The organism is Streptomyces sp. 3N207, from assembly GCF_052246355.1.
Lineage (GTDB): Bacteria > Actinomycetota > Actinomycetes > Streptomycetales > Streptomycetaceae > Streptomyces.
The window spans coordinates 227,867-340,459 of the sequence record NZ_JBQQBV010000005.1 but is presented as its reverse complement, the minus strand read 5'-3'; the positions used below and the strand labels follow the sequence as shown (position 1 = coordinate 340,459).

At 69.9% G+C, this 112,593-nt stretch carries 101 protein-coding genes and 3 pseudogenes (2 of these 104 only partly in view); 55 read left to right on the top strand and 49 right to left on the bottom strand.

Translation table 11 applies throughout. The features are described from left to right. From ACTWP9_RS11125 to ACTWP9_RS11110, 4 genes are all read right to left on the bottom strand, one after another. Window positions 1-439, bottom strand: the 5' portion of a protein-coding gene (locus ACTWP9_RS11125; RefSeq protein WP_443245880.1) for an ATP-binding cassette domain-containing protein. Its footprint begins 500 nt before the window's first position; 439 of the gene's 939 nt are visible here — the first part of the coding sequence; the start codon lies at window positions 437-439; its stop codon lies beyond the left edge, outside the window. After that, window positions 436-909, bottom strand: coding sequence for a GntR family transcriptional regulator (locus ACTWP9_RS11120; RefSeq protein ID WP_443245879.1), 474 nt, complete (start codon window positions 907-909; stop codon window positions 436-438). The genes ACTWP9_RS11125 and ACTWP9_RS11120 overlap by 4 nt, the downstream gene beginning before the upstream one ends. A gap of 96 nt (window positions 910-1,005) precedes the next feature. After that, window positions 1,006-1,446 carry a hypothetical protein gene (locus tag ACTWP9_RS11115; protein WP_443245878.1) on the bottom strand — a complete coding sequence of 147 codons (441 nt, stop codon included), beginning with the start codon at window positions 1,444-1,446 and terminating at the stop codon, window positions 1,006-1,008. Window positions 1,447-1,515: 69 nt separating this feature from the next. Further along, window positions 1,516-1,830: a hypothetical protein gene (locus ACTWP9_RS11110; RefSeq protein WP_443245877.1), complete on the bottom strand. Its 315-nt coding sequence runs from the start codon at window positions 1,828-1,830 to the stop codon at window positions 1,516-1,518. Window positions 1,831-2,469: 639 nt separating this feature from the next. Between ACTWP9_RS11110 and ACTWP9_RS11105 the strand changes: the two genes are divergently transcribed. Further along, window positions 2,470-3,423: a sugar-binding transcriptional regulator gene (locus ACTWP9_RS11105; protein WP_443245876.1), complete on the top strand. Its 954-nt coding sequence runs from the start codon at window positions 2,470-2,472 to the stop codon at window positions 3,421-3,423. Between the two features lie 373 nt (window positions 3,424-3,796). On the opposite strand, the gene ACTWP9_RS11100 is transcribed toward ACTWP9_RS11105, so the two are convergent. The 8 genes from ACTWP9_RS11100 to srlA form a co-directional block, all read right to left on the bottom strand. Then, a complete protein-coding gene (locus ACTWP9_RS11100) occupies window positions 3,797-4,987 on the bottom strand; it encodes a dihydrolipoamide acetyltransferase family protein (protein WP_443245875.1) in 1,191 nt (396 codons plus the stop codon). Next, a complete protein-coding gene (locus ACTWP9_RS11095) occupies window positions 4,987-6,030 on the bottom strand; it encodes an alpha-ketoacid dehydrogenase subunit beta (protein WP_443245874.1) in 1,044 nt (347 codons plus the stop codon). The genes ACTWP9_RS11100 and ACTWP9_RS11095 overlap by 1 nt, the downstream gene beginning before the upstream one ends. 33 nt (window positions 6,031-6,063) lie before the next feature. Further along, window positions 6,064-7,032 carry a thiamine pyrophosphate-dependent dehydrogenase E1 component subunit alpha gene (locus ACTWP9_RS11090; RefSeq protein WP_443245873.1) on the bottom strand — a complete coding sequence of 323 codons (969 nt, stop codon included), beginning with the start codon at window positions 7,030-7,032 and terminating at the stop codon, window positions 6,064-6,066. Window positions 7,033-7,099: 67 nt separating this feature from the next. Then, entirely contained in the window at window positions 7,100-8,431 is a 1,332-nt protein-coding gene (locus ACTWP9_RS11085) for an NAD(P)H-dependent oxidoreductase (protein ID WP_443245872.1), read from the bottom strand. A 237-nt stretch (window positions 8,432-8,668) separates the two neighbouring features. Beyond that, window positions 8,669-9,091 (bottom strand): transcriptional regulator GutM, encoded by a 423-nt coding sequence (locus ACTWP9_RS11080; RefSeq protein ID WP_443245871.1) that lies wholly within the window; start codon window positions 9,089-9,091, stop codon window positions 8,669-8,671. 208 nt (window positions 9,092-9,299) lie between these two features. Then, entirely contained in the window at window positions 9,300-9,671 is a 372-nt protein-coding gene (locus tag ACTWP9_RS11075; protein ID WP_443245870.1) for a PTS glucitol/sorbitol transporter subunit IIA, read from the bottom strand. Then, window positions 9,671-10,726, bottom strand: coding sequence for a PTS glucitol/sorbitol transporter subunit IIB (gene srlE / locus ACTWP9_RS11070; protein ID WP_443245869.1), 1,056 nt, complete (start codon window positions 10,724-10,726; stop codon window positions 9,671-9,673). The genes ACTWP9_RS11075 and srlE overlap by 1 nt, the downstream gene beginning before the upstream one ends. Further along, the gene (srlA, locus tag ACTWP9_RS11065; RefSeq protein ID WP_443245868.1) at window positions 10,723-11,394 is read right to left on the bottom strand and encodes a PTS glucitol/sorbitol transporter subunit IIC; all 672 of its coding nucleotides are present in this window, start codon (window positions 11,392-11,394) and stop codon (window positions 10,723-10,725) included. Before srlA ends, srlE begins: the two co-directional genes overlap by 4 nt. 502 nt (window positions 11,395-11,896) lie before the next feature. On the opposite strand from srlA, the gene ACTWP9_RS11060 reads away from it, so the two are divergent. The 4 genes from ACTWP9_RS11060 to ACTWP9_RS11045 all read left to right on the top strand — a co-directional run bounded on the left by ACTWP9_RS11060 (window position 11,897) and on the right by ACTWP9_RS11045 (window position 17,348). Then, window positions 11,897-13,192 carry an ATP-grasp domain-containing protein gene (locus tag ACTWP9_RS11060; RefSeq protein WP_443245958.1) on the top strand — a complete coding sequence of 432 codons (1,296 nt, stop codon included), beginning with the start codon at window positions 11,897-11,899 and terminating at the stop codon, window positions 13,190-13,192. A gap of 24 nt (window positions 13,193-13,216) precedes the next feature. After that, the gene (locus ACTWP9_RS11055; protein ID WP_443245957.1) at window positions 13,217-15,241 is read left to right on the top strand and encodes a CocE/NonD family hydrolase; all 2,025 of its coding nucleotides are present in this window, start codon (window positions 13,217-13,219) and stop codon (window positions 15,239-15,241) included. 122 nt (window positions 15,242-15,363) lie between these two features. After that, on the top strand, window positions 15,364-16,461 hold the full coding sequence (locus ACTWP9_RS11050; protein WP_443245867.1) for an NAD(P)/FAD-dependent oxidoreductase: 1,098 nt from the start codon (window positions 15,364-15,366) through the stop codon (window positions 16,459-16,461). After that, complete coding sequence (locus ACTWP9_RS11045; protein ID WP_443245866.1) at window positions 16,458-17,348, top strand: RNA polymerase sigma-70 factor; 891 nt, start codon at window positions 16,458-16,460, stop codon at window positions 17,346-17,348. Before ACTWP9_RS11050 ends, ACTWP9_RS11045 begins: the two co-directional genes overlap by 4 nt. Window positions 17,349-17,417: 69 nt before the next feature. Here the strand turns inward: ACTWP9_RS11045 and ACTWP9_RS11040 are convergent, their stop codons facing one another. The 6 genes from ACTWP9_RS11040 to ACTWP9_RS11015 form a co-directional block, all read right to left on the bottom strand. Then, window positions 17,418-18,155 carry an HAD family hydrolase gene (locus tag ACTWP9_RS11040; protein WP_443245865.1) on the bottom strand — a complete coding sequence of 246 codons (738 nt, stop codon included), beginning with the start codon at window positions 18,153-18,155 and terminating at the stop codon, window positions 17,418-17,420. Further along, a complete protein-coding gene (locus ACTWP9_RS11035) occupies window positions 18,152-18,958 on the bottom strand; it encodes a DeoR/GlpR family DNA-binding transcription regulator (protein ID WP_443245864.1) in 807 nt (268 codons plus the stop codon). The genes ACTWP9_RS11040 and ACTWP9_RS11035 overlap by 4 nt, the downstream gene beginning before the upstream one ends. A gap of 156 nt (window positions 18,959-19,114) precedes the next feature. Next, the gene (locus tag ACTWP9_RS11030; RefSeq protein ID WP_443245863.1) at window positions 19,115-20,305 is read right to left on the bottom strand and encodes a zinc-dependent alcohol dehydrogenase; all 1,191 of its coding nucleotides are present in this window, start codon (window positions 20,303-20,305) and stop codon (window positions 19,115-19,117) included. Beyond that, window positions 20,302-21,198 (bottom strand): carbohydrate ABC transporter permease, encoded by an 897-nt coding sequence (locus ACTWP9_RS11025; RefSeq protein ID WP_443245862.1) that lies wholly within the window; start codon window positions 21,196-21,198, stop codon window positions 20,302-20,304. Before ACTWP9_RS11025 ends, ACTWP9_RS11030 begins: the two co-directional genes overlap by 4 nt. After that, complete coding sequence (locus tag ACTWP9_RS11020; protein WP_443245861.1) at window positions 21,195-22,157, bottom strand: carbohydrate ABC transporter permease; 963 nt, start codon at window positions 22,155-22,157, stop codon at window positions 21,195-21,197. The genes ACTWP9_RS11025 and ACTWP9_RS11020 overlap by 4 nt, the downstream gene beginning before the upstream one ends. Before the next feature lie 109 nt (window positions 22,158-22,266). Next, a complete protein-coding gene (locus tag ACTWP9_RS11015) occupies window positions 22,267-23,616 on the bottom strand; it encodes an ABC transporter substrate-binding protein (RefSeq protein WP_443245860.1) in 1,350 nt (449 codons plus the stop codon). Between the two features lie 282 nt (window positions 23,617-23,898). Here ACTWP9_RS11015 and ACTWP9_RS11010 point away from each other — a divergent pair, with 282 nt between their 5' ends. Together ACTWP9_RS11010 and ACTWP9_RS11005 are read left to right on the top strand one after the other, a co-directional pair. Continuing rightward, the gene (locus ACTWP9_RS11010; RefSeq protein ID WP_443245859.1) at window positions 23,899-24,816 is read left to right on the top strand and encodes a carbohydrate kinase family protein; all 918 of its coding nucleotides are present in this window, start codon (window positions 23,899-23,901) and stop codon (window positions 24,814-24,816) included. A gap of 280 nt (window positions 24,817-25,096) precedes the next feature. Beyond that, window positions 25,097-26,302, top strand: coding sequence for a DUF418 domain-containing protein (locus ACTWP9_RS11005; protein WP_443245956.1), 1,206 nt, complete (start codon window positions 25,097-25,099; stop codon window positions 26,300-26,302). A gap of 149 nt (window positions 26,303-26,451) precedes the next feature. On the opposite strand, the gene ACTWP9_RS11000 is transcribed toward ACTWP9_RS11005, so the two are convergent. Further along, complete coding sequence (locus tag ACTWP9_RS11000) at window positions 26,452-27,288, bottom strand: helix-turn-helix domain-containing protein (RefSeq protein WP_443245858.1); 837 nt, start codon at window positions 27,286-27,288, stop codon at window positions 26,452-26,454. 112 nt (window positions 27,289-27,400) lie between these two features. Here ACTWP9_RS11000 and ACTWP9_RS10995 point away from each other — a divergent pair, with 112 nt between their 5' ends. The 3 genes from ACTWP9_RS10995 (at window position 27,401) to ACTWP9_RS10985 (ending at window position 29,298) form a co-directional block, all read left to right on the top strand. Then, window positions 27,401-27,994, top strand: a complete 594-nt coding sequence (locus ACTWP9_RS10995; RefSeq protein WP_443245857.1) for an NADPH-dependent FMN reductase — start codon at window positions 27,401-27,403, stop codon at window positions 27,992-27,994. A gap of 149 nt (window positions 27,995-28,143) precedes the next feature. Beyond that, the gene (locus ACTWP9_RS10990) at window positions 28,144-28,563 is read left to right on the top strand and encodes an SGM_3592 family protein (protein ID WP_443245856.1); all 420 of its coding nucleotides are present in this window, start codon (window positions 28,144-28,146) and stop codon (window positions 28,561-28,563) included. Window positions 28,564-28,749: 186 nt separating this feature from the next. After that, window positions 28,750-29,298: a DUF1697 domain-containing protein gene (locus tag ACTWP9_RS10985; protein WP_443245855.1), complete on the top strand. Its 549-nt coding sequence runs from the start codon at window positions 28,750-28,752 to the stop codon at window positions 29,296-29,298. Between the two features lie 91 nt (window positions 29,299-29,389). On the opposite strand, the gene ACTWP9_RS10980 is transcribed toward ACTWP9_RS10985, so the two are convergent. Both ACTWP9_RS10980 and ACTWP9_RS10975 read right to left on the bottom strand, forming a co-directional pair. Beyond that, complete coding sequence (locus tag ACTWP9_RS10980) at window positions 29,390-29,812, bottom strand: hypothetical protein (protein ID WP_443245854.1); 423 nt, start codon at window positions 29,810-29,812, stop codon at window positions 29,390-29,392. Window positions 29,813-30,096: 284 nt separating this feature from the next. Further along, complete coding sequence (locus ACTWP9_RS10975; RefSeq protein WP_443245853.1) at window positions 30,097-30,945, bottom strand: alpha/beta hydrolase; 849 nt, start codon at window positions 30,943-30,945, stop codon at window positions 30,097-30,099. 34 nt (window positions 30,946-30,979) lie between these two features. On the opposite strand from ACTWP9_RS10975, the gene ACTWP9_RS10970 reads away from it, so the two are divergent. Next, the gene (locus ACTWP9_RS10970; RefSeq protein WP_443245852.1) at window positions 30,980-31,381 is read left to right on the top strand and encodes a hypothetical protein; all 402 of its coding nucleotides are present in this window, start codon (window positions 30,980-30,982) and stop codon (window positions 31,379-31,381) included. A 24-nt stretch (window positions 31,382-31,405) separates the two neighbouring features. On the opposite strand, the gene ACTWP9_RS10965 is transcribed toward ACTWP9_RS10970, so the two are convergent. The 4 genes from ACTWP9_RS10965 to ACTWP9_RS10950 form a co-directional block, all read right to left on the bottom strand. Beyond that, window positions 31,406-33,796, bottom strand: a complete 2,391-nt coding sequence (locus tag ACTWP9_RS10965; RefSeq protein WP_443245851.1) for an ATP-binding cassette domain-containing protein — start codon at window positions 33,794-33,796, stop codon at window positions 31,406-31,408. 237 nt (window positions 33,797-34,033) lie between these two features. Next, entirely contained in the window at window positions 34,034-34,444 is a 411-nt protein-coding gene (locus ACTWP9_RS10960; RefSeq protein ID WP_443245850.1) for a VOC family protein, read from the bottom strand. A 10-nt stretch (window positions 34,445-34,454) separates the two neighbouring features. Continuing rightward, on the bottom strand, window positions 34,455-34,895 hold the full coding sequence (locus ACTWP9_RS10955; RefSeq protein ID WP_443245849.1) for a helix-turn-helix transcriptional regulator: 441 nt from the start codon (window positions 34,893-34,895) through the stop codon (window positions 34,455-34,457). An 82-nt stretch (window positions 34,896-34,977) separates the two neighbouring features. After that, window positions 34,978-35,475, bottom strand: a complete 498-nt coding sequence (locus ACTWP9_RS10950; protein ID WP_443245848.1) for a hypothetical protein — start codon at window positions 35,473-35,475, stop codon at window positions 34,978-34,980. Window positions 35,476-35,757: 282 nt separating this feature from the next. On the opposite strand from ACTWP9_RS10950, the gene ACTWP9_RS10945 reads away from it, so the two are divergent. From ACTWP9_RS10945 to ACTWP9_RS10860, 18 genes are all read left to right on the top strand, one after another. Then, the gene (locus tag ACTWP9_RS10945) at window positions 35,758-37,185 is read left to right on the top strand and encodes a hypothetical protein (protein ID WP_443245847.1); all 1,428 of its coding nucleotides are present in this window, start codon (window positions 35,758-35,760) and stop codon (window positions 37,183-37,185) included. Next, window positions 37,182-37,988 carry an alpha/beta fold hydrolase gene (locus ACTWP9_RS10940; RefSeq protein ID WP_443245846.1) on the top strand — a complete coding sequence of 269 codons (807 nt, stop codon included), beginning with the start codon at window positions 37,182-37,184 and terminating at the stop codon, window positions 37,986-37,988. The genes ACTWP9_RS10945 and ACTWP9_RS10940 overlap by 4 nt, the downstream gene beginning before the upstream one ends. 139 nt (window positions 37,989-38,127) lie before the next feature. After that, the gene (locus ACTWP9_RS10935; protein WP_443245955.1) at window positions 38,128-39,714 is read left to right on the top strand and encodes a hypothetical protein; all 1,587 of its coding nucleotides are present in this window, start codon (window positions 38,128-38,130) and stop codon (window positions 39,712-39,714) included. Further along, window positions 39,686-40,291 carry a hemerythrin domain-containing protein gene (locus ACTWP9_RS10930; RefSeq protein ID WP_443245845.1) on the top strand — a complete coding sequence of 202 codons (606 nt, stop codon included), beginning with the start codon at window positions 39,686-39,688 and terminating at the stop codon, window positions 40,289-40,291. The genes ACTWP9_RS10935 and ACTWP9_RS10930 overlap by 29 nt, the downstream gene beginning before the upstream one ends. Then, complete coding sequence (locus ACTWP9_RS10925; protein WP_443245844.1) at window positions 40,288-41,379, top strand: hydrogenase expression protein HypE; 1,092 nt, start codon at window positions 40,288-40,290, stop codon at window positions 41,377-41,379. Before ACTWP9_RS10930 ends, ACTWP9_RS10925 begins: the two co-directional genes overlap by 4 nt. Window positions 41,380-41,431: 52 nt before the next feature. Continuing rightward, the gene (locus tag ACTWP9_RS10920) at window positions 41,432-43,246 is read left to right on the top strand and encodes a nickel-dependent hydrogenase large subunit (protein WP_443245843.1); all 1,815 of its coding nucleotides are present in this window, start codon (window positions 41,432-41,434) and stop codon (window positions 43,244-43,246) included. Then, a complete protein-coding gene (locus ACTWP9_RS10915; RefSeq protein ID WP_443245842.1) occupies window positions 43,239-43,784 on the top strand; it encodes a NifU family protein in 546 nt (181 codons plus the stop codon). Before ACTWP9_RS10920 ends, ACTWP9_RS10915 begins: the two co-directional genes overlap by 8 nt. Beyond that, the gene (locus ACTWP9_RS10910) at window positions 43,781-44,398 is read left to right on the top strand and encodes a DUF5947 family protein (protein WP_443245841.1); all 618 of its coding nucleotides are present in this window, start codon (window positions 43,781-43,783) and stop codon (window positions 44,396-44,398) included. The genes ACTWP9_RS10915 and ACTWP9_RS10910 overlap by 4 nt, the downstream gene beginning before the upstream one ends. Before the next feature lie 37 nt (window positions 44,399-44,435). Beyond that, entirely contained in the window at window positions 44,436-44,642 is a 207-nt protein-coding gene (locus ACTWP9_RS10905; RefSeq protein ID WP_443245840.1) for a hypothetical protein, read from the top strand. Window positions 44,643-44,694: 52 nt separating this feature from the next. Beyond that, a complete protein-coding gene (locus tag ACTWP9_RS10900; RefSeq protein WP_443245839.1) occupies window positions 44,695-44,868 on the top strand; it encodes a hypothetical protein in 174 nt (57 codons plus the stop codon). 456 nt (window positions 44,869-45,324) lie between these two features. Continuing rightward, window positions 45,325-46,497, top strand: a complete 1,173-nt coding sequence (locus ACTWP9_RS10895) for a mandelate racemase/muconate lactonizing enzyme family protein (protein WP_443245838.1) — start codon at window positions 45,325-45,327, stop codon at window positions 46,495-46,497. A gap of 2 nt (window positions 46,498-46,499) precedes the next feature. After that, window positions 46,500-47,549 (top strand): LacI family DNA-binding transcriptional regulator, encoded by a 1,050-nt coding sequence (locus tag ACTWP9_RS10890; protein WP_443245837.1) that lies wholly within the window; start codon window positions 46,500-46,502, stop codon window positions 47,547-47,549. Between the two features lie 195 nt (window positions 47,550-47,744). Next, the gene (locus ACTWP9_RS10885; RefSeq protein WP_443245836.1) at window positions 47,745-49,115 is read left to right on the top strand and encodes an MFS transporter; all 1,371 of its coding nucleotides are present in this window, start codon (window positions 47,745-47,747) and stop codon (window positions 49,113-49,115) included. Between the two features lie 41 nt (window positions 49,116-49,156). After that, window positions 49,157-50,578 carry an aldehyde dehydrogenase family protein gene (locus ACTWP9_RS10880; RefSeq protein WP_443245835.1) on the top strand — a complete coding sequence of 474 codons (1,422 nt, stop codon included), beginning with the start codon at window positions 49,157-49,159 and terminating at the stop codon, window positions 50,576-50,578. A gap of 145 nt (window positions 50,579-50,723) precedes the next feature. Then, window positions 50,724-51,623, top strand: a complete 900-nt coding sequence (locus ACTWP9_RS10875; RefSeq protein WP_443245834.1) for a transketolase — start codon at window positions 50,724-50,726, stop codon at window positions 51,621-51,623. Continuing rightward, window positions 51,620-52,561 carry a transketolase family protein gene (locus ACTWP9_RS10870; RefSeq protein ID WP_443245833.1) on the top strand — a complete coding sequence of 314 codons (942 nt, stop codon included), beginning with the start codon at window positions 51,620-51,622 and terminating at the stop codon, window positions 52,559-52,561. The genes ACTWP9_RS10875 and ACTWP9_RS10870 overlap by 4 nt, the downstream gene beginning before the upstream one ends. After that, window positions 52,558-53,364 carry an SDR family NAD(P)-dependent oxidoreductase gene (locus tag ACTWP9_RS10865; protein WP_443245832.1) on the top strand — a complete coding sequence of 269 codons (807 nt, stop codon included), beginning with the start codon at window positions 52,558-52,560 and terminating at the stop codon, window positions 53,362-53,364. Before ACTWP9_RS10870 ends, ACTWP9_RS10865 begins: the two co-directional genes overlap by 4 nt. Before the next feature lie 153 nt (window positions 53,365-53,517). Beyond that, window positions 53,518-54,546: an NAD(P)-dependent alcohol dehydrogenase gene (locus ACTWP9_RS10860; protein WP_443245954.1), complete on the top strand. Its 1,029-nt coding sequence runs from the start codon at window positions 53,518-53,520 to the stop codon at window positions 54,544-54,546. 15 nt (window positions 54,547-54,561) lie between these two features. Here ACTWP9_RS10860 and ACTWP9_RS10855 read toward each other — a convergent pair whose 3' ends face one another. The 4 genes from ACTWP9_RS10855 to ACTWP9_RS10840 are packed head-to-tail and all read right to left on the bottom strand — an operon-like array spanning window position 54,562 to window position 59,257. Next, window positions 54,562-55,347, bottom strand: a complete 786-nt coding sequence (locus ACTWP9_RS10855; protein ID WP_443245831.1) for an enoyl-CoA hydratase-related protein — start codon at window positions 55,345-55,347, stop codon at window positions 54,562-54,564. After that, on the bottom strand, window positions 55,271-57,484 hold the full coding sequence (locus ACTWP9_RS10850; RefSeq protein ID WP_443245830.1) for an acetate--CoA ligase family protein: 2,214 nt from the start codon (window positions 57,482-57,484) through the stop codon (window positions 55,271-55,273). Before ACTWP9_RS10850 ends, ACTWP9_RS10855 begins: the two co-directional genes overlap by 77 nt. Beyond that, complete coding sequence (locus tag ACTWP9_RS10845) at window positions 57,484-58,662, bottom strand: acyl-CoA dehydrogenase family protein (RefSeq protein WP_443245829.1); 1,179 nt, start codon at window positions 58,660-58,662, stop codon at window positions 57,484-57,486. The genes ACTWP9_RS10850 and ACTWP9_RS10845 overlap by 1 nt, the downstream gene beginning before the upstream one ends. A gap of 13 nt (window positions 58,663-58,675) precedes the next feature. Then, the gene (locus ACTWP9_RS10840) at window positions 58,676-59,257 is read right to left on the bottom strand and encodes a thioesterase family protein (RefSeq protein WP_443245828.1); all 582 of its coding nucleotides are present in this window, start codon (window positions 59,255-59,257) and stop codon (window positions 58,676-58,678) included. Between the two features lie 195 nt (window positions 59,258-59,452). Here ACTWP9_RS10840 and ACTWP9_RS10835 point away from each other — a divergent pair, with 195 nt between their 5' ends. After that, the gene (locus ACTWP9_RS10835) at window positions 59,453-60,280 is read left to right on the top strand and encodes an IclR family transcriptional regulator (RefSeq protein ID WP_443245827.1); all 828 of its coding nucleotides are present in this window, start codon (window positions 59,453-59,455) and stop codon (window positions 60,278-60,280) included. Between the two features lie 113 nt (window positions 60,281-60,393). Here the strand turns inward: ACTWP9_RS10835 and ACTWP9_RS10830 are convergent, their stop codons facing one another. Then, window positions 60,394-61,293, bottom strand: coding sequence for an aminoglycoside phosphotransferase family protein (locus tag ACTWP9_RS10830; protein ID WP_443245826.1), 900 nt, complete (start codon window positions 61,291-61,293; stop codon window positions 60,394-60,396). Window positions 61,294-61,637: 344 nt separating this feature from the next. Between ACTWP9_RS10830 and ACTWP9_RS10825 the strand changes: the two genes are divergently transcribed. The 4 genes from ACTWP9_RS10825 (at window position 61,638) to ACTWP9_RS10810 (ending at window position 65,943) form a co-directional block, all read left to right on the top strand. Then, on the top strand, window positions 61,638-62,987 hold the full coding sequence (locus ACTWP9_RS10825) for a TerD family protein (protein ID WP_443245825.1): 1,350 nt from the start codon (window positions 61,638-61,640) through the stop codon (window positions 62,985-62,987). 294 nt (window positions 62,988-63,281) lie between these two features. Next, entirely contained in the window at window positions 63,282-63,809 is a 528-nt protein-coding gene (locus ACTWP9_RS10820; RefSeq protein WP_443245824.1) for an NUDIX hydrolase, read from the top strand. Between the two features lie 302 nt (window positions 63,810-64,111). Next, complete coding sequence (locus tag ACTWP9_RS10815) at window positions 64,112-65,128, top strand: ATP-binding cassette domain-containing protein (protein ID WP_443245823.1); 1,017 nt, start codon at window positions 64,112-64,114, stop codon at window positions 65,126-65,128. Then, complete coding sequence (locus tag ACTWP9_RS10810) at window positions 65,125-65,943, top strand: ABC transporter permease (RefSeq protein WP_443245822.1); 819 nt, start codon at window positions 65,125-65,127, stop codon at window positions 65,941-65,943. The genes ACTWP9_RS10815 and ACTWP9_RS10810 overlap by 4 nt, the downstream gene beginning before the upstream one ends. Window positions 65,944-66,025: 82 nt before the next feature. On the opposite strand, the gene ACTWP9_RS10805 is transcribed toward ACTWP9_RS10810, so the two are convergent. Together ACTWP9_RS10805 and ACTWP9_RS10800 are read right to left on the bottom strand one after the other, a co-directional pair. After that, a complete protein-coding gene (locus ACTWP9_RS10805; protein WP_443245821.1) occupies window positions 66,026-67,075 on the bottom strand; it encodes an ABC transporter substrate-binding protein in 1,050 nt (349 codons plus the stop codon). A gap of 224 nt (window positions 67,076-67,299) precedes the next feature. Continuing rightward, window positions 67,300-68,133, bottom strand: coding sequence for an aldo/keto reductase (locus ACTWP9_RS10800; RefSeq protein WP_443245820.1), 834 nt, complete (start codon window positions 68,131-68,133; stop codon window positions 67,300-67,302). 103 nt (window positions 68,134-68,236) lie between these two features. Between ACTWP9_RS10800 and ACTWP9_RS10795 the strand changes: the two genes are divergently transcribed. Continuing rightward, window positions 68,237-69,703, top strand: a complete 1,467-nt coding sequence (locus ACTWP9_RS10795) for a hypothetical protein (RefSeq protein WP_443245819.1) — start codon at window positions 68,237-68,239, stop codon at window positions 69,701-69,703. Window positions 69,704-69,808: 105 nt separating this feature from the next. On the opposite strand, the gene ACTWP9_RS10790 is transcribed toward ACTWP9_RS10795, so the two are convergent. Next, window positions 69,809-70,387, bottom strand: coding sequence for a hypothetical protein (locus tag ACTWP9_RS10790; protein ID WP_443245818.1), 579 nt, complete (start codon window positions 70,385-70,387; stop codon window positions 69,809-69,811). Window positions 70,388-70,740: 353 nt separating this feature from the next. Here ACTWP9_RS10790 and ACTWP9_RS10785 point away from each other — a divergent pair, with 353 nt between their 5' ends. The 5 genes and pseudogenes from ACTWP9_RS10785 to ACTWP9_RS10765 all read left to right on the top strand — a co-directional run bounded on the left by ACTWP9_RS10785 (window position 70,741) and on the right by ACTWP9_RS10765 (window position 75,664). After that, on the top strand, window positions 70,741-71,664 hold the full coding sequence (locus ACTWP9_RS10785; RefSeq protein WP_443245817.1) for an ATP-grasp domain-containing protein: 924 nt from the start codon (window positions 70,741-70,743) through the stop codon (window positions 71,662-71,664). Further along, window positions 71,661-72,521: an ATP-grasp domain-containing protein gene (locus ACTWP9_RS10780; RefSeq protein WP_443245816.1), complete on the top strand. Its 861-nt coding sequence runs from the start codon at window positions 71,661-71,663 to the stop codon at window positions 72,519-72,521. The genes ACTWP9_RS10785 and ACTWP9_RS10780 overlap by 4 nt, the downstream gene beginning before the upstream one ends. Before the next feature lie 292 nt (window positions 72,522-72,813). Beyond that, a complete protein-coding gene (locus ACTWP9_RS10775; RefSeq protein ID WP_443245815.1) occupies window positions 72,814-73,797 on the top strand; it encodes an LLM class flavin-dependent oxidoreductase in 984 nt (327 codons plus the stop codon). 316 nt (window positions 73,798-74,113) lie between these two features. Next, window positions 74,114-74,331, top strand: a pseudogene (locus ACTWP9_RS10770) (5-dehydro-4-deoxyglucarate dehydratase); the annotation flags it as partial. Between the two features lie 10 nt (window positions 74,332-74,341). Further along, entirely contained in the window at window positions 74,342-75,664 is a 1,323-nt protein-coding gene (locus ACTWP9_RS10765) for a glucarate dehydratase family protein (RefSeq protein ID WP_443245814.1), read from the top strand. Between the two features lie 158 nt (window positions 75,665-75,822). Here the strand turns inward: ACTWP9_RS10765 and ACTWP9_RS10760 are convergent, their stop codons facing one another. Beyond that, on the bottom strand, window positions 75,823-76,842 hold the full coding sequence (locus ACTWP9_RS10760; protein ID WP_443245813.1) for an ArsR/SmtB family transcription factor: 1,020 nt from the start codon (window positions 76,840-76,842) through the stop codon (window positions 75,823-75,825). 85 nt (window positions 76,843-76,927) lie between these two features. On the opposite strand from ACTWP9_RS10760, the gene ACTWP9_RS10755 reads away from it, so the two are divergent. Then, window positions 76,928-78,115, top strand: coding sequence for an alpha/beta hydrolase family protein (locus ACTWP9_RS10755; protein WP_443245812.1), 1,188 nt, complete (start codon window positions 76,928-76,930; stop codon window positions 78,113-78,115). Between the two features lie 127 nt (window positions 78,116-78,242). On the opposite strand, the gene ACTWP9_RS10750 is transcribed toward ACTWP9_RS10755, so the two are convergent. After that, window positions 78,243-80,690: a SpoIIE family protein phosphatase gene (locus ACTWP9_RS10750; protein ID WP_443245811.1), complete on the bottom strand. Its 2,448-nt coding sequence runs from the start codon at window positions 80,688-80,690 to the stop codon at window positions 78,243-78,245. Window positions 80,691-81,084: 394 nt separating this feature from the next. On the opposite strand from ACTWP9_RS10750, the gene ACTWP9_RS10745 reads away from it, so the two are divergent. Both ACTWP9_RS10745 and ACTWP9_RS10740 read left to right on the top strand, forming a co-directional pair. After that, complete coding sequence (locus tag ACTWP9_RS10745) at window positions 81,085-81,645, top strand: COG4315 family predicted lipoprotein (protein WP_443245810.1); 561 nt, start codon at window positions 81,085-81,087, stop codon at window positions 81,643-81,645. A gap of 76 nt (window positions 81,646-81,721) precedes the next feature. After that, on the top strand, window positions 81,722-82,468 hold the full coding sequence (locus tag ACTWP9_RS10740) for a sulfite exporter TauE/SafE family protein (protein WP_443245809.1): 747 nt from the start codon (window positions 81,722-81,724) through the stop codon (window positions 82,466-82,468). A gap of 35 nt (window positions 82,469-82,503) precedes the next feature. Here ACTWP9_RS10740 and ACTWP9_RS10735 read toward each other — a convergent pair whose 3' ends face one another. Next, window positions 82,504-82,959, bottom strand: coding sequence for a MarR family winged helix-turn-helix transcriptional regulator (locus ACTWP9_RS10735; protein ID WP_443245808.1), 456 nt, complete (start codon window positions 82,957-82,959; stop codon window positions 82,504-82,506). A gap of 133 nt (window positions 82,960-83,092) precedes the next feature. Between ACTWP9_RS10735 and gap the strand changes: the two genes are divergently transcribed. After that, window positions 83,093-84,103: a type I glyceraldehyde-3-phosphate dehydrogenase gene (gene gap / locus ACTWP9_RS10730; protein WP_443245807.1), complete on the top strand. Its 1,011-nt coding sequence runs from the start codon at window positions 83,093-83,095 to the stop codon at window positions 84,101-84,103. A gap of 174 nt (window positions 84,104-84,277) precedes the next feature. Here the strand turns inward: gap and ACTWP9_RS10725 are convergent, their stop codons facing one another. After that, entirely contained in the window at window positions 84,278-84,703 is a 426-nt protein-coding gene (locus ACTWP9_RS10725; protein WP_443245806.1) for a DUF5997 family protein, read from the bottom strand. Window positions 84,704-84,761: 58 nt separating this feature from the next. On the opposite strand from ACTWP9_RS10725, the gene ACTWP9_RS10720 reads away from it, so the two are divergent. After that, the gene (locus ACTWP9_RS10720) at window positions 84,762-85,523 is read left to right on the top strand and encodes a LysR substrate-binding domain-containing protein (protein ID WP_443245805.1); all 762 of its coding nucleotides are present in this window, start codon (window positions 84,762-84,764) and stop codon (window positions 85,521-85,523) included. 104 nt (window positions 85,524-85,627) lie between these two features. Here ACTWP9_RS10720 and ACTWP9_RS10715 read toward each other — a convergent pair whose 3' ends face one another. Then, on the bottom strand, window positions 85,628-86,269 hold the full coding sequence (locus ACTWP9_RS10715; RefSeq protein ID WP_443245804.1) for a TetR/AcrR family transcriptional regulator: 642 nt from the start codon (window positions 86,267-86,269) through the stop codon (window positions 85,628-85,630). A gap of 131 nt (window positions 86,270-86,400) precedes the next feature. On the opposite strand from ACTWP9_RS10715, the gene ACTWP9_RS10710 reads away from it, so the two are divergent. Next, on the top strand, window positions 86,401-86,589 hold the full coding sequence (locus tag ACTWP9_RS10710; protein WP_443245803.1) for a hypothetical protein: 189 nt from the start codon (window positions 86,401-86,403) through the stop codon (window positions 86,587-86,589). 109 nt (window positions 86,590-86,698) lie between these two features. Next, window positions 86,699-87,106: a VOC family protein gene (locus ACTWP9_RS10705; RefSeq protein WP_443245802.1), complete on the top strand. Its 408-nt coding sequence runs from the start codon at window positions 86,699-86,701 to the stop codon at window positions 87,104-87,106. Between the two features lie 163 nt (window positions 87,107-87,269). Here the strand turns inward: ACTWP9_RS10705 and secD are convergent, their stop codons facing one another. The 4 genes from secD to ACTWP9_RS10685 form a co-directional block, all read right to left on the bottom strand. Further along, a complete protein-coding gene (secD, locus tag ACTWP9_RS10700) occupies window positions 87,270-89,579 on the bottom strand; it encodes a protein translocase subunit SecD (protein WP_443245801.1) in 2,310 nt (769 codons plus the stop codon). A 1,224-nt stretch (window positions 89,580-90,803) separates the two neighbouring features. After that, the gene (locus ACTWP9_RS10695; RefSeq protein WP_443245800.1) at window positions 90,804-91,355 is read right to left on the bottom strand and encodes a hypothetical protein; all 552 of its coding nucleotides are present in this window, start codon (window positions 91,353-91,355) and stop codon (window positions 90,804-90,806) included. A 486-nt stretch (window positions 91,356-91,841) separates the two neighbouring features. Further along, window positions 91,842-92,459: a BRCT domain-containing protein gene (locus ACTWP9_RS10690; protein ID WP_443245799.1), complete on the bottom strand. Its 618-nt coding sequence runs from the start codon at window positions 92,457-92,459 to the stop codon at window positions 91,842-91,844. A 74-nt stretch (window positions 92,460-92,533) separates the two neighbouring features. Further along, window positions 92,534-94,045 carry a hypothetical protein gene (locus ACTWP9_RS10685; RefSeq protein ID WP_443245798.1) on the bottom strand — a complete coding sequence of 504 codons (1,512 nt, stop codon included), beginning with the start codon at window positions 94,043-94,045 and terminating at the stop codon, window positions 92,534-92,536. A 115-nt stretch (window positions 94,046-94,160) separates the two neighbouring features. Between ACTWP9_RS10685 and ACTWP9_RS10680 the strand changes: the two genes are divergently transcribed. The 3 genes from ACTWP9_RS10680 to ACTWP9_RS10670 all read left to right on the top strand — a co-directional run bounded on the left by ACTWP9_RS10680 (window position 94,161) and on the right by ACTWP9_RS10670 (window position 97,291). Continuing rightward, a complete protein-coding gene (locus ACTWP9_RS10680) occupies window positions 94,161-94,727 on the top strand; it encodes a DUF2165 domain-containing protein (RefSeq protein ID WP_443245797.1) in 567 nt (188 codons plus the stop codon). A 440-nt stretch (window positions 94,728-95,167) separates the two neighbouring features. Beyond that, a complete protein-coding gene (locus tag ACTWP9_RS10675; protein ID WP_443245796.1) occupies window positions 95,168-96,598 on the top strand; it encodes a purine-cytosine permease family protein in 1,431 nt (476 codons plus the stop codon). A 276-nt stretch (window positions 96,599-96,874) separates the two neighbouring features. Next, window positions 96,875-97,291, top strand: coding sequence for a (2Fe-2S) ferredoxin domain-containing protein (locus ACTWP9_RS10670; RefSeq protein ID WP_443245795.1), 417 nt, complete (start codon window positions 96,875-96,877; stop codon window positions 97,289-97,291). Between the two features lie 78 nt (window positions 97,292-97,369). On the opposite strand, the gene ACTWP9_RS10665 is transcribed toward ACTWP9_RS10670, so the two are convergent. Then, window positions 97,370-97,513, bottom strand: a complete 144-nt coding sequence (locus ACTWP9_RS10665; protein ID WP_443245794.1) for a methyltransferase — start codon at window positions 97,511-97,513, stop codon at window positions 97,370-97,372. 27 nt (window positions 97,514-97,540) lie between these two features. Here ACTWP9_RS10665 and ACTWP9_RS10660 point away from each other — a divergent pair. Further along, a pseudogene (locus ACTWP9_RS10660) lies at window positions 97,541-97,660 on the top strand (glutathione peroxidase); the annotation flags it as partial. A gap of 74 nt (window positions 97,661-97,734) precedes the next feature. Here the strand turns inward: ACTWP9_RS10660 and pulA are convergent. The 4 genes and pseudogenes from pulA to ACTWP9_RS10640 form a co-directional block, all read right to left on the bottom strand. Continuing rightward, window positions 97,735-100,395 (bottom strand): annotated as a pseudogene (gene pulA / locus ACTWP9_RS10655) (pullulanase-type alpha-1,6-glucosidase); the annotation flags it as partial. Window positions 100,396-100,615: 220 nt separating this feature from the next. Then, complete coding sequence (locus ACTWP9_RS10650; protein WP_443245793.1) at window positions 100,616-101,116, bottom strand: hypothetical protein; 501 nt, start codon at window positions 101,114-101,116, stop codon at window positions 100,616-100,618. Between the two features lie 119 nt (window positions 101,117-101,235). Further along, a complete protein-coding gene (locus ACTWP9_RS10645) occupies window positions 101,236-102,384 on the bottom strand; it encodes a Glu/Leu/Phe/Val family dehydrogenase (RefSeq protein WP_443245792.1) in 1,149 nt (382 codons plus the stop codon). Between the two features lie 29 nt (window positions 102,385-102,413). After that, window positions 102,414-105,314, bottom strand: coding sequence for an FAD-binding and (Fe-S)-binding domain-containing protein (locus tag ACTWP9_RS10640; protein WP_443245953.1), 2,901 nt, complete (start codon window positions 105,312-105,314; stop codon window positions 102,414-102,416). Between the two features lie 206 nt (window positions 105,315-105,520). Here ACTWP9_RS10640 and ACTWP9_RS10635 point away from each other — a divergent pair, with 206 nt between their 5' ends. Next, window positions 105,521-106,441 carry a LysR substrate-binding domain-containing protein gene (locus ACTWP9_RS10635; RefSeq protein ID WP_443245791.1) on the top strand — a complete coding sequence of 307 codons (921 nt, stop codon included), beginning with the start codon at window positions 105,521-105,523 and terminating at the stop codon, window positions 106,439-106,441. A 108-nt stretch (window positions 106,442-106,549) separates the two neighbouring features. On the opposite strand, the gene ACTWP9_RS10630 is transcribed toward ACTWP9_RS10635, so the two are convergent. Together ACTWP9_RS10630 and ACTWP9_RS10625 are read right to left on the bottom strand one after the other, a co-directional pair. Then, window positions 106,550-107,962 carry an amino acid permease gene (locus tag ACTWP9_RS10630; protein ID WP_443245790.1) on the bottom strand — a complete coding sequence of 471 codons (1,413 nt, stop codon included), beginning with the start codon at window positions 107,960-107,962 and terminating at the stop codon, window positions 106,550-106,552. A gap of 239 nt (window positions 107,963-108,201) precedes the next feature. After that, the gene (locus tag ACTWP9_RS10625; RefSeq protein WP_443245789.1) at window positions 108,202-109,134 is read right to left on the bottom strand and encodes a LysR substrate-binding domain-containing protein; all 933 of its coding nucleotides are present in this window, start codon (window positions 109,132-109,134) and stop codon (window positions 108,202-108,204) included. Between the two features lie 177 nt (window positions 109,135-109,311). Between ACTWP9_RS10625 and ACTWP9_RS10620 the strand changes: the two genes are divergently transcribed. The 3 genes from ACTWP9_RS10620 to amaB all read left to right on the top strand — a co-directional run. Next, window positions 109,312-110,484 (top strand): NAD(P)/FAD-dependent oxidoreductase, encoded by a 1,173-nt coding sequence (locus tag ACTWP9_RS10620; protein WP_443245788.1) that lies wholly within the window; start codon window positions 109,312-109,314, stop codon window positions 110,482-110,484. Window positions 110,485-110,555: 71 nt separating this feature from the next. Next, on the top strand, window positions 110,556-111,953 hold the full coding sequence (hglS, locus tag ACTWP9_RS10615; RefSeq protein WP_443245787.1) for a 2-oxoadipate dioxygenase/decarboxylase: 1,398 nt from the start codon (window positions 110,556-110,558) through the stop codon (window positions 111,951-111,953). A gap of 29 nt (window positions 111,954-111,982) precedes the next feature. Then, window positions 111,983-112,593 carry the start of an L-piperidine-6-carboxylate dehydrogenase gene (amaB, locus tag ACTWP9_RS10610; protein WP_443245786.1) on the top strand. Its footprint extends 919 nt past the window's final position, so only the first 611 of its 1,530 coding nucleotides appear in the window; it begins with the start codon at window positions 111,983-111,985; its stop codon lies beyond the right edge, outside the window.

The window sequence follows — 112,593 nt, the reverse complement described above, 5'->3', positions numbered from 1 at the left end:
GGGCCAGCGCCACACATGTGCGCCGGCCGCCGGAGAGGGAGCCGACACGCGCGGTGAGCGGTACGTCGGCCTCCGCCACGACGCGCTCGGCCGAGGCTTGGTCCCAGCCGGCGTTCAGCTCGCGGCCGAGCCGCAGTGTCTCGGCGACGGTGAAGCGCGGGTAGAGCGGCTTGTCCTGGGCGACGTAGGCCACGCGGCGCCGGGTGCCCGGGGCGGACGGCGGCTCGCCGAACAGCCGCACCGTGCCGGCGTCCGCCGCCGCCAGGTCGGCGGCCAGCGCGAGGAGGGTGCTCTTGCCGGAGCCGTTCGGGCCGACGAGCGCGCAGATCCTCCCCGCGGGGAGCCGAAACGAACAGTCCCGCAGCGCCCAGCGGGTCCGGTACCTCTTGGTGAGCCCCGCCGCCTCGACGGCACCTGGGGCCTCGGTTGTGTCAGTCACTCGCTCTCCCCGTTCACAGGATCGGTGGTACGCGGCGCGCCGTCGCCGAGACGCTCGTCACGGCGCTCGTCACGGCCCTCGCCGAAGCACTCGTCGAGGACGGAGGCGACCAGCGCGGCGATGTCGTCCCTGTCGAGCCCGGCGGTGCAGGCCTGCTCCGTCCAGGCGCTCAGTTCGGCACGCAGCGGCGAGTCGGGGCCGGCCTCGGGCCGGGCCAGCGACCGCTGGACGAAGGTGCCGAGCCCCGGCCGCGGTTCGACCAGCCCCTCCCGCTCCAGTTCGCGATACGCCTTCAGCACGGTGTTGGGGTTGATCGCGGTGGCCGAGACGACCTCCTTGGCCGTGGGCAACCGGTCCCCCGGCTTGAGCAGGCCGAGGCGCAGCGCCTGCTTCGTCTGCTGGACGATCTGCAGGTAGGTGGCGACGCCGCTGCGCCGGTCGATGCGGTACTCGACCACTTCCACCACCATTCCACTAATCAGTTAGTGGAATGATGATGCGGCTCGCCCAACTCCCCTGTCAACCAAGCTCTTGGGCGGCGTACGGTCGCGTACGACGTGCTGCTGTCAGCTCCTGTTGCGCCGGCTGCTGATGGCTCGTGCTTCCCAGGTGTCGCTGTCCGAGACATGGACGGAGATGGGCTGGTCGAACCATCCAGCGGCCTCCGGGAGGTCATGGACCATCGCGGGGATCTCTGGCTCGAACCTCAACACGGCCAGCGTCTTCCAACCATGAGGGATCACGTCGAACGCGACTCCGAACTGCTGGGTGACGGCCACGACAGTCGTGGTCACCGAGACGACATCGCTCTCGTCGGAGCGTCGGAAGCAGCAGTCGAAACTTCTACCTACGGGCACATCTGCGTAGTTGTAAGAGAGGAAGAGGGCTTCCTCCTTCGCGGAACGCGGGGGAAGCCCTTGTCCAATGGCCTTGAGAGCACCCTCGCCGGCACGGCTCTCGATGAGCAGAACCCGTTCAGCAAGCGGGGTGTCCTCTTCAGTCCTCATGGAGCCATTGTCGTGGCTCTCCCGTGCACTTGCCGTATGCGAGCCAACGGTCAATCACGGTAGGTGAGATCAGGACCGGGATATCAGCTTGATTTCGTGTATGACTTGGCCGACCTTGCCGATCGCCTTCACCGGGAGGCTGAAGACGAAATGCACTGGACGTTCACGGGCGTCGGACCGAAGTTTCGCCGGGAGTCGGCCAATGCGGTCGCGGAAGTCCCGTGTGTACTGGCCCAGGACCAGTTCCCTGGGCATCGCGGTGATTCTGCCGCAGTTGTCACAGACGATCGTCAGCAGGCAGCCGTGGACATAGGTGAGCCGATGAAGCCGCTCTCCACCGCAGGTGCATTCCAGGTACGCGGTCTCCGTATCGGTCTCGATCATTGTCGGCTCCTTGGCTTTCTCGGTGCCCCACCGCGCTGTCGTGCAAGGCGTGCAGCAACCGGCCAGGAGCGCGGCGGCGCCCGGCGCGGCCGTTCCACGCGCCGGGTGACAGGCGCTGTCAGCCGAGAGTGATCGAGCCGCCCCGCCCGGTGTGCACATACGTGAGCATAAGATTCACGGACGTGAAAAGAATTGCACGGGCAGCGCTTCCCTGTCCAGGTCCGCGCACCACCCACCGCCGCAATGCGCCCTGGCCGCAATACAGGCTGCCCGGCGGCCTTCTCCACGCCACCGTCACACATGCCCACTCCGCAGTCAGCGGCCAGATACACGTCGCTTTCAGCGAAGCTCGCGCCATCAAAAGCCGCCACTTCCGCTGCCCCTGCATCGGGGCGGGCGTACTACCGGTCCCACCGCAGCAACGACCGGCACACTGGGCACCCCCACCGATCAGCTGCGTGGATTACCCGCGGGAAACAAGGCAGCTCACACGGTATGGAGACCCGCCGTCGCGACTTCAGGCCCGGCCGGCGCCGAGGTGGCCGAACTCCGCCCTGCAGCTCCCCGAGGGGAGCACCCTCCTGGTCGGGTGTGCAAGAATCTGGGCAGATGTGACGAAGCGCAGGTGAAGGGATAAGCATGCCGGCGTCCCGCGAACACGACTTGCTGGTGAAGGCCGCACGGCTCTACTACCAGGACAATCTCTCGCAGCAGCAGGTCGCCAGCGCATTGGGGGTCAGCCGCTCCAATGTCTCACGCATCCTGGCCGCCGCACGGGCCCAGGGAATAGTGGAGATAAAGATCAACGATCCGGCCGGACGTGAGCTGGACCTGGAGGAACGGCTGCAAACAGCATTCGGAATGTCGGCCTGCCGTGTGGCCTCGGTGAGCGACGACGAATCGGCGCTCACGAAGGTGGGGGAACTGGCGGCAAGCTGGATACTGAGCACGGAGCAGCCCGGCGCCGGTATCTCGCTGTCCTGGGGGCGCACGCTGCAGGCCATGGTCCGTGCAGTCCCGGCCGATCAGAAGCTCCCGGTGGAAGTACTCCCCCTGGTCGGTGGGCTTTCCTCTGTGACGTCGGAGATCACCGGCGAGGAACTGGTGCGCGAGCTGGCCGACCGCCTCGGCACCAGCTACCGGCGACTGCACGCGCCCGCCTTGCTGGGAACCAAGGCATCGCGGGACACCCTGATGGCCGAGCCGTCCATCATCTCCGTGCTGGACGCAAGCCGTAAGTCGTCCGTGGCCTGCGTCGGTATCGGCGCGGCAGGGGTGGGGTCGTCGGCAGCCGTCATCGACTCACTCCAGCTGAGCGACCGCGAGCGGGCGGACTTCGAAGCGGCGAAGCCGGTGGGCGATGTGTGCGCCCGGTTCTTCGACGAGGACGGCAACCCGGTGACCGGAGCCGTGCAGGACAGGGTGCTGGCCGTCTCGCTCGAAGATCTCCGTCGGATTCCGACCGTGGTGGGACTGGCCGCGGGTGTCGAGAAGGCCCGCGGAGTGCTCGGCGCGCTGCGCGGCCAGTATGTGAACGTACTCGTCTGCGACACTCCGCTGGCCGAGGCGCTGCTTGCCGCAGCCGCTCGGTGATCCGTCCGGGTACCTTCCGGCCCCTGTGACGCGCCCCGGTGGGCCCCTTCGGGCGGGCGTACCCACGCGCACATCTTGCGAGTTACCAGGCCGGAGACCCAACTGCCTGCCGGGCTCCAGGCGTCAGATCTTGACCTTCCTCCCGCACGCGACTTGTCCGTCGAATCGGGACAGCACGCTGCCGCCGCGTCCACCGGCAGGCAGGGCCAGGAATTGTGGACGGGCGGCAGCGCGTTCAGGGGCCACCGGCGGGGGCGAGGATGGCTGCCGGTCGCAGATGGTCAGCGACCACGGCGCTCGGCGCCGCACGGCGGCGGGCGGGATGTTCTCCGGGTTGCCGCCGCTGCTGCCCCTTGCCGGATGACCGGCCTGATCACCCCCATCCGAACCAGCTCGGTTCGTCCAGACGCCGCTGCACCGCGATGAGCAGGCGTGCGGCGTCCGAGCAGTCGCCGACCCGGTGATCGACGGTGAGGCCGACCCGGCAGCGGGTGCGGATCTCCACACCGTCGGCGGCCGGGACGACCTGCGGAGCCACTGTTCCTATCGAAAGTACGGTCACCTGGGGCGGGGTGAGCAACTCCTGGAAGGCATCGACGCCCATGTCTCCGAGGTCGTACACGGTGGTCGTAGCCGCGGTCAGGTGCTGCAGTGGCACCTTGCCGCTGCGCGCCTGGTCGGCCAGGCGCCCGAGGCTCTCGTCCAGTTCGTCGACGGGCAGTTGGTCCGGGTCGGGCAGCACCGGGGCGAGCGGGCCACGTTCGGTGTCCACCCTCAAGGCCACCGCGACGTCGGACCACACCTCGCTCCCCTCCTCCGTCCATCGGGCGTTGAGCGGGCTGCCGCGCAGGGCATCGGCGTACGCCCTGATGATCAGGCTGGTCCAGCGGGACGTCCCTCGGTGTGCCACGAGGGCTTCGAGTTCGAGGTCGCGGTAGACGACGGCTTGTGGGATGGCGGCGCTGACGCTGGTCTGGCGGGCGACCGTGGTTCGGGACCTGCGGTGCGCTGTAGGCGTGCCGGCGCTGGTGCCGACCGCCCGGCTGGGCGGTGCGGAAGTCGCATGTGTTGTCGGCCGGGTGGCCGTCTCCACGTCCGTGACCCTGATGGTCCCGCCCGGTCCGGTGCCGATGAGCGTCGCGAGGTCCAAGCCGAGCTCGGTCGCCCGTCGTCGGGCAAGCGGCACCATCGGCACCCGGGTCGAGGCGGGGGGCGCCACCGTGGGCCCAGGGGTGGTCTGGTCGGGCGCGGGCTGCTCCGGCGCGAGCGGGGAGCCGTCCGGCGCGGGCGGTCCCGAGAGGAGGTCACCGAGCAAGTCGTCTGCTGAACTGGCGAGGTACGCGATCGGCTCGCCGACGGCGACCGTCTGCTCCGGCTTGGCCACCAGGCGGACCAGGGTGCCGTCGACGGGGGACTCCACCTCCATGTCGACCTTGTCGGTCATCACTTCGCAGACCACGTCACCGGAGCGGATCTCGTCGCCCTCGGCCTTGTGCCAGACGAGGAGGATTCCTTCCTCCATCGTCATGGACATCTTCGGCATGACCAGGGGGATCTCGGCCATCACCATGACCTGACCAGGCGGGTGGCCTCGGCCACGATGTCGGGGACCTGAGGCACAGCCGCGCGCTCCAGCTGCGGGGCGTAGGGCACCGGCACGTCCAGGCCGCTGAGCCGCCGGATAGGGGCCCGCAGATAGCCGAATGCCTCGGAGTCGGCGATCCGCGCGGCGATCTCTGCCATGTAGCCGCAGTTCTGCGGAGCTTCCTGGACCAGCAGGGCCCGGCCGGTGGCAGCCACCGCCGAGACGATCGTTGCTTCGTCCAGGGGAACGAGGGTGCGGGGGTCGATGACCGTTGCCGTGATGCCGTCTTCGGCGAGCTGCTGGGCGGCTTCCATGGCCCGGGGCACCATGACACCGGTGGCCACGACGGTCAGGTCCTGGCCCTGGCGGCGAACGGCCGCCTGTCCGAGGGGAATGCGATCGGCGCCGGCGGGCACCGGGCCGGTCTGCTTGTACAGCAGCTTGTGCTCGAGCACGATCACCGGGTTGGGGTCGTCGACGGCGGCGAGCAGTAGCCCTTTGGCGTCGGCCGCGGTCGCGGGCATGACGACCTTCAGCCCGGGTATGTGGGCGAACCAGGTCTCCAGGCTCTGGGAGTGCTGCGCGGCGGCGCCGGTGCCGGAGCCGCTGGGGGCACGCAGCACCAGGGGGACGCGCGCTGCGCCGCCCAGCATGAAGTGGATCTTCGCGGCCTGATTGGCGATCTGGTCCATGGCCTGAGCCGTGAAGTCGGAGAACTGGATCTCGACCACCGGCCGCATACCGGCCAGTGCGGCGCCGACCGCCGCACCGACGATGCCCAGCTCGCTGATCGGTGTGTCGCGTACCCGGTCCTCGCCGAAGCGGTGCACCAGGTCGCCGGTGACGCCGAAGGCACCTCCGTAGACGCCGATGTCCTCGCCGAGGACGAAGACGCGGGAATCGGCCTGCATCGCTTCGGCGAGGGCCTCGCGAACCGCTTCGGCGTAGGTGATGCTGCGCTCTGCGGGGTCGTCCGACGACGGCTGGCTCGTCGGCCCGGTGCTCGGGAGTGTGGTCGTCATCGGTGGTTCTCCGAGGGTCGGTCAGGTCCGAGGTCAGTCGGCGTAGACGGCGGAGGTGAGTTCTGCGGCGCGGGCATCGGGGGCGGCGTTCGCGATGCGCACAGCCTCGCGCACGGCCTCCCGTGCGTCGGCCTGGCACTGCTCGGCCTCGCCCTCGGTGATCGTGCCGGCGTCCAGCAGAGTGGCCGCGTAGCGGGCGATCGGGTCCTGCTCACGCCACCGTTCGATCTCCTCGCGGGTGCGGTAGAGGTTCTTGTCGCTCTTGGAGTGGCCCTTCCACCGGTAGGTGACGGCTTCCACGAAGGTGGGGCCGCCGCCCGCCCGGGCCCGTTCGACGGCGGTGCGGACGGCCTCTTGCACGGCGGGCACGTCGTTGCCGTCCACCGTCACGCCGGGGATGCCGTAGCCGGCGGCGCGCTCGGCCAGGTGTTCCACGCGGAAGGCACGCTGTACGGACATCGACATGCCGTAGTTGTTGTTCTCGCAGATGAACACCACGGGCAGATCCCAGACTGCGGCGAGGTTGACCCCCTCGTGCCACGCCCCCTCGTTGACGGCGCCGTCCCCGAAAAAGCTCAGCGCGACCCGCTGTTCACCGCGCAGCTTGCTCGCCAGCGCGGCGCCCGTCGCGATGGGGACACCGCCGGCGACGATGCCGTTGGCCCCGAGGTTGCCCGTCGCCACGTCGGCGATGTGCATGGATCCCCCACGGCCACGGCAGTAGCCGGTTTCCTTGGCGAGCAGTTCGGCCATCATGCGGTCGAGCCGGGCGCCGCGGGCGATGCAGTGTCCGTGGCCGCGGTGCGTGGAGGTGATGTAGTCGCCGTCCCGAAGTTCGGCACAGGCACCGACCGGTACGGCCTCCTGACCGATCGACAGGTGCATGGTGCCGTGCATCATGCCGCGGGCGAACAGGTCGTCGACGGCTTCCTCGAACCGGCGGATCGTCCACATCGTGGTGAGTGCGGAGCGGGCGGCCTCGGCGTCCTTGATCAGATCCATGGCTCGTTCCTCCTCATGCAGCCAGGAACCCTGTTCCTCGTCATGCGGCCAGGGATCCGGTTCCTCCTCATGCGGCCAGGGACTCGGTCGGGCCCGCTACCGGCAGGTCGATCCGCTGCCCGGCCAGCAGCCGGTCCTGCAGGCGCCGTAGCGTCGCGATCATGGTGTTCTGGTCGATCCGTACGTCCTGGGAGGTGAGAACGGTTCCGGCCGGGACGTCGCGCAGTACCTCGGCTCCACTGACCAGTCCGAGGGGTACCAGATCCTGGTCGGCGGTCGTCTTGGCGCTTTCGGCGAGGCCGTACACCGTGGATCCGCCGATGCCGTCGACGCGTTCGCCGGTACGCAGATCACGCTTGGCGACCGCGACCACCTCGGCGTTCCACACTGTGGGGGCGAGGCTCGGGGTGCGTTCCAGCACCGCCTCGGCCACCGAGAGCGGGGCTTCGACGCTGGCCAGGTGGAAGGGCCGGTAGAAGGCGTAGTAGGGGCCTTCTCCCATCGTCAGGTACTTCATCTCGGCGGTGACGACCGGATCGGTGCAGTGGCCGATGACGAACACCCCTGGCGCGACCGGGCCGGTGCAGTAGTCGACCACCCCGGTGCCGGGGAGCACTCCCCCGTCTTCCTCGGGGCGGAACGCCCAGGCCAGGTCCTCGACCGTTACGCGGGGCCCCGTCATACCGCGCTGGCTGATCTGCAGGTCGGTCGCATTGGCCAGCGCGACCATCTCGATCATCGTCTTGGAGCCGTCGACAAAGCTGGCCAGCATCTTGGGGTTCATGTGCTTCGCCTCGGCCTGTTCGGCCAGCGCCTCGGGGGTCGCCGTCGGGTCGAGGGGGTTGTTCTTGCCCTTGCCTGCGCAGACCACGTCGAACCCGATGTCCCGCACGTACTCCACCAGAAGCTTGCACTCCACGGGTTCGTCGCCCCGGCAGACCGTGTAGACCCGGCCCGTCTGCTGCGCAACCGTCGTGAGCAGCAGGCCGATCGTCACGTCGCACTCCACGTTGAGCAGCGCGATGTCCTTGCCCGCCAGAAGTCCGAAGAAGCCGACCGACGCACCGACGTCCGGCACACCGCTGGCGTCCACGATGATGTCGATCGGCAGGGCGACGAGGTCGAGCGCGTCGGTGACGACGACCGGCCGGCCGCGCAGCACGGCCGCGGCCCTTTCGTCAGGCGTGCCGCCGGAGAGCGCCACTCCCCGCTGGGAGCGCCGGAACGCCTCGTGACCGCGTTCCGGAGCGATGTCGGCGATCGCGGAGATCTCCATGCCCGGTATGCGCGTCACTTGGGCGACGAAGCCGAGGCCCATCTGTCCGGCGCCGACCAGGCCCACCCGGACCGGTCGCCCGAGCTCCAACTCGCGTTGCCGCAACTGATCGATGTAGCTCATGCTCCGGTCCTTCCTGTGCCCTGTCGGTGTCCACCGGCGGGCGCCATTTGCACATTCGTGCAAACTGTATGCACTTAAGTGATTCCTTTGGTAGCACGCATGCCGTTCCCGGGACAAGGGCTCGTCTCGTGCGGGATCGCAGCGCTCGCTGTCTTCGTCCGGTGTTCGCCGTTGCCACCGGAACGCTCAGGTCCGGTGGCAACGGCGATCACCTCGACCGGCCGGGATACCTGTCGCTCAGCGTGCCGTCCTCGTCCCGCCGACGGCGCTGCGCAAGGACTTACCGCCCGACCGCATCCGGCGGTAGCGGTCGCGGGCGTCCTCCACCGCACGAGCCGAGGCGGCCGAGGCGGCTCGGGAGGACGCCGTACGCAACTGGCCGGACAGCTGAGGGCTTTCGCGGAAGCGGGCGAGGATCGAAATCCCCTGCATCACCAGGGCACGTTCGACGACCTCGTCGCTCTGCCGTACGAGCAACAGCACCACAGCTCCGCGGAATCGCCCGGTGGCACGTCCGGAGACGAGAGTGACGCCCGCACGGTGTTCCTCGGCAGTGAGCCGGTTCACGGTGCGCATGTAGTAGCGGTGCTGCGCCAGGCTCGACACCATCGACACCACGAAGGCGCCGAGCAGCAGCAGCGCCAAGGGAAGTTGTTCCATCAGTCCTCTTCTCAGCGGCCTTCGGTTTCGGCCCCGTGCCCACGAGGGGAGTGGGCAGCCGGCCCCGGCTCGGCCTCGGACTTGAGGGACGAGCCGGCCGACAGGCCAGGGATCTGCGGCAGACGAAGGGAGTGGCGACGGCGGACCGTGCTGGCCGCCGCCGCGCCGTTCATGGAGTGCTGCTCTCCTTCCTGGCCGCTCGGCTGCTTCACGCGCGGGCGAGCCTCAGTTCGGCTCCCGGCGGCGGGACTTCGAGTCGGCCCTTCGCGTGCACTGCTCCGGGAAGCAGGCCGGCTGCGGGGTCGGGATCGACATAGATGACGATGTGTCCCAGCGTGGCCAGGTTTTCCTGGGCGAGATCCCCCACCGCGGTGATGGTCAACTGTGTGTCACCGAGCAGGACTTCGTCGCCCGGTCGCATCTCGAGGGCCGGCTTGCCGACCGGGCTGTGCACCACGCTCAGGCTTTCCAGATCGCTGGGCAGCGGCTCGCCGAAAAGGATGAGGAGGCCACCTGTGATGAGGTCCGCGGCCTCGTCGCCGACGCGCAGGACCGTGCTGGTGTAATAGGAATCTTTCATCAGTACATCCAGAAGCTGACGAGCCAGGCGATGACGACGGCCAGCGGTGCAGTGATCTGACGGCTCAGGAGAACGGCCGGCGTACCGACCGCCACCGTCTCGGGCTTGGCCTCACCCAGGGCGAGGCCGACGGGGATGAAGTCGCAGCCGACCTGGCCGTTGATGGCGAACAGGGTGGGCAGGGCGTACTCCACGGGGACCGCTCCGGAAGCGATCTGTGTGCCCATCAGAACGCCGACGACCTGGGCGATCGCGGCTCCCGGCCCCAGGATCGGGGACAGGAAGGGAAGAGCCGCCACAGCCCCGAGGACGATGAGCCCGATGGGGTTCCCGGCCAGCGGCTTGAGGCCCTCACCCATCGCCTCGGCGACGCCGGTGTAGGTGACGAAGCCCAGCAGCAGGCTCACATACGCCATGAACGGCAGGATGGTGCTGATCGTCAGAGTGATCGACTGCCGGCCCGAGGCCAGCATCGTGTTCACCGCGTAGCCGATGCCCGAACTGAACTTGATGAAGCCGTTCGATATTCGGGAGAACCGTCCGCCGCCGCCCTCTTCCGCCGGTTCCGCGACGGCTTCCCGGGCTGCGGCCGGTTCTTCGTCGTCGTCCCGGCCGGTCGGTACGTCCGACGCGGCGTCCGCATCGGCGCTGTCGCTCTGGCCCTCCTGCGCCACCACCTCGTCCAATCCCACGTCGGAGACGAAAATGTCCTCGGTGATGAACTGGGCAAGCGGCCCGCCGGGGGCGCCGGGATAGACATCGACGGTCGGGATGCGCTTGCGCGGGTAGACGCCGATCCGTGCGGTGCCGCCGCAGTTGATCACTGCGCAGATGATTTCCTCGTCGGGCACATTGACCCGGAACCCGTCGATCGCCTCGGCCCCGGTCAGCTCCGCGATCCGCTGGGCGACCGGATGAATACCTCCTCCCGTCACCGAAAGGACCTTGTTACGGGTTTCGGTACGGCGCAGCGTGAGCCCTCTCCCCCAGCCGCCGGTGCCCTTGCGGACGAACACCGAGGGATATGTGCGCGGGCTCTGGTCGGTCGTGGTCATCGCGTTCCTCCAGCCGCCGTGAGCCCACCGCTGCCGCCGCCGGCGGTGGTGAATTCCTCGTCGAATCTGCGGAAGATTTCGGTGCGGCCGGTTCTCTTGATCAGGATGCGAGTGATCCATTCGGTGACCACGCCCCTGATGAAGATCACCACGACGCCGGTGGCGAGGTAGGACAGCGCCAGCGGGACGGTGGACAGGCCCAGCTTCTGCACTCCGTTGGCGATCCCCAGCCAGACGAAAAGTTCACCGGCATTGGCGTAGGGAAAGAACGAGGTCACGGGGTGGACGAAGGAGACCGCCGAATCGTAGAAGGCCGGCTTGTACCGCTCGGGCAGAAACCGGGCGAACGAATAGCACATCGGGTTGGTGAGCATCAGCACGGCGAGGACCGGCATCAGGCTGTAGCGAGTGATCCACCAGCGGGAGGACCACTGGACGGCCCGGGTGACGCGCTTCTCGCCGATGAACGTCACCAGCGCATACATCGCGGTGAGCAGAACGATCAGGGTGGGAAGGATGCCGGTCACCAGACCGGTGAACTGCTTTCCGGCCTCGTTGAACAGGCCGATGAAATGGGAGCCGATCCAGACCGCGCCCTGGATGACGGGATTATCGCTCTCATCCTTTGGCGTTGACGCGGCCAGGTTGGCGGCAGCGAAGGCAATCACCTCGGCCCCTCCTCTCTTTCATGAGCGGGGATAGGGAGGCTCGATGCTTCTCTGAGCGGGAATGGGAAAGCTCGCCCGCTCCATGGCCGGGCGAAGGAGACTCGGGGCCGGTCCCTGGGAGGTTGGAGAGCCGACGGTTCACGGGATGCAACGGGAGGAACCAGACGATCCCGAGGCGCGGTTTGCACGCCTGCTCAAGGTTCCTCACCTCTGTTCAGGAGCTGTCTAGCACTGCGCTGCGAGGCACGACAAGATGTCGACCGCGATTACCTTGTGTGACGACCGCGAATCCGGGCCCCGTCAACCGCGGCCATTCCCGGGTTCGGCTTGGTCGATGGCAGCGGCGACATCGCTGACGGAGCGGACGATCTCGCGACAGCACCCCGCGCCCCGCGCACCTCCCCGACGGAGCTCGTGCGACCCGGCACCAGCTCCCTGAGTGGCGTGGAGCAAGCGCCGAACGCACGTGCAGGCCGAACAGGGCGGGCGTAATATTTCCGATATGTCAGCTATATGCGGCCGGGCGGAGAATGTCTTTGTGCTGGGCCTCGACGAGCGCAATCGCGAGCTCCTGCACGACTTGCACGCCCTCCCGCTCCTCGCCGGGTGCCGCTTCCACGCGCTGCTCGGCCGGGAGGAGCTGATGCACGGTGCACCGGTGCCGCTACGCGGCCTGCTGGAGAAGGCGGAGAGCAGGCTGGATGCCTTCGACGGGTCGATCGACGCGATCGTGGGCTACTGGGACTTCCCGGTGAGCTCGATGGTGCCGATCCTGTGCCAACGCCACGGCCTGCCGTCCGCCCCGCTGGAAGCGGTCGTCAAGTGCGAGGACAAGTACTGGAGTCGGCTGGAACAGCAGAAGGTCTGCGGCGCGCACCCGCCCTTCGCCCTGGTGGATCTCGACAATCCGAAGCCGCCGGCGGGGGTGGGCTTCCCGATGTGGCTCAAGCCGGTGAAGTCCTACTCGTCCGAGCTGGCGTTCAAAGCGGAGGATCTCGAGCAGTTCACCGACGCGGCCAGGCGGATCAGGGAGGGCATCAGCCGGGTCGGGTCGGCGTTCGACTCCGTACTCTCGATGCTGGACCTCCCGCCGGAGGTGGCGAAGGCCGGCGGCCAGGCATGCCTGGCAGAGGAGGAGATCTCCGGCCACGAGATCACGGTGGAGGGTTACTGCCGGGACGGCAAGGTCCATGTGTACGGGGTGATCGACTCCCTCCTGTATCCCGGCACGTCGAGCTTCCTGCGGTACCAGTACCCGTCCTCGGCGCCGGCCGAGGTGGCCGAGCGGATGATCGACGTCGCCGGCCGGGTCGTGCGGCAGATCGGCCTGAACAATTCGACGTTCAACATCGAGTACTTCTGGGATCAGAAACGGGACCGGATCAACATCGTCGAGGTCAACCCGAGACTGTCCCAGTCGCACGCACCCCTGTTCGAATATGTCGACGGCCTGCCCAACTATCAGTCCATGGTCAGCCTCGCGCTCGGCCATAAGCCCACGCTGCCGTTCCGCCAGGGCCCGTACAGGGTCGCCGCGAAGTGGTTCCTGCGGCGGTTCTCCGACGCGTACGTGCGACGGTGCCCGACCGGGGACGAGATCTCCCGGGTGCGGCGCGAGGTGCCCGACACGATCGTCGACATCGTCGCGAAGGAGGGCAGGCGGCTGTCCGACCTGCCCTCGCAGGACAGCTACAGCTACGAGCTGGCGGCCTTCTACATCGGGGCCGACGACGAGACCGGGCTCAACGAGAAGTACCAGCGCTGTCTGGAACTGCTGCCGTTCGAACTCGACGAGTAGGAGAGCCGCATGCGGGCTGCGGGAATGAAGGAGGTCAGCTCCTCACCCCACGCCATCAAGCAGGAGGAGCACGTCTGGATCCCGACCCGGGACGGTACCCGGCTGGCCGCGCGCATCTGGCGGCCACTCGCCTCCGACACCGAACCGGTCCCGGCGATCCTGGAATTCATCCCCTATCGCCAGCGCGATCTGACCGCCCTCCGAGACTCGATCAACCATCCCTATATCGCGGGGCACGGTTATGCCTGCGTGCGGGCGGATCTGCGGGGCAGCGGTGACTCCGAGGGGCTGCTCAGCGACGAGTACCTCGAACAGGAGCTCCGGGACGGCGAGGACATCCTCGCCTGGATGGCCAAGCAGCCCTGGTGCAACGGCCGCACCGGAATGATGGGCATCTCCTGGGGCGGCTTCAACGCTCTGCAACTGGCCGCGCGCCGCCCCCCGGGGCTCGGTGCGGTAGCCGCGCTCTGTTTCAGCGACGACCGCTACGCCGACGACGTGCACTACATGGGCGGGTGCCTGCTCAGCGACAACCTCTCCTGGGCCTCGACGATGTTGGCCTACACCTCGTGCCCGCCGGACCCCCAGGTGGTCGGCTCCCGGTGGCGGGAAATGTGGTACGAGCGGCTCGACGGGATGAGCCCGTGGTTGGCCGAGTGGCTGAACCACCAGCGGCGCGACGAGTACTGGCAGCACGGTTCCGTCTGCGAGGACTACTCCGACATCGCCTGCCCGGTGCTCGCCGTCAGCGGCTGGGCCGACGGCTACTCCAACGCCGTCTTCCGCTTGATGGAGCGGCTCAAGGTGCCCCGCCGGGGGCTGATCGGCCCGTGGTCGCACAAGTACCCGCACCTCGGCGTGCCCGGCCCCGCCATCGGCTTCCTGCAGCAACTCGTGCGCTGGTGGGACCACTGGCTCAAGGACGAGGAGAACGGCGTGATGGGCGAGCCGATGCTCTGCACGTGGATGCAGGAGAGCATGCCGCCGTCCACCTCCTACGACCAGCGTCCCGGGCGCTGGGTGGGGGAACCCAAGTGGCTCTCGCCGCATGTCCGACGGGTCCGGTACCCACTGGGCGACCATCGGATCGGACAGCCCGGTGAGCGGCTCGAGTCACCGCCGCTGAGTGTGGAGTCACCGCTGTCGGTGGGCCAGTTCGCCGGGAAGTGGTGCTCCTACAACGCGCCTCCCGACCTGCCCTACGACCAGCGCGAGGAGGACGGCGGTTCGCTGGTCTTCGAGAGCGAGCCGTTGACCGAGCGCTGCGAGATACTCGGCGGGCCGGTGCTGTACGCGACGCTGGAGGTGGACCGCCCGGTGGCGATGATCGCGGTCCGGCTCTCGGATGTCGCACCGGACGGACGTGCGACGCGGGCGACGTACGGGCTGCTCAATCTCACCCACCGGAACGGGCATGCCGAGCCCGAGGCCCTCCAACCCGGTGAGCACTACCGCGTGGGCGTCCAGCTCAACGGTGTGGCGCAGGCATTTCCGGCGGGCCACCGGATCCGGATCGCACTGTCGACCTCGTACTGGCCGCTGGCGTGGCCGCCGCCGGAGCCGGTGCGGATGACCGTGCATCCGACCGAGAGCGAGCTTGAACTGCCGATCCGCTCGATCGTCGAACCCGGAGAGCTGCCGACACCGCTGTTCGGGGCCCCCGAAGGCGCGCCACCGCTGTCGAGCAAGGTGATCCGGCCGGGTGAGCACCGCTGGACGGTTTCGCGTGATCTTGTCGACTACGGGTCGGCGCTGGAAGTCGTCAAGGACCTCGGCGTGATGTACATGGAGGACATCGATCTGCGGGTGACCCGCCGCGCCTTCGAGCGCTACAGCTGGACCGGCGACGACTTCGGATCGGTACGCGGCGAGATCGAGTGGGTCATGGGCTTCGCCCGCGATGGCTGGGACGTGCACACCGCGACCCGCACCGTGCTGACCTCGGACGAGTCGAACTTCTATCTGCACGCCACCATGGATGCCTACGAGGACAACCGCCGGGTACGGTCCCGCAACTGGGGATGGACCATTCCGCGGGACCACGTCTGAAGACGTCACGGAACTGCGGACCCATTCAGTGACGCAGTGACGCAGATCACTCGGCCCGTCCGTCACGGGCGCGCGGTGGGCTGCATCCCGTGTGTGAACTGATCGCACAACGGGAGGCACACATGAGGGTCGTGGTGGTGGGCGCCGGCTACGCGGGGACGATCGCGGCGAATCGGCTGGCCAAGAAGGTGAAGTCGGCGGAGATCACGGTGATCAACCCCCGTCCGGACTTCGTCGAGCGGGTGCGGCTGCATGAGCAGGTCGCCGGGACCAGTGCCGCGGCGACCCCGCTGACCTCGATGCTGCGCGAAGGGATCACAACGCGGCTGGACACCGTCGACAAGATCGGCGACGGCCAGGTCGCTCTCGGCGACGGGTCGAGTCTCGACTTCGACCACCTGTTCCTCGCGGTGGGCAGCACAGTCGCACCGCTGCAGGGCACCGTTCCGGTGGGGACCTGGGAGGGCGCGGAGGAGGCGCGGGCCGCGCTGGCCGGGCTGCCCGGCGGAAGGGCGGTCACCGTTGTCGGTGGCGGGCTGACGGGCATCGAGACGGCAGCCGAGATCGCCTTCGGCCGGCCCGACCTCCGCGTGCGGATCGTGGGACAGACGATCGCCGCGAGCCTGTCGGCGGGGGCGCAGAAGCGTGTGCGGACCGGCCTGGACCGCTTGAACGTGGAGATCGTGGAGGACTCCGTCGCGCAGATCGACCCGGGCGCCGGGGAGGGAGGAGGCGACAGGGTGCTGCTCCACTCACGCCCGCAGTTCACCTCCGACCTCACACTGTGGGCGATCATCGGGGGCGTGCCCGACCTGGCCGCCCGTAGTGGGCTGGAGGTGGATGCCGACGGGCGTGCGGTGGTCGACGAGCATCTGCGCAGCGTGACCGACCCGCGGATCTTCGTCGTCGGTGACTGCGCGGCGGTCCCCGGCGCACGGGCGGCCTGTGCGACGGCCATGCCTCAAGGGGCGCACGCAGCGGATACGCTGGCGCGGGTGATCGAAGGCCGTACACCCGAGCCCTACTCCATGGGGTACACCGGACAGGCGCTGAGCCTGGGCCGGCGCGACGGGCTGCTGCAGTCCGGCCGCAGGGACGACACAGTGCGGCGGCTCTACTTCGCCGGGCGCACCGCGGCCGCGGCCAAGGAGCGAGTCTGCCGCTACGCGAAGTTCGGCGCCCGCACCGCCATCTACTCCTGGCTGCGGGGCCCGAAGTGACGGAACAGCCGGGCCCCGGGGACGAGTTCACCGCGCACCGGGCCCTGCTGTTCTCGATCGCCTACGAGATCCTCGGATCGGTGGCCGACGCCGAAGACGTCCTGCAGGACAGCTACCTGCGGTGGCGGTCGGTGAACCACACCTCGGTGGAGAACGCGCGGGCCTATCTCGCGCAGATCGTCACCCGGCAGGCGCTCGGCGTACTGCGGTCGGCCGTCCGCCGCCGGGAGCAGTACGTGGGGCCGTGGCTGCCCGAGCCGCTGGTGACCGACGCTGCCGGCGACGCATCCGACGCCGTCGACCATGTGCTCACCGGCGAGGCCGTGACCACCGCGATGCTGCTGGTGCTGGAGACCCTTACCCCGACCCAGCGCGCGGTGTTCGTGCTGCGAGAGGTGTTCGCGTTCGACTACCCGGAGATCGCCGCCGCGGTGGGCAAGTCCGAGGCCGCGGTGCGGCAGCTGAACCAGCGCGCCCGCAACAGCGTGCGCGCCAGGCGGCACACCGCCGTCGCCGCACCGGCTGAGGCACGGCCGATTGCCGAGCAGTTCCTGACGGCGGCCGCTACCGGTGACGTCCAAGGTCTGATGGACCTGCTCGCACCCGACGTGGTGTTCCTGGGCGACGGCGGCGGGATCGTGAACGCGGTGCGGCGCCCCGTGACCGGGCCCGACAAGGTGGCCAGGCTGCTCCTCGGCCTCCTGGCCAAGGGCGCCCGCATGGGCGAACTCGACATCCGCATCGGCACCTACAACGGGATGCACTCCGTCGCGGTGCTCATCGACGGCGTACTCGACCAGGTGACCTCGATCGAGGTACGCGGCAGTGCCGTGACGGCCGTCTACTGCGTCCGCAACCCGGAGAAGCTCACCGCCGTCAAGATCTGAGCATGTCCCGCTCCCGGTCCAGAACGCCAGGACGTACATGAGCAGCAGGAACGGGCGGCCGGGTGGCTGTCAGCTCACGAGCCGGAGGACGTCGGCCAGACCACGCTCGCCGGTGCGGTTCTCGGACGGGAGGATGTAGGTGCGCAGCCCGCAGGTGGCCGCGCCGCCGTCGCGGACCGGGTTGTCGCCGACCATGAACGCGGCGCGGGGCTCGGCTCCGAGGTCGGCGCACGCCTTGAGGAACAGTTGGGCGTCGGGCTTCTCGCGGCCCTGCTCGTAGGAGATGACGCAGCCGTCGATCAGGGCGTCCAGCCCGTGGTGGGCGAGGTGGGTCCGCAGGTCCCAGGCGAAGTCACTCACGATGCCGATGCGCAGTCCGCGATCGTACAGGGCGTGCAGGGTGGGCCCGGTGTCGGGATAGGGGACCCAGGCGTCCGGGGCGGTGAGCTGCTGGTAGGCCGCCTCCTCAGCGCCGCGTAGGAAGTCCACGTGCCGCCACCATCCCCACATGGCGCGGCGGTGCCGTTCGGCAGAGAGGTCCCGGCCTTCCTGGAGGGCGATGACCGCGGGCAGCCGGAACGCCGTGCGCAGTTGCCGGGAGATCTCGGCCACCGCGCCGGGTTCGTCCAGCACGGCCAGGCGCCCCGAGGACTCCCCGACCCGGCGCAGCCACGTCTCCAGGTCGATCATCTGGAAGATCGTGTTGCTGAAGTCGAAGAGCACCGCTTCGACCCGCGGGAGCGGAGCGGCCATCTCGGCGGCGGTCAGCCGGTAGGTGCTGGGAGTTTCGAACAGGCTCTGTATCACGGGGAAGCTTCTCCGCGGTCGACCACCTCGACGGGGACTTCGAAGCCGCGTACGGCCGCGACCTCTGCGTCGGGGGTTCGGGAATCGGTGATGACCGTCTCGTATTCGGCCACGCTGCCGTAGCCGTACGTGGCGGTCTTGCCGAACTTCGAATGGTCCACCAGCAGCAGGGATCGTTCCGCGGAGGCGAGCATGGCCAGCTTCACTTCGGCGTACTCGTTCAAGGGGTGGAAGAGCTGGCCGGAACGGATGGCGGTGGCGGACATCAAAGCGAGGTCGGCGTTTATCCGGGACAGGGCGCGAGTGACAGCGGGTCCGGTGCAGGAGTTGAAGTCGCCGTGATAGCGCCCGCCGAGCAGGGTGACGTGCACGCCGGGGGCGGACCCCAGGCGCTGCGCCAGGCCCACCGAGTTGGTGACGACGGTGAGCTGGTCGAGTCGGGCGAGGGCGGGAGCCAGAGGGTAAAGGGTGGTGGAGTCATCCATGAGCACCGTGCTGCCGGGCTTGATGCGGTCGACGGCGGCCTTGCACAGTACGGTCTTGTCCTGCAGACCGGCGCCCTCGCGGAACCGGGTGGCGGTTTCCATGGTGAGGGCGGGGAAGGCGACGGCCCTGCCTCGCTCCTTGCGGAGCAGGTCACGCTTGGCGAGGTCGTCGAGGTCGCGGTGCATCGTCATCAGGCTGACGTCGAAGTGCTCGGCAAGGTCGTCGATGCGGGTCTCGCCGTGATCGACGACGTACCGCAGAACGGCCTGACGTCGTTCCTCGACAGCGGCCTGCGACAGCCGTGTCCTGGTGGGCACTGCGGTCCTCCTTCCCGTTCGCTTCCGGTCTGCGTCAGGTGGCCGGCCGGACTGGGCCGGGCCGGACGATTGCGGCTTCGAAGTCTCGCACAGGGCCGTCGGCTTGCGGCCGGCCTGCCCGCCGCGGGGAGACCGGCCCGGGTGTCTGTGCACCACTTACGGGCCCGCCACGGTGACCAGGACCTTCACGTGTTCCGGGTCCACCGCGGCGGCGAAGGCTTTGCCTGCGTCCCCCAAACCGTAGGTGGCGGTGACCATTTCGCCGACGTCGACGGCGCCCGAGGCGATCAGCGAGATGGCGGTGCGGTAGTCCTCGGCGGTGTACATCAGGGTGCCCTCGATGCGGATCTCCCGGTCCTGGACCAGGTCCAGGCGGATCGGGGTCGTACCGGCGGCTCCCACGCCCACGACGACGACATGGCCGCCCTTGGCCACCAGGTCGACGGCCTGGGCCATGGACTGCTCCCGGGCCACGCAGTCGAAGACGACGTCGACGGGCCCGCCGAGCACCGAGTGGACCTGTTCGGCCAGGTCGGGCGCTTCGGCGGGCACGGCCACGGCGGCGCCTAGGCGCAGTGCGCGGTCCCGCTTGCTTTCCAGTGGGTCGGTGACGGCGATCCGGGCGGCGCCTGCGTGCCGGGCGGCGATGAGGGTGAGCAGGCCGATGGGGCCGGCGCCGAGCACGGCGACAGTGCGGCCGGTGAGGTCGCCGGCCTTCGCCACGGCGTTTACGGGGGTGGCCAGCGGCTCGACGAGGGCGGCCTCGATGTCGGTCATGCCGTCGGGGACGCGGTGGACCCGGTCGGCGGCGATGGTGAACAGGTCCGTCATGGCGCCGGGCGTCTGGCAGCCGAACACCTTCAGTTCCTGGCAGATGTTGTAGCGGCCGGAGCGGCACTGGGGGCACGTACCGCAGTACAGGTTCGGTTCGATGATGACCCGGTCGCCGGGAGCGAAGTCCTCGGCTCCCTCGCCCGTCGCGGCCACCACGCCGACCGCCTCGTGGCCGGGACGGTAGGGCAGGTCGATGAACGGGTGGTGGCCTGCCGCGGCATGGGTGTCGGAGCCGCACACGCCGACGACCGTCGCACGGACCAGGAGTTCGTCACTTCCGGGTACGGGCGCCGGCACCTGCTCGATGGTGATGTCGTCGAGGGAGCGGACGAGCACGCGGCGGATCTGCTGGGACATGGTGGCGGAGTTCCGTTCGGCTAGGGCGTTCACGCGGTGGCGAGGCCGGGCTGGATCTGGGTCTTGCGGCAGCTGCCCGCCGGCCTGGGCGTTGCCGGTGGCGTCGACGGCTGCGAGCTCCGCCTTGCCCGGCTCGGCGATGACGGCGGCCCTCACTTGACGGCTCCCAGGGACAGGCCGCGCACCAGCTTGTCCTGCGCTGCGAACCCGGCGATGAGGACGGGCAGCGACACCAGGGTGGCTGCCGCGCACAGCCGGGCCAGGAAGAGGCCCTCGTTGGTGATGAAGCCCACCAGGAACACGGGCGCGGTGGATGCCTGGGTCGCGGTGAGGTTGACCGCGAACAGGAACTCGTTCCAGCTGAAGATGAAGCAGATCAGCGAGGTGGCGGCGAGTCCCGGCATGGCGACCGGTGCGACGACCCGCAGCAGCACAGTGGGCAGTCCGGCGCCGTCCACCTCGGCGGCCTCCAGGATTTCCTTGGGCACCTCGGCGAGGAACGACCGCATCATCCATACCGCGATCGGCAGGTTCATGGCGGTGTAGAGGATGACGAGCGTCCAGATGTTGTCCAGCATCCCGACGTCTTTGACGATCACGTAGATCGGCAGCAGTGCCGCGATCAGCGGGAGGAACTTCGTCGACAGGAAGAAGAACATCACGTCGGTCCACTTCTCGACCGGCTTGATGGACAGCGCGTAGGCCGCCGGCACCGCCAGGACGAGGACCAGCAGGGTCGAAAAGACGGCGGCCATGGCCGAGTTGAGCAGGTACGGGGTGATGTCCCGCTCCAGCAGGAGCGAGTACTGATCCAGGGTGAACGGCGCGAAGAGGCTGGGCGGGTTGGTCGCGGCGTCGGCCTCCTGGTGGAAGGAGGTGAGCACCATCCAGGCCACCGGGGCGAAGAAGGCCAGGGTGGCGAGCCATGCGACGAAGGTCCACAGCGGTGACAGGCGCGGGGCCTGCCCGGGGTCGTCGTGACGTCGACGGCGCAGAACTCTCCGGGCGACGGTGCCGGAGGCTGCCAGGGCGGTCGTCCGGGCGGTCATCGGGACGCCTCCTCACGGAACAGGGAGGCGACGGTACGCAGGGCGAACGTCGCGATGACGATCGAGCCGATCACCACGACGACGCCGGCGGCCGCGGCCTGGCCGTACTCGAACTTGCGGAACATGGTCAGGTAGATCTCGTAGGGCAGGTTGGTGGTCCGGGAGCCCGGCCCGCCCTGCGTGATGGTGAAGACCGCGTCGAAGGTCTGCACCACGAAGATGCTGCCGAGCACGATGCCCAGCTCGATGTACTGCCGCAGGTGAGGCAGCGTGATGTGACGGAACGTCTGCAACGCCGAGGCCCCGTCGACCCGGGCGGCCTCGAGCACGTCGCCGGGCTGGGCCTGAAGGCCGGCCAGCAGGATGAGCATCATGAACGGAGTCCACTGCCACACCAGCGCGATCACCACGGCCGGCATGGGGAAGTTCGACACCCAGTCGACGGTGGGGCCGTTGGCGGCGCCGAAGAACCGGTAGACGGCGTTCAGGGTGCCGTTGAGGAGCCCGTAGTCAGGGTTGTAGAGGGCGTGCTTCCACAACAGCGCACCGGCCACCGGCATCACCAGGAACGGTGCGGTGAGCAGAGTGCGCGCCAGGCCCCGGCCGAGGAAACGGCGGTCGAGCAGCAGCGCCAGGCCCAGGCCGATGAGCACGCTGAGGATCACCACGGACGCGGTGAGTACGACGGTGTTGAGCACCGCGGAACGCAGCCGCGCGTCGGTGAAGACGAACGTGTAGTTGGACAGTCCGGTGAAGCGGCGGTCGCCCGGCCGCAGAATGTTCCACTGGAAGGTCGAGATGACGAGCGTGGCCACGAACGGCAGTTGCGTGACGATGATCGTGAAGATCAGGGCCGGCAGCAGCGGGATACGCCGCCGCCACTTCCGGTCGCCCGTGGGTCTGGCGGGGCGGACGGGTGGTCGGTCGGTCTTCGTGGGGGCATGGACGAGCGTGGTCATGGGCTTTCCTCGCCGATGGTGATACCTCCCAGGCCCTCAGGACACTGAGGGAGGCCATGGTCGGGGGGACGGTGCCCCGGCCGGCTGGGCGGCCGGCCGGGGCGGAGCGTTACTTCTGCTTCTTGGCGACGTCCTCCGCGAGCTTCTGGCTGTCGTCAAGGGCCTTGTCCACGCTGGTCTTGCCGGCGATGGCGGCGGAGATCTCCTGGGTCACCTTGGTCCCGAGGTCCTGGAACTCGGGGATGGCGACGAACTGGATGCCGCCCGTGGGCCGCGGCTGGACACCGGGGTTGGACGGGTCGGCCTGCTGAATGGACTTCAGGGTGACGTCGCCGAACGCGGCGGACGCCTTCTTGTACTCGGGGATCTCATAGGTGCTGGCCCGCTTCCCGGCGGGGACCCGCGACCAGCCGAGCTTCTCGCCGACGAGCTTCTCGTACTTCTTGCTGGACGCCCAGAGCATGAACTTCGAGGCGGCGTCGGCCTTTTTGGTGGTCTTCGGCATCGCCCACGCCCACGACCAGAGCCAGCCGCTGCTTTCGGTCTTCTCCACGGGCGCGTACGCGTAACCGATCTTGCCCGCGGCCTTGCTGGACTTGGCGTCCTCCAGCGACCCGGCCGCGCTGGTCGCGTCGTACCACATCGCGACCTTGCCCTGGCTCATCGCGTTCAGGCACTCGGTGAACCCGGCCTGCGGAGCGCCCGCCTCACCGTGCTTCTTGACCAGGTCGACGTAGAACTTCGTGGCCTTCTTGAAGCCGCCGCTGTTGACCTGCGCTTTCCAGTCCTTGGTGAACCAGGTGCCGCCGAAGGTGTTGGCCATACTCGTCAGCGGCGCCCCGAGCTCGCCCCAGCCGGGCAGACCGCGCAGGCAGATGCCCTTCATTCCCGGCTTGGCGCCGTCCGTCTTGGCAGCGAGGTCTGCCACCTGCTGCCAAGTCGGGCGCTCGGGCATCTTCAGGCCCTTCTCGGCGAAGACGTCCTTGCGGTACATGAGGAAGGAGGACTCACCGTAGAACGGCAGGGCGTAGAGCTTGCCGTCCTTGCCGGACAGAGACTGCACCATCGGCTTGAGCAGGTCGGCCTTGTCGAAGCTCGCATCCTTGTCGGCGTAGGAGCCGAGCTCGTGCAGCCAGCCGTTCTCGTGCCAGATGGGGACTTCGTAGGCGCCGACGGTGGCGACGTCGTACTGGCCCGCCTGGGAGGCGATGTCCTGGGTGACTTTGTCGCGCAGCTCGTTCTCGGGAAGGACCGTGAAGTTCACCTTGATGCCGGTGTCCTTCGTGAACGTGTCCTTCGTCAGCTTGGCGATGTCCTCCATCTGCGGGTTGCCGACCATCAGCACGTTGATGCTCTTTCCCCCGCCCGAGGAGCCGCCTGCTCCGGCGCCCGAACACGCGCTGGCCAGGAGGGTGGTGGCGGCTGCGCCGGCGATGAGGGCATGTCTGATCGATGGCATGGCGAGGGACCTCTCGTGCGGGTGGTGGCGACGGGGCTCCGCAGGTACAGCACGCCGCACGTCGGGTGACGCGGCTCAGCGGCGGTGGCGTCGGAGGTGGAGCGAGGAGGGAGCGGTAAGACGGTGCGGGAGGCGGCTCAGGGGTGTCGAGCGCGGTATCGATAGCAGAATTATTAGCAGCAGACTGCGCTGTTGTTAACACATCTTGCGAGATTTTTTTCTCGAACTTATCGTTGCGCCGCTTCCGCACCCTGCCCGCCGGTCCCGAACGAAGGAGCAGACATGATCACGGTCGTCGGCGAATCCCTGATCGACCTGGTCGGATCCGCTGGGGAGCGCACGTTCGCCGCCCTGCCCGGCGGCAGTCCGGCCAACGTCGCCGTCGGCCTCGCCCGACTCGGCAACCAGGTCACGCTGGCCACACACCTCGGCGACGACACCCTCGGCCGCCTGGTCCGCGAGCACCTGGAGCACAGCGGCGTCCGGATACGGATCCTCCCGGGGGCGAAGGAACCGACCAGCCTCGCCATCGCCACCCTCGATACCGACGGGGTCGCCGACTACGACTTCCGCGTCGCCTGGGACATCCACGAGCCCCCCGTGCTCGACGACTCCTGCCGGGCCGTGCACACCGGCTCGCTCGCCACCACCCTGGCACCGGGCGCGGACGTCCTTGAAGCCTTCCTGGCCGCCGAACGCGCACGCGGTGCCGTGACCCTCTCCCTGGATCCCAACATCCGCCCCTCCCTCCTGCCCTCACGGACCGAGGTGGTCGCGCGGGTCGAACGGCAGGTGGCCATGGTGGACGTGGTCAAGGTCAGCACCGAGGACCTCCGCTTGCTCTACCCCGGGGAGAAGGACACCGAGGTGGCCCGACGCTGGCTCGCCTCAGGGCCGGCCCTCGTCGTGGTCACCCGCGGCGGCGCCGGCGCCTGTGCCGTGACGGCCGCCGGAGAGGTACGGCAACCCGCGTCCCGCGTGGACGCCGTCGACACCGTGGGCGCCGGGGACGCCTTCACCGCCGGCATCCTCGACTGGCTCGGCCAGGCCGGCCTGCTCGGCGGAGCCCGGCGCGGACAGCTGGCCGGCCTCGACCGCACGGCGCTGGGCGACCTGCTGCGCACCGCGTCCGTCATCGCCGGCATCACCTGCACTCGGCAGGGCGCCGAACCACCCACCCGTACGGAAGTCGCGGCGTAACAGGGTTCCGGCCCTGCGGGCCCGCCACCGCTGCGACGGAACGTACAGCCGTTCCCTCCGTCCGCGCCGAGGTGGTCGACTTCAGGCCGGCGGCCCCAGCCAGGAGCGCACCGGCGCCGAGCGTCCGCTTCCGTACGTACTGCATCGCATTCCGTTCGTACTGCATCGAAGGATGTAGTACGGCTTCATCATCTTCATCGTCGCGAACGACGAATTCGGCCCCGAGCCTCTCGACCATGGTGGAAAGCGAGTATCACGGGCGGGAGTCGGCGTGCACGGAGTGGTGGGGGCGCGGGAGGCCGTGGCGGCGGAGGGCGCCACCGGGAGCGTGGGCAGCGGGGCGGGCGGGCGGTTGCCCTTGCTGGATGTGCTTCGGGGGGTGGCAATCCTCGGCACGCTGATGAGTAACGTCTGGATCTTCGCAGCGCCGGGCGCCGAGTGGGGCGTCCTCAGTGGGAACGTCGGGTCCTCGACAGGGGCCGACTCGTCCTCCTTGGCCGGAGTGGCGGAAACGGTCTTCCGTTCCTTCGCGAACGGGAAGTTTCTGTCGATGCTGACCATTCTCTTCGGGGTCGGGTTGGCCATCCAATTCCGGTCAGCCGCCAAGCGGGGGCAGCCATGGCCGGGCCGGTACAAATGGCGGGCGCTCTTCCTCTTCGCCGAGGGGACGGCACATTTCGTACTCGTCTTCGCCTGGGACGTGTTGATGGGGTACGCGGTGGTCGCCTTGCTGGTGGCCTGGCTGCTCACGCGATCCGCGCGGGCCCAGCGCGTTACGTGGCTGGTCGCGGGCGGATTCCATCTGGTGGCGATGTCGCTGTTCACGGCCGCCATGGTGCTCACCTCGGACGGCGGGACGGGTGGCGGCCCCGACGCCGACGTCGTGACGCTGTACGCCCAGGGGAGCTACGGGGAGCAGGTCGCCTTCCGCCTGTCGCACGCCGTAGTGCTGCGCATGGAACCGGTGCTGTCCTTCGGGCTGTTGTTGTTCCTGTTCCTGCTCGGCATACGGCTCTTCCGAGCCGGGGCCTTCCAGAGCGATGCAGCAGGACGGCACTTGCGGCGCCGGCTGGCCGCCTGGGGCCTGGGGATCGGCCTGCCCCTCAACACCCTGGCCGTGCTTGGCGGTCCGGGCTTCTTCCTGCTGGACCGGTACGGTGCTGCGCCGGTGCTGGCGATCGGCTACCTGGGCCTCATAGGGGTGGCGATGGACCAGTTCCGCCGTCCCGGGCCGCTGAGCTCCGCCCTGGCCTACGTCGGGCGCACGGCTCTGTCCTGTTACGTGCTGCAAAACGTGCTCGCCATGCTGGCTTGCTACGGCATCGGCCTTGGCCTGGCATCCCGTTGGGCGGACAGCGGCCCGTGGTGGGTGATGGGCCTGTGGGCGGCGATCTGCCTGGTACTGGTGACGGGATCGAGTCTGTGGCTGCGCCGGTTCGAGCACGGGCCGCTGGAGGCGGTACAGAAACGCCTGCTACGACGCTGAGCCCACGCCACCGCAGAGTGATCCATGCGCCGAGGTGGTACGCGGTACCAACGCCGGTACGGTCGTCCTCCCCAAGGGCTCCGCCAACGACATCAGCGCCACCGGCGCGCAGATGCGAGGGCTCGGCGCCGGACGAAGGTCAGGAGGCGCTACGAGATGGCGCGGAGCCGACCGTGGGGCCGATTGCTGAGTTCGTCGACGGCCTGGGCCGTCGCCTCGTCCGCGGGGAGGAAGACGACCAGTTGTTGTGAGTCCGAGGAGAGTTCGGCCGTCTCGCGGAGCAGCTGAAGTTCGCACCCGGAGGGGTGGTTGAGCCGGAGGGTTCCACGTTGCGGAACCACGTGCCGGTTCAAGCGCTGGGTGAAGTCGGCGCCGGCGACGGTCGCGAGCTCCGCGGTGAGCCACTCGGAGTTCTCGACGGAGGGCGCGAGCCACAGGTCGAACGCCTGCTCGTCGGCGACATCGTCCCAGTCGGCGAAGAACGTCCGGGCGCGGGCGTCGGTGAAGACATAGCGGGTGAGGTTGGGTGTGTCGGTGTCGAGCAGTCCGGTTCCGCTGGTCACCGACTCGTACGCACTGGTGTGGGCGAGGACGTCGCCCAGCCGGTTGGTCACCATGGCGATGCCCGGTTCGAGGAGGCGGAGGGTCTGCAGCACAGTCGGCCGCACTTCTCGACGCGGTGGTGCGGCCTGCGTGTGAGCGGAGCATTCGCCGCCGGTGATCTTCGCGAGGTAGCGCAGATGGTTACGTTCCGAGGGGTCGAGGCTGAGGGCATCGGCGAGTGCGTTGACCACAGCCACCGAAGGATTGCGGTCACGGCCCTGCTCGATGCGGGTGAGGTATTCGACGCTGATGCCGGCCCGTACGGCGAGATCCGAGCGCCGCAGCCCCGGTGACCGGCGACGGCCGCGGTCCGGCAGCCCCAGCGATTCCGGCTGGGTGCTGTCGCGCTTCGCCCGGATGAAGTCCCCCAATGGCGTACCCATGCCCTGAGCGTATGCCGTTGCCCGCTGATCTCGCAGTGCCCAGGGTGGCCCTGCGGGGGCCAGCCTGATCACGGTCTGGCTGCCGCCACGGTGCGGCCTGAATCTGGTGGACATGGAGAACACACACAAGCTGGTGATCATCGTCGGAAGCGTTCGGGAAGGACGGTTCGGCCCGGTCGTGGCCTCATGGGTCGCCGAGCAGGCCCGCATTCACGGTGGTTTCGAGGTGGAGATCGTCGATCTGGCAGAGATCGACCTTCCGCTCTCCCTGCCTGCGGAATCACCGAAGTTCGCGGGCGACGAGTACCCCCGTCCCGCCGGAATGGCGGCGCTGACATCGGCGCTGGAAGGCGCCGACGCATTCGTCGTGGTCACGCCGGAGTACAACCACAGTTACCCCGCGTCCTTGAAGGCCGCCATCGACTGGCACTTCACCCAGTGGACGGCCAAGCCCGTCGCCTTCGTCAGCTACGGCGGCGCGGCAGGCGGCAGGCACGCGGTGCTGCATCTGGAAAACGTACTGACCGAACTGCATGCGGTGACCATCCGTGACGGTCTCGCCTTCCCGAACTACTTCACCGCATGGCAGGACGGTCGTCCGCTCGACCCTGAAACCGCCGGATACGCCAAGACCTTGCTCGACCAGTTGGCCTGGTGGGCAGGCGCGCTCCGCACGGCGCGCGAGGCCGCTCCCTACCCGGCATGAGGAATCCGGCTTGAGAAACCCGACGTGATCCACCGGCTCGCCGCTCCGGCATGTCGTCACCCTATGGATTCTCAAGAATTTCTCACCGAACTCGGAAATCCATGAAGTTCCCCGCTCGTAGCCTTGAGACCTGAGGAGGCGTACGGGTCATGAACAGCAGTGGCGAACGAGACGGACGACCGGGCGGTGACAAAGGGGGCAGGCGCCGACCGCAGAACGGCACCGAGCCGGAGGACGCGGCTGCCCCGGGTGAGGTGCTTCGGCCGCCCGGGGCGGGTGAGCCGCAGAATTCAGTGGCTCCGCAGGGCCCGGTCACGAGCGACGAGACCGACCCCGTCGAATTCGACGAGGAGTTCGTCCGAGCAGCGAGCGTGAACGAGCCTGCGGCCCGGACCCGGGAGCTGGCCGCCCGGTGGAGCAGGGAGGGCTACCCCGAACGTGAGCCATGGCGTTCCGACGAGCCTCCGGCCGGCTGGTCCTGGAGCCGTGGGCGGCAGGACGGTCGTGGTCGGCGGAGCCGAAAACGGCGCCGGCCTTGGCAGCGCAAGCCCAGGGACGGATCGGAATAAGGGTTGGACCGGGATCGTGAATACGAGGTTGGGGTAACTGTCGGTATTGCCTCGGATACTTCCAGGAACTTGCCGCGCCCCCTTCCGCGCTCGGTCACGGCGTACGCGTGACGGAGGCCGTCTCGATGACGAAGACGGTTTCACGGCGGAGGCTTTTCAAGCTGGAGGCCGTTCTAAGCTGGAGTGGTGGCAACGATGTACGCCGCACTTCTGCGCGGAATCAACGTAGGCGGCAGCAAGAAGGTGCCGATGCCCGAGTTGCGAGAACTTCTCGGCCAACTCGGGCACGGCGAAGTGCGGACCCATCTCAACAGCGGCAACGCCGTCTTCCGCAGTGAATCGGACGACGAGGAGGCGCTCGCCGTCGGCATGGAGACGGCGATCGAGCAGCACTTCGGCCTCCACGTCACCTGCATGGTGCGTGCGGGCTCGTACCTTCGGGCTGTCCTCGACGACTGTCCCTTCCCCGCCGCCGACCTCTCAGGCAGCCGACTGCACGCCGTCTTCTGCTCCCAGCCGGTCACTTCCGAGCAATTCACTTCCCTCGATCCCACCGAGTACCTTCCTGAGGAATTCCGGGTCGGTGATCGAGTTCTGTACCTGTACACCCCCGGCGGACTCGGCACCTCACGCCTCTCCCCTGCCCTTCAGCGCCCGAGCCTGCTCAAAGGGACCGAGACGACGTCCCGCAACTGGAACACCGTGCAGAAGCTCGTGGAGCTGACCCGCGCCTGACCGCGGATCTCCGCGACGAACTCCCGGAAGTCGCCGACCGGCTGAACAATTCCGCTGACGGAGATTCAGCCCCATCCGAAGCGCTGTTGGTTCACAACCGCTTCAGCCCCGCGTACTGGAGCGCCGCGAAGCCGCCGACCACCAGGGCCTGGAGGACGATCCACACCTGGCCGACCCCGGTGGGGGTGAGCGCGTCGGTGATGAGTACGACGATGCTCAGCGCGGCCCACGCGAGATTTGCCGCCAGCACGAGGCCCAAGCCGCTGCGGTTGATCGTCTCGCGCGTGCCCAGGACGAGTACACCGATCCCGTAGACGAGCAGGAAGACGCCGACCGGGTACTGGACCTTGGTGTCGAACCCGAAGAACGAGTCGAGGGCCGCGGCGAGCGCGAGATAGCCGAGACCGTTCAGACCTGTAACGACCCCGTCCAACTTCAGGGCGAGGCGGGCGAGACCGTCGGATGCGGTCCTCCCCGCGGTTGCTGCTGCGCCGTGGTGCTGTATCGATGCCACTGGCCGTTCTCCTCTCATACCGGTCGCCGTTTGTGTCACGGACGGTATGCGGACCGGTCACGACCAGCAATTACCTGCGAGGTAAGGGCGCTTGCCCGTGGATGGCGCCCGCGTCGCCCAGCAGCACGAGCGGCAGGGAGGACAGGCGGTGCGGTCGCCCCGTTTCCAGAGGGCGTACAGCGAGAGCCGCCGCTTCGGCGGGCCGCATCCGGAGGGGACTCTGACTCACCGCTGGGGGCGCCCGGGTGAGGTTGGGGGCTCGTGGCCGGTTGCGGGACGCGCGGTCAGGTCGTCAGCAAGCGGCGGACGGGGGTGGTGAGGAGGTGTTCGACGAGTCGGCGGGTGGCGGGTCGGGGGGCGAGGCGCGCCAGGAGCCAGCCCCAGGAGGCGAGGATGAGCGGGCGGAAGTGCTCGATTGCGCAGTGCGTGGCGTCGCGGACGATCCACACGGTGGTGGCGTCCCGGTGGCCGAGACCCGTGGTGTCGCCACGGGGTATGTACTGATCGTCGGCGCCGTTGGCGGCCAGCAGCGGCGTGCTGCCGGGAGCATCGACGAGGTGGCGGAGGGAGAACTCTTCCAGCAGGGCCGGTGCCTGTTCGGGGGTGGGGAGACGGTCGAGCCCGGCAGCGTTGGCGACGATGCCAGACATGCCGTACGGCAGGTCCAGCAGGCTGACGGGCTGGTCGGCGAGGCCGGTGGGACCGCCGATGTCGATTGCCGCGTCGACCTCTTGCTGGAGGGCGAGTTTGGCGGCCCAGTGTCCACCGAAGCTGAGTCCGAGGAACCCGATGGGCAGCCCGTAGGCGTCGCGGAGCGCCCCGACGGCCCCGGCCAGTACGCGGTCGCCGTCGGCGGAGAGGGGGACCTGGGATTCGCCGGTGCCCGGCATGTCGAGCGCGGCGACCAGCAGACCGGTAAGCCGCGCGGTGGTCACTGCCAGCCGGTGCAGTTCGACCTTCCAGGTGTCAACACCGCCGCACAGTACGAGGACTCCGCGGCGCTGTTCACGGCGGCGTTCGTAGAGATGGACCGGGACCGGGGTCGTGGTGTCGCGGTAGGAGACCCGCAGCACTTGCCGCTGGAACCGCACCGGAAGCCGGACCTTTCGGTAGGCGGCGTGCTGACGTTCCAAGGACGCGCTGCTGTACGCGCTCGGCGAGCGGCACGTGCGCCAGTTGGCCGAACACCTCGGCACCGTCTTCCGCGAGTTGCAAGACACCGGCCCGCCGCTGGAAGAGACGATCCGCGCCATCATCGGCGCCGTGGCCGAGCAGCACCGGATCGACCCGCACACCCACCGGCTGCTGTACGACCAGGCGCCCCGGCCTCCCCAGGCCGCCCGCCAACTCCGCGAACTCCAGGCCGGCTTCGCCGCACACGTCGAGGAGCACCTGCGCCGACTGGACGTCGGCGGCCCGGACCACTACCTGACCGCCCTGCTCCTCGTCCAAGCCGTCGACGCCCAAGTACACGGAGCGGTCCTCGATCCCCCGTCCGGCCGGACGACACAGCAGAGCATCGAGGCAGCCACAACCCTTTGTCTCCGCAGCCTCGGCGGCACTCCGTAAGCACGGCGTCCGCGAGGGCTGCGGTCAGGCGCCGACGTAGGCCGCGAGGTGCCGGCCGGTGAGGGTGGAGCGGGCGGCGACGAGGTCGGTGGGGGTGCCCTCGAAGACGATCCGGCCGCCGTCGTGGCCCGCGCCGGGGCCGAGGTCGATGATCCAGTCGGCGTGCGCCATGACCGCCTGGTGGTGCTCGATGACGATGACCGACTTCCCGGAGTCGACGAGCCGGTCGAGCAGGCCGAGCAGTTGCTCGACGTCGGCAAGATGGAGGCCGGTGGTCGGCTCGTCGAGGACATAGACGCCGCCCTTCTCGGCCATGTGCGTGGCCAGCTTGAGCCGCTGCCGTTCCCCACCGGACAGCGTGGTGAGCGGCTGGCCGAGGGTGAGATAGCCGAGTCCGACGTCCGCCATCCGCTCAAGGATCTTATGGGCCGCCGGGGTGCGCGCCTCGCCGGCGCCGAAGAACTCCTCGGCCTCGGCCACCGACATGGCGAGCACCTCGCTGATGTCACGGCCGCCGAGCTGGTACTCCAGCACCGATGCCTGGAACCGCTTCCCCTCGCACTCCTCGCAGGTGAGGGCGACGCCGGCCATCATCGCCAGGTCGGTGTAGACGACGCCGGCGCCGTTGCAGTTGGGGCAGGCACCCTCGGAGTTGGCACTGAACAGCCCCGGCTTCACGCCGTTGGCCTTCGCGAATGCCTTGCGGACCGGGTCGAGAAGTCCGGTGTAGGTCGCCGGGTTGCTCCGTCGCGAGCCGCGTATCGCACCCTGGTCGATCGACACCACGCCCTCAGGCGCCGGGATGGAGCCGTGGATGAGTGAGCTCTTGCCGGAGCCGGCGACGCCGGTGACGACACAGAGCACGCCGAGCGGGATGTCGACGTCCACACTCTGCAGGTTGTTCGTGGTCGCGCCGCGGAGCTCCAGCGTGCCGGTGGGCTTACGCACCGTCTCCTTGAGGGCTGCCCGGTCGTCGAGATGGCGGCCGGTGACGGTACCGCCGGCCCGCAGCCCTCCGACGGTGCCCTCGAAGCAGATGGTGCCGCCCGCCGTACCGGCGCCGGGGCCGAGGTCGACGACGTGGTCGGCGATCGCGATCGTCTCCGGCTTGTGCTCCACGACGAGCACCGTGTTGCCCTTGTCCCGCAGTCGCAGCAGCAGGTCGTTCATCCGCTGGATGTCGTGCGGGTGCAGCCCGATGGTGGGCTCGTCGAAGACGTAGGTGACGTCGGTGAGTGAGGAGCCCAGGTGGCGGATCATCTTGACGCGCTGCGCCTCGCCGCCCGACAGCGTGCCCGACGACCGGTCGAGGGAGAGGTAGCCGAGCCCGATCTCCACGAACGAGTCGAGAGTGTCCTGCAGCGTTGTGAGCAGCGGCGCCACCGAAGGTTCGTCGAGGCCGCGGACCCATTCGGCCAGGTCGCTGATCTGCATCGCACAGGCGTCGGCGATGCTGATCTTCTTGATCTTCGACGACCGGGCCGCCTCGCTGAGCCGGGTGCCCTCACACTCGGGGCAGGTGGTGAAGGTGACCGCCCGCTCCACGAACGCCCGGATGTGCGGCTGCATCGCCTCCTTGTCCTTGGACAGGAACGACTTCTGGATCTTGGGGATCAGCCCCTCGTAGGTGAGGTTCACGCCCTCGACCTTCACCTTGGTCGGCTCCCGGTAGAGGAAGTCCTGCATCTCCTTCTTGGTGAACTTGCGGATCGGCTTGTCCGGGTCGAGGAGGCCCGACTCGGCATAGAGCCGCACGGTCCAGAAGCTGTCCGATTTCCAGCCGGGAATGGTGAACGCGCCCTCGGCGATCGACTTGGAGTCGTCGTAGAGCTGGGTGAGATCGATGTCGGAGACCGTGCCCCGGCCTTCGCAGCGCGTACACATGCCGCCTGTGCGGGAGAAGGTGGCTTTCACGGTCCTGGTCTTGTCGGCACCGCGTTCGACCGTGATCCCCCCGCTCGCCCGGACCGAGGCGGTGTTGAAGGAGAACGCCGCAGGCGAGCCGATGTGCGGCTTTCCGAGCCGGCTGAAGAGGATGCGCAGCATCGCGTTGGCGTCGGTGGCGGTGCCGACCGTGGAACGGGGGTCCGCCCCCATCCGCTGCTGGTCGACGATGATCGCAGTCGTCAGCCCTTCGAGTACGTCGACCTCGGGCCGGGCCACCGGCGGCATGAAGCCCTGCACGAAGGTGCTGTAGGTCTCGTTGATCATCCGCTGCGACTCCGCGGCGATCGTGCTGAAGACCAGCGAGCTCTTGCCCGAGCCGGAAACACCGGTGAACACCGTCAGCCGGCGCTTCGGGATCTCGACGCTGACGTCCTTGAGGTTGTTCTCACGCGCGCCGTGCACGCGGATCACATCGTGGCTGTCGGCAACGTGCAGCGCAGACGACTGCGTGTCCGGGCTCGTGGTCATGCTCTTCGTCTCTCCATCTGTCAGTCTGGGCCGCCTTCGCAGCAGTACGTCTGCCTTCCAGGCCCGCGAACCAGGGCCTCGCCGCCTCGGCCCGCGGAACGCGTGGCCGAGTGCGAACCAGGGGTCGGCCGGGAAGCCGCCGCCGCACAACCGGCTCGGCGGGCCTCCGCAGCCCCTACGGAATACGCTGCCAACCCCGCGAAGAACGCCGTCGAGAGATGCTCCAACGGCCGAGCATTACGCCTTGGGCTTCTGCTGGATCCGCACCATGTTGCCCGAGGGGTCGCGGAATGCGCAGTCACGCGGCCCCCAGGGCTGGTCGATGGGCTCCTGGAGTACCTCGGCGCCGGATGCCCGTACCCGCTCGAAGATCGCATCCAGATCATCGGTGCTGAAGACGGTCATCGGCAGAACGCCCTTGACGAGCAGCTCTTGCAGGGCGTCGCCGTCGGCCTGCGAACGGCCGGCGTGCGGTTCCGAGAGCACGATCTCCAGGTCCGGCTGTGCCGCGCTGCCGAGCGTGACCCAGCGGAATTCGCCGGCAGCGACGTCGTTGCGCACTTCGAGGCCGAGGGAGTCGCGATAGAAGGCGAGCGACTCGTCCAGCTCGTTGACGGTGATGTGGCAGTACTGGAGTGCGATGTTCATGCCACCGACGTTAAGCGGCGGGGGAGCCGTCCGCTTCTCGAATCCTGCTCGGCGGATTCCGTACCGGGCGGGTCCGCACCTTCGCCAAGCACGGGGGCATCGCCGCCACGGCACTGTGCTCCCGGCTGCGGTACGCGCTCGGCGTCTCCCCCACGAGCTCGGTGAACCGCGAGCTGAACGAGCCGAGCGACGTACAGCCGACCGCCATGCACGCGTCGGTCACGCTCATGCCCCCGCGCAGCAGCGCCATCGCCCGCTCGATCCGGCGGGTCATGAGATAGCTGTACGGCGTCTCGCCATAGGCCGCCCGGAACCGTCGCGAGAAGTGCGCCGGCGACATGAGCGCGCGGCGTGCCATCGTCGGTACATCGAGCGGCTGCGCGTACTCCCGGTCGATCAGATCCCGCGCTCGGCGCAGATGCGCGAGATTGGCAAGGTCTTCCGGGGTCATGAAATGGACGCTACCGGTGGATCCGGTCCTGGTCCACCACAGCCTGCACCCACACTGTTGCCGTCCCGTGTCGGCTGCCCGATCAAAGCTGAGCGGTGATCCGTTGAGCCAGCACTTCGAGGAGCTCTTGAAGGCCGGCTGCGGCCAGGTCGAATTGACCGAACCACGAGGCGGTGGCCGACCGCCATACCCGCCCGGAGCCTGCCAGTGCGTACAGATGGCCGCCGCCGTCGCTGGCGAACACCAAGGCAGGCTCTTCCCCGTCGAGGTCAACGGACCCGTACTCGCGGAAGTGGCTTGCGACCATTGAGGACGGATGGAGGAAGAAGCCACTGTCCACATCAGGCAGCGAGACTTCTTCGACCACCCAGTACACCGTGGTCAGATCCGAGGGGATCGGCGTCAGTTCCACGAGCGCGTCCGTCGCCCGGTGGCTCTCCTCCGTTGCCCGCACGATGACGTTTCTGTCGGGCGGGAAGCCGTGCCGCGCCTGAAACGAGTGCACAAGCTCCGTGAGCGCGGCGTCCGTCTGCTCGCACCAGACCCGAACCCACTCGGCAGCAAGCCGCTCACCAGCCACGTTCGCCCCTCGCCCCGGATGACTCGCCCTCCGCGAGCCCGGAAGAACATACAGCAGCGCCCACAGAGAACCCACGCATCGGCCATTGGGTCGAGATGCGCAAACGACGGCTGCGTCGCAGTGTGGGAACGGAGCGGGTCGGGACGGGCACGGAAGGGCTGGTCCGAAGCCGCCTGCTGCGACTCCGGCGTCCAGGCGTCGACGCGTCCAGGCGCCCGGCTGAACGGCGAGGACCAGGTTCCGGGAAACCGTGACCCCACGGCTGCGGAGGGAGGTCGGGCGGTGCGACAGGCGTCGCGGGTGGCGAGCTGTCTGTGCGATTTCGACTCCTCGGTGGCTTCGGTGCGGGCGGTGAGCCGGTTTCTGCGGGGCCGTTCTTTCGGGGGGCTCGGTGTGGTGCCCGGGTCTGCGCGGCTGGCGGACGGGCTCGCCCGCTTGCCTTCAGCCGCGCGACGCCGTGCCTTCGTTCTGGCGGGGCAGCTGCAGAGCGCACGGCCCGGCCTGGTGAGCGGGCTCCGCGCCGAAGACCTGGCCCGGTGGATCACCTCGCAGTACGGCCCGGGGCCGTATCCGGCTGTCTTCGTCGGTGCGGTCAGCGGTGCGGCGGTGCATCTGGCCGCGGCCATGGGCGCACCCGTTCTGCCGCAGACTTTCCTCGTCCCCGTACGAGCACGGCTGGACCCGGACCAGCCGCGAGCCGCGCTGGAAGCCGGGCGCGCGCTGGGGCGGCACATGGCCGGTGTCAACCGTGAGCTGTCCTTGTGCCATATGCACGATCCCAGCCAGGACCGTGCGATGCTCGTGCGTTTCATGTACTTCCGGTTCAAGCGACTCCAACTCGGCCCGGTGCTGACGCGCTTCCTCGAACAGCAGCTCGCACCCGGCGGGACCATCTTCATCGTGGACTGCACGCTGCGGTGGCCGATGACGGTGCTCGGTGACAGGCACCGCTTTCAGTTCGGTGCGCTGGGCGGCATGCCTGCGCATGAGTACGCGAACGGCAGCGAGGAGATCGCCCGGCATCTGGCCGAACAGGGGTCACCCGTGCGTCGCTGGGAGGGACCGCCTCCGGACGAGACGTACCCGGAGGCCGAGTGGGGGTACGACGATGCCCTCACCGCCGACCTCCGCGCACTGGCCGCCCGCCGGGGGCACCCGGTCCGACGCATCACCATCGGCGAGCCGGAGCACCTCAGTCCGCTGGTCGCCGAGTTGCACCGCTGGTGGCTCCGCCGGCTCGGCAGGCCCGCTGATCGTCTTCTGGTCGAGTCCTACAACCAGTGGGAGCCGTACTGGACGCTGCGGCTGGGGGCCGTGCCGCTCTGGCTGCAGTTCACCGCGCGTTCCTCGTACCGTCTGCTGGAGAGTTACCTGGAGCGCTCGCCGACCGGCACTTACCGACGCGTCGATGTCAATCTCTTCTCCAACGGGCTCCGCGCGGTGGGTCAGGTCCCGGCCGAGGACTGGGACATACTGGCCGGTCGGTTTGGAACCGAGGGCGGCGGCACGCTGGGGGTTGACCGGCGTGCCTTTCCTGAGGACATCGGCAGCACGCTGCGCTGGGGTCCGGCGCTGGCGGCCCAGCCGGAGCGGTATCCCCTGCCCCCTCGACTGACGGTCGAGGAGCTGGACGCCTTTCTGGACCAGCAACGGGGCACCGAGGCGGCCCGTCTCGCCCCCTTCGAGAGCGTCGACGAGGGCAGCCCGTGACGCGCCGGGATGACGCCGCTGCCGGCTCTCGGGCCTTTCCGGAGTTTCCTGCCCGGACGGTCGTCGCCTACCACGACGGGGTGCTGGGGCGGATGCGCAGCCGGTCGGTCGGTGCCCCCCGCCCGGGAGTCCCGGAAGTCGTTCTCGTCCAGGGCCTGGCTGTGGCCGACTATCTGCTGCCGGGCCTCGCCGCTTTCGGCCGGTGGACACGGGCCCACCTGGTCGAGCTGCCGGGGTTCGGGGGCAGCGGCGAACCTCCGCACGAGCTGGACGTTCCGGAGTTCGGCCGCTGCGTCGCCGACTGGCTCACTGCCCGCGACCTGGACCGTGTCGTGCTGGCCGGGCACTCCAGCGGTACGCAGGTCGCCGCCCGGGCGGCTGTCGACCACCCGAAGGTGGCCGCAGTCGTGCTGGCCAGTCCGACGGTCGACCCTGTGGCGCGAGGCCGGCTGCGACTGCTGGCCCGCTGGAGGCTGGACTCCCGTCGGGAACCGGCCGGGTTGGGCCCCTCCCACCGCCCCGAGTGGAAACGCGCCGGCGCCAAGCGGCTCCTCCACACCGTCGGCGCCCATCTGAAGGAACCGCTGGAGGCTTCCGTACGCCGCCTGGCAGTCCCTGTTCTGGTTCTGCACGGCCGGGAGGACGTGATCGGTACCAGGCGCTGGGCCCGTCGGCTTGCCGCCCTGCCGCCGGACGGCCGGTTCGCCGATGTGCCGGGAGCGCACACCTTTCCCTGGCTCGACCCCGAAGCCTGGTCGGAGCCTGTGCGGCGCCTCGCGGAAGAGGTGGCCTCCCGCCCGTGAGCGGGACCGCGGGCCCGCACGTGTCACGCCGCTGGGCGGCGGCCGTGCGTGATCAGCTCCCGTGGGCGCCTTCTGCTCGCCACACCCTTCACCGCATAACGCGCAAAGGTTAAAAGATGGTGCAAATATGGACGGCGACATGTTGGGAAGTGCGGCAGGTGCCGGCAGACCGGGAGGCGCGAGGGTGGATCATCCGGCTCAGGCGGAGCGCAACGTGATCTCCGCGTACGGAGCGGGTCCCGCGTACACCGGGTTCGACCGGATTCGCGCCGTTGCCGACGCCATCTGCTACGAGGGCTACCTGCTCTACCCGTACCGCCGCTCCTCGCCCAAGAACCGGGTGCGTTGGCAGTTCGGCGTGCTCGCGCCCCGGAGCTGGGTCGAGGCGGACGGTCCGGTCCCGGCGAGCGTGGCCGGTTCGGTGGAGTCCTGGCAGCAGCAGACCGCGTGCCTGATCGAGGCCGCACCCGGCGCCGTGCTCCGCGTTCTGGTGCGGTTCCTCCAGCTGCAGAGCAAGCACGTCGAGCGCCGCGCACACCAGGACGGACCGTGGGAGTTCGTGGAGTCGCTGGAGGTGAACGGCGAGCTCCAGCTGTCCTTCGACGAGGCAGTGCCCCACGAGACCGTCATCGAACTGCCGCTGGCCGAGCTGCTTGAGGGCGAGCGGACATATCCCGTCGGTGCGCCCGGCGGCGAGGAGGCGACCGTACTCGCCGACAGCAGCGACCACGGCCAGTCCGTACGGGTGGTGCGCCGACGCCGACCGGTCCGGGCGCGTACCGCCCTGCGCGTCGACACGCTGGAGGGACCCGGGGGGCTCAACCGGCTGATCGTCCGTACGGAGAACACCGACGACGCCCTGCCCCCGGACACGCCCCGGGAGGAGGCGCTGGCCCACGCGCTGCTGGCCACCCACACCTTGCTGGGCGGCGACGGCCTGGAGTTCGTCTCCCTGATCGACCCGCCGGCCCGGGCCCGGTCGTACGCGCGTGCCTGCCGGAATCTGCACACCTTCCCCGTGCTGGCCGGGGAGGAGGGCACCCGGCGGATGCTGTTCTCCTCGCCGATCCTGCTGGGCGACCATCCGCAGATCGCCCCGGAGAGCCCGGGGGATCTGCACGACGCCGCGGAGATCGACGAGATTCTCTCGCTGCGGACCCTGCTGCTGACCGACGAGGAGAAGCGGGAGGCGCGGGCCACCGACCCGCGCGCCGCCGCCATTCTCGACCGGGTCGAGAACATGCCGCAGGAGGTCTTCACCCGGCTGCACGGCGCGATCCGCTCCCTGGAACCGGCCCGCCCTGCCCGGTCGACCGGGCCCGACCCGGCCGTGCCGTGCGCGGAGCCCACGGCCCGGAACAGCATTCCCTGGTGGGAGGAGGGCGGGGACGAGGGGCTGAGTCCGGCGACCGACAGCGTGCTGGTCGGCGGTGTCGCCGTGCGGCGCGGCGACCGGGTGCGGCTGTGCCCCGGGGGCCGGGGCGCCGATGCGCAGGACATGTTCCTCGTCGGCCGCACCGCTCAGGTCGAGGGGGTCTTCCACGACGTGGACGGCAGCGTACGCCTCGCCGTGTCGGTGGAGGACGATCCCGCCGCTGAACTGAACGCCTGGTACGGCCGGTTCTGCTATTTCCGCCCCGAAGAGGTCCAGCTGTTGGACGGTGCCGGTTCCGCTTCCCCCGACGAAGAGAGGCCCGATGGATGCCATCGAACTGTTGAAGCATGACCATCGGATGGTCGAGCAGCTCTTCCGCGACTACCGCGGGGCCGCCTCGGCGCGTCAGCGACGTGCCGTGGTGGAGACGGTGATCCGGGAGCTGTCCAAGCACGCGGCGATCGAAGAATTGATGGTCTATCCGCTGGCCCGGAAGGTCCTGGCGGATGGGCAGCAGGAGATCGACGAACACCTCGCGGAACACATGGGCATGAAGAGGACGCTCCTGGCCCTCGATCAGCTGCCTACCGCCGACCGGCACAGCGAGACCTATCCGGACGGGCACCGTGGCGGGGAGGGCGACGAGCAGGTCTTCGAGCAGACCGACCGGCTGATGGCCGAGCTCCAGCGGGAGGTCGAGGAGCATGTGGCCGAGGAAGAGGGGCTGACGTTCCCCAAACTGCGCGCGGCCCTCGACCAGCAGACCCTCGACGAACTCGCCCGTGAACTGAAGAGAGCGAAACGGACAGCACCGAGCCGGCCGCATCCGCGCGCCCCCGACCAGCTGCCTGCGCTTGCCATGGCGGCCCCCGTCGCCAACGTCTACGACCGACTGCGCGACCGGCTGCAAGGGAGGCCGAGGACATGACGATCGAGAGCGGCACCACCCGGACGAGTGAGCATCCGTCGCGGGCCGAGGAGCGGCAAGGGTTCGACGAGCTCGACATTCTCTGGATCTCGGAGGGGATGAGCTGCGACGGCGACACCGTGTCGATGACGGCCGCCGGGCAGCCTGCCATCGAAGACCTGGTCCTCGGCCTCGTTCCGGGCCTGCCGAAGATCAATCTGCACAACAAGGTGCTCTCGCCCACCACCGGCGGCGAGGAGTTCCTCGCCCCGTTCCGCAAGGCCGCCCGTGGCGAGGCACCGAACCCGTTCATCCTCGTCGTCGAGGGCTCGATCCCCAACCAGAACATCATCGAGGGCGACGGCTACTGGACCTCCTTCGGCAACGACGAGGAGACCGGCGAGCCGCTCACCCTCAACTGGTGGCTCGACCACCTCGCGCACCGGGCCTGGGCGGTCGTCGCGGCGGGCACGTGCGCTACGTACGGCGGCATCCACGCGATGGCGGGGAACCCCACCGGCTGCATGGGTCTGGCGGACTACCTCGGGTGGGACTTCAGATCGCAGGGTGCGCTGCCGATCGTCAACGTGCCGGGCTGCCCGATCCAGCCGGAGAACTTCATGGAGACCCTGACCTGGGTGCTCCACCACGCCGCCGGAGCCGCGCCGCCGCCTCCGCTCGACCACATGCTGCGGCCGCAGTGGCTGTTCGGCAAGACCGTGCACGAGGGCTGCGACCGGGCCGCCTACTACGAGCAGGGCGACTTCGCGAAGGACTACAACTCGCCCAAGTGCCAGGTGAAGGTGGGCTGCTGGGGCCCGGTGGTCAACTGCAACGTGCCCAAGCGCGGCTGGATGTCCGGCGTCGGCGGCTGCCCCAACGTGGGCGGCATCTGCATCGGCTGCACGATGCCGGGCTTCCCCGACGCTTTCATGCCGTTCATGGACGAGCCCGCCGGCAGCAGCCTCTCCTCGATCCTGATCCGGCCCTACGGCGCGTTCATCCGGCGGATGCGCGGCATCACCAATATCGCCGTCAACCAGGAACCCAAGTGGCATCACAACCGGCCCGAACTGACCAGCGGCTACGCCCCGCGCTGGCGCCCCTGACCCAGGCGCTTCCCCGAGCACGGACGACATCCAGACCCAGGTAAGGACTGATATGACGGCAACCGCGGAGCGGGCCAAGGCAGAGCGCAAGACACCGCAAGTGGTCGACATGTCCTGGGACCCGATCACCCGGATCATCGGCAACCTCGGCATCTACACGAAGATCGACTTCGCCAACCGGGAAGTGACCGAGTGCCGCAGCACCTCGTCGCTCTTCCGGGGCTACTCGGTCTTCATGCGGGGGAAGGACCCACGGGACGCCGGCTTCATCACCAGCCGTATCTGCGGCATCTGCGGCGACAACCACACCACCTGCTCCAACTACGCGCAGCAGATGGCCTACGGGGTCAAACCCCCGCCGCTCGCCGAGCACATCACCAACCTCGGCGAGGCCGCCGAGTACATGTTCGACCACACCATCTTCCAGGACAACATGGTGTTCGTCGACTTCTGCGAGGCCATGGTCAAGGCCACCAACCCCGGCGTGCTGGCCAAGGCCGAGAAGACCCCGGCGCCCCACGGGGACATCCACGGCTACCGCACCATCGCCGACATCATGCGTGCCTTCAACCCGTTCGAGGGAGCGGTCTACAAGGAGGCACTGCAGGTCAGCCGGGTCACACGCGAGATGTTCTGCAAGATGGAGGGACGCCACGTCCACCCGTCGACGATGTATCCGGGCGGCGTGGGCACGATGCCGACGCCCACCACCTTCACCGACTACCTCAGCCGGCTGATGAATATCCTCGACTTCGTCAAGAAGTCCGTCGTCATGAACGACGACGTCTTCGACTTCTTCTACGAGGCGCTGCCCGGATACGAGGAAGTGGGCCGCCGCCGGATCATGCTCGGCTGCTGGGGCGCCTGGCAGCACTACAAGACGGTCGACTACCGGTACGAGAACATGAACACCTGGGGCAAGGCGATGTACGTCACCCCCGGCATCATCGTCGACGGAAAACTGGTCACCAACAATCTCGTCGACATCAACCTGGGCATGCGCATTCTGCTGGGCAGCTCCTACTACGAGGACTGGGTGAACGAAGAGCCGTTCGTCACCCACGACCCGCTCGGCAACCCCGTCGACATGCGCCACCCCTGGAACCAGACGACCGTTCCCGCACCGCAGAAGCGTGACTTCGACGACAAGTACAGCTGGGTGATGAGCCCCCGCTGGTTCGACAAGGGCACCGGCGACCACCTGGCCCTGGACACCGGCGGCGGCCCGCTGGCCCGGCTGTGGTCGACGGCGCTCAACGGACTGGTGGACACCCCCTACGTCAAGGCCACCGGGCACAGCGTGAAGATCACTCTTCCCAAGAGCAGCCGGCTGCCGGAGACGACGTTCGAGTGGAAGATCCCCAAGTGGTCGAACACGCTGGAGCGGGACCGGGCCCGCCCCTATTTCGTCGCCTATTCCGCCGCCATGGCGTTCGACTTCGTCGACCGGGCGCTGAACCTGGTACGCGCCGGGGACACCAAGATCTTCACCGACTACGAGCTGCCCGACGAGGGGATCGGCTGCGGCTTCCACGAAGCCGTACGCGGCGTGCTGTCGCACCATCTGGTGATCAAGGACAAGAAGATCGCCAACTACCACCCGTACCCGCCCACCCCCTGGAACGCCAGCCCTCAGGACAACTACGGCAACCTGGGCCCGTACGAGGACGCCGTGCAAGGCCAGCCGATCTTCGAGGAGAACGGGCCGGACGACTTCAAGGGCGTGGACATCATGCGCACCGTCCGCAGCTTCGACCCCTGCCTCCCCTGCGGTGTCCATATGTACCTCGGCAAGGGCAAAGAGCTTCAGCAGACGCACTCACCGATGTTCGGCGCGGGCGCCGGAACGGGACCGGGCCATGGATGACACTCCCCGGCTGGCTGACGCGGACGTCGAACAGCGCCTGGCCCGCCTCGACGAACTCCTCGAACGTGTCGAGGGCATGGCCGGACCGACCGCCGACGCGGCGTTGGAGGCCGTACGTGGCCTGACGGAGATCTACGGCGAGGCGCTGGCGCGGGTCCGCGATCTCGCCGGACCCGAACTGGCCGCCCGGCTGACCGAGGACCAATTGGTGGGCCACCTGCTGGTGCTGCACGAACTGCACCCCGACCCGGTCGAGCACCGTGTCGCCGCCGCCGTCGACCGCATCGCGGAGGTGCTGCGCAAACGCGGCGCCACCCTCGAACTCGTCGGCATCGAGGGGTCGGTGGCCTCCGTACGGCTCACCACCAAGGGGTGCGGCGGCTCCGCGTCCGGCATCGAGGAAGCCGTGCGCGAGGCGGTGCTGGCCGCGGCGCCCGAACTCTCCGGCGTACACCGGGTGGCGGACGAACCGGCCCCCGCCTTCGTCCCCCTGGCGACGCTGCTGCCCGCCACCGCACCGGCTGCGGGGACGCCATGACCACCGGCGCCCTCGCCCGCGTCATCCGCCAGGCCGCCGCCCGGCGCGGTGAACGGGGCGGCGGACAGGGCGAGGACGCCGAGCGCTGCGACCTGTGCGCAGCGCCGGTTGCCGCCGAGCACCACCGGCACCTGCTCGACACCGCTGCGGACCAAGTGCTGTGCGCCTGCCGGCCGTGCTCCGTGCTGTTCGTACGGGACTCCGCCAGTGAAGGGCACTACCGGCTGATCCCGCAGCGCCGGGAACGTCTGGGCCCGGTACCGACCGCGGCGCTGGGCGTGCCGGTCGGGCTCGCCTTCTTCGTACCGCGCACCGACGGCAGCGTACGCGCCCACTACCCCAGCCCCGCCGGTCCGACCCGGTGGGAGGTCGACCCCGAGGCGTGGCGCGAGACCGTCGGGCAGTGCCCCGAACTGGCCACCCTGGCGGCCGATGTGGAAGCGCTCCTCGTCAACTCCGTCCAGGGGCGCGCACAGCACTGGATCGTCCCCGTCGACGACTGCTTCCGCATGGTGGCCGTCGTACGGCGCGAGTGGCGGGGCCTGTCCGGCGGCAGCCGGGTGTGGCCCGAGATCGACCGGTTCTTCGCCGGACTGACCGAATGCCGAGGGTGACGCAACAGCGCGGCACCGAGGAGCGCGAGGAGGAGCCATGGGCCGTATCCGCATCGGAAAACCCCAGGTGAAGCTGGACGCCCCCAACCACGTGCGGGGCATGCACCAGGGCAACAAGGGCCTCTACAACCGCCAGCCCGGCCACCACAAGGACGGCACGGCAGACGCGCGGCGCTCGACCGGCGTCCATTGGAAGAAGCACAACACCATCATGAAGATCATGCCGAACATCTCGCCCGGCTGAAGAGCTCCAGACGCAAGGGAGCTCACAGAAGGACGGAACTGAGGAGCGGCACATGCGGCAACGTCACACCGGCCCCTGCCTGGCCAAGCGGGTCCTGATCGGCCAGGGCACGGTGATCGGCCTGCTCGGCCTGGCGATGTTCCTGCGGGAACTCCCCGGCCTGGTACGCGAAGTCCGGATCTGGCGCATGATCGGCTTCGGCGCCGGGTCCCGCCGCCCGCGCTGAACCTCGGCCATGGTCCGGCCGGCCGGGCACGCAAGCTGGCCACGGGCGTCGGCCGGCGCCCCTGGGACTGTCCGGCGGATCGTGCCCGCCCGGCATCCGGGCTGCGCTTGCCGGCCCTGCGCCTTGCGGGCACGGGGGCGTGCCCCGAAGGGGCGCGGGGAACGGCGCGACAAGCCCCACCGCACCCGCAGCCCGCAGCCGTCGGGCAGGGGCACCCCCTTACGAACGACGGAGAGGGCCGGGCAAGGTCCATTGCTTGGGACTGTCCGGCGGATCGTGCCCGCCCGGCACCCGGGCTGCGCTTGCCGGCCCCGCGCATCGAGGGGGAACGGGACCTGAGGCAGGCACCCGGCGGCGCCTGTGGCAGGCGAACCTCTGTTGTCACAACTCTTGACGGCCGTCACCGGCGGTCGTAGTTTCTGGAATCGATTCCGGAAACGATTCCAGGAGTGATCGATGACGATCCCGAGCAGCACCGTCGGGCCCGGACGCGCGTCGGCCGTCCGGGAATCCGGACTGACCATCACCGGCCTCGACCTCGTGGCCGTACGCGCACCGCTGGCGCGCGAGTTCAAGGGCAGCTTCTACCGGATGACCCACCGCGCGACCCTGATCACCCGGCTGCGCACCAGCGAGGGCATCGTCGGCGAGGCATACGTGGGGGACGAGGACGGCGACCTCGCGGAGATCGCCGCGATCGTCAAGCGGGAGATCGAGCCGCGCCTGGTCGGCCAGGACGCGTTCGCCACCGAGCGCTGCTGGGACCTCGCCTATCCGGTCACCTACGACATCCTCCGCAATCGGCGGCTCGGACTGGTGGCGCTGGCCGGGGTCGACACCGCCATCTGGGACGCCGTCGGCAAGGCACTGGGCATGCCGCTGCACCGGCTGTGGGGCGGATTCCGCACGGAGATCCCGCTGATGGCCATCGGCGGGTACTACGGGGAGCCGCTGGGCGCAGTCGAGGACGAGATCGCGTTCTACAAGGAACGCGGGCTCGCGGGCGTCAAGTTCAAGGTGGGCGGCGCCTCGCCGGAGACCGATGCCAAGCGGGTCGCGGCGGCGCGTGAGGCGTCCGGCGACGACTTCATCATCACGGTGGACGCCAACCAGGGCTACACCGTGGACGAGGCGCTGGAATTCGCCTGGCGCGTGGAGGACCTGGACATCCGGTGGTTCGAGGAGCCGGTCCGCTGGCACAACGACCGCCGGGCACTGCGTGATGTACGGATGCGCACCCGGCTCCCGGTCGCCGCCGGGCAGAGCGAGTTCAGCCCCAGCGGCTGCCGGGACCTGATGGAGGCCGGAGCGGTCGACGTGTGCAATTTCGACGCCTCCTGGTCCGGCGGCCCCACCGCGTGGCGCCGTACCGCGGCCATCGCCGCCTCGTACGACGTACAGATGGGGCACCACGAGGAGCCGCAGGTATCCTGCCATCTGCTGGCCAGCCAGCCGCACGGCACCTACGCCGAGTGCTTCCACCCGGACCGGGACCCGTTCTGGTGGCATCTGATCGCCACCGAGCGGCGGCTGGAGAACGGCACACTGCGGCTGTCCGACGCCCCCGGCCTGGGCTGGGAGCTGGACGAGGACTACATCGCCACGTACCGCGTCGATCTGGAGGTCTGACGGTGCCCACCGACCCCAGCTTCGGAATGCGCGGCAGCCGACCGTACCGGGTGCCGATCCGCGAGGTCGCCAAGCACGCCGGGGTGGCGGTGTCCTCGGTCTCCCGGGTCGTCTCCGGCCATCCGGACGTGAGCGAGAAGATGCGCCGCAAGGTGCTGAAGGCCATCGACGATCTGGGGTACGTCCCGGACCTCGCCGCACAGAGCATCCGCACCGGCGCGACGAAGACCATCGGCTTCGTGGTCAGCGACATCCGCAACCCCATGCTGGCCGAGATCGCGCACGCGGCCGAGACCCGGCTGCGCGAACGCGGTTACACCATGCTGACGATGAGCTCGCTGCACGACCCCGAGCTGGAGGCCGAGCATCTGCGGCGGCTCGCCCAGCACCGGGTGGACGGACTGCTGGTGTCCGTCACCGACGAGCGGAACCCGGAGACGGTCGACCTCCTCACCCGGGCCGGGGTGCCGATCGTGCTGCTCGACCGCGTCATCCCGGAGCTGCCGGCCGCCTCCGCCGTCCACTTCGATCACGCCGCCGGGGTGGGCGAGGCGGTACGGCACCTCACGGAGCTGGGGCACCGTTCGATCGGGCTGGTCAACGGCCCGGTCGGGACCCGCCCGCCGCGGGAGCGCGAGCGGGGACTGCGGCGAAGGGCTGCCGAGCAGCCCGGTGTCACAGCGCTCGCCCGCAGTGGTGGCTTCACCCGGGAGCACGGGGCCAAGGCCACTTACGAGCTGCTGCGCAGCGATGAGCCGCCGACGGCGCTCATCGCGGGGTCGAACCAGATTCTTGTCGGGGTGCTGTCGGCTCTCGCCGAGCTGCCCTTCGAGGTGCCCCGGGATCTGTCCCTGGTCACCTGTGACGAGGTGCCGATGGCCGCCTTCCTGCAGCCCCGGCCTGCGACGGTGCGGCACGATGTCGCCGAGATGGGTCGTACGGGTGCCGATCTGCTGCTCGGCGCCCTGGCGGGCGAGGGCCCGCGATGTGTTGAGTTGCCTACTTTCTTCGACGTTGCGGAGTCCTGCGCGGCGCCGCCGCCGGTTCGCTGAGTCGCTCGCGGATTCTGTCTGCGGGTGCGTTGTGGCTGCGCCGCCTCAGCGCCGTTGAGTACTTCGTCAGTTGCGTCTGCCGGTGCTCCCCAAGCTCTTCGAGCAGGGAGGTACCCCAGTGGCTGGGCGCGTCGTTCCCCGCGCCCCTTCGGGGCGCGTCCCCTCTCCTGAACCGCTGCTTCAAAGGAGAAGCTCATGTCCTCACCCACATCCCCTCCTCCACTTGCCGATGGCATATCCCCGCAGAAGGCCGCAAGCGAGGACCACACCAATCTCCGGCGGGCCCGCTGGGCGGGGCTCATCGGGACTGCTCTGGAGCAGTACGACTTCGTCATCTACGGCACCGCGTCCGCGCTGGTGTTCAACACGGTGTTCTTTCCCGACGTCAGCCCCGCTGTGGGCTATCTGGGCAGCTTCGGCGCCTACGCGGTCGGCTTTCTCGCCCGGCCGCTCGGCGGGCTGTTCTTCTCCCGCTACGGCGACCGGCTCGGCCGCAAGTGGGTGCTGGTCGTCACGCTGTATCTGATGGGGATCGCCACGTTCCTGATCGGGCTGCTGCCGACGTACGGGGCGATCGGCTTCTTCGCACCACTGCTGCTGGTCCTGCTGCGCTGTCTCCAGGGGTTCGGTGCGGGTGCTGAAATGGCAGGCGGGACCGTGCTGTTGACCGAGACGGCGCCCGAGGGCAGACGCGGCAGGACCGCGGCGCTGGTCTGGGTCGGCGCGTCGGGCGGCACGGCGCTCGGCGCGGTCGTCTGGCTGCTGGTCCAACAGCTGCCCGAGGACGCGCTGATGAGCTACGGCTGGCGGCTGGTGTTCTGCAGCTCCGTGTTCGTCACCGTGCTGGCGTATGTGCTGCGGCGCAAGCTCCACGACTCTCAGGTCTTCACCGAGACCCAGAAGGAACAGCAGGAGGCACAGAAGGACGCGCCGCGGCCGTCGCCGATCAAGGACGCCTGGCGGCACAGCCGCCGGAACGTGCTGCGGGTCTTCGCGATGGTGGCGGGAGTCAGCCTCAACTCGTACCTCTACCAGGTCTTCATGGGCAGCTACCTGGTCTCGCAGGTGGACGTGGACAAGGCCGTCTTCACCCGCGCGCTGCTGGTCGGCGCGATCGTCGGGATGGCCGCGGCCTACTTCTTCGGCCGGCTGTCCGACCAGATCGGCCGCAGACGCGCGTACACGGTGGTGGCGATCGGGATGATGCTGCTGCCGGTCCCCGGTTTCATGCTGCTGGACACCGGCAGCCCCGTACTGATCACGCTGGTGATCGTCCTCGGCTTCATCTTCGCCGCCGAGGGCTCGGTGAGTGCGCAGGCGGCATTTCTGCCGGAGCTGTTCGGCAGCCGCTACCGGTACGCGGGCGTCACCATCGGCCGCGAGCTGGCCTCCGTGCTCGGCGGCGCCGGGCCGCTGGTCGCCTCGGCGCTGATCACCTGGGCGTCCGGCAGCTGGATCCCGGTGGCGGTGCTGATGATCGCCACCATCGCGGTCAGCCTGCTGGTCACCCTGCGCGGGCCGGAGACGTGCGACCGCGACCTGTACACCGAGGCCGACGCGGCCTGAGCCCGTACGGCCCCACCTCCCTTTTTCGGAAGGCCCCTTTCATGCACACCCATGCAGTCATCGGCGGCAAGCACGTCGAGGGCACCGAGACGTACGACAACATCGATCCGGCCGACGGCGCCTCGCTCGGGACCGTCATCCGCTCGGGGGCGCGCGAGATCGGCCTGGCCGTCGACGCGGCCTCGGTGGCCCAGCCCGGCTGGGCGGCGACGCCGGTCGCCGAGCGGGCCACCGCACTCACCCGGTTCGCCGACGCGATCACGGGTGCGGCGGAGGAGCTGGCCCGGCTGGAGAGCGAGGACACCGGCAAACCGCTCGGCCAGGCCCGTACCGACGCGGCCGTCTGCGCCCGTTACTTCCAGTTCTACGGGCACGCCATCGACACCTACTACGGCGACACCATCCCGGTGGAGCCCGGAATCCAGGCGTACACGACGCGCGAACCGTTCGGCGTCACCGGGCACATCGTCGCCTGGAACTATCCGATGCAGCTGTTCGCGCGCGGTGTCGCCCCGGCGCTGGCCACCGGCAACTGCGCGGTGGTCAAGCCCGCGGACGAGACCCCGCGTACGGCGGTGCGGCTGGCCGAGCTCGCATCGGCGGCCGGTATCCCGGACGGCGTGCTCAACGTGGTGCCCGGCATCGGCGCCGAGGCCGGTGCGGCGCTCACCGGGCACCCGGGCGTACGGCAGATCGGTTTCGTCGGGTCGACGGCCATCGGCGCGCAGGTCGCGCACGCCGCGGCCGAGCGGGTGGTCCCGGTGACGCTGGAGCTGGGCGGCAAGTCCGCGCATGTGGTCTTCCCGGACGCCGATCTGGACGCCGCTGCGGCGGCCGTCACGAAGGGGATTCTGCAGAACGCGGGGCAGACCTGCTCGGCGGGATCCCGGCTGCTTGTGCACCGTGACGTGCACGACGCGTTGTTGGTGCGGTTGGCTGAAGCCTTTGCCGCGGTACGGATCGGGCCGGGTCACACCGATCCGGACCTCGGGCCGCTGGTGTCCCTCAAACAGCAGGCCCGGGTGGCCGAGTTCATCGACACGCTCACCTCCGGCGAGGTCGTCGTCGGGGGTTCGGTCCCCGAGGGTGCGGAGCTCGGCGGCGGTGCGTACTACTCCCCCACGATCGTCGATGGTGTCGACCCCGCAAGCCGTATCGCGCAGGAAGAGGTCTTCGGCCCCGTACTGGCCGTGATGACCTTCGGCAGTCCCGAGGAGGCGGTACGGCTCGCCAACTGCACGCCGTACGCGCTGATGGGCGCCGTGTGGACGCGGGACATCTCGCGGGCCCTCGCCACGGCCCGGGGCATCGAGGCCGGACAGGTGTACGTCAACGCCTTCGGCGCCGGAGGTGGGGTCGAGCTGCCGTTCGGGGGCTTCCGGCAGTCCGGTTACGGGCGCGAGAAGGGGGTGGCGGCGATGGATGCGTATACGCAGAGCAAGACGTTTGTCATTCGGCTTTGAGCTCGGGCGGATCGGCCGCCTGCCGTCTGCGGGTGCTCCCCCGAGCTCTTCGAGCAGGGAGGTACCCCCAGTGGCTCTTCGCGCAGTTCCCCGCGCCCCTTCGGGGCGCTGCTCGCATCACTACCGGAAGGATCCGGAAAGAACCATGATCACCGACCCCGAGCTCGCGCAGCTGGCCACCAGGGCCCGTGAGCTCATACTCCGCACGGCCCATCATGCCGGTGCCGGGCATGTCGGCGGCTCGATGTCTGCCGCTGATCTGCTGGTGACGCTGTACTTCGACGAGTTGCGCATCGACCCCGCACGGCCGCGGGATCCGGACCGGGACCGGTTCATCCTCTCCAAGGGGCACTGCGCGCTCGGTCTGTATGTCGTCCTCGCGATGCGCGGTTACTTCGACGAGGCCGAGCTGGCCGATTTCGACAAGGGCGGCTCGCGGCTGCAGATGCACCCGGACATGACCAAGCTGCCGGGCATCGAGATGTCGACCGGATCGCTGGGCCAGGGCCTGTCGGCGGGCGTCGGCATGGCGCTGGGGGCACGGATGGGCGGGGACGCGTCCGGCTCGGGCTCGCGTACCTATGTCCTGCTGGGCGACGGCGAGTTGCAGGAGGGGATGAGCTGGGAGGCCGCGCATGTCGCGCCGCGCTACCGGCTGGGCAACCTGACCGCGATCCTCGACCACAACGGACTCCAGCAGTACGGCTGGCCGCCCGGCGACGGCGACCGGGGCGACCGGCGTGACCCATGGGCGGGCGCCGACCTGCGAGCCGTCTTCACGGGGCTGGGCTGGCGGGTGCTGGAGGTCGACGGGCACGACATCGCCGCCATCCGCGCCGCGCTCGCCGAGGCCCGGACGTCCGGGGACACCGGGCGGCCCACCCTCGTCCTCGCCAACACCCGCAAGGGCCGAGGGGTTTCGTTCACCGAGATGACCATCAAGTGGCACACCGGCGCGCCCAGCGACGACCAGCTCGCCGCGGCGCTCGCCGAACTCGCCGGAGTCGGGGGCACCCCCCGCTCGAACAGTTTGGGGGAGGCATGACGACATCCATACGCTCCATGCGCGAGGCGTGGGGCGGCACTCTGATCGCGCTGGGCCATGAAGACCCCCGCACCGTGGTGCTGGACGGCGACCTGGCCAGCAGCACCAAGGCCGACGCTTTCGCCACCGCGTTCCCGGAGCGGTTCCTGCAGATGGGCATCGCCGAGCAGAACCTGGTCGGCGTCGCCGCGGGCCTTGCGACGACCGGGCTGGTCCCGTGGCTGTCCTCGTTCGGTGTGTTCTTCTCCCACCGTGCCCTCGACCCGATCCGGATGCTGGTGGCGCAGACGGACGCGAACGTGAAGATTGCCGCGGGCTATACGGGCGTGTGCTTCGGCATGGCGGGCAAGTCGCACCACGACCACGCCGACCTCGCCGTGCTGCGGGCGATGCCGCGTATGACCGTGCTGGCGCCGGGGGACGCCGCCGAGTGCGAGGCGATGACCCGCTGGGCGCACGAGTATCACGGCCCGGTCTATCTCCGGCTCGCCCGCGATCCCGGGCCGGCCCTGCCGGGTGGGGAGCCGCGGATCGGTGAGGTGCGGGTGCTGCGCGACGGCGGGGACGGCGTTCTGGTGTCGACGGGAGCGCAGACGGCACGGACGCTGGAGGCGGCCGGGGAGCTGGCCGCCGACGGGCTCGATCTGCGGGTGCTGCATGTGCCGACCGTCAAGCCGTTCGACGAGAAGGGCCTGATCGACCTGGTGGGGGACGCGCCGTTCGTCGTCACCGTCGAGGAGCACTCCACTTACGGCGGCCTCGGCGGCATGGTCGCCGAGGCGACCGCGGCCGGGCCGCGTCCGCTGCCGGTGCACCGCATCGCGCTGGAGGACACCTGGGTCGAGACCGGCTCCAACGCGTACCTGCTGGACACCTACGGGCTGTCGGCGCGGGCGGTCGCGGCCCGGGTCGCCCGGCTGGCCGGGGTGGCGGCGTGAGCGGGCCCGCGCATACCGGCGTGCCCACCGTCGTGCTGTCCGGCGCCGCGCGGGGCATCGGCGCCGCCACCGCCGGGTATCTCGCCGCGCGCGGCTGGCGCACCGTCGTCCTCGATCTCGACGGGGAGGGCGCGGCCGGGGTCGCGGCCACGCTCGACGCCGGACATCCCGTGCCCGGCGGCCACCTCGGGGCGGCCTGCGACGTCTCCGACGAGGCCGCGGTCGCCGAGGCCGTGGCGCGGGCCGCCGACCTCGGTGGCGGGATCGACGCCGTGGTCGCGGGCGCCGGGAACCTGGAGCGGCGCCCGGCCGCCGAACTGGATCTCGGCTCCTGGCAGCGGCACCTCGACATCCATCTGACCGGCAGCTTCCTGCTCGCCCGTGCGGCGTTCCGGTGGCTGAGCGCGGCGCACGGCTGTGTGGTGACGATCGCCTCGGTGGGCTCGGCGTTCGGCATTCCCCGCCGGGTCGCCTACGCCGCGGCCAAGAGCGGCATCGTCGGACTGACCCGGACCCTGGCCGCCGAGTGGGGTCCGCATGGAGTGCGGGTCAACGCGGTCGCGCCCGGTTACGTCAACACGGAGATGGTCCGCTCGGGCCTGGCGGCGGGCGCCCTGAACCGGGGCGCGCTGCTCGCGCGTACGCCGCTGCGCCGCCTGGCCGAGCCGGACGAGATCGCTGCCGCCATCGGGTTCCTGGTCTCCCCCGAGGCCGGGTTCGTCAGCGGTGCCGTGCTGCCGGTCGACGGCGGACTGACGATCGACGGGACATTTGACGCCTTCGGCGGGGAGGCGGCCGGGTGAGCTCTCCTTGGCGGCGGACCCGCCGTGAGGGCTCGGGCTCGTCCGCGTGTGTGGGTGCGTGGTGGCTGATCGCGCAGTTCCCCGCGCCGCTACGAGGTCTCCCCTCCCCTATCTACTACCGCCGAAACCAAGGGATTTGACGCTGTGTCAACTATGACCGTGCCCGTCGTGACCCGGGCTGCCGTGCTGCATGCGCCGGACGACCTGCGTGTCGAGGACGTCCCGCTGCGCCCGCTGGGCCCCGACGACGTTCTCGTCGCCGTGGACGCGGTGGGTGTCTGCGGTTCGGACATGCACTACTTCGCCACCGGCCGCAACGGGCAGAACGAGCTGCGGCAGCCGACCGTCCTCGGGCACGAGGCCAGCGGCGTGGTGGTCGCGACGGGCTCCGCAACGCCGGTCGCAGCCGGCACTCCGGTGGCCGTCGAACCGGCCGTCGGCTGCGGGAGCTGTCCCACCTGCCGCTCGGGCCGCTACAACCTCTGTCCGGACGGCACCTGCTACGGCTCCCCGCCCACCCACGGCGCGTTCTCCGAGTACGTCATCGCGCCGAGCCGCGCCGTCCACCCGCTGCCCGACGGCGTCCCGCTCGAACTGGGCGCGCTGATCGAGCCGCTGGCCGTCGCCGTGTGGGCCGTGCGCCGCGCCGAGGTGGCCTTCGGGCACCGGGTGCTGGTCACCGGGGCCGGGCCGATCGGGATTCTGGTCGCCCAGGTGGCGCGGGCAGCGGGGGCCGCGGAGGTGATCGTGACGGACGTCAATGACACGCGGCTCGCCCAGGCGCGTACGCTCGGCGCCACCGCGGTCGTGAACACGGCACGCACCGCGCTCGACCTCTCCGGGATGGACCGGCTGCTGGAGTGCTCAGCGCACCCCGCGGCGCTGTGGGAGGGGATCCGCACGCTGAAGCCCGCCGCGCGGGCAACCGTTGTCGGTCAGGCGGCGCCCAGCGTCGACGGCCTGCCGCTGGCGCATCTGCAGCGCTGGGAGATCGACCTGGTGAGTGCTTTCCGCTATGCGCATGCGTTCCCCGCCGCGCTCGAGCTGGCTGCCGGCGGCCAGGTCGACCTCGCCGGAATCCTCACCGGTCGCTTCCCGCTGGCCGATACTGCCGATGCTCTGCGGGCCCCTGGGAACGACCCGGCCCACCTCAAGGTGGTGGTCCGCCCCTCGGCCTTGTGAACACGCCGCCCGTGCTCAGGTCCCCGTCCAGCGCGGTGCGCGCTTCTCCGCGAAGGCGCGGGGGCCCTCCTGGGCATCGGCGGAGGTCAGCATGGAGCGGTAGCGGGGCAGGTGTGTATCGCGCAGCAGGGCGTAGGCGTCCTCGACCGCCAACTGCTCCGTCGCGCGGAGTACTTCCTTCACGGCCGCCACGGCCAGGGGCGCGCCCTCCCCGATGGTGTGTGCCAGGTCGATGGCCCTCTCCAGGGCGGTGTGCGGTCGCTCGGCGATCCGGTTCACCAGGCCCCACCGGGCTGCCTCCGCCGCGCCCAGCCGCCGGCCGGTCAGCAGCAGCTCCGTCGCCACGGCACGCGGCAGCCTGCGAGGGAGCCGCAGGACGCCGCCGGAGTCGGCGATCATGCCGACCTTCACCTCGGGGAGGGCGAACTCCGCATGTGGTTCGGCGACGATCAGATCGGCGGCGAGGGCGAGTTCGAATCCGCCGCCCAGCGCGAGCCCGTTCACCGCGGCGATCACGGGTTTGTCCAGGTCGAACAGCTCGGTCAGCCCCGCGAACCCGCCGGGCCCGTGGTCGGCTTCGATGGCCTCGCCCTCCGCGGCGGCCTTCAGATCCCAGCCCGCGGAGAAGAACCGCTCCCCCGCCCCGGTGACCACCGCGGAGCGCAGCGTGCCGTCCGTTCGCAGCCGGTCGAAGGCCGCGTACAGGGCGTGGCTCGTGGCGGCGTCAACGGCGTTGGCCTTGGGCCGGTCCAGCGTGATCACCAGTACGCCGTCGTGTACGTCCAGCCGTACGGGGTCCATGGTGTTCCTCTCGGTCGTTGCCGTCGATCCCGTCGTTCCCGTCGTTCCCGTGTGGCGCGAGACGTCTGATCAGTACGTCCGCGGCGACAGCGCCCCGCCCCGCGGGCAATACCAGCAGCGGGTTGACGTCCAGTTCGGTCACCTCGGGGTGGTCCTGCACGTAGGCGGCGACGGCCTGGACCGCGTCGACGGTGGCGCGTACGTCGCCCGCCGGGCGCCCCCGGAAGCCGCGTAGCAGCGGCCATACGCGCAGCGAAGAGAGGGCGGCCTCGATCTCCTCGCCGGTGGCGGGAAGCAGCAAAGTGGCGGTGTCCCGGACCAGTTCCACCAGTACGCCGCCCGCTCCCAGGGTCAGCGCGGGGCCGAACGTCGGATCGTGGTGCACCCCGACGAGGAGTTCGGCGACTGCGTCCGGCACCATCCGTTCGATCAGGAATCTGTCGGCGAGCCCGGCCATGGCCGAGACGGCCTCCTCCACCGCCGTCCCGCCGGACAGTCCCAGGCGCACGCCGCCCACGTCGCTCTTGTGCGCCAGGTCGGTGGCGAGGGCCTTGGCGACGACGGGAAAGCCCAGGCCGTGGGCGGCCTGCGCGGCGTCGCCGGGTGCCGTCACGGCGCTGTCCGGGATACGCAGGCCGTACCCGGCCAGCTCCCGCTTCCCGGCGTACTCGTCCAGCACCTCGTCTCCGCGGATGGCCCGCCCACCTCCCGGGCCGTGCGGCAACAGCACTCGGTCGGCCGCACGCTGGGCGGCGCCTATCCGGTGGGCCGCGGCGATGGCCCGTACACCGTCGGCCAGCCCCTGAAGAGGGGCGATGCCTTCCGACAGCAGCTGTTGCGCGACCGCTTCGGGTACGCCCTCGGGCAGCGAGCCGACGACGCATGCCGGGGCGCCGGTGCGGTGCTGGGCCGCCGCGTAGGCGTCCAGCGCGGTGGTCCAGGCGTCGCCCTCGCACCGGTCGGCGCGTGGTATGTCGAGCAACAGCAGGTTCATGTCGCAGCCCGCGCCGAGGAGGGCGGTGAAACACTCCCGCTGCGCGGGGAAGTCGCCCCAGATGTAGGTGTGGTAGTCGAGCGGGTTGCGTATGTGCACCTGCGCGCCCAGCACCTCGCGCAGCCGTACCGCCGACTGCTCCGGGAGCGGCGGGAGTTCGACGCCGTGCCGCTGCGCGGTGTCGGCCAGCAAGGCTGCCTCGCCGCCCGAGCAGCTGGCCGAGGTGATCCGGGCGTGTCCCGCCGGGTCGGGGCCGCCGGTCAGCGGTCCGTGGACGTGCAGCAGCTTCAGCGTCTCCACGAAGGTGCCGAGCTCCGCCACCCGCGCGACGCCGGTACGCCGAAACAGTGCGTCGCACAGCACATCCGACCCGGCGAGGGAGCTGGTGTGGCTCATGGTGGTCTGCGCACCCAGCTCGGAACTGCCCGTCTTCAGCGCCACGACGGGCACTCCGCGCCGCAGTGCGGACAGCGCGGCGCGGGCGAACCCGGCGGCGTCGGCGATCCCTTCCAGATGCAGCCCGATGGCGGTCACCCGCGGGTCCTCCAGCAGCGCCTCGATCAGCTGCGGTGTTCCGGTGACCGCGCCGTTCCCCGCGGTGATCAGGTAGGCGAGCGGGAGGGCACGGCGCTGCATGGTGAGGTTCTGGCCGATGTTGCCGCTCTGGGTGATGACGGCGACGCCGCTGTCCGTACGCGCGCCGCCCTGCTGGTCGGCCCAGAGCGCCGTGCCGTCCAGGTAGTTGAGGACGCCGATGCAGTTGGGGCCGATCACCGGCATGTCACCGGCGGCGGCACGCAGCGCGTCCTCCAGTGCGGCGCCGTCGGGCCCGTCCTCGGCGAAGCCGGACGCGTGGCACACGGCTCCTCCCGCGCCGCGTCCGGCGAGTTCCGCGAGGATTTCCACTGTGGTCTGCGCCGGCACGGCGAGGAACGCGGCGTCCGGCGCTGCGGGGAGCTCGGCCGTGCTGCGGTAGCACGGCAGGCCCTCGATGTGCGCGCGCCGCGGGTGGACGGGCCACAGCTCGCCCTCGTATCCGACGGCGCGGCACTGGCGTACCACCTGGGCCGCCGACTCGCCGCCGTAGACGGCGGTTTGCCGGGGCGCCAGCAGGCGCTTCAGGGAGTGGGCGCCCGCCGCCATCAGGCGCCCAGTGGACGCAGCAGGGAGCGGGAGATGATGTGCCGCTGGATCTCGCTGGTGCCGTCCCAGATGCGCTCGACGCGGGCGTCGCGCCAGTAGCGTTCGATGGGCAGCTCGGCCATGAGTCCCATGCCGCCGAAGGTCTGGAGCGCCTGGTCGGTGATGCGGCCAAGGGCCTCGGAGGCGTACAGCTTGGCCATCGCCGCGTCGCGGTCGGTCATGGTGCCCCGGTCCTGCTTCCAGGCCGCGCGCAGGGTCAGCAGTTCGGCGGCCTCCAGCTCGGTGGCCATGTCGGCGAGCGGGAAGCCGATGCCCTGGAACCTGCCGATGGGCTGCCCGAACTGCTCGCGTTCGGCGGCCCAGTCGAGGGTGAGGTCGAGGACCCGGCGGGCGCGGCCGATGCTGGTGGCGGCGACCTGGAGACGGCTGGCGCCGAGCCACTCCCCCATCAGCGCGAAGCCGCGGCCCTCCTCGCCCAGCCGCTGCCCGGCCGGGAGCCGGACGTCGGTGAAGGTGAGTTCGCACTGATGGTAGCCGCGGTGCGATACACATCCCGGGCCGCGCCGCACCTCGACGCCGGGCGCGTCCAGGTCCACCAGGAAGGCGGTGATGAGGTTCTTGGTGCCGCGTGCGGTCTCCTCGGTTCCGGTGGCCGCGAACACGATGGCGAAGTCGGCCATGTCGGCGTGCGAGATGAAGTGCTTGGTGCCGTTCAGTACGTACGCCTCAGCGCCGCCGTCGCCGCTGCTTTCGCGTACGGCCCGGGTCCGCATCGAGCGCACGTCGGAGCCGGCGCCCGGCTCGGTCATGGCGAGGCAGTCGTGCCGCTCCCCGCGGACCGCGGGGAGGAGGTAGCGGGTGCGCTGCTCGCCCTCGCAGGCTTCGAGGATGTTGCTGGGGCGGGCGACGAGCATCTGGAGGGCGAAGCTGGTCTTTCCCAGTTCGCGCTCGACGAGGGTCATGCTGACGGCGTCGAGTCCGCCGCCGCCGATCTCCTCCGGCATGTTCGCCGCGTACAGCCCGGCGGTGATCGCCTTCTCGCGGATGCCGCGGGCCAGTTCGGGCGGCACGTCGTCGAGCCGTTCGACCTCGTCGGCGTGCGGATCCAGTTCGGTCCTCACGAACTTGCCGACGGTCTCGACGATCAGGCGCTGCTCGTCGGTGAGCTCGAAATCCATGCTCGTCCTCTCCTCACCTGGTCCTGGTCCGTCGGCCGGCCCGGCTGCGGTGGCCGGGTATGCCCATGGGCTTGCCGACCGCTTCGGGCACGGGCAGTACGTCGTGCGCGGTCTGGATCGCGCCGAGCCGGCGCAGCAGTTCGCCGGGGAGCGGACAGGCGCGGGCATGCTCCGTGTCGACGTGCAGCAGCATCTGTTCGACTGTGGCCAGCAGGGTGCCGTCGGCGCCGTGCCGCATCTCGTGGAAGAGGTGCACACGCTTGGTGTCGTGGTCGAGCAACCGCAGGGTGAGCCGGAGCGGTTCGCCCTCCGCCACCTCGCGCCTGTTGTGCAGATGCGTCTCGACGGTGTAGAGCGACCCGCCGTTCGCCCGGTACTCCTCATCGATGCCGAGGTAGCGGAAGAAAGCGTCTGAGTTGTCGCCGAAGACGAGCAGATAGCACGACTCGCTCATGTGCCCGTTGTAGTCCACCCACTCCGGCCGCACCGGAGTGCTGTGCAGCTCCAGCGGCGTCGGTACGGGAGCTGCGTCGTCCCATGGCCGGTGCCCCGTCCCCTCGTACGGGGTGACCACGCGTGCCGGGTTCTCTGCCATCTGCCCACCCTGTGATCACGGTTCGGTAGTCGCCGCGCCGGTTCATAATGTGCGGCGTGCGTTCGTAATGTGCGACGCTACGAGTGGGCGTTTCGGCGCGTCAAGGGGCCGCGAGCGCCCGTACGAGCCGTACGAGTCGCGCGAGGTGGACGACTACGCTTCGCGGAGCGGACGAAGAGAGCGGAGGCAACGGAAATGGACGCGGCGCACGCCCCGGACTCCTTGGACGCCCTGGACTCCTTGGAAGAGCAGGGCGGAACGCGGCAGCGCGTGGGCCGGGTACAGGCACTGGAGCGGGCCATCGCCCTGCTCAACGCCGTCTCGGCGAGCGCCCCCGAGGGCCGTCCCGCCGCCGAACTCGCCGCCGAGTGCGGGCTGAACCGGGCCACGGCCTGGCGGCTGCTGGCCACCCTGGAACATCACGCGATGGTCGAGCGCGACCCGGTGGCCAACCGTTACACCATCGGTTCCGCGGTCAGCCGCCTGGCTTCGACGGCGAGCGTGGAGGGACTGATCCGCCGCTCCCACGACGTGCTGGAGCGACTGTGCCGGGAAACCGGTGAGACCGCGAACCTGGCGGTGGCCCGGCGGCTCGGCCTCACCTACGTCGACGAGGTGGTCCCGCCCGCAGTGCTCAGCGCGCGCTGGCTCGGCCGGCAGGTGCCGATCCACGCCACCTCGGCAGGCAAGGCGCTGCTGGCCTGGCAGACGCCTGGAGAGGTCGAAGCGCTGCTCTCCGGACCGCTGGCCGAGTACACCGAGACGACCCGCACCGACCGGAAGGCCCTGCACGCCGAACTCGCCGAGGTCCGCGCCCAGGGCTACAGCGTCAGCGTCGGCGAACTCGAACCCCAGCTGTACGGGGTCGCCGCTCCCGTCCTCGACGCAGGCGACCACCCCATCGCCGTCGTCAGCGTCTGGGGCCCGCGGGACCGCGTCCCCGAATCCCGCTTCGCCCAACTCGGCGCGCAGGCCCGACGGGCAGCACAGGAAATCCGCGAACGGCTCGCGCCCGGGGCGTAACCGGTCACTGCCGCGGCAACAGCTGCTCGGCGGCAGCGGTGATGATCTCCAGGGCGTGGCTGAGGGCGCGGATCTCCCGGGCGCCGAGACCGGTGACTTATGGGGCGTTCGTGTCAGCCCTCGCCAAGCACTGCCCGGATCACGTGCCGGGCGTTGCGCGCCATCGCCGGGTTGGTGCTGCGGTAGTGCGGCAGCGCGATCAGCGCCTGCGAGAGGGTCCGCGCCCGGCCGCGGTTCCACGTCGCATCGTCCACGGCGAGCGCTTCGCGGAAGATCTCCCGCGCACCGGACGGCAGCAGATTCCATACGGGGAACAGATCGCAGGCCGGATCGCCCACTCCCATGCAGCCGAAGTCGATCACCGAGGTGAGCCTGCCGCCCTCCACCAGCAGATTGCCCGGCATCAGATCGGCGTGGAGCCACACCGGCGGCCCGTCCCAGTCCGGGGCTCGCAGCGCGTCCTCCCATACGGCAGCCGCGGCGTCGCAGTCGACACCCTCCTGCGGGACAGCCCGCAGTTGCTCGATCGCCGCCCGGGTCTCCGCGTCGAGCGAGGCGACGGGCCCACCGCGGTGGGCCACCGGTGCCCCCGGCAGCGTGATGCTCCGCATCGCCGCCACGAACTCGGCCAGATCCCCGGCCAGCAGCACGGGCTCGCTCAGCGCACCCGCCTCGGGGTTCTCCCCCGCCAGCCACCGGTGCACCGACCAAGGCCACGGATATCCTTCGGCGGGCTCACCGGCCCCGAGCACCTCGGGGATGGCCGTAGGCAGCCGGGATGCGAGACGGGGCAGCCACTCCTGCTCCGTCGATACGTCCCCGGCTCCGCCCTGCACCAGTGGCAGCCGTACGACCATGTCCTCGCCCAGCCGGTACATGGCGTTGACCGTGCCGCCGGACGGGAACCGCTCCACCGCCAGCCCCGCCCACTGCGGGAACTGCCCGGCGATCAGCCGCCGTACGAGCTCGCCGTCGACGGGGTGCCGGCCGGGATGCAGCTGCCCTGTGCTCATGGGGCGCCATCCGATCGCCGGATACCGACGGGCGTCAAACGCTTTTGGCGGGCTGCCGCGTGCCGATCTCAATGGCAACGGCCGTGCGGGACGGTCGGTTGGTGGTAATGCCCAAGGGCCGAGGCGCCTCGCGTTCAGCGACCAGATCCGATCCGCCCCGGCGCAACCGGGGCCCTGACGCTCCCGTCCTCCGGAAAGGACAGGACGCGACCTCGGCGGCTGACGGAGTCGTGGTCGGGACCGACCTGTGGGAGCGGGTCGCGCCATTGCCGGACCGGCATGTGCTGAGTGTGATCCGAACACCTAAGCTGCCTGGACTGGAAGGCACGGAGGGGAAGAGCTGGATGTCATTGCAAAAGGGTGCCAACGTACCGGTGCCGGCTAACAGGATCCGGGTGGAGTTGGGTTGGCAAGGAGGGCCGGGGGCGCCCGATGTGGATGCGTCGGCGTTGTTGCTGACGGCGACCGGCAAGGTGCGGTCGGACGACGACTTCGTGTTCTACAACCAGCCGGTGCATCGCGGTGGTGCGGTGCGTCACGAGGGCAAGCGCCAGGAAGGCACCGGCGTACTCGAGACGATCGTGGTGGACCTGTCCGCGGTGGAGCAGGAGATCGGGACCGTGGTGGTCGCGGCTTCCACCGACGGCACGTTCGGTCAGGTGCCCGGCCTTTTCGTGCGCGTGCTGGACGCGGAGAGCGGCGCAGAGACGGCGCGGTTCGACGCCTCAGATGCCACCTCGGAGACGGCCTTCGTGCTCGGGGAGCTGTATCGGCGGAACGACGCGTGGAAGTTCCGGGCGGTGGGCCAGGGGTACTCCACCGGCTTGGAAGGGCTCGCCACCGATTTCGGTATCACCGTCGAGGAGCCCGCCGCGCCTGCACCGGCCCAGCAGGCCGCACCTCCGCCGCCCGCGCCCACGCAGCAGGCGGCACCTCCGCCGCCCCCGCCCGCGCAGCACGCCGCGCCTCCGCCGCCCCCGCCCATGCCCGCGCAGCAGGCCGCGCCCCCGCCGCCTCCGGCTGCGCCTGTGCCTGCGGCGGCCCCGGCGCAGCCCGTACGGCTGACGAAGGTCACGCTGACGAAGGCGGCGCCCGCCGTGTCGCTGACCAAGCAGGGCGCCACCTCAGGAGCCATGCGGGTCAATCTCACGTGGAGCGCTCGCAAGCCGTCGCGTGGCTGGATGATGAAGGGTAAGGGCGCCGTCCGGCTGGAGAACGTCGACCTCGACCTCTCCTGTCTCTGGGAGCTGCAGAACGGCGACAAGGGGATCATCCACCCCATCAACAACAAGTTCGGCTCGTTCGATCAGCCGCCCTACATCCGGCTGGACCAGGACGACCGGACCGGTTCGAGTGCGGCCGGTGAGAACCTGGTGGTCAACCTTGATCACACGGCCGAGATCAAGCGCCTCCTTGTGTTCGTGGTCATCTACGCCGGGGCGTCGAGCTTCGCGGGCCTGGACGGGGTTGCCACGCTGTATCCGCCGGTCGGGCCGCCGATCGAGATGCACCTGGACGAGTGCACCGTTCAAGCGCCGGTCGCCGCGGTCGCACTGATCGAGAACGTGGGCGGGGAACTGATCGTCCGGCGGGAGGCGAAGTACATCGTGCTGCCGCCCGGCATCATGAAGCAGCAGGCCGTGGATCTGGAATACGGCTGGGGGATGACCTGGAACGCAGCCGGCAAGAGCTGACCCACCCCGACCGCTGATGGAAGCTCCGGCCACTGCCGGTACGGCAGTGGCCGCGGGGGGGGCAGCGGGCCGTCCAGAACGCCGAGGTGGTTGCTGAGCCGGCTGAGGTGACGTGGACCGTTGACGCGGCGCCGGGCAGGGACCCCTCACCCCTGACCCGTCGAGTCGGCCTTCCCTGTCTTGCGGCTGCGGCCGAAGGTGACCGGGGAAGACTCCAACGGGAAAGACGCCAACGGGGAAGAAGGTCACCGAGGGCACAGGAAGCCGCTGGATCCATTTCGCTGGAGCGACCCCATGGACGACATCGCCGGGAACGGCATCGAGTTCCCCGCAGTGATCAACGGTCAGATATGGCATGTTGCCTGGCATCCGCCCCCTGACCCACCCTCGGGTACGCCGCACGGCGCGGAGGCGGTGTGCGTAGCCGACGGTCGGGTCGTCATGGTCAGCAGAGAGGGGGTGCGGTGGGGCCTGCCCGCAGGCCGCCCCGAGCAGCATGAGCAGTGGGTCGACACGATGCGCCGCGAGGTCCAAGAGGAAGCCTGTGCCGTGGTGACGGATTGCCGACTCCTCGGATTCAGCCGGGGCGTGTGCGTACGCGGTCCGGAGGAGGGGCTGGTACTGGTCCGGTCGATGTGGCGAGCCGAGGTGCGGCTGGCTCCATGGGACCCACGCTTCGAGATGGCCCACCGCCGACTCCTGCCCGCGGAGAGGGCGTTCCAGGCTCTGGCCGTCCCCGAGGGCCTCGGCCCCTTCTATCGCCGGCTGTTCGCCGAAGCCGCGCCGCAAGGCGGTTGCGCCTCCGGTACGCCGCACGGATGAAGCCCGGTGACCATCACTTTGCCGCTGCCCACGGCGGTCGCGGAAGGCGCCGGCGCCGTGGGCCGCCGCCTCCGCACTCACACGGTCCAGGCAGCAGCGCGGGCGGTTCCGCCGACCACATCGGCGGCAACCGAGAGCGCCCCGCTCCCCCGCTCCTCGTCTCGTTGCTGCTGCCTGCGCGCCTTGTTAACGTCTGCTGCGACATCTCACCGTAGGGTTCAGCCCTCGCCATTCAGCCTCCTTGTGTCCGGTGACATCAGGAAGGTGGGAGTCACACCAGCTTCTGACAGGGGTGTGCGGCGATGGCTGCGTTTCCGCGTTCAGACACGGCTCTGGAAGCCGTTGATCTTGTCAAGACCTACTCGGCAGGCAGGAAGAAGACCCCGGTCACAGCGTTGCGGGGGCTGAGCTTCTCCGCTGCGCAGGGGACCGTCTTCGGGCTGCTCGGCCCGAACGGGGCAGGCAAATCGACCACGGTGAAGATTCTCTCCACGCTTTCGGTCGCCGACTCGGGATCGGCACGCGTCGCCGGCCTCGACGTCACGGCGGACCCGGACAGGGTGCGCCAGGCCATCGGGTTCGTGGCCCAGAAGCCCGGCACGGACCCGATGGGTACCGCGACCGAGAACCTGCTGCTCGCGGGCCGTCTCCAGGGGATGTCACGCCGCGACGCCAAGGCGCGGGCTCGTGAGCTCGTCGACCGGTTCGGGCTGGCCGATGCCGCGAACCGGCGGGTGGGCACGTACTCCGGCGGCATGGCGCGCAAGCTGGACGTTGCATTGGGGCTGATGCATCGTCCGCAGGTGCTCTTCCTCGACGAGCCGACGACGGGTCTCGACCCGCAGGCCCGGAGCGAGATGTGGCACGAGATCGCCAGGATGGCTGCCGACGAGCAGATGACGGTGCTCCTCACCACGCACTACCTCGATGAGGCCGACCACCTCGCGGACCGGCTCGCGATCGTCGACCACGGGACAGTGGTCGCTGCGGGCGCCCCGGAGGAACTCAAGAGCGAACTGCGCGGCGATGCTGTGCATGTCGAGCTCACCGAGGCCGACAGCAGAGCCCGAGCGGTGCTGCGACGGGTGCCGGAGCTACGCGAGATCACCATCGACGGCTGCACGGTCCGCGGCCGTACCGATGACGGCGCACGGGCGTTGCCACCTGTGCTGGCCGCACTCGACGAAGCCGGAATCGTCGTGACCTCCGCGACGCTCTCCCGGCCTTCGCTCGACGATGTCTACCTCCGGCACACCGGCCGCAGCCTCGAGGCCGCCGCGGACGAGCAGCCGAACACGCCGGCGGAGGTGGCCAAGTGAGCACCGCACACGAAGTATCGATCGGTCCGCGTCCGTTGACCGCCGTCAGGCACTCCGCGTTCCTCACCGGCCGTCTGCTGCGCACCCTGTGGCGCATGCCCACCTTCCTCGTCATCGGGCTCGTGCAGCCGGTGATCTGGCTGATGTTGTTCGGGCAGCTCTTCCGCTCGGTCGCGAATCTGCCCGGATTCGCGTACGGCAGCAGCGGTTTCCTGCAGTTCCTCACACCGGGCGTGGTGATGATGACCGCGCTGTTCGCGAGTGCGTGGGCAGGGACGACCTACTTGCAGGACATCGACCGCGGCGTGATGGACCGGCTGCTCACCTCCCCTGCCGGTCGAGGGGCCATGATGTGCGCGACCATGGCCTACCAGGCGGTCCAGACCGTCATCCAGAGCCTGGCCATCGTGGTCATCGCGTTGGCCGCCGGGGCCCGTTTCCCCGGAGGCGTTGCGGGACTCGGCGTCACGGTGTCGGCCGCGGTGCTGCTCACGCTGATCTTCTCGGCGCTGTCCAACGCCGTCGCCCTGCTGACCCGTCAGCAGGCGACGCTGATCGCAATTTCCCAGTTCACCACGCTGCCGCTGATGTTCCTGAGCTCAGCGGTGATGGACCTCCGCCTCGCTCCGCGCTGGGTCGGGGATGTTGCCCGGTACAACCCCGTGGAATGGGCGGTCGTCGCGGCGCGGCAGGCGATGCTCGTACACACCGACTGGACCAAGGTCGGGGTGCACCTGGGACTCCTCGCAGCGGCAGCCCTCGTCATGGGCTTCCTGGCCACGCAGGCGTTCCGGACCTACCGGAAGTCGACATGAGGAGCAACTGATCTGCTCGCCGGACGGACTGCCGGGTCCGTCCGGCGAGCCGGGTGTATGAAGCGCCGGGGCCCGGGGCTTGCTACTTGAGGAGGTGGCCCCTCAGGTCGTCGAGGACCTCGTCGGCGGCGGTCACACCGAGACCCAGGTACCAGGTCTCGTCGTTCACGTCCTCGGCATGCCCTTCCTTGACGGCGCGCAGCTTCTTCCACAGGGGGCTGTCCTGGGCCTTGGCGCGGTCCGTCGCCTTCGGGTCGCCGTAGGCGCCGGTGAAGATCCAGTCCGCGTCGGCCTCGTCCATCCGCTCGGAGCTGATCTCGGTCGCGAGATCGTTGACTTGCTGGTTCTTGGGCCGGGGCAGGCCGACGTCCTGGAGGATGGTGCCGATGAACGACGCCTTCGCGTACAGCCGGATCATGCCGGGCATATAGCGGACCATGGAGATGGTGGGCTTCTTGTCCCCCAGATCGTCGCCGAGCTTCTTCGCCTTCTTCTCGTACGCGCCGAGCTCGGCCTTCGCCTGCTTCGTACGGTCGAGAGCCGCAGCGTTCAGGAGGAAGTTCTCCTTCCAGGTGAAGCCGGGCCTGATGGAGAAGACCGTCGGCGCGATGGCCGAAAGCTGCTTGTACTTGTCGGCAGCACGGAGCTGGCTGCCGAGGATCAGATCGGGCTTGAGCTTGGCGATGGCCTCAAGATTGAGGTTGTTGATGGTGCCGACGTTCTTCGGGTGGCCCGCCTGCTTCTTGAGGTAGCTGGGGATTCCGTTGTCGCCCTCGGTGGGAGCGAGGCCGACGGGCTTGACGCCGAGGGAGACGGCGTTGTCGAACTCGCCGACGTCCAGCACGACGACGCGCTTGGGCTGCTTCTTGAGCTCCGTCTTGCCCATGGCGTGGGTGACGGTGCGCGGGAATTCGCCCGGCTTGGCGTCGGTACCGAACGAGGCGGTCTTCTTCGCGGCGCCCGCGAAGTCCTTTCCGCCCTGCGCCACCTTCTCCTTCGTCTTGCCCTTGCCACCGCCGGAGCCGCCCGAGCTGCCGGACGAGCCGCAGGCGGACAGTGCCAGCGCGGCGGCGAGAGGGAGGGCGACGGCTGCGGCAACGCGCTTTCTGCTGCCGCTCGGGCTTATCGACATGGGGTGCTCCGGGACTCGGGATGGCTACTTAGGCAAACCTTACTTCGCCTTTCGGCCACGCCTGCATCCGGCCCCCGGCTCCGGCCCTCAGCCCGAACGCCCCGGATCGGGTACGGAGGCCGGGGAAGCGGCGGGTGCTCATGGCCTGTGTGCGGCGGCTCGCGACAGGCCCGGAGCGCTCCGACCGGATATGGGCCTCGCTCCCCGGGAGACAGCGCCCTATGTCAGTTGGGCAGCCGGTCGAGGCGGTCGCGGTGGGCCCGGAGCAGATGGAGACCTTCCGCAGCGAGGTTCTCCTCCAGGTGGTCGATCCGGGAAGTGCCCGGGATCGGGAGGATCACCGGCGAGCGGCCGAGCAGCCACGCCAGTGCAACCTGCGTGGGGGTGGCGCCGAGCTCTGCTGCCACGGCGGCGACCTCGGCCCTGGCCCCCGACTCCCCCCAGGCGACCGGGCGCCACGGCAGGAAGGCGATCCCCGCCGCCTCGCAGGCCGCGAGCACGGGCTCGTGCTCGCGGTCGAGCAGGTTGTAGCGGTTCTGCACGCTGGCGACGTCGATGATCTCCCGGGCCCGGGCGAGTTCGTCGACGGTCACCTCCGACAGCCCGATCCGGCCGATCTTGCCCTCGTCCTGCAGGTCCCGCAGCGTACCGAGCTGGTCGGCGAGCGGCGTCTCCGGATCGATACGGTGCAGCTGAAGCAGCTCGATCCGCTCGACGCGCAGTCGGCGCAGAGCCTGCTCGACCTGATCGCGCAGCACAGCCGGCCGCCCGTCGAGCTTCCACTCGCCCGACGGGTGCGACTTGGCGACCCCGACCTTGGTGGTGACGAGCAGCCCCTCCGGGTAGGGATGCAGAGCCTCGGCCAGAAGTTCCTCGTTGGCTCCCCCGCCGTACAGATACGCGGTGTCGATCAGAGTGACGCCCAGCTCGACGGCTCGCCGGGCGACCGCGAGGGAGGTCTCGCGCGCCGGGCCCGGCTCCGTCGCCAAGTGCATGGCTCCGAAGCCGAGCCGCCGTACTTCCCGACCCCCGCCGATACGAAACACAGTCGATGTCACGTGCTGTCTTCTCCCATGCTCAAGGGGCTCGGAGGTCCCCGACGCGGTCGTCACGTACGACTGCCGCTGTGACCTGCTCAAACCCTCGCTAAGGTTCGGTCGTATGACCGATCCCGTGCTGGAAGTCTTGCGTACCCGCCCGGAACTGGCGGACCTGGCCGCGTTTCCTTTCGACTTCGACGTGAGCCGGGCGTACCACGTCGAGGGAGTGCACCTGGCGTCCGGTGCGTCGCTGGAGCCGATCGCAGGCGACGACACCGGTGGAACGTACTTCCTGTGCGGGGGAACGGCCGTGCTGCACGCGTCCTCCGACGGGTACGCCTCGCTGCTCGCCGACAGTGTGGGCGAGGCGCTGGAGATGCTCGTCCGGCTGCCCTGGTGGTGCGAGGACGTCTCCGCGGAGATGGACGAGGAGGAGCTGCGCGCAGCAGTACGTGCGGGGGACGAAGAGGCGCGGAAGGAGTTCGCCCCGGAACTGGATGCTCAGCGGGCGGCGTTGCTCAGCGGTCTGGGGCTGCCGGACCGGCCCTTGGTCGAGCTGGCGGTCATGTCGGAGTCGGCCACCAGGCGGACCGATCCGGACTACGTTTTGCTCAATTCCCGGGAGTTGTGCGCGTACCAGCTGGAGGAGTCCTTCCGGCCGCCTCTGCACGATGTCGTCCTCGGGCCGGGTCGGGAGGTGCTGGCGCGGCTGCGCTCGGGCGATTCCGGCGCATGGCGGGCGGCGGCTGACGATCCGGTGCTGCGGGCGGGCGTGCTGCGGGCCGCACAATACGACCGCAGGGAGGGCGATCTGCCGCTGCTGCGGTTTCTGCTGGAGCGCGAGGACGCCTGGCGGACCGAGTGGTTCGAGGAGCGGCGGCTGGCCGCGGTGCTGGTGGCGCTGCACGGTCAGGACGAGGACGTAACCCTGCTGCGGTCGGCAACGTCCGGGCAGGTCACCAACAGTGCCGGGGGCGTGGAATGGGCCCGTGCCGAGGAGGCGAAGCGGCACGGGCGAGACGTGGCCGCGGAGAGCGAGTTCACCTGGATCGAGCTGGCCCGCCGACAGGGCCGCATCGAGCACGCCCGGGTCGCGCTCATCCGCATGCTGGACGACACGGGCCCGGACGCGGACCGGCTCCGGGAGCTGAGCCGGGCACTGGAACGCCTCGGCGACCACGCCCAGGCGGCCCGCGCCCAGTTCAACCTCCTCTCGCTCCAGGACACGGCATGGAGCCGGGCCTCGGAGGCGTATGTGCTGGCCCGGCTGGAGCGCCGCAAGGGCGACCTCGCAGCAGCGGGGCGGGCGCTGGAGCGGGCACGGGCGGCGGTCGGCGTCGATGGCACCGGACAGGACGAGACGGTGTCCCAGTGGCACCGCCGCGGACTCGGCCGGCTGATCACGGAGCAGCATCTGGAGCTGACGCTGGCCGCGGTCGAGGCGGGCGATGCCGAACTCGCGCGCGCCACGATGACGTACGCGAGGCTTCTGCTCGACACCATCGGCAAGCAGTCGGCGAAGGCACTCAGCAAGCTGTCCACCCGGGCCAAGTGGGCAGTGGCCGCACTGCCCCCGTCCGGCGCCTGACAGCTGTGCAGGAGCGCGCTGATGCACCGGACGGCTGAACGCGCATCGGCATACGGCCTGTCGCCGCCAAGGCGTCGGCTGGACGGCACAGTTATCCGTGACGGCCTACCGCTCGCGGCGGCGCTGTCCTCCGTAGAACGTGCCGGCCGCGGTCAGCGCGGCGAGAACCGCAGTGCTGCCGATGGTGATCTCCGTGGTGTTCTGCTGGTCGGGGCCATCGGGCAGCCGCGGTTCGAGCAGGCCGAGCGGATCTTTGCGGATCTCGACGCGATCGCCCTTCTCGGCCTGACCGAAGCAGTTCTCCTGCTGGGACACCTCGTACTTCTTGTGGTCGCCGCCGACCTCCTCGACGGTGCAGAACATGTCGGGGCCCCGACGGTTGTGCTGGTCGGTCACCTCGGTCACCACGGCAGCGACCGGGTCACCCACGGTCTTCATGTAGATCTCGTACGTCGCGGGCCCGGCGAAGAGCATCAGCGCGAAGCCGCCGAACGCGACCAGCGTCGCGGCACCCGCACGGTGCCAGACACCGCCGATCAGACACGCGGCGCCCGCGACAACCGCCATCATGACCACCACGCCGACCCAGAGCGCCCATTGACCGATCCCCGCACCCAGAATCATCAAGCCGGGCAGAACCACGGCCCACAGCAGAGAGCCGAGGGCCTTCCGTACCCCTGACATCGGTGGCCGCGAGTGGACCGCCGGAGTTTTGTCGCTGCCCCCAGGTGCCACTGTTGTCCCGTGATCACCCATGTCCCGCTCCTGTTGCATCCCGCCGTAGACCGCTGCCGACACAGTAGCCACCGCTCTCGTGCTGCCGTCATGTCCCCCCGAGGAACGTCGGCGATCAGCGCCTGTCAGAGTCGTCCACGAGAGACGGCGGGCGCGCCGTCCCTCATCGTGGTGCCCTCGCCGCCCCGGCTGCGGGGCGGTGACGGCCCGCCAGGCAACGGGTTGGATCATGCAGTTCGGATGTCAGCAGCACGCCGGACAGCTTTCCCGGGCGTCCGGTGAATGTAGAGGAGCGGCAACGCATGAGGCTCTGTTTCCTGGTGGAGGAGCAGTACCGCTACGACGGGATGCCCAAGGAAGTGATTCACCGGCTCAGAGCCTGGGGGCACGATGTGGACGTGCTCCGGCCCGGCAGCTCGCTGGTACGGGTCTCGGAGGACATCCGGGCGGGCAACCACGACGCCTGGGTGCTCAAGACGGTTTCCGGCGGTCCCGGCCTGACGCTGTTGGAGGCGGCGGCCTCGGCGGGGCTGGTCACGGTCAACGACGCACGGTCGATTCGGGGCGTCCGGGACAAGGCGCTCGCCTCGGCTGTCGGGCGCAGCCGGGGGCTGCCGGTGCCGGTCACCTACACGGCGGCACGGGCGGATCTGTTCGCGGAGGTGCCGGGCACGGAGTTCCCGCTCGTCGTCAAGCCGGCCGACGGCAGTTCCGGCAGGGCCGTGCGGCTGGTGGCTTCACCGGAGCTGCTGCCGCAGCTGTGCGGCGAGCTGGCCGGGGAGGGGGTGCTGATAGCTCAGCCGTATGTGCCCAATTCCGGGGTGGATCTGAAGGTGTACAGCGTCGGCGGCGAACTGTTCGCCACACAGCGGAGTTCCCCGCTGCACCCCGAACTGTCGGCCCACGAACAGTGTGTGCCGCTCAGCGCGGAGGTGGCCGATCTCGTGGCCGAGACCGGGAATGTCTACGGACTCGATCTGTACGGCGTGGACGTGCTGCTCGGCCCGGACGGCCCGGTGGTCGTCGATGTGAACGACTTCCCGAGTTTCCGGCAGGTGCCCGACGCGACAACACGCGTGGCCCAAGCGATCCTCGCCCTGGCACACACCGGTGGCACCGAACCGTCGGCGCCGCTGGCGGCCCTCCCCGGGGCCGCGTCCGAGGGCTCGGCGGGAGCCGCGCGGGTTCCGGTACAGGTCCCCGCGACAGCCGGTGACCTGCGGTGAGGGTCGGACTGATCACTCCCAGGCCGGACCATCCACTCCTCGCCGCCGCCACCGCACTGCTGAAGTCGCACCACCAAGTGGACGCGATCGACCCGGAGACGGTGGACGGCTCCGTTCCGTATGCCGAAGCCCTCGGCCATCCACTTGCCGATGTCTACCTGCTCAAGGCCCGCACTCCGCGCGCGCTCGCCCTGGCTCGGTTTCTGGAGCAGCAGGGCAGGGTGGTGGTGAATTCCGCCGCGGCGACCGAGCTGTGCCAGGACCGCACGAAGATGGCCGAGTTGGCACACCGGGCCGGCCTGCCGTTTGCGCGGACCCGTACCGTGGGCGCGCTGGGGCGGCTCGCCGGGGCACACTTCGGCCGTCCGGTCGTCATCAAGAGCCGGCACAGTCGGCGCGGAGACCTCGTCGCCCGGGTCGACAACGCGGAGGATCTGCATGCCCTGTGCGCAAGGTGGGCTGCCGAACCGGTGGTGATGCAGCCCTTCACGGCGAACGATGGCTGGGATCACAAGGTGTGGGTCATTGCCGGGCAGGTCTTCGCCGCCCTGCGCCGCTCGGAGCTGGCCGACGCGGAGCGCGGCCCGGCCGTGCCGCTCGCCGCCGGCGACCTTCCTGACGGGTGGTACGACCTCGCCCGGAAGGTCGGTGCGGTCTTCTGCCTGGAGGTGTACGGCCTCGACATCATCGATACCGGCAACGGTCCCCTGATCGTCGACGTCAACGCGTTCCCAGGTGTACGAGGACAGGTCGAAGCCCCCCGAGCCCTCGCCGAACTCGCCCTGCGCAAACGCGCACATGCGCAACGGAGCTGCCGCGCAGGCCGCAGCCCGATGAGACGCGGTAGGGCGCGGTAAGGCCGGGCGGTGGGCAACCCACGTCGTCGACACCCCGACTGCACACGCACCCCTCCATCGCCCACCGCCCGTTGACCAATGCCCCTCCGGTGCTGCTGCGCCTGGCCTGGCGCCACGGCACCCCGGCCCACCCGGCGCTCCCGGAACTGCTCCGGCTGGCCCGCGAGGTGGTGACGGCCCGCTGACGACCGGGGGCTGTCCCTCCCGTTCGCCGGGCCGGGCGGCTCCGGCGCAGTAGCTGCGAAGTCGATCATCGGCCCCTTGTCGAACGAATGATCTCTATGCTGAGGGCATGGTGGAAATACCTCTTTCGGCGCTGGAAGTCGCGGTGGTCCAAGCGGGCGCCCGGGTCGTGGACACCCTGCGGGACACCGCGGCCTTCGCGCAGGAACTGGAACGGCTCGGCTACCACCGGATCTGGTACGCGGAGCACCACCATTCGCCCGCGATCGGCGCGTTCCCGCCCGTCGTGCTGACCGCCCACGCTGCCGCTTCGACCTCGGTCATCCGCCTCGGCTCAGGCGGAGTGCTGGCTCCCAACCACGCGCCGCTCATGCTGGCGGAGCAGTTCGGAACGCTGGCCGCCCTGCACCCCGACCGCGTCGACCTGGGCATCGGCCGCGGACCAGGCACCTTCGACGAGGCCACCGCGCGGGCGCTGCGCCGCGGAGCCGGACCGACGACGGACGCGGAATACCGGGACGATACAGCCGCGGTCCTGTCCTTCCTGGTCGACGAAGTGGCACTCGGCCCGCTGCCGGAACCATGGTTGCTGGCCTCCAGCCCCGCAGGCGCCACGCTCGCCGCGGAGCTCGGCCTGCCGATCGCCGTCGCCCACCACATCCGGCCGGACAACACCCCCGCGGTCCTGGAGCGTTACCGGGCGGCGTTCGCACCGTCCCGCTGGTGCGAGCAGCCACGGGTTCTGGTGTGCGTGGAGACGGTATGTGCCGAGACGGAGGAAGAAGCCGCCTGGCGAGCCGGTCCGATGGACGTCGTCAAAGCCGGGCTCCTCAAAGGAGCGAGCGAGATTCCCTTCCCCACGCCCGAACAGGCCGCCACCCACCCCTTCACGGCGCAGGAGCGCCAGGCACTGGCCGCCTTCCGTGCCCAGCAGGCCACCGGAACGCCCGAGACCGTCGTGTACCGCCTCACCCAACTCGCCGACGAGACCGGGGCGGACGAACTCATGCTGACCACGCCCGTCTACGACCTCCGCGAGCGCGTTCGCTCCTACGAGCTCGTCAAGAAGTACGCCGGGGCCGCCGCGCACTGAGGGCTTGCCCGGCGGATCCGGCCCCTGCCCTGGCCTGTTCCGGGCAGGGCCCTCTGCCCGGCGCCTGCCGGCTGCGGCTAGGTCGCGGCCGGGCGCGCAGTTCCCCGCGCCCCTTCGGGGCGCAGCCCTGGAGCCAGTGCCAGTGGTGTTCTGCGCTGCTGCTTGGGCTCTGATGGCGTCCATCGGCGGCGCGTCGTACCGGAGCGCGAACCGATGTCACTTCACGTACGCCACCGCCCGCACTGACCGTGATCGGCCTATTGACTGCCCTCCGTTCACATCCCTAGCCTCCATCTCCATACATGGACATTGCCCCTCGGCCGTGCACGCCTTCGCCCCCGAGATCGCGAACGCCTTCTTCGTGCCGCTCGTCGAGCTTCGCGACCGCGTCCCCGGCTATGCCGTATCCCTGGTCAAGGCAGCGGCCCGGCCGGGTGGGTGGGCGACCGGCCGGTACGTGGCCGCTCGCCAGCCCGGGGACCGCGCGACCTCGCCGATCTCGGAACTCTCCTGACCACCGGACTCGATTCGTAGGAGCCGCACGATGACGCCGACACCGCCCCGCACACCGCAGAGCCGCCGGCTGACGATCAGCGACGTGCGGCTCACGCCGATCCTGGTGGCCGATCCGCCGCTGCTGAACACCCAGGGCGTCCACCAGCCGTACACTCCGCGCCTGATCGTCGAGGTGGTCACCGCGGACGGGGTGACGGGCATCGGCGAGACATACGGCGACACCAAGTACCTGGAACTCGCCCGGCCGCTCGCGGGCAAGCTCGTCGGGCACAGCGTCACCGATCTGAACGGGCTCTTCGCCCTGGCCGACGAGGTCGCGGTGAACGCCGCCCGGGTCGAGAACTCGGTGGACGTCGGCGGGCTGCGCGGCGTGCAGACAGCCGACAAGCTGCGCCTCTCGGTGCTCTCCGGCTTCGAGGTCGCCTGCCTGGACGCCTGGGGCAAGGCGGCGGGCCTGCCGGTGCACGCGCTGTTGGGCGGCAAGGTACGTGACCGCGTCGAGTACAGCGCGTATCTCTTCTACCGCTGGGCCGAGCACCCTCAGGGGGCGGGCGGGGCCTCCGACGGCTGGGGCGCGGCGACCGACCCGGCAGGTGTGGTGGCCCAGGCCGAACGCTTCGCCGACACCTACGGCTTCACCTCCTTCAAGCTCAAAGGCGGCGTCTTCGAACCCGACCAGGAGATCGCCGCTGTCCGCGCCCTGGCCGAGCGCTTCCCGGGCAGGCCGCTGCGGCTGGACCCCAACGGCGCCTGGTCCGTGCCCACCTCGCTGTACGTGGCGGAGGAGCTGCGGGACGTCCTGGAGTATCTGGAGGACCCGACCAGCGGCACCGGTCGGATGGCGGAGGTTGCCGCGAATGCAGGGGTGCCGCTGGCCACCAATATGTGTGTGACCACCTTCGGAGAGATCCGAGAGGCGTTCACCAGGAACGCGGTACAGGTCGTCCTCTCCGACCACCACTACTGGGGCGGGCTGCGCAACACCCGGGAACTTGCCGCGATCTGCCGTACCTTCGGCGTCGGCCTGTCCATGCACTCCAACACCCACCTGGGCATCAGCCTCGCCGCGATGACCCACGTCGCGGCCACCGTGCCGAACCTGGACTACGCCTGCGACAGCCACTACCCCTGGCAGACCGAGGACGTCATCACCGAGCGCCTCACCTTCCGCGACGGTCACCTCGATGTCACCGAAGCGCCTGGACTCGGAGTCGAGCTCGACCACGACAAGCTCGCCCCGCTGCACCGGCGTTGGCTGGACGACGACGGGACGCTGCGCGACCGCGACGACGCCGCCGCCATGCGGGTCGCCGACCCCCACTGGACCACGCCGCACATCCCGCGCTGGTAGTCCGTCTCTCCGCTCCCCTCCCCCAACCGTCCAACGGGGCGGGCGGCCTTCACGTTGGGGAGCCGCACGCGACCGCGGGCACAGCGCACGTCGCCTCGCAGAACCCCGCAGCCCGCAGCGCCGTCCGCGAGTCCCGTCCGGCCGACCCGAGCTGAGCCCTACGGGGTCACCGGTGCGGACTGCCGGTGGCCCTCCCCGCGGCGGCCGGGCGGCAGCCGACGCCGGTGCACCAGCAGGCTCCCCAGTTCGGTGCGCCGGTGCAGCACGGCCCGCCCGGCGCGGACGGTGGTGATCAGTCCCGCTCCGCGCAGCGCGGCGGTGTGAGCGGAGGCGGTGGCGTTGCTGACGCCCAACCGCCGGGCGAGCCCGCTGGTGGTGTGCTCATCCGCGAGGAGGAGCAGGATCTCCAGGCGGGTCCGCCCGAGCACCCCGGACAGCGCTTCGTCCGAGCGACCGGCTTCGACCAGCGAGAGCGGCATACCAGGGCCTGCCGGGTAGGTCACGTACAGCGGGCGGTCGGGCAGCTCGGCGACGAGGGGATGACCGGTCCAGTGGAAGCTGGGCAGCAGGACCACGCCACGGCCGCCGAGCTCGATGTCCCGCGAGCCGGGCCCCTCCAGGTGCCAAACGCCGTCCTCCAGGCGGCTGCCGGGTACGAGTCCGGCGAGTGAGGCGCCGATGCCGCGTTCGGCGGTGGCCACGGCGTATCGGACGAACTCCTGGTGGTGCAGGTCCTGGATCAGGGGCCATACGGGGCGCAGCACCGTCTCGAAGGCGGCGTGCTGTGCGCGGTGCAGGAGCTGCCAAGCGTCGGCATCGCCTCGGTGCAGATGGCGGATCCAGCTCGGTGGCGGGGACGCGTGCTTGACGTAGACGCGTTCGAGCTCGGAGCGGACCAGCTCCGGGCGGGAGGCCCGCACGGTGGCCAGGCCGTCCGCGAGGTCGTCGCTGAACACATCGATGAACGCGGGCGCCTCTCCCGCGGGGACCAGGTCCGCGAACGGCGCGGCGGCGGCCGGCAGGGCGCGGAACAGCCGCCGTCTCCAGCGGTCGAAGAGCACGGCGTCGTCGTGACCGCACAAGGTGCTCATGGCCGCGTTGAGTTCCTGCAGCGGGGCCGGTCGAGACGCGAACCGGACACGGGCGAGGTCGGCGGTGGTGAAACGAATCCGGATCACTACTCTCCCCGTCGGTGTTGTGCCGGCGTTTCGGCGAGAGCCTGAACGATGGCCGCCCTCCCCGCCGGGCGCCACCATGCAGGGCATGTCTTCTTCTTCCTCTTCCTCCTCCACCTCCCCGTTCACTGTAAAGCGGCGGACCCTCACCAAGTCGGCCGTGGTGGCCGCCGCCGCGCTACTGCTGCCGGCCGGGAGCGGTGTGGCCCGAGCCGCGGGAGGTGGCGGCTTCACCCTGCGCCTGCCCGCACCGACCGGCCCGCACCGGGTCGGCGTCACCGCGCTGCATATGACCGACCGCTCCAGGCGCGACCCGTGGCAGTCGGACAGGCATCGGGAGTTGATGGTCTCGGTGCTCCACCCGGCCCGCGACGTCCACGGCTACCCGGTCGCACCGCATATGACGGCGGGCGCCGCGCAGAGCTTCCAGGAGCTCGCTCCCCTCTTCCACCCGGAGTTGCCGAGGACCGGAGTCCACTGGGCGGCCACCATGACCCACGCGCACACAGGCGCACCCGTGCCGCCCGGACGGCGGCCGGTGCTGCTCTACAGCCCCGGCGGCGGCGATCCGCGCACCTTGGGCACCTCGGTGGCCGAGGAGTTGGCGAGCCACGGCTATGTGGTGGTCACCATCGATCATCCCGGCGACGCGACCGAGGTCGTATTTCCTGACGGCTCCGTCCGGACGACCGTCTTCAGGGGAGACCCCCGCGCGGACCCTGCCCTCTTCCGCACCGTCATCGAAACGCGGGTCGCGGACACCCGGTTCGTACTGGACCAGCTTGAAGCCCTCACAGCCGGGCGGAGCGAGCTGGGCCGGACGATGGATCTGCGGCGCGTAGGCATCTACGGCCATTCGGCAGGCGGAACGGCGGCTGCGGAGGCGATGCACGAGGACCGCCGCATCAGGGCGGCGGTCAATCTGGAGGGCTTCTTGGACCACCCGGACGGCGAGCTGTTCCCGGTCGCCGAGCACAAGCCGGACCGGCCGTTGCTCCTGATAGGCAGCGACGGCTTCTCAGGGCGGAAGGAGCTGGAGCGTTCCTGGTCGGTCATGCGGGGCGTTCCCCGACGGCAGATCGGCAACGCCACGCACTGGGTGTTCACGGACTACGCATCGATGGCGCCCCAGTTGCAGGAAGCCGGACTCATGTCGGCCCAGGGCCGCAACAGTCTGGTCGGAAGCATCGCCCCGAAGAAGTCGGTGCCCCTGGTGCGCGGCTGCCTGCACGCATTCTTCGCCCGGCATCTGCGGGACAGCTCCGGGCGTCACTGAGTCGCCTTGAAGCGCCGTTCCGGGTCGGGCGCTCGGCGAGGCGGCTCGGCGCCCTGCGGTCTCTCCACGTCGACGACGACGTACTGTCCTTCCGCAAACGTCAAGTGCAAGCCCGCAAGCGACCGGGTCACCCACGCGCAGCCGATGCGGGCAGGTCCTGCTCGGCCCAGATGAGCTTGCCGCCCTCGGTGTAGCGGGTGCCCCAGCGGCGGCTGAGCTGAGCGACGAGGAAGAGGCCACGGCCCCCCTCGTCGGTGGTACGCGGGTGACGCAGGCGCGGCGAGGTGCTGCTGCCGTCGCTGACCTCGCAGATGAGTACGCTGTGGCGGATCAGGCGCAGCCGGAGGGGTCCGGCACCGTGCCGGATGGCGTTCGTCACCAGCTCGCTGACCATCAGCTCCGTGGTCAAGACCAGGTCCTCCAGCCCCCACTCGCCCAACTGGCGAGCGGCCATGGAGCGGGCCTTGGCGACGATGGCCGGATCGCTGGGCAGCTCCCAGGAGACGACACTGCTCCCCGTCAGAGCGTGCGTACGGGCGATGAGCAGCGCCACGTCGTCCGACGGAGGGCTGGAGAGCAGGTTGTCGAGTACGGCCGAGCTGAGGCTCTCCAGCGGCAGGTGCGGCTGTGCCAGGACGCTTCGGAGGCAGCTCATTCCCACATCGATGTCCGGGTCGCACGCGCTGAGGAGGCCATCGGTGTAGAGGGCGACGAGGCTGCCTTCGGGCAGTTCCAGCTCCGCGGCCTCGAAGGGCAGCCCTCCGAGGCCCAACGGAGGACCGGCCGGAAGGTCCGGGAACGTCACGGAGCCGTCCGGGTACACCACCGCGGGCGGCGGGTGGCCGGCGCGCGCCATCGTGCAGCGCTGGGTCACCGGGTCGTAGACGGCGTACAGGCAGGTGGCGCCCAGCACGGTGATCGCGCTCGCCTCGGGGCGGTACTCCTCGGTGAGGCGCATGACCAAGTCGTCGAGGTGCGCGAGCAGTTCGTCGGGCGGCAGCTCCATGTCGGCGAGCGTGTGCACAGCGGTGCGGAGCCTGCCCATGGTCGCCGCCGCGTTGATGCCGTGACCCACCACGTCTCCGACGATGAGGGCCACTCGCGCTCCGGACAGCGGAATGACGTCGAACCAGTCGCCGCCGACGCCGTCGTGCGTACCGGAGGGAAGATAGCGGGACGCCACCTCGATGGCCATCCCGCCCTGCAGGGCGTGCGGGAGCAGACTGCGCTGGAGGGTCAGGGCCGCGGTGTGCTCGCGCGTGTAGCGGCGGGCGTTGTCCACACACAGCGCCGCCCGGGAGACCAAGTCCTCGGCGAGGAGCAGGTCGTCCTCCTCGAACGGCGTGGGATACCGCGACCGGACGAAGGACGCGACGCCCATGATGGTGCCGCGGGCCCGCACCGGAACGGCGATCAGCGAGTGCATGCCGAACTGGCGGATCTTCTCCACCCGGGCGGGGTCTTCGTCGAGCCACCGGCCTGCGGTTTCGCCCAGATCCCGGTCCAGCAGCGCCTCGCCGGTCTGGAACGCGCGGACGAAGGGCGATGCCGGGTCGATGGTGACCTGGTCCCCCCGCTCCACGATGGACTCCGGGGTGCCTTCGGTGACCGACCGGAGCCCGGCGCGCCGGAAGGTGGGGAGGGTGCCGGCCGGCCCCGGTACGGGCTCCTCGCCGCGCACCACCGACTCGACCAGGTCGACCGTGACGAAGTCCGCGAAGCGTGGCACGGCGACATCGGCCAGTTCCTGCGCGGTGTGTTCCACATCGAGCGTGCTGCCGATGCGGGTACCGGCCTCGTCGATAAGGGTGAGACGTTCGCGCGCCCGCCACCTCTCGGTGACGTCCATGACCATGTAGCACAGCCCCATGATGTTGCCGGCCGCGTCGTCGAGGCGGAAGAAGGAGGTGGAGTAGGCGTGCTCCCGTTGCGGGTCGGCCATGGTCCATCCGCGGTACTCGTAGTCGATCACCGGCGCTCCGGTCGCCAGCACCCGCCGCATCTGCGCCTCCAGCGCATCGGTGTCCAGACCGGGAAGCGTGTCCGCCAGACGGCGCCCCAGCCGCTCCGCACGCGGGACTCCGCCGCGGCGCTCCAGCGCGTCGTTGACCCACACGTACCGCAGGTCCGGACTGAGGACGGCCATGGCCAGCGGTGATCGCGTCAGGAATGCTTCGAGCACCGAGCCGCCCAGTACCCACGAGGGCGCCTTGCCCAGGTCGACAGCGGAGACGAGCCAGGAGTCGCGGCCGTCCAGGTCGGACAGCGGGCAGGCACGCAGCCCCACCTCGACCGGCCGGCCGCTGCGGTGCCGTACGGTCGCCAGCCCGGACCAAGCACCCTGCGCCCGGCTTCGCTCGGCCACGGTCACTGCTCGCGACACGTCGTCAGGGGATGTCAGCAGGTGCTCGGCGGACCGGCCCACCGCATCGGCCGCCGGGTAACCGACAAGGTCCTCGGCGGCCGGGGTCCAGCCGATGACCGTGCCCCGGGCGTCGATGACCGCCATCGCCGGGTCCGCCGCGTCCATCGGCCGGAGCGGTTCGGTGGGGATGATTCCTTCGGAAGAAACCATTGCCGACCGCCCTTCTGGCGGGTTTTCTTCCGCCCCCAGTCTACGTGCCGACCCCCTTCGGCGCCCTGCAGTTCCCTGGGGGCCAACGGCACGACCAGTATCGATACCATCCTGTTCGCCGAGCGCGATAAGACGACCACAGTTCGTGAAGAATTCGTCCGCGAACCGCCGGACCGCCCTCGGTCGGACCGACGTCGAATTCCCGTGGCCGACCCTGGCGAAAATGATGACGCCACGCTGTCTCTCGCGGCAGAGAGTAGCCGGAAGACTCCGGTTGCGACCGGCTCCCCAGCCGTTTTACTGAGAACAGACGCACGGGCCGAGAGCGCTGGAACATGTGCCGCGAGCGCGCTGCGTGGGGGCCGGGCCGACCCAGCGAACCGAGAGGATTCTCATGGCCACGTTCACAAGGATCTCGATCCCCCTTGCCACCGTGATGCTGGTCGGCGGGGCAACAGCCGGCACCGCCGGGGCCACCGCCGCTCCAGTGCACAGCGCGCCGCGGTCCGAAGCGGTGCAGTCCGAGCCGGACACGTCCAGGAAGGCAGCGGACACGGTGAAGGTCAAGAAAGGGAAGTACGGAAAGATACTGGTGGACGGAAAAGGGAGAACGCTCTACCTCTTCAAGAAAGACAAGAAGAACAAGAGCAACTGCCAGGGTGGCTGCGCAAAGGAATGGCCGCCCATGACGGTGGACAAGAAGGCGCGGGCCGGTAAGGGCGTCAAGAAGTCCGAACTGTCCACAACAAGCCGGGACGGCGAGAAGCAGGTCACCTACAACGGTCACCCCCTCTACCGGTTCGACGAGGACGAAAAGGCCGGGCAGACCAACGGCCAGGGCGTCGACCAGTTCGGCGCCAAGTGGTACGTCGTCGACACCAAGGGAAAGGCCGTCGTCCACAAACCGAAGCGCGGGGACTCCCCCAAACCGGAGAACACCGACGGAGGCTACTGAGCTCTCGGGACCGTGAGCGCCCGGCCGCCCAAGGGCGCCGCGGTACCTCCCTGTGGCGGGCCGTACCGTTGCCGCCATGATGGGGTGGGAGGGCGCACTGATCGCCGCAGCCGGTCTGTGGGCGGGCGCGATCAACACGGTGGTGGGTTCCGGCACTCTGGTGACGTTCCCGGTACTGGTCGCCCTCGGCTATCCGCCGGTGACCGCGACGACGTCGAACGCGATCGGACTGGTTCCGGGCTCGATCACCGGCGCCTACGGATACCGGCACGAGCTGTCCGGACAACGCAACCGGGTGCTCGGCTACGCGGTGGCGTCGCTCTTCGGCGCCATCGGCGGAACGGTGCTGCTGCTGTCGCTGCCGCAGAACGCCTTCGAGGTCGTCGTGCCGTGGCTGGTCGGCCTCTCGGTCGTCCTCGTCGCGCTCCAGCCACTGGCCGCCAAGCGGCTCCGTACGAGGGACGCGGAAAACCGTTCCGGTCCGCTGCTGTTCTTTCTCATCTTCCTCGTCGGCGTATACGGCGGCTACTTCACCGCGGCGCAGGGCATCATGCTCGTCGGCGTCATGGGGCTGCTGCTCGCCGACTCCTTGCAGACGCTCAACGCGTTCAAGAACACCTTGACCGCCGTGGTCAACGTCGTCGCGGGCGCCATCTACGCCTTCGTCGCCCCGATCAGCTGGCCGGTCGTCGGCATCCTCGCCGCCAGTTCCACGGTGGGCGGGCTGCTCGGCGCGAAGATCGGACGCAAGCTCCCACCGAACGTGTTGCGCGGGACGGTCGTGGTCATCGGCGTCGCAGCGGTCGTCCGGCTGCTCCTCTAGGGCCGCTGGAGAAGCTCTGGGTGCGTGCTCCCCGATCAGGTCGTCCGAGCGCTGTCCCGGCCGAGTTGCGCCAGACGTTCCAGTACCGGCAGGGCCTCGGCGAGTGCGCTGCGGTCCTTGGGGCTGAGGAGCTCCATGAGGGGCGCGAGGTGCCGGGCCCGCTCCGCTCGGCGAGACTCGCCGATCCTCCGGCCGGCGTCGGTGATGTGGACGAGGACGGCACGGCCGTCCTGCGGGTCGCTCGTGCGCTCCACCAAGCCCTCGCGTTCGAGGCGTTTCACGAGCTGAGTGAGGCCGGGCTGGCTCATCTGCTCGCTGCCGGTCAACTCGGTCAAGCGCTTCGGGCTGCCGTCGAAAGCGAGGGTGTCGAGCACCGACAGCGTGCTGAACGGGAGCAACTGCTCCTGGGGCAGGCGGATGTAGAAGCGGTTGAACGCCTCGATCGCTCTGATGAAGTCGGGCACGCTCAGCTCGCTCGTCGAGTCATACACGCGGGGAGCCTATAACCTGCGACGAGCAGACATACATTCTCAGCTTATAGAAATAGCTTATGCTGTTCCTGCCTGCGGTGGCGGCATGCCCGGCGCACGACCGCCTCCCCGGAACCATCTGCGAGAGGGAAGCATGACTGTTCGTATAGGCATCAACGGCTTCGGCCGGATCGGAAGGAACGTCTTCCGGGCAGCCGCCGCGAGGGACGCGGACCTGGAGATCGTGGCGGTCAACGATCTGGGCGAGGTGGCGACCATGGCCCACCTGCTGACCTACGACTCGGTCCTGGGCCGCTTCCCGGAAGAGGTCTCGGCGGAGTCCGGAGCGATTCGCGTCGGCGACCGGAAGATCAGCTTCCTGGCCGAACGCGATCCGGCCGCGCTGCCCTGGGGGGAACTCGGCGTGGACGTGGTCATCGAGTCCACCGGCATCTTCACCAAGGCGGAGAAGGCACGCGCACACCTCGACGGTGGCGCCAGGAAAGTGATCATCGCCGCACCTGCCGACGGCGAGGACGTGACGATCGTGCTGGGTGTCAACGACGATGCGTACGATCCCGAACGGCACACGGTCATCTCCAACGCCTCCTGCACCACCAACTGTCTCGGCCTGCTGGCCAAGGTGCTGCACGACGCGGTCGGCATCGAGTACGGGATGATGACCACGGTCCACGCCTACACCCAGGACCAGAACCTTCAGGACGCACCGCACAAGGACCTGCGGCGCGCCCGTGCGGCGGCCGTCAATGTGGTGCCGACCTCCAGCGGTGCAGCCAAGGCCATCGGCCTGGTCATGCCGGAACTCCGGGGCCGCCTCGATGCGTTCGCGCTGCGGGTCCCCGTTCCCACCGGCTCGGTCACCGACCTCACCGTCACCACGAGCCGCCGGACAACCGTGGAGGAGATCAACGAGGCGTACGCGGCGGCCGCCGCCGGCCCGTACCAGGGACTGCTCTCCTACACCGAGGCGCCCATCGTCAGCTCCGACATCGTCACCGACCCGGCCTCCTGCATCTTCGACGCAGGTCTCACCAGCGTGGTCGGCCCTCAGGTCAAGGTCGTCGGCTGGTACGACAACGAGTGGGGCTACTCGAACCGTCTCCTCGACCTGGCGCTGAAAGTCGGCGGCTCACCCGGAGAGTGAGCGGCGTCGACACGGAGAGGGTGCGGAGCAAGTCTGGGGCGCGCCCCGGCTCGGACGGTCTCCGGGGCGATGCCGCCCTGGGGATCGCCGGTGATCAACCCTGCCGTAGCTGAACGGGCTCAGGCGTTCGAGGACGCCCGCCGACCGGCTCTTCCCGGACTGCCGGAAGATCGGTCAGGAGCGCGGGGGGCGAGGCTGATCGCCGCGCTCCGCGTTCTTCTCCTGCTCCTTGAGCCGCTTCTCCTTGAGGCGTACCGCTTCTTTGCGCACCTCGGCCTGGGTGGCGCGTTCCTTTTGCAGCCACTCCGGGCCCGCGCTCTTCAGCTCTTCGATCTGCTCGGTGGTGAGCGGCTCGGTGACTCCGCCACGCGCGAGGCCCGAGATGGAGATCCCCAGCTTCGCCGCGACCACCGGGCGGGGGTGCGGGCCGTTGCGCCGCAGCTCACGCAGCCACTCGGGCGGGTCGGCCTGCAACGCCTTCAGCTCGTCGCGCGAGACGACGCCCTCCCGGAACTCCGCGGGGGTGGCATCGAGGTACACACCCAGTTTCTTCGCCGCGGTAGCGGGCTTCATCGTCTGGGTGCTCTGGTGCGACGTCATGCCGTCCAGCATATCGAGCGTGTGTGCCGCTCCTGACCACGCCCGGTAACCTGGCCGCGTGACAGGCTCCGAAGCACCCCCTTCGTTCCGGCTCGCCTACGTCCCGGGCGTGACCCCCACCAAGTGGGTGCGGATCTGGCAGGAGCGACTGCCCGACATCCCCGTGGACCTGGTGGCGCTCTCCGCTGCCGAAGCCCCCGACGTACTGCGCCGCGGTGGCGCCGACGCGGGTTTCGTACGGCTGCCGATCGACCGGACGGAGCTGAGCGCCATCCCTCTCTACACCGAGACGACAGTGGTCGTGGTCCCGAAGGACCACATCGTGACGGCGGTCGACGAGGTGTCCGCCGAGGAGCTGGCCGAGGAGATCGTGCTGCACCCCCTCGACGAGGTTCTCGACTGGGAACACCGGCCGGGGCAGCCCGCGAAGGAGCGCCCCGCCACGACGGCTGACGCCATCCAGCTGGTGGCGGCAGGGGTCGGTGTGCTCGTCGTTCCGCAGTCGCTGGCCCGCCTGCACCACCGCAGGGACCTCACCTACCGGCCGGTCACGGACGCTCCCCAGTCGCAGGTCGCGTTGTCGTGGCCCGAGGAGAAGACCACCGACATGGTGGAAGACTTCATCGGGATCGTCCGCGGCCGAACCGTCAACAGCTCACGGGGCCGCCGCCCCGCCCCGGCCCAGCCGGAGGAGAAGCGCCCCGACTCCGGCACCGCACGACGGAAGTCCGCGGCCCACAAGCCGACCGGCAGGAGCCGACGGACCGGTTCCGGCAGCGGCAAGGGCAACAGGCGGGGCAGGCCCGGCCGCCGGTCGTAGTACAGCCACGAGCCGGATGCGGGCCCGAACGACGCGGCCCGGAACGACGCAGGCCGGATGGACACAGGCCGGAAGGACGCGGGTCAACCGCCGCTGTCGGGCGTTCAGCCGGGGGCCGTTGCGTAGTCGGCGAGGGCGGGTTCCAGCAGAGCGAAGACGCGTTGGGCGTCCTCGGCGACCCCCTGGGCGATGGCGTCGTTGGTACGGCCGGCCAGGGTGAGGTCCTGGATACGGCGGAACAGCAACCGGTGGGCGGCGCCGAGTTGGGCCGCGACGGCGCTGGGGGTGATGTCGTCGGGGTCCGCGTCGGTGGCCTCGGCGAGGGTGTGTGCGAGGGCCTCCTCCCGCAGGTCGTGCAGGTCGCGCAGGCGGGCGGTGAGGGTGGGGCTGTCGGCGATCATGCGGGTGAACCTGGGCCCGGCGAACCCTGCGACGGGGCTTCGCTGCTCCAGGTCGGCGTCGAAGGCGCGGCGCAGCGCCGCCAGGGCGGACTCGCCGGGGCGGCGGTCGGCGACGGTACGGGCCAGCGCGGCTACGAACGCGTCCTGATGGTCGAGCGCCATGTCCTCCTTGCGCGCGAAGTAGTTGGTCACCGTCTTCTTCGCCACGCGGGCCGCCGCGGCGATCTCGGCGATGGTCGTGCGCTCGAAGCCCTGTGCCATGAAGAGCTTGGTGGCGTGATCGGAGATGAGCTGCCGCGTCTCCTGCTTCTTGGCCTCGCGCAAGCCTGTCGTCTCAGTACCCATGAGAAAATTTTACCACGGACGCAAAAATACTCTTGACGTCCGGAAGGTCTCGGGGTAATTTTACGTCCGACGTAAGAAGTGGAGTCCGGTCGAACGGACCGACGACGCCGCACCCCGACGAGAGGACGCGCATGCGCAAGGTCGACATCAACGGCATCACCGCCGCTTTCTCCGCCCCCGCCGCCCCCACCGCGTTCCCGGCAGCGCCGTCCAACGGCCCCCTCCGCCGTGGTCCGCGCGGTCCCCGGCAGCTGGCGCCCACCGGCCGCCAGGGGAACACACCTCCGCGCACCCGTAAGGCGCCCCACCGCACGTACTGATTCGAAGGCCCCCGGGAACCACCCGAGGGGCCGGGCCCAGGGAGCACCCGCTTCCACGCCCCAGCGTTCCGCCCCAGCTTTCCGCCGCCATCGAAGGAGCCCCGTACCCGTGCAACTCTCCGCCACCACCGTCTCCCTCACGGTCGACGACGTAGCCGCCTCCCGCGACTTCTTCGTGACGCACTTCGGCTACCAGGTCACCGTGGAAGCCGACGGGTTCGCCTCTCTCAGCCATGAGGGGGCGGCCGTCGACCTCGTCCTCCTCACCCGCGGCACCGAGGTCCTGCCGCCCGACCAACGCGACCAGCACGCCGCGGGCCTGATCCTGGCATTCACCGTCACCGGCCTCGAAGCCGAGGAGAAGCGGCTGCGCGCCGAAGGCGCACCCATCACGCTGCCGCTTCGGGAAGAGCCGTGGGGCGAACGTCTCTTCCAGACGAGAGACCCCAACGGCGTCGTGGTGCAACTCGTCGAGTGGGTGACACCGGCTGAGGGTGGCCCGGGAGCCGAGGAGTGACCTGTCCCCAGCCGCTGCCGTATCGGTGAACTGCCAGGAAATTCGGTCGAGTTGAGGGCAGGCGGCGTACGGCAATCGAGAGCCCGCCCGCTCACCGGCGGCCGATACGGTGCGCCCCGCGTTCGGAGACGAGCGCGGGGCGCACCGTGCCTTCTTCCGCCGGCTACACCACCGCGCCCGAGCGGTCCTTGCCGCGCTGCCGAGCCGCCGGCTCGCGGCGCGGCTCCGGCCGCCACTGTTCCAGTGCCGCGGCCATCGGGGTCGCCGTCAACACCGTCGAGGCCGTGCCGAAGACCACTCCGGCCAGCAATGCCACCGAGAAGTCGGTCAGCGAGTCACCGCCCAGGAGCGCGAGGGCGACGAGGATGAACAGCGCACCTGTTCCGGTGTTCACGGTGCGCGGCAAGGTGCGGAGCACGGCCGCGTCGGCCAGGTCCGGCAGCGGCGTCGCCTGGTCCGCGCGGCGCATACCGCGAAGCCGGTCGAGGACGACGACGGTGTCGTTGACCGAGTAGCCGACGACGGTGAGCAGCGCGGCGAGGAAGACGCTGTCGACCGGCTTACCGAGCCAGGCGAACAGCCCCACCACCAGCAGGACGTCCTGCACCATGGCCGCCACGGCCGCGGTGGCCAGGGTCCAGCGGAACCTGACACTCAGATACAGCAGCTGGGCTCCCACGGCGATGCCCAGCGCGAGCAGAGCCTTGTACCGCAGTTCGCTGCCGAGGCTGGGCCCCACCATCTCGTCCCGCTCGACCGAGACTTCGCCCCCGGCAGGCTCCAAGCCCTCTCGGATGTGCTCCCGTTGTGCGTCGGTGAGCTTTTCGGTGCGTACGGAGATGCCGCCGTCGCCCGTCTCCTGCACCACCGCCCTGGGGAAGCCCGCGTCCGCCACGGCCCGGCGTGCGGTCTCGGCGTCGACGGACCGGCTGGTGTTGTACTCCACCAGCCGGCCACCGGTGAACTCCACACCGAACTCCAGCCCCCGGAGCCCGATCCCGGCCAGCGCCACCAGTACCAGCCCGGTCATGACGCTCAACCACAAGCGGGGACGGCGTGCGAGGCGCGGTTTGCGCGCGGTCAGCCAACCGCGCAGCCGGGAAGAGCCGACCAAACCGGTGATCGCGGGCCGCCGCAGCACCCAGCGGCGCCGCACCGCCCAGTCGGCGAGCACCCGCGTGATCACCATCGCGGAGATCATCGAGGCGAGCACCCCCAGCGAGAGGGTCACCCCGAAGCCCTTGACCGGCCCCGTCGCGAAGAAGAACAGCAGCCCGGCAGCCAGCAGTGTGGTGACGTTGGAGTCGATGACGGCGCTGTACGCCTGCTGGAACCCCGTGCGCAGCACCTGCCGCAGATCCCGCTCCCGCCGTGCCTTGTCCGGCCGCGGGGAGGGCCTGCTGTACATCTCACGGGCCCGTTCGAAGACCAGCACGTTCGCGTCCACCGCCATCCCGACGGCAAGCACGAAACCGGCGAGCCCGGGAAGCGTCAGAGTAGCTCCGAGCGCAACGAGCGACGCGTACGAGATCAGTCCGTACAGGCCGAGAGCGAGGGTCGCCAGCGCGCCCAGCAGGCGGTAGACGACGGTGATGAACACCGCGGTGCACACCAGTCCGATGACCGCGGCCTGAGCGCTCGCCCGGATGGCGTCCGCACCCAGCGAGGGCCCGACCGTCTGTTGCTCGACGACCTCGACGGGGACGGGCAGCGCGCCGCCCTTGATGAGAGCCGCCAGGTCCTTGGCCTCGTCGTCGCCGAAGTCCCCCGTGATCTGGGTGGACCCGCCGGTGATGCCGGTGCGGCAGGCCACACTCTGCTGGATGCGGGGCGCGGAGACGACCCTGTCGTCCAGGACGATCGCCACCCGTCGCTGCGGGGCATCCGGAGGCCGACAGGCGGCCTCACCGGTCAATTCGGCCCACTGTCCGGCGGCTCCGTCCCGGAAATCTACGGTCACGCTCCAGCCGTCGCCCTGCGCGGTGTCGAGCTGCGGCTCGGCGTTCTTCACCCCGTCACCGGTCAGAGCGGTCGGCCCCAGCCGCAGGAACGCGCCCTTGCGGTCGGGGTCGGGCAGAACCCTGGTGCCGTCCTTGCCCTCCTGCTGCCGCGCGTCCTGCGCGGGCCGGCGTGCGGTCTCCCCCGCCACCGGATGGAAGGTCAGTTGGGCGGTTCGGCCGATCACCTCGGCGGCCTCCCGAAGATCCTGCACCCCGGGCAGTTCGACGACGATCCGGTTCTCCCCCGCACGGGACAGCGACGGCTCGGCCACGCCAAGAGCGTCCACGCGCTGTCGGAGCACCTCCAGCGCACGGTCGGTTGCGGCCGCGTCGGCCCGCACCCCGGGGCCGTCCCGGGTCTCGAGAACGATATGAGTTCCGCCCTTGAGGTCCAGCCCCAGCCGGGCCGGGGTCGTCAGGGCGAAGAAGAGTGAGATTCCTACGACAACAAGCGCAAGCAGCGCACGCCACATCGGCGCGCGGGAACGGTGCGGAGCACCAGCAGTACGACTACGGCGAGGCGTACGGGACAAGTCCACTCCAGGCTGAAAGGCACCGCGCGACACACGCGCAGCACACACGGCAGCCGACCGCTCACTTCCGCCGCCCGCATCAGACAGCGGAGTTGTGGGGGCATGAACCCCCTGCCTCCCGGTGCCGCGTCACGGCACCTCTGCCGTACGGCGTGCGTGGATACGCCGTACGGCAATGTGCGGCGGCACGCGGCAATATGCCGCGGCCCCGCGACATGCAGTGGCCCCGCGGCGAAGTGCAGCGGCAACGGCGGAGAACAGGCCGTCACAGCAGGCACGCCACGGTCCGTACATGCCGGGCGTCAGGCGCGGAGGGCGGAAGGAGTCGGCCGACTCGGTCAGACGTCGAGCGGCGAGTCGGGCGGGCCCCGGCTGGTGCGTGGGTCGTGGGAGGAGCGCGGCGGCGCTCGCTCCTGGGAGGGGTTTCCGGCGACGCGGCCGACAAGCGGCGCAGCGGCCGTGGTCGGCGCGGAAGTCGGTACCACCGGCGGGTGAGCAGGATGGCCGGGTGGCCGCACCTCGCACGGGGCTGTCACGGTAGCGCCGTGTGCAACGGCCTTCCGCCGCGCGTCAGTGCGGGAAGCGGAGGAACGCGTCTCTCCGCTGTGGTGTGCTCCCCGGTCCACCGTCACGGTGACGGTCGACGGCGCACCGCCCGGCACCGGAGCAGCCGCGGCGGCGCCCGCCAGAAGCAGCAGAGCACCCCAGACAAGCGCGAGGAACGCGGACGCGGAACGGCGCGAGGGAAGACCCGGCGCGCGCTGCTGCATGGCCCCTCCCCCGCCGAACATCCGTTGCCAGTGCGCGCCAGTGTACGCGGGCACACATCGGCTGAAGCAGCCTCGCAGCAGATCGCCGCAGGACTGGTCCGCGGAGAGTGGGTGGACAGGCCCGAACCCGTCTGAAGCCGCGACCGCATCCGTCCGCTCCGGAGCCGAGGGCCTGAACCTCACCACCGCCGGTGACCTGCCCCGTGCCGACTCCCCCGACGCCGAGGCGGGCAGGACCCCGGCGCCGTCGGACGTGACCGGATCGTTCTGGCCGGGTGCGCAAGATCCGCCGGGGAAGCCCTGGGCGCCGACATCGCCTGCCGACGGCTCCCCTCCTCCGGCCCATCCGGACGAACTGGGTGATCCGGATGGGCCGGTCGGGCCTGGTGCCTCGTCACCAAGGGGCGCAGTAGTGGCCCGTGGTGGCGCGCCAGAGCGCGGAGAAGGCGGCTTTCGGCCGGTCGTTGAAATCGTGGTCCGGAAGGTTGCCGAGCAGCTCCACCACGGCGCTGAGATGCCCGCAGTTCGCGGCCTGCTCGATGAGTTTCTCGGTCGGCCTCTCACGTTTGGCGCGTGGCGTCCTGAGCAGCTTGGCGTGCGCCTCGGCGAGAGCCGCGACGTCCTCCTCGGTCGGTGTCGGCGGCAGGGCCCGCCTCGGTGCGCCGTCGGCGACGGCCCGGGCCCGTTCGTACTTCTTGCCGACTATGTACCACGAGTCGTCGAGCCATGAGCGGAGCAGATCGGGTCGGCCGAGCTCGACCAGTGCATTGATCATGCTCAACGGGCGGTCCCCGGGCGGGACGCACGCTTCCATGAACTCACCGGCCAGGTCGACCCGGTCGGTGCTCAGCAGGTAGAGCAACCATGGTTCGGCGTAGAGGCCGTTGGGGCGGTTGAGCCGGCGGTCCTCGTCGGGCAACGTCCACAGCGACCGTGCCTCGTCCACGCGGCCGCACTCGGTGAGGGCCCAGATGACCGCGAGACGGTTCTGCCATGCGTTGGTCTCCGGCTCGATGGCATCCCGCGCGCGAGCGAACCATGCGTCGGCGGCGGCCGTGTCGACGCGCGGCTCGCCGAAGTCGAAAGTGGCGCGGGCCTGTTCGGTCCGTCCCGCGCAGCGGAAGCCTCGACGCGCTCGTCGATGTCGGGGATCGCCTCCAGCAGCTCCGTCGCGCCCTCCGCCTCCCCTCGCCGCGCCCGCAGCCGTGCCGCGTGAAGATCTGGGAGGTTCCCAGCGGCCGTTGCGTCAACATCCTGGACCGTATCGAAGGCAGCGAGGTTCTCATTTACGGCGAAATTCCAGGTGCTCCCGAGTCCGGCGACGGAACCCTGGCTGCCGAGAAAAGGTCGTCAACCGTCGCGGTGTTGGGCCGGAGGCGGCCCTCGGAGCCCATAACGTCGCCCGCGTCACCTCCGCGATGGCCGGTGCCTGTCAGGCCCAGATCTGCAGGGCCCCACCACGGCGATAGTTGTCACCGACCCAGCTTCCGGTGGCCAGATAGCGTCCGCACGGGCTGAGCGCGGACGACTCGATCTCCGTGATGTGGCCGTACGGATGCTGCAACCGCGTGCCGTCGAGGCCGCGGATCCGGTCGGTGGCGAAGCGGTGGGCCTCGGTGATCCCCTGCGTCCGTTCGAGCTCCAGCAGCCGGTCCCGGAGCGGCAGCAGATCCCGCTTCGCCACGAAGGCGGACCAGTCCGCTCCCCGGAGAACGTCCAGCAGCGCGTCCGGGGCGGCGGCCGACATCAGCGACGCGTGCTCCACGAAGGTCCCTGTCTCACCGGCGGACCCGTCGTCGGCCGAGGGCTCGGTGGCCCTCTTCAGCACCGCGCGCAACGCCTTCCCGTCGTAGATCGGAATGCCGAGCATGCTCGCCTTCCCGAACGTCGGTTGTCCCCGCGCGATGGCCGAGGCGAAGACCACGTCCGTCTTGACGGACACCGAGTTCGATACCCGGGCGCCCAGTGCCACAAGTTGGGCCTTCACGGTGGCGCGCGACAACCCTGGGAACCGCCCCATCAACAACGCTGTCTTTCCCCGCAGTTCCACGGCCGCGACCTTACGGCCGCCCACTGACACTCCAGCTGCTGCCCGCGTGGGCGGCGGCTTCCCGTGGTCGCCGGTCAGGGCACGAGGTGCGCCATCACGTCGGGTGGCAGCGAGGGGTTGGCGGCGGCCGCCTCCGCCACCTGGCAGTCGTCATCGGCGAGCAGGTCGACCACCACGGGCGGCGGCAGGGCCGGATGCCCGGCCGCGATACGTCTCGCCTTGTCGTCCGCGAGGCAGACAAGCAGCGCCGAGGGGGTCGCCCGGCGGTGCCGGGCAATCTCACGAAGGGCCTTCCGCACGGGCGGCCGGCGCTGTGCCAGGCTCTCCAGCAGCTCCGGGGACGCGTCCGGGTTGGCCGCCACCTTGGCCACGACCGGATCTCCGTGCCGGTCGACCATCGCGCGCAGCCGGGCCTCGGACAGGCCGGGGTGGCCCGCGACGGACTTGACGACTTTCGCGTCACCGTCGGCTGCCAACGCGTCCCGGATGTGCGGCGGCAGATCGCGACGTACGGCAAGGAGCATCCGCATCGCCGGGCTCGGGGAAGCGGCCAGCTCCGCCACCTCGGCAGGCGAGGCAGCGGCGATGCGGGGCAGGAGAGTGGCGCCGATCTTCGTGCCGTCGGCCAAGCGGGCCAGGACGTCGAGCGGCACACGAGGGTTGAGCGCGAGAGCGCGCCGTACCTCGGGGTCACGGTCGGCAGCCAGCCGGCGCATCAGTGCCTCGCCGATGGCGGGGTTCCCGGCAAGGTCGGCCCGGACGCCGCCGGTTGGATCCTCGGCGAGCCGGACCCCGACGCGCGGCGGCAGACCGGGGCGGGCCGCGAGCGCCCAGCGCAGCTGGAGCGAGGAGTGGCCCGCGAAGCCGACGACAGCTTCGGCCGGTGTCGCCGGGTTGCGGACCGCTCTCTCGTACAACTCGTGCATGGCGGACTGGTGGGATCCGTCGCAGGCGGCGCCGGGCGGCAGCCGGCAGTCGGTGCGCGGGCAGTACGGATCGTGTACGAAGGGCGTGGCTTCGCGGTCGCAGACCAGACACCGCCACGCCGGAGCCAGCCCTTCGCCGGTGACCAGCGCCGCCAGTACGGCCGGTGGCGTCGTTTCGTTGGCCGCCACAGCGCTGCGCACCTCGGCGTGCGGGTGCCGCGCGAGCCTGGCCGCCACCTCGGGCGTCGTCCACAGCGCGAGCTCGGCGACGACGCGTATGTCCGCATCGGCGGAGAGCTTTTCCACCACATCGGACGGAAGACCGGGGCAGCCGGCCAGCTTCTCCCGGTGCTCGGCGACCGGATCCGAGGCCAGCAGGCGCGCCCACTCCGGACATCCGGCGCCCTCCTCCAGCAGGGCGAGCGCGGCGTGCGGCTGTGTCACCGGGTCGATGTCGGCGGCGGTCAGCGTGCCCCGGTGGGCAAGCCGCACCGCTGCCTGTTCGCCATGCGCGGCCAGCTCTGCCGTCTGCGTACGGCTGAGGTCCCCGCGGTCGGCGAGGGCTGCGGCAACGTCGTCGTCCGCCATCTTGACCAGCCGGTCGACCAGTTCGGACGGCAGGGCGGGGTTGGCGGCGAGCCCGCACAGGACATGGTTCACAGGAGCATCCTGCCCGCACCGTGCGCGGAGCTTCGGGCAGCGGTCGAGGCCAACGGGCGGTCACCGTCGTCCACGCGGCCTTCAACGACACGGCACGCTGCCCCATAGTCGGACCATGAACGTCTCACCGGATCATCCTCCCCGCCCGCGCGACGGGACGCCGACCGCCCGGCCCCGCGGCCGTTTCGGCGTCCGCGAGGCAACGGCAACCGTGCTGACCGCCACGGTCGCCCTGTACATCGCGCTGGTCGCGTTCGGGAACATCACGGACTTCGACACCAACAGACAGTTCGTACGCCATGTACTGGCGATGGACACCATCTTCCGGGACGACGACCTGATGTGGCGGGCGATCACCTCGACCGCCTGGCAGGACGCCGCCTACATCGCGATCATCGGCTGGGAGACCATCGCGGCACTCATCCTGCTCGCCGCGACCTGGCTGTGGCTTCGGCGGCGCGACCTGCGACGGGCCCGCTTCCTGTCGACAGCCGGTCTGCTGATGCTCCTTCTGCTGTTCGGCGCGGGCTTCATCGCCATCGGTGGTGAGTGGTTCGCGATGTGGCAGTCCGAGAAGTGGAACGGTCTCGAAGCCGCCACCCGCATCGTCCTGCTGAGCGGACTTGCCCTGCTGTCGGTGCACACGACGAGCAACCGCCCAGGCGCCGCGGATTCCGGCTGAAGCCTGCCGGTTGCCGAGCAGCCCGTACCGGCCACCTGATACAGACAACACCGGCAAAGTCGAAACGGCACCCAAATCCGGAAACCGAACCAGTAACCGTAGACATAGACCGCAGACCAACAGTGCCCCGGCGGCCGACGTCGTGTTCGACGCCGCGAACGCGGGCGGGGTTCCCGGCCCAGTTCCAGCAGCTGCTGAAGAACGCCTCTCTGCCGGTCTCCTGAGGCCGGCCCCGATGCCCAGCGCTCGACGACGACGGCCGGGCCCGCACACCCGGGCCCGGCCGTTCCGTGTCGCAGGTTCCGGCCGCTCTCCTCCGGCCGGCCGCTCCGCCTGCTGTTACGCAAGATTCACGCCGATGTATTGACGGCCATTCACTCGGACCCCAGCATGAATACCCCCATACAGAACCGTGGGGTGCGAGAAAGAAGGTGCAACGGATGGCCGGAGTGGTGGAGCGGCGATCGATCGACGTGGTCCCGGACGCGGAACGACACGGCAAGGCGTTCAGTCAGTTCACTCTCTGGCTGGGTGCCAATCTCCAGATCACCGCTGTTGTGACGGGTGCCCTCGCCGTCGTCTTCGGCGCGCAGGCATTCTGGGCGGTGCTCGGCCTGCTGATCGGCAACCTGCTCGGCGGAGCGGTCATGGCGCTGCACTCGGCGCAGGGGCCCCGGCTGGGGCTGCCGCAGATGATCTCCAGCCGGGCCCAGTTCGGAGTGCGGGGCGCGGTGGTGCCGCTGGCGCTGGTCATCGTGATGTACATCGGCTTCTTCGCCAGCGGCAGCGTGCTGGCAGGCCAGGCGGTCGGAGAGCTGACGCACCTCGGTGAGACGCCGGGCATCATGCTGTTCGCGCTCGTCACCGCGGTGGCCGCCGCTGTCGGGTACCGGGTCATCCACGCGCTGGGCAGGGTGGCGAGCCTGGTGTGCGCGCTCGCCTTCGTCTACCTGGGCTTCCGGCTGCTGGAGCGCGCGGACCTGTCCGAGCTGCTGGCCGATCGCACGTTCTCCTTCCCGCTCTTCCTGCTGGCGGTCTCGCTGTCCGCCTCCTGGCAGCTGGCCTTCGGACCGTACGTCGCCGACTACTCGCGCTATCTGCCACGCTCCACCTCGGCCCGTGCCACGTTCTGGTGGACGCTGAGCGGCTCGACGCTGGGCTCGCAGTGGTCCATGACGTTCGGGGCGCTCGCCGCGGCGGCGGCCGGTCCCGCGTTCGTCGGACACGAGGTGAGCTACGTCGTAGGGCTGGGCGGGGTCGGGCTCATGGCCTCGTTCCTCTACTTCGTCATCGCGCTGGGGAAGCTGACGATCAACGTCCTCAACACCTACGGCGGCTTCATGTCGATGGTGACCGGTGTCAGCGGTTTCCGGGGCCAGCGCGAGCTGGGACCGCGGGCCCGGGCCGGTTACATCGCCGCCATCATGGTCGCCGGCACGGTAGTGGCGCTGGCGGGCAAGGACAGCTTTCTGACCTCGTTCAAGGACTTCCTGCTCTTCCTTCTCACCGCCTTCACCCCGTGGTCGGCCATCAACCTCGTCGACTACTACCTCATCGCGAAGGAACGCTACGATCTGCCGGCGCTCAGTGATCCGCAGGGACGGTACGGCGCCTGGCGGTGGAAGGCCCTCTTGGTCTACGCCGTCGGCCTCGCCGCGCAGTTCCCCTTCCTCGTGACCCACTTCTACACCGGCCCGCTGGTGAATCCGCTCGGCGGCGCCGACATCTCCTGGCTCGTCGGGCTGGCCGTGCCCGCCGTCCTCTACTGGCTGCTGGCCCGGGGCGACACCGCACACATCCCGGAGCACACCATTTTGGCTTCGCCAGGACCGATGGAAGCCGCGCCCGAGGTCCCGCGGGTGCCGTCGTGAACCCCCTTGGGGGTGCCCCTGTCCGACGCTTGCGGGCTGCGGCTTACGTCGTGGCTTGTCGCGCAGTTCCCCGCGCCCCTGACGGGGCGCGGTCCCGACCCCCTGCGCTGCGCTTCGGATATCCGTCAGCCCCGATCCGCGGCTTGTGCCCGGACCATCGGAGCCGAGCATCGTTCTCGCCGTACTCTCGGTGCGCCCCTCTCCCCGCCGGCCAGGACACTGGAGCCAGATGACCGCCCCCGCGCCCCGTACCGAACGCGACCCCGGTGCCGACCTGTGAACCGGTTCGGGACCCGGGCCGGAATCCGTGCGGCCGACCGGCCCTGCACCCTCGTCGTGTGCCGCGGCTGCTGCTGCGGCAACCCGCGCAAGTACCCGGACACGGACCACGCTTGGCAGCTCGACCGGCTGCGCGCTGAGGCCGCCGACTCGGGCGGGCAGTTCGCCGTCCGTACGACGGACTGCCTCGGCCCGTGCGGTCAGGCCAATGTCATCGTCGTCCAGCCCTCCACCGCCGGCCGCCGGGCCGGGGGCCGGGCGACCTGGATCGGCTTCGCGACGGACGACGACTGCACGGACGACCTGCTGCGCTGGGCCGCCGAGGGAGGTCCCGGAGTTGCGCAGCCGCCGGTGACGCTGGAACTGCAGTTCATCCGGCCACCACGCGAGGCACGGGCCCGTACGCGCCGGTGAAGAACGCCCGGAACCCCCAGAACGCACATCGGCCCAGGAGGCTGACAGGGCCGAGCACGGCGTACAGCTGGGCACGGCTCAGGAAACTCCTCTGATCCCCACCGGCACTTCGCGCCGGACGGGGATCGCGTCGCGGATGTTGCGCAGGATGGCGACGCACTGCTCGTCGTCCCAGTCGTGCGGTACCGCCTTGAGGACGTACAGATCGCCGCCCTCGGGCACGAAGGTGAAGAAGTCGCCGGTGACCACGCTGAAGCGGTCGGCCACTCCGGCGATATCCGGTGGAACTTCGAGAAGTTCCTCATCGCTCCCGACGGCACCGTCGCCGCCCGCTTCGCCCCGCAGACCGAACCCGACGCGGCCGAAGTACCACCGCCGTCGAAGCCGCACTGCATGCCTGAGGATCTGCGCAGTGCTCCCCTCCCCGCGGCCGGCCCGGCTGTTCACCGACGGAAGACGGCGACCGTGCGGGCGGGGACGGTGAAGGTGCCGGTGGCTTGCTTGTAGGCCGATTGCTTCACCACCGGGTCGGCGCCGGCGGCCTGTACGGGGTGGAGGGCGTATCCGCGCCCGGCGAGGCCCGGGAGGCGCTGGGTCTGCCGGCGTGGGGTGGCGTTGAGGACCAGCACCAGATCGTCCAGTTGTGCGGTGACCACGCCGGGGGTCTCCCCGGCCGCGGGGCCGGACAGCGGGAAGGAGAGGGAGCGCTGCACTTCGGCGGAGGTCTTCTTGCCGAAGGCGGGTTCGGTGGTACGGATGCGCACCAGGTCGCGGTAGGCGGCGGCGGTGGCGGTGATCTGTGCGCAGTCCGGCTGCAGCCGGGGATCGCTGAGCAGGGGCTTGGCGTACTGCCACTTCGCCTCGTTGTCGGGCGCCGGGGGCAGACCGCGGCCGAAGCCGTTGCCGCGGCGGCAGTCCCAGTGCAGGGCGTTGAACCAGTCGCCCGAGTCGTAGGAGTTGCGGTCCAGCGACTTGGAGCGGAGCAGGTCGGAGCCCGCGTGGGAGAGCGCCGGGCCCTGGGACAGGGCGGCGGTGGCCATGCCGAGCACCTGCATCCGGGCCCGGTCCGCGGGCCTGGTGCTCCGAGGCAGTTTGTAGGCGAGCGCGTCGTACAGCGTCTCGTTGTCGTGCGCGTCGGCGTAGGCGAGCGCATCGCCGGGCCGCTCGGCGTACCCGGCGGGGGCACCGTTGTAGTCGACCTCGGCGCCGGTGACGCGGCGACCGCGGGAGTCGGTGAAGTGGTAGCCGGCGAGGTTGCCGCTGAGCCCGACCTTGATCAGGTCCTGGTGGTGCAGCAGCCGTGCCCGCTGCTGTGCCGGGCTGCCGTTGGCGGGTGAGGAGTTGGGGGCGGTGTAGAGGCCGGAGGCGAAGCCCTGCACGCGCGGGTCCTCGTCGAAGGGGCCGCCGCCGCGGATCGCGTCGCGGGCCCGGTCGGAGAAGGTGGCGATGCCGGTGCCCGCCATGTTCTTCTGGGTGGCCTGGACGAACCGGGCGTCGTCGGCGACCTCGCCGAAGTTCCAGCCTTCGCCGTACAGGACGATGCTCTTGCCGTCCACACCGTCCCGGGCCGGGGTGAGTGCGTCCAGGGCACGGCGTACGGCGAGGATGTTGGCCTTGGGATGGTGGCCCATCAGGTCGAAGCGGAAGCCGTCGACCTTGTAGTCGCGGGCCCAGGTGACCACCGAGTCGACGACCAGTTTGCCCATCATGGCGTGTTCGGGTGCGGTGTTGGCACAGCAGGTGGAGGTGGCGACGGTGCCGTCGGCGTTCAACCGGTGGTAGTAGCCCGGCACGATACGGTCGAGGACGGAGCGCGGGTCCTGGCCGCCGGCCACGGTGTGGTTGTAGACGACGTCCATGACGGTACGCAGCCCGGCTCGGTTGAGGCCCTGCACCATGCCGCGGAACTCCCGGGTGCGGGAGGGTCCGTCGGGCTGCGAAGCATAGGAGCCCTCCGGGACGGTGTAGTGCTGCGGGTCGTAGCCCCAGTTGAAGGCGTCCTTCCCGGCGGTCTCGCGTATGCACTTCTGCTGCTGCTCGGAGTCGGGGGGCAGTGCGGCCAGGTCGCAGTCCGGCTGCTGCCGGTCCGCGCGCCGCTCCGGTACGGAGCTGAAGTCGAAGGCGGGCAGCAGATGTACGTGGGAGGTCCCGGCGCGGGCCAGCTTCCGCAGCTGCCGCATTCCGTCCGAGCCACGCTCCGCGAACGCCCGGTAGGTGCCCCGGTGGCGGGCGGTCACCGTGCGGTCGTCCCGGGAGAAGTCGCGGATGTGCAACTCCTGGATCTGCGCGTTCCGCAGGGCTGTGGGCGTCGGCTTCCGCAGCCGGGACCAGCCTGGTGGGGCGAGCCGTGGATCGCGGAGGTCGGTGGCGACGCTGCGTGCGGAGTCCGCGGTGAGGGCCGTGGAGTAGGGGTCGGTGACGTCGTTGGTGACGAGCTTTCCCTCGCTGGGCGACCACACGGTGACCCGGTAACGGTACGTGGCGGCACGCCAGTTGCCCTCGGCCCGCCAGATGCCGCTCGCCTCGTCCCGGCGCAGGGGCACGGACCGGCCCGCGACCAGTGCCCGTACGCTGCGTGCGGTCGGTGCCCAGAGGGCCAAAGAGGTGCGGCGACCGCCGTGGAAGGCGGGGCCGAGATGGGCGCGCTTCGCCTTCCCCGCGTACAGATCGTCCAGGACGCCGGGCAGTTGGACACCGGTGGCGGCCGACAGCTCGCCCGCTCCCGCCGTGGCCACGACCTGACCGCGCAACGCCTTGCGCAGTTCGCCCAGGTCCGGTTCGGATACGCGGTAGGCGTCGTATCCGTCGGCCAAGTGCGGCCATTTCGCCCGCTGTTCGGGGCTGAGGCCGCCTGGTACTCGCGTCAAAGGGATGGCGCGACCGCCGCCGGTGAGCCTGCCGTCCCGTACGGCGAGGTCGCCTTGAGAGTCGGTGACCAGCCGGTGGGGCGCCGCGGGATCACCCAGCGTCCTGGGCCAGGCCACGGTCGTGCGGTCGATCCATTGCACCCACGCCGTGCCGAGGTCGGTGGTGTCCGGTGCCGTGCCGTCCCCGGCGGCGCGGGCCGGGGCGCCGCCCAGCAGCGGCAGGGCGAGTACGGCCGCGAGCAGGGCTGTGCCGAGTCTCTGCACGGGCGTGAGCTCCTTCACTGGCGAGGCTGTTTCGCGGGCGGTTTCCGGGGCGCCATCGGTGACTTGACGGTGTGCTGCGTACGGCGCGGAACGGAACGTAACAGCTTGCTGAAACTTACGGAAGAGTTTGCGCAGTGGCAGTGCGTCCGTCGCGTGGGCCGCGAAGGCGTGACCGGTAAGCGCGCTCTGGAAGTCAGTCCCAGGCGTTGAAGAGCACCCCGCCCAGCGTGGTGACGCCGTAGAAGCGGATCTCCCGCCACTCGCCCTGGCTCAGCACCGAGGTGTCGACATCCGTGAGGGGCATACCGAGTTGCTCACGACCGAGTACCACGAACCCCGCTTGCTCGAAGGCGCGAGCCCAGGGCGGAGGGGTAAGGAACTCCTCGGTGTACCAGTGCCGGCGTTCCCGTACGAATGCGATGTAGGGATGGTGGGCGTGACACAGAAGGATGTGCTCGCCTGTGTCGTCGACGAGCGCCGCTGTGTGGAACGTCCGAGGGTAGACACGTTCCTCCAGCTCGCCCACCTTCCCTCCGGCGGCGCGGGCGGCTGCGTACAACCCGGTGCGGAGGGTGCGGAGTTCCATCTCGGGGAGCGGCCCGTCCTGCGGGCTGAAGAATCCGGTCGCTCCCCGCGGCAGGGTGAACCCTGGCTGCTTCTCGTCACCGAGCCCCGTACCGTCGCCTGGCCGCATCCCACCGCTCCTTCACCCCGGCTGAAGCGCCGCGCGCCCCTGCTGCAGATCGGGCACAGGATCGGCTCCTTGCGGCGTTCGGCAACGACTACGGCCGGCTCTGCACGGTAGCGCGGGAGTCACCGCCGGCCGAGGCGGCCCTTGCTGCGCATCGCGGCGGCGACGCGTTCCTCGGCGAGGCGGCGGCCGGCGAGGTGAGGCGTGGTAGCACCGTGCCGAGCGGCTTCGAGGACGGCCAGGGCATTTGCGCGGAGCCGCTGGGAGACCGTTTCGAAGATGGCGGCGCTCTCGGGGCGGAAGCCGGAGTAGCGGGCGTCCATGGCGAAGGCGGCTGCGACGACGCCGCCCGCGTTGGCGATGAAGTCCGGTACGACGGTGATGCCGCGCTCGGCGAGGACGGTCTGCGCCTGGGGCGAGGTGGGCAGATTGGCGCCCTCCACCACGAGCTTGGCCTTGATCCGGTGGGCCGTTGCCTCGTCGATGACGTCCTGGAGCGCTGCCGGCACCAGGACGTCGCAGTCGACGGTGAGTTCCTGGCCGGGCGGCAGAAGGGTGCCCTGGTGGTGTCGGGTGACGAAAGCGTCGCCGTGTTCTTCGCGCGCGGCCCGCAGCGCGTGCACATCGAGTCCGCTGGGGTCGTGGAGGGCACCCCGGGCGGTGGAGACGGCGACGATCGTGGCACCGAGCTCCGCGAAGCGCAGCGCGGCGGCATGGCCGACGGCTCCGAAGCCCTGTACGGCCACCCGGGAGCCGTTGAGGGGCAGTTCGAGGTGCCCGGCTGCGGCGTCCGCTGCCTCGGCGACTCCGTAGCCGGTCACTCCGAGCTTGTCGTAGGCGACCCCGCCGAGGTGTCCTGGGGTGCCGACCGCGGCGCCGCGGTCGCCGAGTTCGTCCTGGATGACGGCAGCGTCGTCCTCGGTCAGTCCCATGTCGAGCCCCATGACGTATTCGCGCGGCACCTCGTTGGACAGGGCACGTGCGAAGGCCCGCAGGACGGCTTCCTTGTCGGGAGAGGCAGGGTCCGCGACGATGCCCGCTTTGGCGCCCCCGTAGAAGAGATCGACCCCGGCCCACTTCCAGGTCATGACCCGGGCCAGCCGGGCGATCTCGCCCACGGAGACGTTCGGCCCCATACGGGTGCCGCCCTTGCCCACTCCGCGCGCCGTGTTGTCGATGACCAGCACGCCTTTCATGCCGGTGCGCCGGTGGGAGACGACGACGATCTTTTCGGGTCCCCAGTCGTCGACGAGGGAGAGGGCGTCGGTCACGGTGCGGATCCTTGTCTCTCGGGAGGGATTCAGGAACGGGTGGGCAGGGCGCGGGCCATCAGTTGCGCGAGATGGGTGCCGCTGCGCTCGGTCTGCTGGGCGATCTGGGTGCGGCAGCTGAAGCCGTCGGCCAGCACGACGGTGTCCGCCGCAGCGGCGCGCACGGCGGGCAGGAGGACCTCTTCACCGGCCGCGACCGATACGTCGTAATGGCCGCGTTCGAAGCCGAAGTTGCCTGCGAGGCCGCAGCAGCCGGAGTCCAGGACGCTGTTGCTGACTCCCATGGCCGCGAGCAGGGTGCTGTCGGCGCCGAAGCCGCTGGTCGCGTGCTGGTGGCAGTGGGTCTGACTGATGGCTTGGGCCTCGATGCGGGGTGGTTGCCAGCCGGGGGTGTGGTGGACGAGGAGTTCGGAGAGGGTGCGGGTGCTCTGTGCGAGGGTCCGCGCCGCCGCGTTGCCGTCGAGGAGTTCGGGCAGGTCCGTCCGCAGTGCCGCGGTGCAGCTGGGTTCCAGACCTACGACAGGGATCCCGGCGCGGGTGAGAGGGGCGAGCGCGGTGACGGTGCGGCGGGCGATCCGACGGGCCACGCCGAGCTGCCCGGTGGTGATCCAGGTCAGCCCGCAGCACTGGGTGCCGTCGGGAACCTGGACGGTGTAGCCGGCCTGCTCCAGTACCTCGACGCCGGCTTTGAGTACCTCGGGGGTGAAGTGGTTGTTGAAGGAGTCCACCCACAGCACGACGGGCCCGCGGTGGCCGTCGCCCCGGGCGGAACGCGTGCGGAACCAGGAGAGGAAGGTCCGGTCGGCGAAGCGCGGAACCTCCCGCTCGGCGGCGATGCCGCCGAGGCGTTTGACCGCCGGTGCCAGACGGGACGCGGTCACCGCGTTGACCAGCCGGGGCACGCGTGCGGCTGCGCGGGAGAGCAGCGGCAGCCAGCCCATGGAGTAGTGGGAGGCGGGGCGCAGGCGCCGCCGGTAGTGGTGGTGCAGGAACTCCGACTTGTAGGTGGCCATGTCCACGCCCACCGGGCAGTCGCTGCTGCACCCCTTGCAGGACAGGCACAGATCGAGCGCGTCACGTACCTCGGTGGACCGCCACCCGTCGGTGATCACTTCGCCCTGCGTCATTTCGTACAGCAGCCGGGCACGGCCCCGGGTGGAGTCCTTCTCGTTCCCGGTGACGCGGTAGCTGGGGCACATCACGCCGCCGCCACCAGGCGTGGCCGTACGGCATCTGCCGACGCCGACGCATCTGCGGGTGGCCTTGGCGAAGTCGCCGTCATCGGCAAGGAACGGGAAGACGGTGGTCAGCGGCAAGGGCGTGCGGTGCGGGCTGACGCGCAGGTTGCCGTCGAGGGGCAGCGGATCGACGATCATTCCGGGGTTCAGTCCGTTGTCGGGGTCCCATGCGGCCTTGAACTGCTCGAACAGCGCGATGACGGCGGGCTTGTACATCAGCGGCAGCAACTCCGAGCGTGCCTGTCCGTCACCGTGTTCTCCCGAAAGTGAGCCACCGTGAGCGGCGACGAGTTTCGCGGCGTCGGTGACAAAGGAGCGGAAGACGGCGGTGCCGTGCTCGGTGGCGAGGTCGAAGTTGATGCGTACGTGCAGGCAGCCCTCGCCGAAGTGGCCGTAGACGGCTCCTTGCAGCCGGTGCTGCTGGAGGAGGTCGGTGAACCGGCGCAGGTAGGAGCCCAGTTGTTCGGGCGGTACGGCGGCGTCCTCCCAGCCGGGCCAGGCTTCGGCTCCCCCGGGCAGCCGCGTGGCCAGGCCGGCGCCGTCCTCGCGGATCCGCCACAGTTGCCGGGCCCGCGCCGGGTCGGTGACGACTTCGCTGCTGGTGAAGCCGGCGCTGCGGCCCGCTGCCGAGGTGAGTGCCGCGGCGTGTGCGGGCAGTCCGTCCTCCGTGCCGCCGAGTTCGGCGAACAGCCAGGCCCGGGCGCGGGGCAGGGTGTCGATCGCCTGCCGGGTCTCGGGCCTGGTGACGATGTCGGTCAGGGCCTGGTCCAGCCCTTCCAGGGCCAGCAGCCGGTGCTCGAGGAGGCCGGGGACCGCGTCGGCTGCGGCACAGGCGTCCCTGTAGCCGAGCACGACCAGGGCCCGGGCGGGCGGGGGCGCCACGAGGCGGACCGTGGCGGAGAGGATGACCGCGAGGGTCCCTTCGCTGCCGACCAGCGCCCTGGCGAGGTTGAAGCGGCGCTCCGGCAGCAGCTGTTCCAGGGCGTAGCCGGACACCTGCCGGGGGAAGCGCCCGAGCTCCGTACGCAACGTCGCCAGGTTGCTCTCGGCCAGCCGGTGCAGGGATGCGATGAGCGCTCCCCGTTCGCCGCCGGCGGCGACGGCCTCGTCGATCTCGGCCCGCGTCATCTCGCCCAGGCGCAGGACCGTGCCCCGGTAGGTGACCACCTCCAGCTCCACGACGTTCTCCGCGGTGCGTCCCCAGGCCACGGAGTGCGAACCGCACGCGTTGTTGCCGATCATCCCGCCCAGCGTGCAGCGGCTGTGGGTGGACGGGTCGGCGCCGAACAGCAGCCCGTGCCGGGCAGCGGCCCGCTGGAGGTCGTCCAGGACGATGCCCGGCTGCACCGTGGCTGTGCGGTCGGCCGGGTCCAGTGCGAGCAGGCGGTTGAAGTAACGGGAGAAATCGATGACCACCCCGGAGCCGACGGCCTGGCCCGAGGTGCTGGTACCCGCGCCCCGGGAGGTGATGGGTACGCCCAGGCGGCGGCAGACGGCGAGGGTGTTGAGCACATGCTGCCGCTCGCGGGGGAAGACCACGGCCAGCGGGATCTGCCGGTAGTTGGACGCGTCGGCCGAGTACGCGGCACGGCTCCCCGTATCGCCGTGCACTTCCCCGCAGTTGCCCCGGCCGAGCGCCTCGGTGACAGTTTCCGCGTCGGAAGGGTCCGGGAGTTGCGCTGTCGCGGGCACTGCGGTCACTGCGGTCGCTCCTTCTCGCTCCACGGTCGTGTTCGACCCGTCCCCCGCCACGATCTGCGTCCACCGGGCGAGCCACAAGACCCAGCAGCACGAAAGAAATGAGCGCCGAGACGAAGGAATGCTTAACCTGAGTGCTTACCCTGGTGCCACGTCGCCGTCCCATCGCGCGCTCACATCCGTCGCCCCAGGAGGACCCGTTGCTCAAGCCTTCACATCTGCTCACCCTGCGGGCCGTCGTCCGCAGCGGCTCGTTCGTCGTCGCCGCCCGGGAGCTGGGCTACACCGCCTCCGCGATCTCGCAGCAGATCTCGGCGCTGGAGAAGGAGACGGGGCTGACGTTGTTCGAACGGGAGGCGCACGGGGTCCGGGCGACTTCGGCGGCTCACCGGCTGGTGGATCTCAGCGTCCCGGTGCTGGCCGCCCTGGATGACCTGGACCACCAGGTGCAGCAGCTCGCCACCGGTGCCACCGGCCGGCTGAGGCTGGGCAGTTTCCCCACCGCCGGTGTCCGGCTGGTGCCCGCCGCGCTCTCAGAACTGGCCAGGACGCACCCACGGGCGCAGATCCAGCTGGAGGAGGGAGAGCCGGACGAACTCGTGGCCGCGCTCAACGACGGTGAGCTGGATGTGGCGTTGGTGTACGAGTACGGCCTCGTCCCCCGGCAGTGGCCCGAGGGCCTGAGCTGCCACGCTCTGCTGCAGGAGGATCTCGTTCTTCTCCGGGCCCGGGACAGCGGCTTGAGCAGTCGCCTGGCCGGGCTGTCCCGGGCCCGGTGGATCACCAGCAGGGAAGGCACGGCCGGGGCGCTCACCGTCGTTCGGCTGTGCGCGGCGGCCGGCTTCGAGGTGTCGGTCGCCTTCCGCAGCAACAACTACGACGTCGTACGGGAGTTGGTCTCCACCGGCCTCGGGGTGGCGGTCGTGCCCGCGCTCGGGCACGCCCCCGACAAGACGGTCGAGGCCACCCGGCTCACCCAGCGCTCGGCGTTCCGGCGGGTGCTGGCGCTCCATCGCAGCGAGAACAGCAATCCGCTGCTCGGTGGGATGCTGCGGTCTTTGCGGAGCGCGGTGCCTGAGGGGGAGCCGTTTGTGCACCCCGTGCAGGACGGTGCCACCTGAGCCGTGTCCCGCGGGTCTTGCTGAGAAGGGGCTGCCCCCGTCTCCCCGATGCAGACTGCGGGTACGTCGTAGCCGTGCGAGCGGTTCCCCGCGCCCCTTCGGGGCGCGTCACGGGGTCGGCGTGGGGGCCGGTCCGGGAGAAGTCGGTTCCGCGGAGTCGGACATGTCGTCGAGGGCGTCCAGGTCCACCGAATCCCCGGGCATCACCTGGCGGGTGCGCCGGTAGCCGTAAGCGGCGTAGATGACGAGACCGACCAGGAGCCAGGCTCCCAGTCGCACCCAGGTGTCCCACTGCAGGAACGACATCAGCCAGACGGAGAAGAGGATGCCGAGGACGGGGACCACCGGCATTCCGGGGCAGCGGAACCCGCGCTTGAGGTGGGGTTTCCGGTAGCGCAGTATCAGCACGGACGCGCACACCACCATGAAGGCCAGCAGTACGCCGATGTTGGTCAGTTCGGCCACGGCGTTGATCGGCAGCACGCCCGCGAGCAGCGCGGAGACGGCTCCGATGATCCAGGTGGCACGGTGCGGAACCTTGCGCTTGGGGTGGATGGCACCGAACCAGGCCGGCATCAGTCCGTCGCGGCTGAGGGCGTACCACAGACGCGAGGCGCCCATCATGAAGGAGAACGTCACCGTGACGATGCCGACGACAGCGCCGACCGCGACGACGTTGGCCAGCCCGCTCAGCCCCACGCTCGCCAGGGCGCTGGAGATGCCGCTCTTGGGGTTGAGCTCGCTGTAGTGCTGGAGTCCGGTGAGCACGATGCAGACGAGAACGTAGAGCGCCATGGAGATGCCAAGCGACAGCATCATGGCCTTCGGCAGTTTGCGGCGGGCCTCGACCGACTCCTCGGCGGCGGTGCTCAGCGCGTCATAGCCGAAGACGGCGAAGAAGACGGTGGCCGCACCGGTGAAAGCGCCGCCGAGCCCGAACGGTGCGAAGGGGTGCAGATTACCGGTGTTGATCTTGGTGAAGCCGACCACGATCACCAGCAGCACGATGGCGATCTTGATGATGGTGAGCACCGTCTCCACCCGGGCCGAAGTGCGGGTCCCTCGGGTCAGCAGCCAGGCGACGGCCAGGCAGATCACGACCGCCAGCAGGTCGATCCGGTGGCCGTCCCCGGTGCCGGGGGCACCCAGTGCCCAGGTCGGCAGATGGAGGCCGACGGCGTTCAGCAGAAAGTCGAGGTAGCCGGACATGCCGATCGCGACGACCGCAACGATCGCGGTGTACTCCAGCAACAGGTCCCAGCCCACGATCCAGCCCACGACCTCCCCGAGGACCGCGGCGCAGTAGGTGTAGGAGGAGCCGGCCTTGGGGACCATGCCGGCGAACTCGGCGTAGGCGAAGGCAGCGCACAGCGACGCGGCCCCGGCGACCAGGAACGAGATCAGTACCGCGGGGCCCGCGGTGTCCCTGGCGACGGCCGCCGCCAGGCTGAAGATGCCGGCCCCGATGATGGCGCCGACGCCGATCATCGTCAGCTGGGTCAGCCCGAGGGTGCGCACCATGCGCTCACCTGTGGGCTGCTCGGAGGGAAGGGTTCGTCTGAAGATTCCCCGGGGTCCCTTCCCCAGCAACAGGGGAAGGCCAGGCTTCGAGGGGTGCTTGGTGGACATCGCTCGCTCGCTCCATGGGAGGCAACGGCGACACGAAGGGCCGCCGCCGTGGCGTGGGTCACCACTGGCCGGAAACCCTCGCTCAGCGCCTGCCGCCCGGGAAGACGTAGCAGCGCGACAACTTCCGCCCCTCAGGGCAAGGAATGCTGAGCCTGCTCCTCGCCGTCTCGGTCGCCGGCCCCTGAACGCAGCACCTCCACCAGAGCCGCCACCGTGGGACGGTGCTGCGCGAAGGACCGGAAGACGACCACGATGTGGCGCTCCATCGTTTCGCGCAGCCCGATGACATCGATACGTGAGGCACGCAGGCGCAGCATCAGGTCCGTCACCACGCTCACCCCCACGCCGGTCTCGACCAGGGCCAGGGTCGCAGCCGTGTCGGTCACCTCGTGCAGCACCAGGGGTTCGAAGCCGGCCCGGCGGCAGACGGTGAGCACGGCGCGGCCGTAGTAGCTGTTGGCCGACGGCAGGATCCACCCCAGCTCTCCCGCCTCCGTGAGGGAGACCGTCTTACGGCCGGCCATGGCGCCCGCCGGGACCGCAAGGGAGAACCGCTCCCGGGACAACGGCATCACACACAGGGACGGGTCACGCGGAATGGGCACGTCCGGATAGTCCAGCCCCAGGGCCAGATCCACCGCACCGCCGGCCACCGCGTCGTACACATCGTCCACGTCCATGTCCCGGCTGCGCACGGTCAGGCCGGGGTGCTTCTCCCGGGCACGCCGCAGCGCCGGCGGGAGGATCTCGGCGGCGGCCGTGGTGAAGAGCCCGACCCGCAGCGTCCCGGAGACCTCGGTGCGGGTGCGCTCCAACGCCTCGACGGCCTCGGCCTCCGTGGCAAGGATGCGCTCGGCGTGCCGGGCGAGCGTCATGCCCGCGTCGGTCAATTCGACCCGGCGCCCCACCCGCCGCAGCAGCTCCATGCCCGTGGACTTCTCCAGCGCGGCAATCTGCTGCGACACCCCGCCGGGGGTGTACCCCAGGGCCTGCGCCACCGCGGTGACGGTCCCCCGGCGGGTCAGCTCGACCAGCGAGCGGAGTTGGGCACTCGTCCATTCCATATAGGCATCGTAAACAAAAGTGCGCAGAAACTGTTCATAGACGTCAACGGTTGGGCTGCTGCACGATGTGGGACAGCCAGCTGATCAGCTCCGCCACGCACTGACAGCCACGCCGTGCCCGGGCCGGGCCCGCCTCATCGCCCGCCCCGTCGCCGGCCGTTGGAAGGGATCGGCCTCATGCCCTCCTCCGCTTACCGCACCGTTCCGCACTCCGCCGATGTCGTCATCATCGGTGGCGGCGTGATGGGTGCCAGCACCGCCTTCCACCTCGCCGAGGCCGGAGTACGGAACATCGTCGTCCTGGAGCGGGGCGACCTGGGCTGCGGCAGCTCGGGCAAACCGATCGGCGGCGTACGCGCCCAGTTCTCGGACCCGCTCAACATCGAGCTGGGCCGCCGCAGCCTGCACGCCTACCAGAACTTCGCCGCCCGCCCGGGAGCCGACATCCGGCTCGACACCGTCGGCTACCTCTTCCTGCTCACCAGCGAGGACCAGGCGGCGGACTTCGCGACCAGTGTCAGCATCCAGAACGGTCTCGATGTGCCCAGCCGCATGATCGACCCGGCCGAGGCACAACGGCTGTGCCCCTACCTCAGCACCGACGGTCTCGTGGCCGCCGCGTACTCACCGGCCGACGGCCACGCCCGCCCGGGACTGGTCGTGCAGGGATATGCGAGGGCCGCAGCCCAGGCAGGCGTCACCATTGCCGAGCACACCGAGGTCACCGGTATCGACACGGCCGGCTCTCGGGTGACCCGGGTGCACACCAGTCACGGGTCCATCACCTGCGGCGCCGTCGTCTGTACGGCAGGCGCGTGGTCCCGGCAGATCGGCGACATGGCCGGCGTCAGCCTTCCCGTACGGCCGGTGCGCCGGCAACTGGCCTTCACCACGCCGCTCGTGCCGCCCGCGCCCCGTATCCCCTTCACCATCGACTTCTCCTCGAGCGCCTATTTCCACAACAGCGACGACGGCCTGCTGTTCGGGCTGGCCGACCCCGCGCAGGAGGAGGGCTTCGACACCGCCTGGACCCCGGAGTGGCTGGAGCTGTTCCGCGCCGCCGTCCGCCGCCGCGCCCCCGCGCTGGCCGGTATGGAGACCGTCGCCGGATGGGCCGGGCTGTACGAGAACACGCCGGACCACAACGCGCTGATCGGCCGCTCCGGGGAGCTCGGCAACTTCCTGTACGCCACGGGGTTCTCCGGTCACGGCTTCCTCCAGGCACCCGCGGTGGGCGAAATCATGCGCGACCTCTACCTGGAACGCCGCCCGTTCGCGGACATCACCCCGCTCGGCGCCGACCGGTTCCGCACCGGTGCCGAGATCCGTCCAGAAGCCCATGTGGTGTGAAGCCGCGAGCACATCGAAGCGAAAGCGCCACCCCGAAGGAAAGCGTGACCCTCGAAGCGAAAGGCCGAACCATGTCAACGCTCAGCCAATGGCAGCTACGGGCCGCCTTCGCCGCGCGGCTCTCGGAGATGTACGGGCAGGAAGTGCCCGCCTACACCACGCTCGTGGACGTCTCCCGCGAGGTCAACGAGGACGTCCTGCGGGCCCGCGGCGCCGACGCCGAGCGCCTGGGGTCCATCGGCAGGGTGACGGCCGAGCGTCATGGCGCCATCCGCGTCGGCACACCGCAGGAGCTGCGGCAGGTCGCCCGGATCTTCGCTGCCCTCGGCATGCATCCGGTCGGCTTCTACGATCTGCGCGAGGCCGCCGCCAGCGCCGTCCCCGTCGTCTCCACCGCTTTCCGGCCGGTCGACGGCGAGGAGCTGGCACGCAACCCCTTCCGCGTCTTCACCTCCATGCTCACCCCGGCCGACCCCCGCTTCTTCGACCCGGACCTGCGCGCCCGGCTGGAGACCTTCCTGGCCGGCCGTGAACTCTTCCCGCCGGAGCTGCTCACGCTGGCCGACCGCGCCGCAGCGGAGCAGGAGCTGTCCCTGGAGGACGCCGAGCGCTTCCTCCAGCTCGCCGTCGGAGCCTTCGAGCTGTCCGGCGAACCGGTCGACCGGGCCTGGTACGGGACCCTGGAGCGGATCTCCGCGGTCGCCGCGGACATCGGCGGCGTACGCAGCACGCACATCAACCACCTCACTCCGCGCGTCCTGGACATCGACGAGCTCTACCGCCGGATGACCGAGCGCGGCATCGAGATGATCGACACCATCCAGGGCCCGCCGGCCTGGCGGGGGCCGGACGTCCTGCTGCGGCAGACGTCCTTCCGGGCCCTGGCCGAGCCCCGCGCGATGCGCACCCCGGACGGCAGTGTCGTCAGCGGCGCGCTGCGCGTCCGGTTCGGCGAGGTCGAGGCACGCGGCATCGCCCTCACCCGCGAAGGCCGCGCACGGTACGACACGTTGCTCGGCCTCGTCGACCAGCTGAGCGCGCAGGCGCCCGGAGAGGGTCGCGGCGCCGTCGCCCGCAGCGTGTGGGAGGAGCACATGCCCGACACCGAAGAGGAGCTGGCCGTACAGGGGCTGGCGTACTTCACCTACCAGGTGGCTGCCGACCGGCCCCGCCACGGCAACCCTCCGCCGGCCGATATCGGCGAACTGCTGCGGCGGGGGTGGGTGCGGGCCGAGCCCGTCGTCTACGAAGACTTCCTGCCCCGCTCGGCCGCCGGCATCTTCCAGTCCAACCTCAGCTCGGAGGGCACCCGCGACAACGCGCAGGAGGGTGCGGCCTACGACGCCGAGTGGCTCTCCGGCGCCGTCGGACGCGAGGTGCTCGATCCCTTCGCGCTCTACGAACAGCAGCAAAGCCGCTCCCTCACCCAGGTCGCGCGCGCACTGGAACTCGACGGCGCCCTCGCCTGATCCCGTCCCTCCCACCCCTAAGGATGACCATGACCAGCACCGCCCTGCCCACCACGGACGACCTGCGTACCCGGGCACTCACCAGCCTCGGCAACATCGGCGTCACCGTTCCGGAAGGCAGTGACCTCTCCGCGCGGACCCCCATCACCGGAGAGAACCTCTTCGGGCTGAAGGCCGCCGACGCGGCGGACACCGAAGCCGCCGTCGGCGCAGCGCGCGAGGCGTTCCTCACCTGGCGCACCACGCCCGCGCCGCGCCGCGGAGAGCTCGTGCGCCGGCTGGGCGAGCTGCTGCGTGAGCACAAGAGCGACCTTGCCGATCTCGTCACCATCGAGGCGGGCAAGATCCGCTCGGAAGCCTTGGGCGAAATTCAGGAAATGATCGACATCTGCGACTTCGCCGTCGGACTGTCCCGCCAGCTGTACGGCCGCACCATCGCCTCGGAACGCCCAGGTCACCGCCTTGCGGAGACGTGGCATCCGCTCGGTGTGGTGGGCGTCGTCTCCGCCTTCAACTTTCCCGCGGCCGTCTGGTCGTGGAACACCGCCGTCGCGCTTGCCTGCGGCGACACGGTCGTCTGGAAGCCCTCGGAGCTCACTCCGCTGATCTCGCTGGCCTGCGACCATCTGCTGGCCCGCGC

What these genes read in the sequence shown, in the direction of transcription:
- ACTWP9_RS11120 (WP_443245879.1), bottom strand. Translation starts at nt 909, where the DNA reads ATGGTGGTGGAAGTGGTCGAGTACCGCATCGACCGGCGCAGCGGCGTC.
- ACTWP9_RS11115 (WP_443245878.1), bottom strand. Translation starts at nt 1,446, where the DNA reads ATGAGGACTGAAGAGGACACCCCGCTTGCTGAACGGGTTCTGCTCATC.
- ACTWP9_RS11110 (WP_443245877.1), bottom strand. Translation starts at nt 1,830, where the DNA reads ATGATCGAGACCGATACGGAGACCGCGTACCTGGAATGCACCTGCGGT.
- ACTWP9_RS11105 (WP_443245876.1), top strand. Translation starts at nt 2,470, where the DNA reads ATGCCGGCGTCCCGCGAACACGACTTGCTGGTGAAGGCCGCACGGCTC.
- ACTWP9_RS11100 (WP_443245875.1), bottom strand. Translation starts at nt 4,987, where the DNA reads ATGGCCGAGATCCCCCTGGTCATGCCGAAGATGTCCATGACGATGGAG.
- ACTWP9_RS11095 (WP_443245874.1), bottom strand. Translation starts at nt 6,030, where the DNA reads ATGACGACCACACTCCCGAGCACCGGGCCGACGAGCCAGCCGTCGTCG.
- ACTWP9_RS11090 (WP_443245873.1), bottom strand. Translation starts at nt 7,032, where the DNA reads ATGGATCTGATCAAGGACGCCGAGGCCGCCCGCTCCGCACTCACCACG.
- ACTWP9_RS11085 (WP_443245872.1), bottom strand. Translation starts at nt 8,431, where the DNA reads ATGAGCTACATCGATCAGTTGCGGCAACGCGAGTTGGAGCTCGGGCGA.
- ACTWP9_RS11080 (WP_443245871.1), bottom strand. Translation starts at nt 9,091, where the DNA reads ATGGAACAACTTCCCTTGGCGCTGCTGCTGCTCGGCGCCTTCGTGGTG.
- ACTWP9_RS11075 (WP_443245870.1), bottom strand. Translation starts at nt 9,671, where the DNA reads ATGAAAGATTCCTATTACACCAGCACGGTCCTGCGCGTCGGCGACGAG.
- srlE (WP_443245869.1), bottom strand. Translation starts at nt 10,726, where the DNA reads ATGACCACGACCGACCAGAGCCCGCGCACATATCCCTCGGTGTTCGTC.
- ACTWP9_RS11060 (WP_443245958.1), top strand. Translation starts at nt 11,897, where the DNA reads ATGTCAGCTATATGCGGCCGGGCGGAGAATGTCTTTGTGCTGGGCCTC.
- ACTWP9_RS11055 (WP_443245957.1), top strand. Translation starts at nt 13,217, where the DNA reads ATGAAGGAGGTCAGCTCCTCACCCCACGCCATCAAGCAGGAGGAGCAC.
- ACTWP9_RS11050 (WP_443245867.1), top strand. Translation starts at nt 15,364, where the DNA reads ATGAGGGTCGTGGTGGTGGGCGCCGGCTACGCGGGGACGATCGCGGCG.
- ACTWP9_RS11025 (WP_443245862.1), bottom strand. Translation starts at nt 21,198, where the DNA reads ATGACCGCCCGGACGACCGCCCTGGCAGCCTCCGGCACCGTCGCCCGG.
- ACTWP9_RS11020 (WP_443245861.1), bottom strand. Translation starts at nt 22,157, where the DNA reads ATGACCACGCTCGTCCATGCCCCCACGAAGACCGACCGACCACCCGTC.
- ACTWP9_RS11015 (WP_443245860.1), bottom strand. Translation starts at nt 23,616, where the DNA reads ATGCCATCGATCAGACATGCCCTCATCGCCGGCGCAGCCGCCACCACC.
- ACTWP9_RS11010 (WP_443245859.1), top strand. Translation starts at nt 23,899, where the DNA reads ATGATCACGGTCGTCGGCGAATCCCTGATCGACCTGGTCGGATCCGCT.
- ACTWP9_RS11000 (WP_443245858.1), bottom strand. Translation starts at nt 27,288, where the DNA reads ATGGGTACGCCATTGGGGGACTTCATCCGGGCGAAGCGCGACAGCACC.
- ACTWP9_RS10995 (WP_443245857.1), top strand. Translation starts at nt 27,401, where the DNA reads ATGGAGAACACACACAAGCTGGTGATCATCGTCGGAAGCGTTCGGGAA.
- ACTWP9_RS10990 (WP_443245856.1), top strand. Translation starts at nt 28,144, where the DNA reads ATGAACAGCAGTGGCGAACGAGACGGACGACCGGGCGGTGACAAAGGG.
- ACTWP9_RS10965 (WP_443245851.1), bottom strand. Translation starts at nt 33,796, where the DNA reads ATGACCACGAGCCCGGACACGCAGTCGTCTGCGCTGCACGTTGCCGAC.
- ACTWP9_RS10960 (WP_443245850.1), bottom strand. Translation starts at nt 34,444, where the DNA reads ATGAACATCGCACTCCAGTACTGCCACATCACCGTCAACGAGCTGGAC.
- ACTWP9_RS10955 (WP_443245849.1), bottom strand. Translation starts at nt 34,895, where the DNA reads ATGACCCCGGAAGACCTTGCCAATCTCGCGCATCTGCGCCGAGCGCGG.
- ACTWP9_RS10935 (WP_443245955.1), top strand. Translation starts at nt 38,128, where the DNA reads ATGTTGGGAAGTGCGGCAGGTGCCGGCAGACCGGGAGGCGCGAGGGTG.
- ACTWP9_RS10930 (WP_443245845.1), top strand. Translation starts at nt 39,686, where the DNA reads ATGGATGCCATCGAACTGTTGAAGCATGACCATCGGATGGTCGAGCAG.
- ACTWP9_RS10925 (WP_443245844.1), top strand. Translation starts at nt 40,288, where the DNA reads ATGACGATCGAGAGCGGCACCACCCGGACGAGTGAGCATCCGTCGCGG.
- ACTWP9_RS10920 (WP_443245843.1), top strand. Translation starts at nt 41,432, where the DNA reads ATGACGGCAACCGCGGAGCGGGCCAAGGCAGAGCGCAAGACACCGCAA.
- ACTWP9_RS10915 (WP_443245842.1), top strand. Translation starts at nt 43,239, where the DNA reads ATGGATGACACTCCCCGGCTGGCTGACGCGGACGTCGAACAGCGCCTG.
- ACTWP9_RS10910 (WP_443245841.1), top strand. Translation starts at nt 43,781, where the DNA reads ATGACCACCGGCGCCCTCGCCCGCGTCATCCGCCAGGCCGCCGCCCGG.
- ACTWP9_RS10905 (WP_443245840.1), top strand. Translation starts at nt 44,436, where the DNA reads ATGGGCCGTATCCGCATCGGAAAACCCCAGGTGAAGCTGGACGCCCCC.
- ACTWP9_RS10900 (WP_443245839.1), top strand. Translation starts at nt 44,695, where the DNA reads ATGCGGCAACGTCACACCGGCCCCTGCCTGGCCAAGCGGGTCCTGATC.
- ACTWP9_RS10895 (WP_443245838.1), top strand. Translation starts at nt 45,325, where the DNA reads ATGACGATCCCGAGCAGCACCGTCGGGCCCGGACGCGCGTCGGCCGTC.
- ACTWP9_RS10885 (WP_443245836.1), top strand. Translation starts at nt 47,745, where the DNA reads ATGTCCTCACCCACATCCCCTCCTCCACTTGCCGATGGCATATCCCCG.
- ACTWP9_RS10880 (WP_443245835.1), top strand. Translation starts at nt 49,157, where the DNA reads ATGCACACCCATGCAGTCATCGGCGGCAAGCACGTCGAGGGCACCGAG.
- ACTWP9_RS10875 (WP_443245834.1), top strand. Translation starts at nt 50,724, where the DNA reads ATGATCACCGACCCCGAGCTCGCGCAGCTGGCCACCAGGGCCCGTGAG.
- ACTWP9_RS10870 (WP_443245833.1), top strand. Translation starts at nt 51,620, where the DNA reads ATGACGACATCCATACGCTCCATGCGCGAGGCGTGGGGCGGCACTCTG.
- ACTWP9_RS10860 (WP_443245954.1), top strand. Translation starts at nt 53,518, where the DNA reads ATGACCGTGCCCGTCGTGACCCGGGCTGCCGTGCTGCATGCGCCGGAC.
- ACTWP9_RS10855 (WP_443245831.1), bottom strand. Translation starts at nt 55,347, where the DNA reads ATGGACCCCGTACGGCTGGACGTACACGACGGCGTACTGGTGATCACG.
- ACTWP9_RS10850 (WP_443245830.1), bottom strand. Translation starts at nt 57,484, where the DNA reads ATGGCGGCGGGCGCCCACTCCCTGAAGCGCCTGCTGGCGCCCCGGCAA.
- ACTWP9_RS10845 (WP_443245829.1), bottom strand. Translation starts at nt 58,662, where the DNA reads ATGGATTTCGAGCTCACCGACGAGCAGCGCCTGATCGTCGAGACCGTC.
- ACTWP9_RS10840 (WP_443245828.1), bottom strand. Translation starts at nt 59,257, where the DNA reads ATGGCAGAGAACCCGGCACGCGTGGTCACCCCGTACGAGGGGACGGGG.
- ACTWP9_RS10835 (WP_443245827.1), top strand. Translation starts at nt 59,453, where the DNA reads ATGGACGCGGCGCACGCCCCGGACTCCTTGGACGCCCTGGACTCCTTG.
- ACTWP9_RS10830 (WP_443245826.1), bottom strand. Translation starts at nt 61,293, where the DNA reads ATGAGCACAGGGCAGCTGCATCCCGGCCGGCACCCCGTCGACGGCGAG.
- ACTWP9_RS10825 (WP_443245825.1), top strand. Translation starts at nt 61,638, where the DNA reads ATGTCATTGCAAAAGGGTGCCAACGTACCGGTGCCGGCTAACAGGATC.
- ACTWP9_RS10820 (WP_443245824.1), top strand. Translation starts at nt 63,282, where the DNA reads ATGGACGACATCGCCGGGAACGGCATCGAGTTCCCCGCAGTGATCAAC.
- ACTWP9_RS10815 (WP_443245823.1), top strand. Translation starts at nt 64,112, where the DNA reads ATGGCTGCGTTTCCGCGTTCAGACACGGCTCTGGAAGCCGTTGATCTT.
- ACTWP9_RS10805 (WP_443245821.1), bottom strand. Translation starts at nt 67,075, where the DNA reads ATGTCGATAAGCCCGAGCGGCAGCAGAAAGCGCGTTGCCGCAGCCGTC.
- ACTWP9_RS10795 (WP_443245819.1), top strand. Translation starts at nt 68,237, where the DNA reads ATGACCGATCCCGTGCTGGAAGTCTTGCGTACCCGCCCGGAACTGGCG.
- ACTWP9_RS10790 (WP_443245818.1), bottom strand. Translation starts at nt 70,387, where the DNA reads ATGTCAGGGGTACGGAAGGCCCTCGGCTCTCTGCTGTGGGCCGTGGTT.
- ACTWP9_RS10785 (WP_443245817.1), top strand. Translation starts at nt 70,741, where the DNA reads ATGAGGCTCTGTTTCCTGGTGGAGGAGCAGTACCGCTACGACGGGATG.
- ACTWP9_RS10775 (WP_443245815.1), top strand. Translation starts at nt 72,814, where the DNA reads ATGGTGGAAATACCTCTTTCGGCGCTGGAAGTCGCGGTGGTCCAAGCG.
- ACTWP9_RS10765 (WP_443245814.1), top strand. Translation starts at nt 74,342, where the DNA reads ATGACGCCGACACCGCCCCGCACACCGCAGAGCCGCCGGCTGACGATC.
- ACTWP9_RS10755 (WP_443245812.1), top strand. Translation starts at nt 76,928, where the DNA reads ATGTCTTCTTCTTCCTCTTCCTCCTCCACCTCCCCGTTCACTGTAAAG.
- ACTWP9_RS10750 (WP_443245811.1), bottom strand. Translation starts at nt 80,690, where the DNA reads ATGGTTTCTTCCGAAGGAATCATCCCCACCGAACCGCTCCGGCCGATG.
- ACTWP9_RS10745 (WP_443245810.1), top strand. Translation starts at nt 81,085, where the DNA reads ATGGCCACGTTCACAAGGATCTCGATCCCCCTTGCCACCGTGATGCTG.
- ACTWP9_RS10740 (WP_443245809.1), top strand. Translation starts at nt 81,722, where the DNA reads ATGATGGGGTGGGAGGGCGCACTGATCGCCGCAGCCGGTCTGTGGGCG.
- gap (WP_443245807.1), top strand. Translation starts at nt 83,093, where the DNA reads ATGACTGTTCGTATAGGCATCAACGGCTTCGGCCGGATCGGAAGGAAC.
- ACTWP9_RS10725 (WP_443245806.1), bottom strand. Translation starts at nt 84,703, where the DNA reads ATGACGTCGCACCAGAGCACCCAGACGATGAAGCCCGCTACCGCGGCG.
- ACTWP9_RS10715 (WP_443245804.1), bottom strand. Translation starts at nt 86,269, where the DNA reads ATGGGTACTGAGACGACAGGCTTGCGCGAGGCCAAGAAGCAGGAGACG.
- ACTWP9_RS10710 (WP_443245803.1), top strand. Translation starts at nt 86,401, where the DNA reads ATGCGCAAGGTCGACATCAACGGCATCACCGCCGCTTTCTCCGCCCCC.
- secD (WP_443245801.1), bottom strand. Translation starts at nt 89,579, where the DNA reads ATGTGGCGTGCGCTGCTTGCGCTTGTTGTCGTAGGAATCTCACTCTTC.
- ACTWP9_RS10680 (WP_443245797.1), top strand. Translation starts at nt 94,161, where the DNA reads ATGAACGTCTCACCGGATCATCCTCCCCGCCCGCGCGACGGGACGCCG.
- ACTWP9_RS10675 (WP_443245796.1), top strand. Translation starts at nt 95,168, where the DNA reads ATGGCCGGAGTGGTGGAGCGGCGATCGATCGACGTGGTCCCGGACGCG.
- ACTWP9_RS10650 (WP_443245793.1), bottom strand. Translation starts at nt 101,116, where the DNA reads ATGCGGCCAGGCGACGGTACGGGGCTCGGTGACGAGAAGCAGCCAGGG.
- ACTWP9_RS10630 (WP_443245790.1), bottom strand. Translation starts at nt 107,962, where the DNA reads ATGGTGCGCACCCTCGGGCTGACCCAGCTGACGATGATCGGCGTCGGC.
- ACTWP9_RS10625 (WP_443245789.1), bottom strand. Translation starts at nt 109,134, where the DNA reads ATGGAATGGACGAGTGCCCAACTCCGCTCGCTGGTCGAGCTGACCCGC.
- ACTWP9_RS10620 (WP_443245788.1), top strand. Translation starts at nt 109,312, where the DNA reads ATGCCCTCCTCCGCTTACCGCACCGTTCCGCACTCCGCCGATGTCGTC.
- hglS (WP_443245787.1), top strand. Translation starts at nt 110,556, where the DNA reads ATGTCAACGCTCAGCCAATGGCAGCTACGGGCCGCCTTCGCCGCGCGG.